The sequence below is a fragment of the Rhizobium sp. B230/85 genome, from assembly GCF_019355735.1.
Lineage (GTDB): Bacteria > Pseudomonadota > Alphaproteobacteria > Rhizobiales > Rhizobiaceae > Rhizobium > Rhizobium rhododendri.
Genome location: NZ_CP072157.1, coordinates 173,014 through 288,356, shown reverse-complemented (window position 1 = coordinate 288,356; position 115,343 = coordinate 173,014). Strand labels below are relative to the sequence as shown.

Here is a 115,343-nt window from a genome sequence, read left to right as displayed (position 1 = left end):
TTCGGCTTTTCGGCACCTTGCTGGCCCGCATGAACGTCGCGGTGGACTATGTGGATGGGCGCGACCTCAGCGCAGTCCGCAAAGCTTTACCTGGAGCCAAACTGTTTTACATGGAAAGCCCGACGAGCTGGATCATGGAAACGCATGATGTCGGCGCACTCGCGGCGCAGGCCCGCGAATTCGGGGTTCTGACGGTCATCGACAACAGCTGGGCCACCCCGATCTTTCAGCAGCCGTTATCGCTCGGAGTGGATCTGGTTCTTCACTCGGCCTCCAAGTATCTCGGTGGCCACAGCGACGTCGTCGCCGGTGTCGTTGCCGGTTCCAGCGAACTCGTCGGGCGTATCCGTTCAGAAGCCTATCCCTATCTCGGAGGCAAGCTGTCGCCGTTCGACGCGTGGCTCATCCTCAGAGGCTTGCGCACCTTGCCAATCCGCATGAAGGCGCACGAGTCCTCGGCAGTCACCATTGCCCAACGGTTGCAAGCGCATGCGCATGTGGAGCAAGTCTATCATCCCGCCTTAGCCGGGGGCTTGCCGGCCGGTCTGACGGGCACATCAGGGCTGTTTTCGCTTGTTTTCAAGGAAAGCATCGATGTCAGCATGTTTTGCAATGCGCTCAAGTATTTCAAGCTTGGCGTCAGTTGGGGCGGCCATGAAAGTCTGGTCGTGCCGGCGGAAGTCGTCCTTCAGCAAAAAGCACTACCGAACTCAGCCCAAACTTTCGGCATCAATCCGCGGTCCGTTCGCCTGCACGTTGGGCTTGAAGGCACCGAGACGCTCTGGGCTGATCTCGAAAACGCAATCGCGACCGCGGCAGCCTGACCCGGATGGCGTCACCTGCTCTGCATCCGACAGCATAGGTACTTCGACAAGATCTCGAACTAGGGCCTTCTCGGCCAAAAGGCTGGAGCATCCATATGGCAAACTCGCTCAATCACCCTCCACTGTCGCCATATAGTGGGCCGAACCAACCCGACCTCGATACCGAGGAAATCTGCGCCGCCCGCGTCGATCTGGCGGCCTGCTTCAGAATGGCGGCGCGATATGACATGGAGGAAGGCATATGCAACCATTTCTCGGCTGTCGTACCCGGTTACGACGACCTGTTCATTGTTAATCCGTATGGGTTTGCCTTCAATGAACTGACAGCATCGATGCTGCTCATCTGTGACTTCCATGGCAATGTGATCTCCGGCAATGGCGCACCTGAGGCTACTGCCTTCTTCATTCATGCACGAATCCACAAGAATATCCCGCGGGCCAAAGCCGCTTTCCATACCCACATGCCCTACGCGACGGCGCTTTGCATGACCGAAGGCGACCCTCTGATTTTTGCAGGCCAGACGGCATTGAAATTCTACGGGAGAACGGCGGTCGACAGCGCCTATAACGGATTGGCCCTCGACGTCCGCGAGGGAGACCGCATAGCCGGCGCAATCGGCGATGCCGATATTGTCTTCATGAAGCATCATGGCGTCATGGTGTGCGCGCCCAATATCGCTGAAGCATGGGACGACCTGTATTACCTGGAGCGAGCATGTGAAGTGCAAACGCTGGCGCTCTCGACCGGACGGAAGGTCGAGCCGGTAGCTCCGGATATCGCGCAGGCCGCCTATCAACAGATGCGAGAAGGCGATCCGGAATCAGCCAGATTGCATCTGGAGTCGATTAAACGGACTCTGACAAGAGAGGAACCACAGTTCAGGGAATGAAGTTGGGTGCGAAGAGAATAACTCGCCGCCGTCATTTGCCCCAACAAGGTGTGATTTCGAACCTCCGGCTCGCCCGATCAAACCCAGCCGCTTTGATGGAACGCGAACCTCTGGTACCAATCGCAACCGGAAATGATTTCCGCGTACGGCCATTTCCGGGCTCCGACGCCTTGATACGATCTGCACCCTTGACCACTCACGCTGTGAGACGTTTTCCGAGCAATATCATTGAGTTGGCGCGTAAAGACGATTTATAGAACTGGCCTTCATGCTGGTCCGATCGATAACGGCACTTTAAGGGCTGCTCAAAAACAAACTCTCATAGATCCCACGTAGCGTACCACATGAGGCGAGACGTGCGTTAAAGATGGGGTGAGTTGGTTGCATCAACGCGTAAAGCTCACGGATTTCACCATCAGTTCCCTGATTGCTTCTTCCATTCCTCGTAGCGCGGCTTTCATTCGGCGTTGGCGTGGATCTCAGGGATGTCGGTCAAATTCGTGCCTTGTCCTTCTTCCGGACGTCCATCACGCGTCGGTCTGGTCAGCGGAGACTATCGAAGGTTCTGGCGAATCAGCTTCGCTCCTCGACCTCGAAACCGCGGACCATTTAGCCCCTATAACAGCAATCAACGCCTCAGCATCGTATGGTTTTCCCAGAACACCCGATTCAACTTCATTTTTGACGCTGGAGGTGTCGCCCGTCGCAAACACGATGGCCGCTGAAGGGCGCAGATTTCGAGCGCGGTCGGCCAATTCAAGACCGGAGGCACCCGGCAGATTGACATCGGTGACGAGCACATCGAACGGCACAGTTTCGAGCGCGGCCATCGCTTCTTCAGCACTGCCGGCTTCAACGACGATGTAGCCGGCATCCTGCAAAATCTCCGAGGTGTTCATGCGGATCAACGCGTCATCCTCGACCAGCAGAACCGTCAGCTGTGAAGTCACCAGCGGCGAAGCCTTGTTGACGACCTGGGCGGTCTGTGTTTGCGTGGTTGGTTGCGTCTCTGCTCCCGCTGACACAGCCCTTTGCTTGTCATTTCCCAGCAACGACCGGAATTTTCGCGCAAGCGCCTCACGCGTATAAGGTTTTGACAGCAGGTCGACGCCAGCATCGAGCTTGCCGCCGTGAACGATCGAGTTCTCGGTATAACCCGACGTGAACAGCACGGCGATGTTGGGCAGCCGCGCGCGGGCCTTGCGAGCCAGCTCCGGGCTTTTCAGCGTTCCGGGCATAACGACGTCGGTAAACAGAATGTCGATGGGAATGCCGCTTTCGATCACGTTGAGAGCACTCGATGCATCGACCGATTTCAAGACGCAGTAACCCAAGTCAGAAAGCATCGCGACGACCGTCTCACGGACCGCATCGTCGTCCTCGACCACAAGAACCGTTTCCGTACCGCCTGAGATCGGACCGGTATCGATGGCGACCTCGACGTCTTCGGACTGCAGGGCACGCGGCAGGTAGAGTTTGATCGTCGTCCCCTCGCCAACCTCGGAATAGATTTTGACGTGACCACCCGACTGCTTGACGAAACCGTAGACCATCGACAGCCCAAGCCCGGAACCCTTGCCCTCGGCCTTGGTCGAGAAGAACGGTTCAAAGACCTTTTCAATGATATCGGGCGACATGCCGGAACCGGTGTCGCTCACCGCAAGCATGACATATTGGCCGGGCGTTACTTCCTCGTGGGAAAGCGCATAGGCATCGTCGAGATGGGCGTTGGCCAGCTCGATCGTCAGCTTGCCTCGTCCGTTCATGGCATCGCGAGCGTTGATCGCAAGATTTAGCAAAGCATTCTCGACCTGTGCGGAATCGATGAATGTATTCCAGAGACCGCCGGTGACGACGGTTTCCACCTCTATCGCCTCGCCTATCGCCCGGCGCAGCATGTCGTCCATGCCGCGCACGAACCGGCTGACATTGACGACCTTCGGCTCAAGCGCCTGGCGCCGCCCGAAGGCGAGCAACTGGCTGGCCAGCTTCGAGCCGCGCGAAACGCCAGCCATCGCATTCGCAACCCGCGTTTCGGCACGCTGATTACCGGCAATATCCTTGACAAGCAGTTGCAGATTACCCGAGACGACCTGAAGCAGATTGTTAAAGTCGTGGGCGACGCCGCCGGTCAGTTTGCCGACGGTCTCCATCTTCTGCGACTGGGCGAGCTTTGCTTCGGCCTGACGCCGCTCGTCAATTTCGGCAATGACCCTGGCCTCTAGATTTTCATTGACGTGGCGCAGCTGTGCTTCGGCTCGCTCACGATGACGCACCTGACGCGCAAGTGCTTCGGCCTGCTCGCGCAAGGCGGCTTCTGCTGCACGCTGGTGGGTGATGTCGGTATGCACGCCGACCCACTCGATGATTTCGCCAGCCGTATCCAGAATGGGCAGGCCTCGGATAGCATATTCCCGCCAGGCACCATCGTGACGCATCACCCGGTGCTCATGAACGAACATGCTTTTGGCTGCGACAGCCGCCTGCCAGGCTTCGACCGTGGCGGCAACGTCACCTGGATGCACGGCGCTAGACCAGCCATAGCCTTGATATTCTTCCGGCGTTTGGCCGGTCAATGTCGCCCAGCCATGCTGTTCACCGATCATTCGGCCGTCGGCGCTATTGGTCCACAAAACGCCATGCACCGCATCCATGGCGGTGCGAAACCGGCCATTGCTGGCGGCCAAGGCCGCTTCACGCTGAGCACGCTCCTGAACATCAATGCCGAGAATATGCACGCCCGGGACTGAACCATCTGGCTCGATATGTGGCACATAGCGAACCTCTACTTGGCGCACGCCACCATCGCTGTGCGGTAGCTCAGTTTCAGAAACAATCGCTTCCCCGGCGAGAGCCCGCACAATAGATTCCCTGCGTTCTTCATAAGCAATCTGGCCGATGACATCGCGCACATGGTGACCGATCATGGTCTCTGGTTCAGCGCCGAACCAGTCTCGATAGGCGCCATTGGCAAAGCGATAGACGTGATCCCGATCAACATAGGAGATCAGCATCGGTACGGCATCTGTCACCCTGCGCAATTCTGCTTCGCGGTCGGCAAGCCGAGCTTCAGCCAACACGCGGGCGCTGGTGTCAACGATAGTGCACATCACGCCACCGACATCGCCATCGCCGTCATAGACCGGCGTGTAGAAGAGATCGAGGTAGAGGGTTTCTGGCCCATGAGCCCGGTTGAAAACGATCGGCTGGTCCCGATGGGACACCGTTTCGCCTCGCAAACCGGCTTCAAGGATGGGGCGATTCCAATCCCAGACTTCCGGGAATGCCGCGGAAACAGGGGTTCCCAGTGCCATCGGATGGCGCTCGCCGGCAATTTCGCGATAGGTATCGTTGTAGATCATGACATGGTGCGGACCCCACATCAGAACCTTGGCAACCGGCGAATTTACGATGTTGGCAACCGTCGTCCGCATCGCGGCGCTCCATCCATCGATGGAGCCGGCGAGACTTTTGCTCCAGTCTTTGGAACGTATAAGTTCGCCGCACTCACCACCGTCGATCAGCCACGGTTTTCCAATCGGAGATGGTGCCACAGCGCCTGCGGCGCGCAAGCTGCACAAAGCAGCGCGGACAACCTCGCTAGCATTGGCGTAGTCGCCTGTTGCCAGGCTGTCGTTGATGAAACCCTCCAATTCAGGGGTCAGCGAAACATTGCGAGATTGACGTTGTGCCATGTCGTCATCTGACAGCAACATTTGACTGTGTCAACAAATGTCATGGTGCAGAGAGACGATTAGCTGAACGTTTGCAAGCGCACATGCTTAGGCACGATCGACTGCAGGCAAACAACATTGAGGATGGACCGTTGATCGATGCAGCCGTCAGTCCCGTAAGTATGGGCCATTACGATGATCTCGCTGTACGCGATGGACAAGCGCAGATGAAAATGGCTTGGGGATAAAGCTAGCATTGTCTGGGATATCGCCTGGCGCTGGGCTGGCCACTCCAGATGCCACGACGACGCAGATGTGCGGCCAGCGCTCATTTACTGGCCGAGCCAACTGGAACCCGTCCAGCTCGCCCGGCATTTGCACGTCGGTGAACAGCAGTTTGAAAGAGGAATGATTCTCCAAGATTTGAAAGGCATGATCCGCCGTCCTTGCCTCAACGACTGCATAGCCTTCCTTGGAGAGGAGGTCGGCCGTGTACATCAGGATTATAGGCTCATCATCAACCACGAGCGAGATTGGTTGCTTGAGAATGTCGAAGTGTGCGTTTTTCATGGGTGGCAAAGCTACTCAATCGCCCATTGTTCTAAAAGCTTATAAAATAGTATTTTTTGGAGGCATCAGCACACCACGAAAAGCTGGAAATGCTATTTTTCCGATATGGGGGCTCAAGAGAACCTAAAGCGCAATGACAAAGGCCGACCTTGCGACCGGGCTTCCGAAATATCATTGATCAGTTCATTTAAAGTTTGTTAAACAGAGCCTCGAGTTGCGAAAAATTCAATTTTTGACCTCAAGGCCATTCGTTTACCGCTAGCATGCTGCTTTACCGGTCGCTACAAGGTCCACGGGGACAATTGCTGCGTCAGATCGCTCGCCCTGAAGGTGCATTGGAACGCGTCCGGCGCGCCGTAACGTGGATCAGGGATTACCCCGACACGCAGCTCCGCATCGATGCCCTTTGCGATGCCAGCGGCATGAGCCGTGCAAGCCTGCATCGCCATTTTCTGGCGATAACCGGTTTCAGTCCTCTCCAGTATCAAAAGCATCTCCGGTTGCAGGAAGCGCGCCAACTGTTGCTGGCGGGCGGCCATCGTGCGTCTAATGCCGCGTTCGCGGTCGGATACGAGAGCGCCTCGCAATTCAGCCGTGAATATCTTCGGCAATTTAGGGCGCCACCTGTGCGGCATGTCCAGGAGACACGTCAAGCGATTGAACGACGAAAGGCGGCTTAGCTTGTTGCGCCTTGACAACATCTGAACTGGCACCGAGCTCAAATGAGCTAAGTGTTTGGTGGATCGGACTTCGCGGCGCAAAGCTGATTTACCGAACTTGTAGAACCATCAGATTTAGGCCGCCGGCATTGTCTTGGCGATCGGACTGGTCAATCAATGATGTCTTGGCAAGCAGGTTGGTGTTATCGGCCGCTTAAACAATATTCTCTATAATTGGTGGTCAGGACATCAGATGGATACGCAATCTGATTGCATGACGCAGGTCCTCAGCTCTTGGCATCTGTGCTGCGGCCTATAGGGCGTTCGCGGCTGGCAATTCCTGAGCATGGCATTGAAATCGCAGAATGCCGGCGTTTCAGGCCGCATTCTCGTTCCAGACATTCCAGGCGGTCCGATGAACAAAAAGCTCGTTGTCATTTCTTTGGTTCTGACCGTCCTATCCGTCTTTTGTCTCTCAGTACTATGGGAATATGGCTTCGAGAAGATAATATCAGAGGCTATCGGCGTTTCGTATCATGAGCAATTCGAAGATGAAGAGAGATGGCGTTTTATTTGGACGACCACCCTTTTCGCAGCTCTTGCGGTCTTGGCGCCCACGGGGTTGTTGCTATGGCTAGAAAGTCGACTTTCTTTGTCGTACGAACAACTGAACCAAGCACGGTGGCACGCAGAGGATCTGGCAAGAACGGACAGCCTCACCGGCCTGCCAAATCGCCGCGCTTTTTCTGAGGAACTCGCGAAGCTTTCTCACCGTAAGGCGTTTGAATTTTCCGTTTTGATTGTAGATCTTGACGACTTCAAACCTATCAATGATCTTTATGGGCACGCGACCGGCGACGCTGTTTTGATTGCCTTGTCCGAAAAGCTACGAGCGCTGCTTCTTCCAGGTATTTCCATTTCTAGAATTGGGGGCGATGAATTCGGCGTCATTTTAGATCCTAGTGGTTACCGCCTGACATAAGAGTCCCGTATGGGATTCCATTTGCTGGGTTGGCATGCGAGTCTGGCGCATGCGCACAGGAATATCGTTCACCGTTTCGCCAACAGATCACCAACGCCTAATGGCCTTGACCAGGGATCGCAATGCGCCCCAAAAGCACGTCTGGCGGGCCGAGATCATCCTGCTGAGTGCCGATGGCGTCGGGACTGTCGAGATTATGCGCCAGACCGGCAAATCGAAGACCTGCGTATGGCGCTGGCAAGAGCGCTTCGCCACAGAAGGCGTCGAGGGTCTCCTGCGCGACAAGACGCGGCCGTCGCGTATTGTGCGGCTCGGACCCGATGTCGCCGAGCGTGTGGTGGCCCTGACGCTGGCTGATCCGCCGGGCGAGACGACGCACTGGACGGCCGACATGATGGCGACGGCCGCCGGCATCAGCGCCAGCGCAGTCAGGCGTATCTGGAAAGCGCATGGCCTCGCACCTCATCGGTGGCGGCAGTTCAAATTGTCCAACGACCCGAAATTCGTCGACAAGCTGCGAGACGTTGTCGGCCTCTATGTTGATCCGCCAGCCCACGCCGTCGTGTTGTCGGTCGATGAGAAAAGCCAAATCCAGGCGCTCGACCGCACCCAGCCGGGCCTGCCGATGAAGAAGGGTCGGCTCGGCACCATGACCCACGACTACAAGCGGCACGGCACAACCACGCTGTTTGCCGCCCTCAACGTGCTCGACGGCACCGTCATCGGTCGCAACATGCAGCGTCATCGTCATCAGGAGTTCATCCGCTTCCTCAACGCCATTAACGCCCAGGTGCCGGACGACAAGGCCGTCCACGTCATCCTCGACAACTATGCTGCCCACAAGCATCCCAAGGTGAGAGCCTGGCTCGACCGTCACGAGCGTTTCACCTTCCACTTCACTCCGACTTCAAGCTCATGGCTCAACGCGGTGGAGGGTTTCTTCGCCAGGCTGTCGAAGCGGCGTCTGAAACGCGGCGTTTTCCATTCCGTCGTCGATCTCCAGGCCGCCATCAACCGTTTCCTCGTTGAGCACAACAAAAAGCCAAAGCCCTTCACTTGGACCGCCGATCCCGACAAAATCATCGCCGCCGTTAAACGCGGGCACCAAGCGTTAGATTCCATCCACTAGTCAATCGTTATCCAATTCCGACGAGCTTGCGACCACCTTTCTAGAAACAATGAAACAGCCGCTTCTAACTAATAACCGACAGTTCAATTTGACTGCAACTATTGGCATTTCATCATCACCAGCGGACGGCAAAGATGCTGAAGCAATTCTTCACGCAGCTGATACAGCAATGTATTTTGGAAAACGTACCGGGAGCGGTAGAGCTCATCGATTTAATCAAAGCATGGACGACGACATCCGGGGCAGCGCCGCACTAGTTCAGGATTTGCGCGAGGCCATCGCTGACGGTGACATACGACCGCATTACCAGCCGCTGATGTCACTGCACACCGGCTTGGTGACCGGCTTTGAGGTGCTTGCTCGCTGGTATCGTAAAGATGGTACTATAACGCCACCCGAAAGTTTCATCAGTGTGGTAGAAAAGACAGGCTTGATGGAGGCAATGACGTTCTCGATTTTGCGGCAGACTTGCGTCGATGCTAAAAGGTGGCCATTACATCTAAAAATGGCGGTGAACATATCGCCTTTACAGTTTGCTGATCCTGAGCTTCCTGAAAAGCTGACAACTCTCCTCGACACAGCTAATTTTGCAGCGGAACGAATTGAGATCGAAATTACTGAAAGTGCGCTGATTTCTGACATGGATGCCGCCCTCGCGAACGTTTCCTCACTCAAGAAGCTGGGCATGAAGATTGCTCTTGACGATTTTGGAACTGGTTACTCCAGCCTTGGGCATTTGCGCGAAATCCAGTTTGATAAAATCAAGATTGATCGTTCGTTTGCCACGACGATGCTAAGCTCTCCCAAAAACGCTTCGATCGTCGCAAGCATAATAGAGTTGTGTCACAGTTTAGGGCTAGAGACCGTTGTCGAGGGCGTGGAAACAATTGACCTCATGGATAGGTTGACCTTAATTGGCTGCGAATACGGTCAAGGGTATTTCTTCAGCCGGCCTCTACCAGCGGACGGCGTACAGGCTTACCTCGAAATTTCGCAAGTCCACTTGAAGCGAAATGAGGTGCACGCGGTCTTCTGATCATCTTGCCTTACGCCACTAATCGTTAGTTCTCTCTTGGAGATATTCATGAGTTGTGGATCCGTGCTGATTGACGCATCGCACGGCTTAGCCTGGCTTGACACAACGATCCAGCTGACTAGCCAAAGAATGAAACAACCTGAAGTAGAGACGTTAGGCGGTTCGTCTTGCGTGAAATCCGCGATTGGGGCGCCGGGGCAGCCCGTCAAGGGTAGTTCGATAGGCGGCTATCAGAAGTAACGACAGATGCGCGGCGACGAGGTCAGTAAACTTCCGCGGGCCATTCCGCTGCGCAGTGGCGCCTGGCGTCGCTACCCGAGAGTTTGCCAACAGCCCAGATTTACGCGCTTTTGGCGTCGTTCCATGCGGATCTGCTATTTGGTCGATGAGTCTATGCCATTGCCAGACGCGTCACCGATCTTGGCCCTCGCTGTGCGGATGTGGTCAAACTGCGCATTGAGGACATCGATTGGCGGAACAGAACAGTCATGATCGCTTGCCCAAAGACGCATTTCATAGACTGCCTGCGTTGCCCGGGGCAATAGCCGAATACCTCAGGTACGAGCGGCCTCAGAAGGTAAGCCAGGCGATGTTCATTCGTCTTGTCGCGCCATATGATTGGCCGGTGCAGACAGGCATAGCCAAGCGTGCAGTCATCTCCGCGTTTCGCCGGTGCGGTTGCGATCGGTGCGAACTGAGTGTTCTGCGCCGCAGCGTTGCAAGCCGACTTGACGTACGCAACCCCCGATAACTGCATATTGTGAGACGGGTCACCCAGTCCGTGTGCGAACATTTAGTCTAGTACCAGACCTTCCAATGTTGGCCTCGATCTCGAAAGACGGCGTCAGGCTGGAATGTATTGGATTATCCTATTGGCAATTCAAATAAACCTATTCTTCATTCAAGTCATGTAACGTTTACCAAGATTATTACATTCCTCACTGCGCAGATGATGGGCCTTCACCATGCAGAACATCCCGATTATAGGTAAATTCCTGTCCATCATGGCCTTGTTTGGGCTATTTGCGATTGGCGTCGCCGCTTATGCCGCTTTCCAGATTAAAGCAACCGATACTGCTTACAGTGATCTTCTAGATCACGAGACAATTGCTGCGATGTATTCCGCTCGCGCAAATCGAGCCCTGCAGGGCTCACGCGCCGCCATCGGCGACCTATTGATAGCGCGATCGGATGAGACCAATAATACGGCAACAAAAGAATTCCAGACGCAACATGACAATTTCATCAAGTATATGGATCTGGCCATTGCGGCCCTTCCCTCCTACGCGGACGCCCCTTCGCTAAAGGCGGATAGCCTGGCGTTGATCGATAACGCTTGCAGCAACACGATTACTCTCGCCAAGAAATCAACGACGGCAGAAGACATCACGGCGAGCCAAGGGGTATTTCTGAACGAATGCCAGCCAGGTTTCGCAACTTTGGCGCCACGATTTACGAAAATGGTCGACTCCATCTCTGCTATCAGCAGCCAAAGCAGTGACGGCCTCACCGTATCCTCCAATAACACAGCAGTTCTTACCATCGTCGGGGTTGTCGGCGGACTTCTGGTTGTCCTTGCAATTGGCTTCTTTGCAATCCGTTCGTGGCTGGTGACGCCGATCCGGGGCCTGGCTGAAACTATGGGCACGCTCGCCGGCGGCGACCTGTCTGCAAACGTTGCCGGTACCGAGCGCCGTGACGAAGTTGGAACGATGGCAAAGGCCGTTCAGGTCTTCAAGGACAACGGCCTGCGCAGCCTCCAGATGGAGCAGGAAGCAGCCACCGTCCGCAATACAAGCGAAGCCGAACGTGCGCGCACTGCAGAGGCAGACCAGAAGCGGACGAGCGAGATGGCTCAGGCTACGTCCGGTCTTGGCGAAGGCTTGCAGCATCTCTCCAGCGGCGACCTCACCTTCCAGCTCAACGAACCGTTTGCGGCTGCCTTCGAAGGCCTGCGGTCGGACTTCAACAACACCGTCGAACGCCTTCGCGAGACACTTTCGTCTGTGAGCCAGGCAACCGGCTCAATCGACAGCGGCTCCCGCGAACTGAGCCAGAGCGCCAACGACCTTTCCAAGCGGACCGAGCAGCAGGCTGCGGCCCTTGAAGAAACTGCCGCGGCGCTCGACCAGATCACCACCAACGTCGCCAATTCCTCCAAGCGTGCCGAAGAAGCTCGCTCGGTGGCAATCGAGGCCAATCAGTCAGCCCGTCAATCCGGCGAGGTCGTCTCCAATGCTGTCGATGCCATGCAGCGGATCGAGCAATCCTCCACCCAGATCTCGAACATCATCGGCGTCATCGACGAAATTGCCTTCCAGACAAACCTCCTGGCCCTGAATGCAGGCGTCGAGGCGGCACGTGCCGGCGAGGCCGGCAAGGGTTTTGCCGTTGTCGCGCAGGAAGTGCGTGAACTGGCTCAACGCTCGGCGCAGGCAGCAAAGGAAATCAAGGGCCTGATCCGCAATTCGGCGACCGAAGTGGAAAGCGGCGTCAAACTGGTGACCGCAACAGGCGAGGCCCTCAAGATCATCGAAGGCCAGGTCATTTCGATCAACACCCAACTCGACGCGATCGCGACCTCCTCGCGGGAACAGTCGATCGGACTTGCCGAAGTCAATACGGCCGTCAACCAGATGGACCAGGTTACCCAGCAAAACGCGGCGATGGTCGAGGAAGCCACGGCGGCCAGCGTCTCGCTAGCAGACGAGTCCGACAAGCTTCGCCAGCTGATCAGTCAGTTCCAGCTCGGACGTAGCGCTCCATCCACGACAAGCACCAAAAGCAGAATCACCAGCCATGCTCCAACCCCGATCCACGCAGGGCAGAAGCCTGTCGCCTCCCCGGCAAGGCGCATGGTAGGCCAGGTCGCAAAAGCATTTGGCCTCAACACCGCCGCCAAAGCCGAAAGCTGGGAGGAGTTCTGAAGTAGGAAATCGGCGAACGGCCCCCCGGGCACGCTGTGTAGATTGTCAGAATCGAGAGCAATAGTTTGCTTATAGGAGAGCTTGGAAGAGACCGAGCTGCTGGCAGTCGACAATCCTCTCTGGTAGAAAACAAGAAAACCAGAATAGAAAATGGTAATGAATTCAATTGAGCGACTTGGTGTAAGTTCGAGGATGATGTTGCTGATTGCAGTAGCAATCTTTCCGTTTGCAGCATTGATTGGAATTGGGGTTTTTTATTCCTATGGCGAGGCCGACAAGGATGCGCGTGAGACTGTCTCTTACGATGCGCAGATAGGCGCGGCGCGGTTTTCCCGTAGTTTTGCTGATGCTGCTACAGTACTTGCTACATTGGCAGCCGTCCCACAGCTCAAGACCTCGGATCGGGCGGCATGCGACGCCGTTCTGAGCGAGGTAGTGAAGACATCCGAGGTATTCACTACCGTGGGGGTTGTAGGCGCCGACGGCAATATCCTTTGTCACAGCCGCATTCACGATGCTGCAAAATTTGGCGACCAAAAGCTCTCAACCAAAGCGGCAGCCTCTCCGCCGGGTAATCTGATCGTCGGTGATTTCATGATTGGCCCAGTCAGTAAGCGTCCTGTAGTTGCTGTTGCAATGAGATTGCATAATACGCAAAATGATATTCCTCGTGTGGTGTTCGGTTCGCTTGATCTTGCCGGATTTCAAACGCTGGCCGAACTGGTATCCGGTCCAAAGCATCACTCCGTAGCGCTGATAGACATTAGCGAAAATCGCGTCCTGGCGCGTTACCCGGACGTGTTTGCTTTCGGCGAACAGTTTACCGGCCATCCCCTCATTAAAGCTATTTCGGAGACACCGACAGGCGGGACTCTTGACAGCGTTGGCTTCGACAATGTTAGGAAGTTCTTCGGCTACGCGCCGATAACGGCCGCGCAAGGTAAAACGTTTACTTTGGCGATAGGCCTTCCCGAGAAAGAAGCGTTCATGAGCGCAACTGAGCGAGCGAAATGGGCAATCGGCCTTTCTGTGACCGCATTTGTAAGCGCGCTGATATTCGCAGCTTTGCTAGCCTATCAGCTTCAGGTGCGACCCATAGCACAGCTCACCCAATTCGCGGAAGGGATCGGGCAAAGTAGCAATGATCAGCACGAGTTTGTGGCGGCTTGGCAAGCACCTGAGTTCAAGAGGTTGGCCGTTACCTTGCAGGAAAGTGCTCGGCATGTTGAGTTGCGCAATGAGGCACAGTCCAGGATAATTGACGGCGAAAAGAGATTCAGGCTCGTTGCGGACAACACTGCGGACATGATCAGCGCTGTAGATAACACGGGCAAAACTACGTTTGTGTCGGGAGCCAGCAGAGAAATACTCGGCTACGAGCCTGAGGAGCTAGTCGGCACACAGGCCGGAGCGTTGGCCGTGAGCACGGACGTGGAACAGCTCAACACCATGTATCGTGTGTTGGCCGAAACTGGCGGAACCGTGAAAGCTAGATACCGAGTCAGACGAATGGATGGCAGCATTATCTGGGTGGAGGTCGGTGGCAAAAGGATGGCCGATGAAAGCGGCTTTGTGTTTACGATGCGGGACATCTCAGAGCGCAAGGCCATGGAGGACGACCTGGAGAGCGCCAATTGGGAACTTGCCCGCTTAGCCACGACCGATGCGCTGACTGGCCTCGCAAACCGCCGACGTTTCGATGAGGTCCTGGTGGAAGAGGTCGGTAGAGCCAACCGCGAGCGACTGCCGTTGTCTATATTGATGATCGATGTCGATCGCTTCAAAGCCTTCAACGACCAATTTGGTCATCCTGCCGGGGACCACTGTCTCCAACTGGTTGCCGAGGCCATCAGTGTAAGTGTCAGACGACCCGGCGATCTCGCAGCGCGATATGGAGGCGAGGAGTTCTCCGTAGTTCTTCCAAATACATCGGCCGAGGGTGCCGCTACCGTTGCCGAGAGCATACGCAAAGCAATCGAAAGTCTTGGCTTGCCGCACCCGCGTTCAGAATTCTTGACGGTGACTGCAAGCATCGGTGCAGCGAGCGTAGGCCACCAGTTCCCCAAGGAAGCGTCAGTAATCTTGGGAAAGGCGGACACCGCGTTGTACTCCGCCAAATCGTCCGGCCGAAATCGGTTCATCGCCATTCCAGAATCAGAGGTAGGCTAGTGACCTTCTTGCCCTGCACCAATGGTGCTAATTGCACTGTTGACCTCGGCGACAATCTTGTGTTTTCAACTATTTGTTGATTTCCACTGAGAAGTGACCAATGTTTAAATCCTCCCATGCTTAACTTGAGGGACTATGCAGTAATCGACACGGCATAATTATGCGTCGATCCGACGCTGGCTCGGTGAACTCACCAACAAAGATCACATCGCAATAGGTAACGTTTCGTTTCACAATCATTGTGCCTTTCGCCAATATCTAATTTGCTACGCCGCCCAGGACCGATACTGCGCCGTAGAGCAGGACACCTGTAACTGCAGCTGCTATGATACTGAGGACGATACCGACCAGAGTGATCAGCCCATCCTTTTCCATAAGACCTATCGCGAGAACCACCAGCGATATGACTGGCAGGAAGTTACCGAGCGGAATTGGTAGAGCGATTGCGACTGCCATGACCAAAACTGGTGAGCCAATCAACGTCTGTGCAAACGGACCTGTTAAGGGTTTCAGACGATCCGTTTGCACCAGACGCTCTATCCGGAATACGTGGGGTGCCGCGTATCTGACAACGAGTTCTAGAACTTTTGAGGAGAGCCTGCGATCATTCAAAAAGCCAGGAAGCCATACAGACCTGCGGCCAATAGCGATTTGTGCTGCGACGACTGCTAATGCAGTTCCGAAGACAAGACCTATCGGACCGGGAATGGGGGTTATACGCATCCTCACTGACTAGAACCCATTTGCCCATTCTCTGCGCCCAATTGACATTATGCGCCACGGCTGGGTTTCGAGCTTTCGCCAAGCATCGAAGCAGTGAGCGACAATGTCGTCGTATGATTTGGTTCGACAGCCAGTTCTCGCGCATGAAGAGCCAGAGGTTCCCAACCGGGTTAAGCTCGGGCGACTTCGCCGGCAATGGCAAAATCGAGATGTTGGCAGGCACGACAAGGTTGTTGGACATGTGCCATCCCGCCTGGTCCATGATGAGGACGGCATGCGCGTCATCGTTTCAAAACTGGGGCGGCGTTTTTAGCGCCGCCCCGTCGAGATTAATCAGTTGCCGCCGGCCTTGTCATCGGCCGAACGATTTCCGCAGGTGGATCCGTCGCTGGCCTTGTCATTGTGATGCTGGCAGTTCCCAGCAAATGCGCTCGTCGACGACGCAACCGTTAAAAGCAGCGCCAATACAATCTTTTTCATGTCCCCCCCATCGCTATCGACATCGATAGCGTGAGTCTAATCAATCAAATCTCTCCATGGTTGTCTAACGATGAAACTTATCGCGGTGTTCTTGTATACGGGCAAATATTCCCTATGCGTGCCATATCTCTTCTAAGCTGGTCACTGGTCGAGGAGGCGCGCGATCCAAAGACCTGCTATCGTTAGGCTACTCACCCAAATGGCTGCGACGAACGCCATAAAAAGTATGCTGCGGATCGTTCTCATTGCTTCAGATATGCCCAGGAACCAACAATGATCGATCGTGTCCCGCCGGGTGGTGTAGGTTGTGGAGGGTAGCAAAGGCGAGTGCCCGCGCGCTTCCATAGCGCTGTAGCGGGTGATCGGCTTTGCGGGCGGCCACCAGTGTTTTCCGTTAGGGTCGGGTTGTTGAAGACCAACCTGACGGAAAGATCACCGATGACCAAAGACATGATGGACGTGCGCTCGCTTGTTGAGAAGAGCGCGGATGCAGATTTATTGCGTGAGATGATCGGTTTTGCCGCCGAGCGGCTCATGGAGCTGGAGGTCGGCTCAGCCACAGGTGCCGATTTCGGCGACAAGAACCCGTTGCGGCTTGCTCAGCGCAACGGCTACCGTGACCGTGATTGGGAAACCCGAGCTGGGACCGTGGAGCTTCGCATTCCGAAGCTGCGCAAGGGCAGCTACTTTCCGAGCTTCCTCGAACCCCGCCGCATGGCAGAGAAGGCTCTGACGGCGGTCATCCAGGAAGCTTATATCCAGGGCATCTCGACCCGTTCAGTTGACGACCTGGTCAAGGCCATGGGGATGAGTGGCATATCCAAAAGCCAGGTGAGCCGTCTCTGCGAAGAAATCGACGTTAAGGTGAAAGCGTTCCTCGACAGACCGATCGAAGGCGACTGGCCATATCTATGGGTCGATGCGACCTACCTCAAAGTCCGACGCGGCGGACGGGTTGTCTCTGTCGCTGTCATCATCGCCGTCGGCGTCAACAGTGATGGCCGGCGCGAGGTCCTGGGTATGGAGGTTGGCACGTCAGAAGCCGAACCGATCTGGACGGAATTTCTGCGCAAGTTGAAACGCCGAGGATTGCGCGGCGTCAAGCTTGTCATCTCCGATGCCCATGAAGGTCTCAAAGCGGCCGTGACCAAGGTTCTCAATGCCACCTGGCAGAGGTGCCGGGTTCACTTTATGCGGAACGTCTTGGCGCATGCCGGAAAGAGCGGTCGGCGGGTCGTCTCCGCCTTCATCGCAACGGCCTTTGCCCAGGAAACACCGGAGGCGGCCAGCGCTCAATGGCGTAGTGTCGCCGACCAGATCAGGCCGAAAGTGCCAAAACTTGCCACCATCATGGACGATGCCGAAGACGATGTTCTGGCCTACATGACCTTCCCGAGAGAGCACCGGGCAAAGCTACACTCGACCAATCCGATCGAGCGTCTCAACGGCGAAATCAAGCGCCGCACTGATGTGGTCGGTATCTTTCCCAACGACGAGGCAATCGTCCGTCTTGTCGGGGCGCTGCTGCTCGAACAGAACGATGAATGGGCCGTGCAGCGCGCCCGGTACATGACCCTTGAGACCATGGCCCAAATGAGCGATGATCCCCAAATCAGTTTGCCAGCAGTGGCTCGCTGATATCCCCTCCGACCTCAGTCGGAAAGCACGGCAATCAGCCGCGACCTACACCACGTCCAGGGGCACGATCCAATGATCAGGACTTCAGAGGCATCTACGTCGCTGTCGGAACTGTTGCAACAGGACTGACGACATCAGCGCTTCTGTGGGCCGGTGCCCACGAGTAAGCCCAATGGACTCCAACTGCCACAGCGGCCCAAAACGCGAAAACAAACGTCACGGCGGCAATGACTAAAAGCTTGGTGTTTTTAGTCATTGATCTTTTGCGGCTAACCGCATTGCCCGCAGTCGATTTGTCTTCTCCACCCTTGCCTGTCGGCGCTTTTCGGTGTCATCCAATGCAAACCGAGTGGCCTCTTCTGCAAGAAGTCGTTTCTCTTCCTTCGTCTTTACTTCGCGTTTTTTTCCATCGGTCATTGTCGGGTCAATACACTGACGTCGTCGAGACGAGCCTGTACCACGGTCGAAAAATTGTGTGTTCCGGTCGACAGGATACAATCAACGGCACTCGCAACCGCGCGACGGCCATCGTCACTTTCGATTTCAACACCTCTCTTCGTGCACCATATTCTGACGGCGCCTAAGACAAGCTCGATTTGATGGTCATCTAGGGACATAAGTAGTTGGAACATGCCATGCCTCGACCCCGGTAGACGGCGAGAGCAAAACGAAAACCCCCAAGCGATCCCGCCAAGAATATCTCTAGGATCGATAATAAACAGGGGTAGTTTAGTCTAGCAAGGAGTTAAGTGTTAAGTAGAGAAATACATATTTGCAACCTAGTGGATGGAATCTAACGCTTGGTGCCCGCGTTTAACGGCGGCGATGATTTTGTCGGGATCGGCGGTCCAAGTGAAGGGCTTTGGCTTTTTGTTGTGCTCAACGAGGAAACGGTTGATGGCGGCCTGGAGATCGACGACGGAATGGAAAACGCCGCGTTTCAGACGCCGCTTCGACAGCCTGGCGAAGAAACCCTCCACCGCGTTGAGCCATGAGCTTGAAGTCGGAGTGAAGTGGAAGGTGAAACGCTCGTGACGGTCGAGCCAGGCTCTCACCTTGGGATGCTTGTGGGCAGCATAGTTGTCGAGGATGACGTGGACGGCCTTGTCGTCCGGCACCTGGGCGTTAATGGCGTTGAGGAAGCGGATGAACTCCTGATGACGATGACGCTGCATGTTGCGGCCGATGACGGTGCCGTCGAGCACGTTGAGGGCGGCAAACAGCGTGGTTGTGCCGTGCCGCTTGTAGTCGTGGGTCATGGTGCCGAGCCGACCCTTCTTCATCGGCAGGCCCGGCTGGGTGCGGTCGAGCGCCTGGATTTGGCTTTTCTCATCGACCGACAACACGACGGCGTGGGCTGGCGGATCAACATAGAGGCCGACAACGTCTCGCAGCTTGTCGACGAATTTCGGGTCGTTGGACACTTCGCGGTCTCCGGGAGCTGGGCGATGCTCATGCCACCTTCAGCCCGAATGTCTTTCAGGCCGTCCGTGCCGTTGCTTCCCGTTCCCGACAGGACGATCGCTATCGACCTCTCCTGTTGCTCGCGGGCGAGCGATCTGAACAGAACATCAACAGGGTGGCGCAGGCCGCGGGGTTTGCCAGGTTTCGATACGCGAAGAATGCCGTCACGAACTTCGACATCTGTGTCTGTAGCAATGACGAAGACCTGGTTTCCAACGATGGGCATGCCGTCGGCGATCTGGACGACGCTCATAGCTGTATGGACGCTGAGAACATGCGCCATCTCGCTCTCACGGTCAGGGTCAGGGTCGAGGTGGAGCACGACAACAAATGCACAATCACTTTCGGTAGGCATCGCTTCAAAGAAGATGCTGAGCGCTTCTATGCCCCCCGCAAACGCCCCAACGCAGATGATCTGTAACGCCGCTTCGCGGTCGAATTTACCCTTGGCACCGACCGAGCTGCTGTCCGATGGACATGCTTTTGACGATCCGTCTAACATGTCGGCCCCACTGACGGAGATGAAAATTCCCTCCCCGCTGAATCTGCATTCTACTGTAGGAATCCGCGGCAGCCTCAACAGTACCATGTCAACGGTCTTCTATGCGGAGTTCGACTTAAAGTGGGGTGCCAGACGAAGTGTTGCGAAACTCGCGTGGTCCTAACAGCGTTTGGTCGAAGCTTCGAGTCATCTGGCTGCATCAGTGCTTAAAGTCATTTTCCCGAACCTGAGTATTGACAACATGCTGTCATGATCCAGTTACGACGGCATGAAGAGAGATCCCAGCTTCCCCCTCGTTCGCAACCTTGTCATTACCGTGTTCGAGACGAACGGATACCTGACAGACCTCGGCAACAAGTTGGTTCGGCCCGCCGGACTAACCGCCGCATGGTGGCAGGTGCTGGGCGCACTCGGCTATTCCCTGGTGCCGCTCACGGTCGCCCAGATCGCCCGCAACATGGGCCTAACCCGACAGGGCGTGCAGCGGGTCGTGGATCTATTGGCAGCGCATGAGTACATCGCTCTCGAACCAAACCCCCATCACCAGCGCGCCAAGCTTGTCACATTGACCACCCATGGCCGGGCCGCATTGGACGCAGCCGAGGACGCTGCTGCGCCTGTCGACCAGCGCTTCATCGAGCGGATCGGATCCGAGCGGCTGGCGAGCGCGCTCGCTGTTCTCAGCGAGATGAAGGATCTCATCGCCGAGGAACTTGCACGATCTGCCTCTTCCGCAAACACCGCCCAAATTGTCCCGAAGGATCAACAATGACCGGACCTACCCAGAACGCCTTCGACACCGATGTCCTTATTGCTGGCGGCGGCCCTGTCGGCCTTGTACTCGCCTGCGCGCTTGCACATCACGGAGTCAACTTCCGCATCATCGAGCAGCGCCAGACGCCGAAACCCTATTCTCGGGCCAACAACCTCTGGGCGCGGCCGCAGGAGCTACTGGCCAGCATCGGTATTCGCGATGCGATTGCGGAGAAGGCCTACGCCATCACCAGCGTCAGCACCTTGATCAACGGGCGGCCTGTCGACCCAGTTGAGATTGCCGATGTCGACAGCCCTTACGGCAAGGTGCTCTACAGCGGTCAGGATGTCATCGAGACGACGCTGACGGAGCAGATCGAAGCGCGGGGACGAAGTGTGGAGCGTGGCCGGAAGCTTCTCACCTTCGTCCAGGATGCAGAAGGCGTCACGGTCACCATCGGCGTCTCGCCTGACGAGAACGAAAGCTTGGGCGATACCCCTGAGGACCCACAAAGCCACGGTCCCGTCGAAACCCTGCGATGCCGTTATCTGATCGGCGCGGATGGCGGGGACAGCATGGTCAGAAGCATCCTTGGTCTCGATTTCGAGTCGGAGCAGTTGCCGGACTGCATGAACCGGCAGGTTGATGCAAAACTCTCCTGGCGTCGGTCAACGGATTTCAACCAGCTTTGGTTCTTCTACTACCCGAAAGGTTTCTGCGGCGTGCTGCCGGTCTGGGGTGGCTATCATCGTCTGTTCTTCCTGGCCGACGACACCGGCATTCCCGATCGCGATCCAACGCTTGAGGAAATGCAGGCGATTGCGCGCGAGGTGACAGAGGACGAGACATTGACGCTCAGCGATCCGATCTGGTTGACGCACAGCCGTTTTCAGCACGGTGTGGCCGCACACTACGCGAAGGGCAGGGTCTTCCTTGCGGGTGATGCGGGTCATCGGACGCTGCCGATCGGCGGACAAGGCATGAACGCTGGTTTGCACGATGCTGTTGGTCTCGCTTGGAGGCTCGCCACAGTGCTCCACGCAAAAACCTCACCGACGCTGCTCGGGTCCTATGACGCGGAGCGCGGAGGCGAACATCGCGGGCTAGATGAGCGCCAGACGAAAGGCTTCCACAACAGTGTCTACCGTGGCCGGTTGAAGGATGCAGCAATCGACGTTGCAGCCAGGCTCCTGCCGAGCATTGGGACCCTGCTCCAGGGCAGCGACGACCTGCAGCAGCTCTCGGTTTCCTATCCCGAAAGCCCGTTAAGCGAAGATCATCTCCGCGGCCTTGGCGACATCCTGCACCGCCACGGACCGCAAGCTGGAGACCGCGCACCCGACAGCGAACTGATCACGGCGCAGGGGTCATCGACCACGCTGTTCGCGCAGATCTACAATCCCGACGGCATCAGCTGGGGCTGGACGCTTTTGGCCTTCGACGGGAGAAAGGCCGAGATGCTCGGCGCTCTGGAAACTGCCATCGCCGCGGTGGAGAAGTGGACCTGGGTCCGGCCAAGATTGGTGCTCGGGGCCGCCACGCCTGCTTCGGAAAGGATCGTCAGCCTCTCCGATCTCGATGACGTGACGCATGCCGTTTATGGTGTTTCAGGTAAACCGGCGCTGATCCTCATCCGGCCGGACGGTCACATTGCCTTCCGTGGACCGGCCGATGCGCCGAGGCTTTTGAGCGATTACTGCAATCGAATATTCGATGGCGAGAGGACCTCAGAAGCTAGTTTGCTAGGCTGACTGAGGCACCGTAAGTGAGAAATAAATGTCTGCGCGACAAGCAACCGCTTGTGCCAGATTGGCCAGGCGTCAGGCTTGGAATGCTAGGCCCATTTAGGACGGCGGAAGTTCTTCGCCTAAGCGAATCTTGAACTTCGAACCCATTATGCGTCGAATTTTAGGGTGAATCAACGGATGTCAAAGCGTAAAGGACATTTATGGAACACTCAGTTCCAGCGACAGCTCTATGTTCAATACCAATTCACCGTAAGAACACTATATAGCAGGTGCACGTTGCCACGCATGTGCGCCACCGCAATTCCCACTTCCTGTCCTCGTGATTCGAACGACAGTCGACAAGGGGACCACTGCCGTACTGCCGCAGTTTGATCCGTAAAAGTGGCTCCAACATTTTGTAACAACAAACGACACACTGCGACAGTAGCAAGGCGCATAATGTCATTGAGCTTCGCATCGCCTCCAAACATTGATCTAACTTGGTCGCAAAATAGGACCGGGTAGAGCGTTTTAGTCAAAGGGAAAATTCATGACACGTTATGTCATCGCGTTCACCGCGGCCGCTGCTCTAACCGCTATCGCCGCCGTACCAGCCTTCTCGCAGGTCGTAATATACGATGGCGAGCCCTCAGATCCCTACTCGGTCGACGGGAACACCGAATCCAACTTTCTAAACTCGTGGAACCGCCATCATGACAATCGGAACCGCTCGTCCGGGCAACAGTCTAGCTTTGGACCGGATGACGTCATCACCTTGCTTGAAGGTCGCGGCTACCGAGTGAGGAATGTTCAGGATGTCGGCGAACGTTATCTAGTCAAGGCAACCCGCGGCGGCGACAACCTGCTTGTGAGCGTATCGCGGACTGGCGATATCATGGGTGTTGTGCACGACCAGAGATAAAAGTAACACGGGATTTCGCACCATTAAGAGCTAACTCACATATTGATTCCAGGGTCATAGCGTGTCAGCTTTGATTTCCGAACGGCTCAAAGCTCAGATGCGTCCTAACCTTGAAAACGTTTCAAGGACGCTGATCCGATGAGCGTGACTTGGGCTTGAATGGGCACTAAGATGAGGGTGCCATCCATGGATAGATTTAGAGATTAACGCGTAGGGACAAGGGAACCCGATGACAACGGCAACGGACGCCATTGCCCAACCGCCGCCTATGAATCCACGCATCCGGCGCATGCTAACAGATCCGATCCTGCCCATGCTTGTTCGCCTAGCCTGGCCAAACGTTCTTATCATGCTGGTACAGGCGTCAACTGGGCTCATAGAGACTTGGTGGCTATCCCATCTAGGTACCGATGTGCTCGCCGGAATGGCGCTCGTGTTCCCTGCAGTCATGCTGATGCAGATGATGTCTGCCGGTGCATTCGGCGGAGCAATTTCGTCAGGGATTGCACGAGCGCTCGGCGGAGGTCGAAACGCGGACGCAAATCAACTTGCGACCCACGCCGTCATTATGAACGTCATTCTTGGCTTCATATTTACAGCGATCATGCTGACATTCGGACGGCGTATTTATCGGGCGCTGGGCGGCGGTGGCAGTGAGATCGAGGCTGCTCTCATCTATTCCAATGTTGTTTTCAGCGGGATGGCATTGGTTTGGCTGATGAATGGCCTAGCTAGTATCGTGCGTGGTACGGGCAACGTGCTTGTACCGGGTATCGTCACCTGCGGCGGTGCGATTGTGCTTGTTTTTGTGTCGCCGGTCCTCATTTTTGGCTTCGGGCCAGTCCCCGCCATGGGGGTTGCCGGTGGAGGATTGGCGTTGGTGCTCTACAACTTTTGTGGCGCCGCTATTCTCGGATGGTATATTTTGTCAGGCCGGAATGCCGTTGTTTTCGGACGTGATGCCTTGCGCTTTGATCACTTGCGAGACATAGCGCGGCTGGGCGCCGTTTCATCTGTCAACTCTGTGCTCACGAATGTCACGATAGGCGTGGCAATGGCGATTGTGGCTGCTCATTCAAGCGTGCAGGCAGTCGCAGGCTTCGGTACCGCTGCACGGCTTGAATACCTTCTCATGCCCGTAATATTCGGGATCGGCGCGCCGATGGTTGCGTTGATAGGGACCAATATCGGCGCCGGTCAGTGCGATCGAGCCATCAAGATTGCGTTAACGGGCGCTGCTCTATCGTTTGCAATTACGGAAACGATTGGTATCATCGCGGCGATATTTCCTCATGAATGGATTAGTCTGTTCAGCCATGCTGCCGGAGCTATCGATACAGGCGTCAGCTACCTGCAGGTGATCGGGCCCGTCTACGGGTTCTCCGGGATGGGCATGGCTCTTTACTTTGCTTCCCAAGGGGCAGGCCAGCTGCGTTGGCCTATGTGTTGCGGATTGCTCCGGCTGGCCGTTGCAGGAGTTGGCGGATGGCTTGCGGTAGAGATTTCAGGCTCGCTACAAGGATTATACGCTGCCATGGCAATCGCACTTGTTGTCTATTCCACACTTTTGGCGCTGGCGATACGCTCTGGCGTTTGGTTTCACGCCTCCGCCGGATGAGGGCTCGGGCTCCCTGAGGCCGCCGTCGTCCCACGGCCAGCATTAGCCAAGTTCGCCCTTGTAGGCGCACAACGAACTGCACACCCGAACCAAACTCTAGCCAACTAGAGCGTCGGGCGGTTTCTGTGAATCTGACGATTGAACTAAGCCGCTGATCGCGGCGATTTGCGGCGGGCTTTGACGAGAGCGCCCTGACTGAGAGGATGGTTGTGTTGCAACCCACCCTTCAGACAGGAGGCCCCGATGGCTGAGATAAGCCCTCTTCGCCGCCGGATGATTGAGGACATGACGATCCGCAATTTGTCCCCGGCGACCCAAAGATCCTACATCAGTGCAGTCCGGAAGTTCAGCCGCTATTTCTCCCGATCACCTGATCGGCTTAATCTCGACGACATTCGCACGTTCCAGGTTCACCTTGTCTCGACGGGGATATCGTGGGCATCGTTAAATCAGATCGTGTGTGCTCTCCGATTTTTCTATGGCATTACCTTGGCCCAAGACGATGTCCCTGAGCGGATTCCATACGCGCGCAAACCCCGCAAGATCCCCGTTGTTCTGTCGGCGGACGAGGTGGCCCAATTTCTTGAGGCCGTCTCCAGTCTCAAGGCGCGTGTAGCGCTGACCACAGCTTATGCCGCTGGCCTCAGGGTCGGCGAGGTCTGTGGTCTGAAGATCGAGGATATCGACAGTTCCCGGATGGTGATCCATGTTCGTCATGGCAAAGGCGCCAAAGCCCGATACGTCATGCTGTCAAACGAGCTGCTGGGCATTTTACGCAGTTATTGGCGTCTATCGCGACCCACCGGGTTCCTTTTTCCAGGGCGCGATGCCGACAGGCCGATCGAACCGACCGTTTTGAACGCCGCCTGTCGTTCAGCGGTTGCCGCTACTGGCCTTTCAAAGCGGGTCACCGTCCATACGTTGCGGCATTCCTTTGCAACGCACCTTCTGGAGAATGGCACCGATATCCGGATCATCCAGGTCTTGCTTGGCCATGCCTATCTATCCAGCACTGCGCATTATGCACAGGTGTCCACCGACACCATCAGGTCGACCGCCAGTCCCCTTGACCGTTTGCGATTGGAGGTGACCCCGCCGGAAGCGTAGCAGGTTGCGTCCCGCCTTCGAAGTCGCCGACATCTTTCGGTGGCATGGTGGCCCTTACAGACGCGAGAACGCCGGTCATCTTGGCCGCGGCGAACGACGTGTCATGGGAGCGATAGAAGCCTGCCGGACACCCAGGCTTGGCGGTCACGTCAATGCCTGCGATAAGTGCGGCAAAACCCGCATCTCCTATAACTCCTGCCGCAATCGTCATTGCCCAAAGTGTCAGGGAGCTGCTCGCAAGGAATGGGTCGATGCTCGCATCGCCGATCTCTTGCCGGTCCCCTATTTCCATGTGGTCTTTACGATGCCACGTGGTGTCGCTGAGATCGCCTTCCAGAACAAGGCGGTCGTCTATGCATTATTGATGCGGATCTCGGCCGAGACCCTGCAGACCATCGCAGCTAACCCCAAGTGGCTGGGCGCAGAGATCGGTGTAACCGCTGTGCTCCACACCTGGGGCCAGGCCATGACCCACCATCCCCATGTCCATTGTGTCGTACCGGGCGGAGGCCTCTCACCAGACAGAACAAGGTGGATCAATTGCCGATCGGGCTTCTTTCTACCCGTGCGCGTGCTGTCACGTCTGTTTCGCCGACGCTTCCTGACAGCTCTCGCTGAAGCCTTTGCCAAAAACGAACTCCAATTCTTCAACGAACTCGCTCATCTCAACGATAGCAAGACATTCGCCCGCCATCTTGCCCGCGCTCGCAGCATCGAATGGGTGGTCTACTCAAAGCCCCCATTCGGCGGTCCAGATCAGGTACTTGCCTATCTTGGCCGCTACACCCATCGTGTTGCCATCGCAAACAGCCGCATCGTCCATGTCGATGACGACCATGTCGCCTTCAGATGGAAGGATTATCGTGGAGACGGTCGCGACCGTGAGAAGATTATGTGGCTTCATCCCCACGAGTTCATCCGGCGCTTTCTCCTTCATGTGCTTCCGGATGGCTTCCACCGCATGCGCCACTTTGGCTTCCTCGCCAATTGTCATCGGCGCGATCGTATCGCTCTCTGCAGAAGCCTCCTCGGCCAACCATCACCGACAGGCGAGCGATCCCATTCGACAAAATCTCAGCAGGCCCATTCCTTCGAATGCCCCGATTGTCAGCGCCCCATGCGTCGAACTGGCGTCACCGTTGCCCCTGTACCACCGCCTCGGCCATCATCCTTCTGGTGCGATACTTCATGATGTCAGACAACCGCAACCATCACAGCATATTCCCACTCGTCCAGCGCTGTGCCGGCGATCGATATCGCTCGACCCCCGCAAGATCGAACCGCTTCAGATCCCGGTACATTTGGCCCACAGGTTGCAAGGTCTCCGGCAAAACGCTCCCGAATGTCCATTCTCAGGATCAGCGACACCCTTGGAGCAATCGGGACGGCATGGTTCCGGCTCCGCCGACATAGGGCCGCTTCTCAATTCCCCATAGCAGCGTCCAACAACCCGCGTCTTAGTTCAATCCGGCTTACATGAGGCCGCCCGAACCCGCCGCGCTGTCCCATGCGACCTCAAATAACCCTCCAGATTCCCTTGGCTTCGATTTTATGATTCAACATGGCAGGAGGACTTGCCATGTCTCGCGCCTATTCTTCGGACCTTCGCCAGCGGATTGTTGATGCGATCACGCAAGGCGAAACGCGTCGGGGAGCCGCTGCTGCTTTCAAAGTCTCGCCCGCCACGGCTGTTCGGCTTAAGCAGCGGGCGGATCGAACGGGCTCGGTCGAGCCGTCCCGGCGCGGTCGGCCCAGCGGCGGCGGCAAATTGGGCCCTTTCCAGGATGCCATTATCGCCAAGGTAGAGGCGCAACCGGATATAACCATGCCCGATCTGGCGATTTGGCTGGAAGAGCATCATGGTGTGAAAGCTGATCCTTCGAACCTGTCAAAGCTTCTTTGCCGGGTGGGCTTCACCTTTAAAAAAAACACTGCTGGCATCGGAACGCGAACGCGCCGACGTGCGCCGGGAGCGCGATGAGTGGCGCAAACGTCGCCAACCCGCTATGCAGCAGAGCCCCGGACGTCTCGTCTTCGTAGATGAGACTTCGGTCAAGACCAACATGACACCACTGCGTGGCCGGAGCATCAAGGGCAAGCGCCTGCAGGCGGATGCGCCTTTCGGCAAATGGCACACCCAAACCTTTATCGCCGGTCTGCGCTGCGATGCCATCACGGCACCCTTTGTCGTCGATGGGGCCATGGATGGAGACAAGTTCGACACCTACGTGCGAACTCAACTCGCACCGACGCTTGAACCAGGCGACGTGGTGATCTGGGATAACCTCAACGTCCACAAAAGCCCCCGAGCAGCGGCGGCCATCGCCGAAAGGAAGGCATGGATACTCTTCCTGCCGCGATATTCGCCAGACAACAATCCGATTGAAATGGCCTTTTCGAAGCTCAAGGCACTCTTGCGGAAAATGAAAGCAAGGACTTACGACGATCTCTGGAAAGCCGTCGGAAAAGTCTGCGACCTATTCACACCGCAAGAGTGCTGGAACTATTTCCGCCAGGCCGGATGCGTTGCACATTAATCGCCCGACGCTCTAGTGCCAGCGATCAGTTTCGGTGTTTCGGTATTTACCAAGCTTCTATAGCCACCGAGGGGATCGAAAGTCTTCGGCTTCTCAAGCCTCTGGTCCGGCGTCGTGTTAAAGGACGCGGTCCGTCGCATCGACCTGCGGCTCTCGGCGACTGAATCATTGCCACTGGCCTGGTCCGCGTTCGCTCGCCACTACTTGCGGAGTCTCGGTTCCATATCAACGACTATTCGAGCCGGGCTCGTACGCATTGTTCAACTAATAGTGAGGTTGCCAGTATTTAGAAACAGCCCCTTGATCTCAGTCTGGCCGAACACCGGTGTTCCGTCCGGCGTCATCGGTCGTTGGCCGCAACAGAAGGTGACTTCGGATATCGCCGCCGGTAAAAAGGCTGGCGACCGTGGGTTCGAATGTGGCAGAGCGTCCTTCGACAAGATCCGTGGCGTAGCCGGAGATTTCGGCCATGCCTCCGAGCCGGATCTGATCGCGAACTTAGCAGGATGCGGAAAAAGGCCCTTGCTGTGAACGGACTGCCATGATTCCATGCCTGAGTGATTGGTCGGCAGGAGCAGGACATGCGCGGTAATGATATCCAGACGGCGGGTTTGTTTTCTTATGTGAGCTGCGAAGCCCGGGTTCCGACAAGCCATCCGCTGCGGGCGATCCGCGCGATTGTAGACGAGGCGCTGGAAGTTTTGTCGCCGGATTTCGAGGCGATGTATTCAGCGATCGGCCGTCCGTCGATCCCGCCGGAGAAGCTGCTGCGCGCTCTGTTGTTGCAGGCCTTTTACACGATCCGCTCGGAGCGTCAGCTCATGGAGCAGATGGACTACAATCTGCTGTTCCGCTGGTTCGTCGGCTTGTCGATGGACGCGCCGATCTGGGACGTCACCGTGTTCACCAAGAACCGTGAGCGGCTCTTGGCTGGCGATATCGCCGCCAAGTTTCTGGCCGCGTTGCTGAGCCAGCCGCGGGTGAAAGCATTGCTGTCAGACGACCACTTCTCGGTGGACGGCACCTTGATCGAAGCCTGGGCCAGCATGAAGAGCTTCAAGCCCAAGGACGACACAGATGGTGGCGACACCGACGGCAGCGGCTCTGGCGCTGAAGAGAAACAGCCGCCAGAAGCCAAAGGCCGCAACTCTGAGCGCGATTTCCACGGCGAGAAGCGCAGCAACGCAACCCACGCATCGACCACCGACCCGGACGCCAGGCTTTATAAGAAGGCCCGTGGCCAGGCGGCCAGGCTTTGCCACATGGGCCACGTCACCATGGAAAACCGCAATGGTTTGGTTGTTGACGCCACGCTGACCCATGCGACCGGAACCGCCGAGCGCGAGGCGGCACTGGATATGGTGGGCCGCATGGATGGTCGTCATCGCATCACATTGGCTGCAGACAAAGCCTACGATACGGCCGATTTCGTTGCTGCCTTGCGGGACGCAAAGGTGACGCCACACGTCGCCCAAAACACGACGAACCGACGCTCGGCCATCGACGGTCGCACCACCCATCACCCTGGCTACGCTGTCAGTCAGCGCATTCGCAAGCGTATCGAGGAAGTGTTCGCTTGGGCCAAGACCAGCGGCGGAATGCGTAAGACCCGCCATCGTGGAAAGGATCGCGTCGGCTGGATGTTCACACTGACAGCCACCGCTTATAATCTGGTGAGGCTGCCAAAGCTGCTGGCGACAGCCTAATCGCGCCCGGAATCCGCCGAACCAGGCGGATGACGACAAAATGGGCCGACAACGGCCGCTGAAAAAGCCTCATCACGGCCTGTCTTCGAGCCGTCTAGCCAGGATCGGCGGAAAAATCGGCGCTATTTCCGCGACCTGTTAGATGATGGCGATCCTGTGCGGTTTCCTCGGGTCAAAAGTGACAAATGGAAAAATCGCATGCAGCACCGGTGTGTGATCTGTCTTGTCGATAGCCGCTTCCAAGCAAGGATAGGGGCTCACTCACACAGCTTCAATGCCGAAACCGCACGCTCGGGAAGCCTGTTCGCCAACATCGTTACCTCTGGCGACATCCTTTCCCGCGAGCCCGGCAAGAAACGACGCCGCTCAAGCGACTACCATTATGACTAAATCTAGAGCTTGCTCAAAACCTCAAGCGAACCCGCATCCCCGGAGAAAGAAATCGACTGATTTCCTGGCCCGGGCGATCGCCGCGTCCCTATTCGGGGCGCGTCCGCCGAGTGTATCCTGAATCATCGGCCCTTGGATGAGGTAATAGAACTGATCCGCTAAAAAAACCGCGTCCTCGACGCCGCCGTTGTATAGAAGAGAGCTTAGCCGATCTCGGGAGTACTTTCTTCCAGCAGCTTCCGCGATTTGCATCAGTTCGGGAAACTTTCTCGCCTCGCTGTGAACGAGGAAATAGAGGGCCAGCACTTGCGTATCCAGAAACGCGTCGACCAGCTTCTCGGCGACCGTATGAAGCTCTTCAGAAAGCGTCTTGCCTCCAAGCCGCGACAACTCGGCCGGGGGACGCCGCTGTTTTGTGAAGTCGATGATAACCGCTTCGAATAGGTCGGCTTTCGTGGCGAAGCGCGTGTACAGTGTTCTCTTAGAGCATTTCGCCAGCGCGGCAATGTCATCCGTGCTCGTGCCCTCGTAGCCCCTGTCAAGGAACAGGACCTGAGCCGCGGCGACGATCTCCGCCGTTAAGGCCGCCTCGTTTCCCTTAGCGGGACGCCCTCGTGAACGTGGGCTTGACTGGGAGGTCTTAGCGTCGTTGCCATTATTGACTGTAATTTTCATCGTCTCCTGTTCGTCTCGACATCCTGAAGGTTCCTCATCACAGCACCGATCGCACTGCTCAGTGCATCACCACTGCAGGTCCACGCTGAATCGGTCTCAGGATAAAAACCAGCGGTGTGATGACAAGAAGGGAGATGGCGAAGAAATAGAACATGTCGTTGAACGCCATGACGGTGGCCTCACGAATCATTACCTGAAAAATATTGACGATGGAGAGCTGGACAGATTGCGGATCACTCCCGGACTGAAGGACACGCTCCTGGGCAATGAGGGAATTGGCGGTTACCGACTCCATCAAACGCTGCGTGTGGAGCGAGGTTTGACGGTCTAGCATGGTACCGATCAGGGCCAGACCAACAGAACCACCGAGGTTACGGGCGGCCGTGTAGATTCCTGCGGCGTCCTGCGCTTGTTCGCGGGGCACGGAACGCGTCATGGCCTGATTAAGGAAGATAAGTGTGAACGCCTGCCCGAACCCGCGAAGTAACTGCGAGAAGTTGAAGTCGCCGCCATCGGCACCCGCGGTTAGGCCCGTGTCCACATAACAGCTTACGGAATAGCAGATCAGTCCGAATACGATCGCCACCCTGAGGTCGAGCTTTCTGGTCAGAAGCGGGAAGAACGGGATGATCGCCAGCATCGGAAGGCCGCTGAGGAGGACGACCATGCCCGACTGGAGTGCATTGTATCCGCTGATACGTGCAAGAAACTGCGGTATTAAATAGGTTATCCCATAGAGCGAGGCACCGGTCACGACCGCCATGACAACGACACTCCCAAACGATCTCTGAAACAGGATGCTGAGGCGAATGACGGGTCTGTTAGCGGTCAGCTGGCCCACGACAAGCATGAACAGTCCAACTAGCGCAACTCCCGTCAGCAGTACGATAACCGAGGACTCGAACCAGCTTTCTCTCTGCCCGTCTTCGAGAACGACGGTAAGGCATCCCAGGAACAACGGCAGCCCGACGATACCCAGCCAATCTGCCTTCAGGAGCAATTCGAGATTGGTCCTCGCAGGCGGTAGTCCAAGGGTGAGAAGCAGAAGCAGGCCGACGCCTACGGGCAGATTGAGGAAGAACGCATAATGCCAGCTGGCGTTCTCTGTAAGCCATCCACCAAGGACAGGACCCGCAATGGGGCCTATGACGGCCGTGACCCCGAAAAGTGCTGTGCCAACAGGCTGCTGGTTTGGCGGCAGGCGCAAGGCGATGATGGTCAGGGCGGTCGGTATCATAGCGCCTCCGGTAAAGCCCTGGCCGACGCGTCCCGCCACCATCATTCCGAGAGACGTTGAAAAACCGCAGACCATCGAGAAGCAGATAAACAGCGACGTCATCACCAGCAAGAACTTGCGGAGGCCAAGAAGGTTGGTGAACCAGCCCGAAAGCGGGATCATGACGATCTCCGCGACGAGGTAGGCCGTGGCAATCCATGTGCCTTCCGATCCACTCGCTCCGATTTCACCCTGTATTTGGGGCAGAGCGGAGTTGGTAATCGACACGTCCAGGGTCGCCATCAGCGCCCCGACGATACCCGCGGCGACCGCGGTCCATGCGGCTGCATCTGCTTTTTCGAGCGGATTAACGGCCTCGCCATCCACTGTCATGGCGCTCATTGTCCGACCTCGACCGCTTCGTCTTTCTCATGGCGGCTGCCGCGGGTATCCACCTCGACACTGACGGACAGACCGGGAGTTAGCAACTTTCGCGTATTTGCATTGGCCTTAATCTTGATGCGAACGGGAATGCGCTGAACGATCTTTGTGAAGTTGCCTGTGGCGTTCTCGGTCGGGATTAGGGCGAACTGCGCGCCCGTTCCAGGCGAGAAACTCTCGACTTCCCCATCGAGGGCGCCGGAGCTGATGGCATCCACGCTGATAAGAGCGGGTTGTCCGACACGCATCAGTTCGACCTGCGTCTCCTTGAAGTTGGCGACCAGGTAGATGTCGTTGACTGGAACAAGCGTCATGAGCCGCGTGCCTACCGAAACATATTGCCCGACAGTGACAGACTTGTCGCCGACAACACCCGTAATCGGTGCGGTGATCTCGGTAGCGTTAAGATCGAGCTGGGTTGTGGCCAGCTGCGCTTCGGACTGCCGCACAGCCGCCTCCGACTGTTTGACAGCGGCTCCGGTAGTGTTGATGGCCTCATTAGCAGAGTCCAGTGATGCCTCGGAGACCTTAACCTGCGCAGCCTGCTGGTCGCGCTGACTTGTATAATTGGCTATCTGCTCGTTGGACGTCGCGCCTGAGCGGCCGAGCGACTGATAGCGGTCGACCTGGCTCTGGGCGAACTGCGCCTGGGCCTTTGCCGAGAGGAGCTGGGCTTCCGCTTGACCGACTGACGATATCTGCTGCTTTGCTTCTGCCTGAGCTCTGATTAGGTTCGCCTTGGACGACTCGACACCCGCCTGCGCCTGCGCGACCTTGGCTTGATAGTCTTGGGGTCTGATCTTCAGGAGCTTGTCGCCGACCGCGACCCTCTGGTTCGCGACGACATACAAGTGTTCGACATATCCCTGCACCTTAGGGGACACCGCCGTCTGGTCGGCCTGTAGGAACGCATCGTTGGTTGACTGCAGAAAGCGGCCGACTGTCCAGTAGTTGAAGAACCAAATGGAGCCGCCGACAACCGCCACGAGGGCGACAATCAGGAGGATGCGTTTAATCCGCCGCCTCTCTTCCGGCGATTTAGTCGGCGTGGAGAGGTCTGCGGCCTGTTCCTCGGAAACGTCGCTTTCCTTTTCGACGCGCATTACAATCGCTTTTACCACTAACTGATTACTCCACCACTTTAATGGTACTATATAGTTTATTTAATCGCGATGGATAGTCCCGCTTGGCGACATGCAGCATTCTTGAGAGCTTTTTGGGAGGATACGCGAAAAAAGCCCGGCAAACTGCGGGGGCAGAGAAAGGCGCGAGCCTTGAGGTTGAAGCTGTCAGCCGCCGTGTAACGCTATCCAGTATCCAGCATGTGCTTTACAACAACGAGACTCAGCAAACACGCTCTGCAGATTGATGCTGACGCTGGCGTCGAGAGGCACTGACGAACTTCATCATGCGCGAATCGCTGCCCGAACTTGCCGATGACCGGTACGACAATGGGATCATCAGCAGCCTGATGCTGCAAGCCGGAAGCGGCCTCGAAGTCAGGTGCTTCGACCCGGACTAAGGCTATATGCGGTTTTTTTGTTAAACCTATGTGAGTCTGCTTGCGGGTGGCAACAGCCCTACCAAACCAGGATGGACCGGCAGCCGGGAACCGGCTGCCGGATTTATTGCGATCAGAGACGTTTAGCTAGCAAACGAGCTATTGAAGTTGAAGCCGCCAGACGCGTTGCTGAACGAGAATGTTCCCGCCTTCTGGACGACTTCAGCCGGCAGCGATGCCGAAAACGTGCCCGACTTCGAACCGAAGGTGTAGCTGCCGCTGACAGCACCATCAGCACCGATGGTGACCGTGGAAGCGACCGAAGAGGCGCCGCCGCTCACGAGATCCAGCTGGGCGATGTCGAGTTCGAAGATGTTGTTCATGGTAGTCTCCTTTCAGGTTGGGTGGGGGGTGGCCTGCCTGGCCTTCCCCTCCGTCAGTCATCACCGGCTGCCTATGGCCATCAGAGGGTCCATTATCCAGTCGGTGAAGTGTCGGCGATCTGTCACGATATCGCCGATTAGGGTCATACCGGGGGTCAGCGGACGCTCTTCGCCATACGCGGCAATGCTGGTGCGCTCGAGGCTGACTGTGACCCGGTAGACGGGAGCTGTGAGGGCGATGGGAGCCAGAAGCTCACCCTCGCGATAGGTTGCGCGGGAGACCTGAACGACATGGCCCAAAAGCATCCCGAAACGCTGATATGGAAAGGCATCGACCTTCAGCCGTACCTCCTGCCCTGGCTGGATAAGGCCAGCAGCGCGCGGCGGAACCAGCAGATTGGCTTCCAGGTTGCTGCCACCAGGCACGAGGGCTGCAAGAGGCGATTGCGCGATGGCAGTCTGCCCCGGCTGAGCCTGTAGCGCCGCAACCCGGCCGGCCACCGGCGCGACGACCACATAGGCGCGGTTGACCTGCAATTGCGCAAGGGATTGCTCAAGCTCGCTGCGAAGACCTTGTAGCTGAGCGAGCTTGTCGTCCCTGTCCGCCGGCAGGCTGGCCAATTGCGAGCGGGCATCGACAAGATCGCCTTGCCGCTGTTCCTTCTGCCGCTCGAGTTCGTGGATGACGCTCTCTTGGGCAAAGATCTGCTGCTGGCGGCGCGATAGTTCAAAACGCGTCCCGCCACCGTTAACCTGGAGCTTGGCGTAATGGCCGGTATCGTCTGTTTGCAGGGCTTGTAGCCGGCGTTCAGACTCCAGACGTTGCTCCTGGCTCGCCAGTTCGCTGCCCAGCCCTTCGACACGGGAAGACAGGCGTCGCTCCTCCTGGTCAAAGCGGGCGTTGGATGCCTTAATCTGTGTATCGATGGACTGAATACGGGCTTGCGTCTCAATCCGTAGTTTTTCACCGACCGTGCCGTCTGCGCCGGTCGTCTCCAGCGACAGTTCCACCATCGGCTGGCCCTGGGTGACCAGGTCTCCCTCATGGACAAGGACGCGGGTAACCGTACCGCCCTTGGCGGCGTAAATCTGTGCCAGGCCACCAGTCGGGGCGATGTAGCCCTGCACCGTTTCCTTGCGCGCATAGGTACCGGTCATGAGATAGGCTGCACCGACCACCACGAGGCAGCCGAGGACGGTGGTCATCACCCCATGGCTCACCGGTTGTGCGATCATCACCTCCCCGCCAATGCGGCGACGATGTTCAGTGGCTTCGCTACGGAACAGGGTACTCATGGCACCACCTGCAAAGGGTGGGCCGGCACATCGCGCTTTAGCTCGCGTATATTGCCGTTTTCCACTGCAAAGGCGCGGGCAGCACCTTCGATGGCTCCGGGGCGATGGGCGACCATCACTTGGGTGATTCCGAGCTTGCTCAGCGATTGCATGAGGCGGCGCTCCGACAGGACATCCAGATTGGCCGTCCCTTCGTCGAGAAACAATATGGACGGCTTGCGGTACAGCGCACGCGCCAGGAGAGCTCGCTGCTGCTGCCCACCTGACAGCGTAGATCCGAGGTCTCCCACCAAGGTCATGTAGCCCATTGGCATACACATGATTTCGTCGTGAAGGCCAACAAGCCGGACAACCTCCTCGACCCGAGCGATATCGATCTCAGGATCGAAAAAAGCGATATTGTCGGCAATCGTCCCCGCAAAAAGCTGGTCGTCCTGCATCACCACACCGACCTTGGCTCGGTACGCCCGCATCCCGAAGACGCCGAGCGGGAGGCCGTCCACAAACACCTCGCCCTCACCCGGCGGATAGAGGCCCATCAACAACTTCAAGAGGGTAGACTTGCCGCCGCCAGAAGGGCCCACAAAGACGACGGACTGCCCCGCCTCTATGGAGAGGGATACATCCTTCAGAACCCATGCCTCCCGTTCGGCATAGCGAAAGGAGAGGTTGCGTACGAGAAGTGATCCGGCAAGTGGACGATCCCCCCGGGCTGCGGCATTGAGGGCGGGCTCTGGATCCTGATGCACGACATCGGCCAGGCGCTCTAGATGAAGGCCGATCATGCGAAATTTGAAATACTGGTCGACGAGTGAAAACGCCGCCGTGCTGAACTGGCTCCGATAGGAAAGGAAAGCCAGCAACATGCCGAGCGTCATCTCTCCGCGGATGATGCTGCCGGCTCCGAAATAGAAGACGAGGAGCATCTCGGCGCCCGTCAGGAAGGATAAGCCTGCCGAACCCTTAAGACTGATTTTCTGGACGCGTACATTGTTGTTGATGCTGTCGGCATAGGCATTTTGCCAGACACCGTGGCGTTCCAGTTCACGTCCGAACAGCTTGAATGCCCGCGCACCACGGATCGTTTCAAGCAGGATACCATCCACCTTGGCCTGGTACTGGATACCCTCGTTGGTCAGGCTGCGAAGCCACGGAAAAGTCCCCAAGCGTATGCAAATGACCAGCGCCAGCGAGCCCAGCACAATGCTTGCCAGATAGGGCGCGTAGATCACCATCACGACCAGCGTGATGATCGCCATTAACCCGTCCAGCGCGCCGGACACAAAGCCACCTGTCAGCAGATCCTGAACCGGCTGAAGGGAATTAAAACGCGATAGGATATCGCCGAGACGCCGTTTTTCAAACCACGGGACAGGCAGGCGCATGGCATGACGCAACAGATTGCCGCGCATCTGAAAGGTAAGAAGCGTGCTGAAATGCATCTGCACGTATCCGCGCAACAAGGTCGTGGCGCTCTGAACCAACAGCAGCAATGCCGCGCCGATGACTATGACGTTCAGGAGACTGAAATCACCCTTTGAGATTGCCTCATCGACAATCATCTGGTTGACGAGCGGCGACAGCAGAACAAAGAATTGCAACAGGGCGGAGAGCGCCAAGATCTGCAGCAGGCTCGGAATGAATCCGGCGCTCCTGGACCACAGGTCGGCCAGGCGCACCCGCTCGACCACCTTGCGTTTTCGGAAGGTAGTCGCCGGTGTCAGTTCCAGCGCTATCCCGGTAAAATGTTTCGATGCCTCGTTGAGCGAGAGCCGCCGCTGGCCGCTCGCCGGATCGTGCAAGTCCACCCACCGGCCAGAAGCATGCGTCAGCACGACGTAGTGCGACATATCCCAGTGCAAGATGCAGGGCGTCTTCAGCTTGCCGATATCTGCCATTTCCAGCTTCAGCGGCCGACTGGTCAGACCGAGGTCGTCAGCGACGGCAATAAGCGTTTTTAGCGTCGTACCATTCGCGGATGCGGCGTGGCGGCGACGAAGTTCTGACAAAGTCACCCGATGACCGTGAAAGCCGGCTACCATCACCAGGCACGCTAGCCCGCATTCAGCGGCTTCGGATTGGAGCAACGGCTCAATTCCGTAGCGTTTATGGAGGGCCTTGAGAAACAACTGACTATCTCGCTTTAACGGTGGTGAACGATAAGAAATGGGATGCGATTTCCAACGACCTCACGGGCGCTAGTCTGGCCAACGACCGTCCCGCCAAGACTGGGCCGTCGAGAAGTATTCTACAAGCGGTGGTTAAGTTCTGGGGAGTTGGACTTTTAAATCCAGTTCAGAGCTCGCATCGGACCAAGGGCACTGACTGGTCCCGAGTTCCGTGAAAATGAGTGATGTAAGACATACGACAAAGCTCCCTTGGATCGTTGTCGGCGCTTTATTCCCGGCACTCGTAATTCGTGCGTGGCAATCAAGCTGCCGTGTCCAAAGGTATGGCATGCCTCACTATTGAGTTGGGTCTAGTTATATTGGGAGATGTTGCGGCGGCGCACTTTGCTGCCACAATCAAGATGATATCGGGCTCGAAGGAGGGGCCGAAGGCTCTGGCCCAGATGGATCTGCAGGGGGCGGAGAAGGCGACGTGACGGCCTACCTGCTCCGCATGCGCTACGGCCAGAAACATTGCAGCAAGATTTTCAGCCTTTTGCTTCGGCATCTTCAACTCCGAAGCCTTGCTGGCCCGCTCATTCTCGGCCGCGCACCGATCTCTGGCATTCATATGACTGTGTTGGGATTGCCTTTGGCATTGGCGGCGTGGTCGCGGCAAGTTTGCTGCTTCTGGCCAGCGGTTCCCATAGCTCGGGCGAGCAATGGGAAGGACAGATGCGAAGACGTTCCTGATTCTAGTCGTTTGCCGATGCTTCGGCTGGCATTGTTATCGACAGCGGAGCAGACTAAAGTGGAAGTCAACGGAGGCGTCATCGAGGACCGTCGCCGTTTTTCCATGAAGCTTATCCAGGACTGACCCCTGACTATGTGCCTAAGCCCTCACTCTCCTGCAGACATTTGTAGGCCCTCAACAGCCTGGTCTTGCTTTCGGCTTGTAAACTTCATCACGTAGACAAAGAAGACCGGTACGAAGAATATTGCGAGGAGCGTCGCCGATATCATACCACCGAGGACGCCCGTGCCAATAGCAGTCTGGCTTGCCGACCCAGCCCCAGTGGCTATAGCTAAAGGGACAACGCCAAGTGAGAATGCAAGCGACGTCATCAAAATAGGCCTGAAGCGGAGATGTGCTGCCTCGACCGCCGCGTCAAACGACGATTTTCCAGCAGCCCTTAGGTCTTTAGCGAACTCGATAATTAGAATAGCGTTCTTCGCTGACAAACCCATGATCGTAATCAGGCCGACCTTGAAGTAGACGTCGTTCGGCATATCGCGCAGCATCACCGCGCCAACAGCCCCGATAATCCCGAGAGGGATGACGAGAAGCACTGATATTGGGATGGTCCAGTTCTCATAGAGTGCGGCCAGGCAGAGAAAAACCAGTAGAACTGAAAGACCAAGAAGCATCGGAACTTGCGACCCCGACTGGATCTCTTGCAGGGACTGGCCGCTCCACTCGTATCCAAAGCCCGCTGGAAGCGTCTGCGCGATGCGCTCGACTTCCGTGATGGCGTCACCCGACGAATACCCGTTTGCCGCCTGCCCGCTGAACCGGACTGCGGGGAAACCGTTGTAGCCGACGATCTGTGCGGATCCCTTCGTGAATTCGTATCTCGCAAATGCGGAGATCGGAACCATCCCGCCCGCGGCGTTTCTAACGGTAAGGTTCATAACATCGAAGATAGTTCCACGCTTGTCTGCGTCCGCCTGCACAGTGACACGTTGCATGCGTCCAGAGTTTGGGAAATCGTTGACGTAGGACGAGCCAAGGTTTGTGCTAATTGTCTGATTGATATCGGCGAATGTCACGCCATAAGTATTTGCTTTCTCCCGGTCGATTGTCAGCACAGTTTGCGGCGCGTCCGAAAGGCCCTCAACCATCACGCCTTCGAGAACGGGGCTTTTATGGGCCTCTGCCATGAATTGGTCGCGCGCCTTATTGAGCGCTGCAGTCCCCAGATTTCCTCGGTCTTGAAGCCGGAAAGCGAAGCCGTTGGTGCTACCCAGGCCGGAAATCGCTGGTGGTGACAATGCGAAGGCACTTGCATCCTTGATCATCTGGAAGCCGGCATTAAACTTTGCCGATAGTGCCTGTGCCGACTGCATGGACGTCCTCTCGCTCCAATCCTTGAGAGTGATGAACGCGAGCCCCGCGTTCTCTCCTGATCCGGAGAAACTAAACCCGCTAATCGCTACGATACGCTCAACAGATGTTTCTGAGGTGACGATTTTCTCCATGGCCTTAATGGAATCAAGCGTCCGTTCCGCTGTCGCGTCGGCGGGACCCTGAACTTGGGCCAGCAGCGTTCCCTGGTCTTCATCGGGTAGGAATGACGAGGGCAGATGCAGGAACATCCACGCCGTCACCGCCGCCACGACGGTGTAAATCAGCATCACCCTTCCTGCCCTTCGCAGGAGACTTGCTACCCATCTGCTATACTTGTTCGACCCACGATCAAATCCTCGGTTGAACCAACCAAAGAAGCCCCTCTTCGTGTGAGAATGACCTTTATCGACATGCTTGAGGAACGTCGCGCAGAGTGCAGGCGTCAGTGACAAGGCTAGGAACGCCGAAAAAAGAATAGAGGCGACCATTGTTAAGGAGAACTGCTTGTAAATCACACCGACAGCGCCGGGGAAGAACGCCATCGGTACGAAGACGGCTGTTAAAACCAGTGTGATGCCAATAACGGCCCCGCTGATCTGTGTCATCGCCTTCTTTGTCGCCTCCTTTGGTGAAAGCCCTTCTTCGGTCATGATCCGCTCGACATTTTCAACAACGACAATCGCGTCGTCTACCAAAATCCCAATGGCAAGCACCATCCCGAACATGGTGAGAACATTGATCGAGAATCCAAGGACGTACATGACGCCGCAAGCGCCAAGCAATGCGATCGGCACCACGATGGTTGGAATGACAGTATATCGAAAGTTCTGAAGGAAGAGGAACATCACGGCGAATACGAGAATCATAGCCTCGACCAGCGTCATCAGCACCTGTTCGATTGAGATATTTACGAACGGTGTGGTGTCATAAGGTATTGAATACTCAATGTCACTTGGAAATGAAGGAGCAAGTTCGGTCAGGCGAGCCCTGACTGCGGTGGCTGTCTTCAGTGCATTGCCGCCAGGGGCAAGTTCTATGGAAGCGCCCGCGGCAGGTTTGCCATTGATGCGAACCGATGTCGCATAGCTGTCGGCACCCACTTCAATTCGCGCCACGTCACTGAGTCGAACAGTCGAGCCGTCAGTTTCTGCGCGAAGCACAATCCTACCGAATTCCTCCGGCGTAGTGAGTTGGCCTTTGATCAATAAGGAGCCTGTCGTGCGGCGATCCGGCAAAGATGGGGACGTGCCAAGACGGCCAGCAGCGACCTGCGCATTTTGGGCCTGGATGGCTGCTGTAACATCGGCGGGTGTCAGGTTAAGGCCAAGCAGTTTGTCTGGATCAAGCCACACACGCATGGCGCGCTCGCTACCAAAGAGTTGGGCGTTGCTGACACCAGTAACACGGCGCAATTCATTGGCAATGTTTCGGCTCATGTAATCGCCGAGAGAAATTCCGTCGGTCGAACCACTTTTAGAGGTTAGCGCCACCAAAAGCAGCGTCCCGCCTCCCGCTGTGTCGACATTGATCCCTTGTTGAACAATCGAAGCCGGGAGCCTGGCTTCCACCCTTTTGATGCGGTTTTGGACATCGACGGCCGCTGTTTCGGGAATCGTTCCCGGTTCGAAGGTCGCCGTGATCTTGATGGAACCAGCCGCGTCGGATGTTGATTCATAGTAGAGGAGACGAGGAACGCCGTTGAGTTCCTCCTCCATCAGGCGCGTAACACCTTCGTAAGTATCTTCCGGGGAAGCGCCGGGATACGTGGCCGTTACGGTGATTTGGGGCGGCGCTACATCTGGATACTGCGAAATAGGAAGTAGGAAGAGCGAGATCGCCCCCCCAAGCATAATCGCGATGGCGAGAACCCAAGCAAAGACTGGACGTTCGATAAAGAAGGCTGGCATAGAATTATCCCTCCTTCTTTGCGGCGGAGCTTGTCGAGGCTATCCCGGGCCATGGCTCTGCCTTGACAGACGTGCCGGGGGCAATCTTCTGAAATCCTTCCACCACGACCCTGTCGTCAGTTGCCAAACCCTTGACGACAACCCAGCGGCCTTCAACAATCCAGCCGAGCGTCACGTTGCGAACTTCGACTTTCCCTTTAGCGTCGACAATATATAGCTGAGGTTTTCCGGCAGTATCGCGTTGCACTGCTTGCTCCGGAACAGCGAATGCGCCTTCCAGGGAACCCTGCTGGAGTTTTGAGCGAACATACATGCCTGGAAGCAGATTGTGTTCCGGATTTGGAAACTCGCCTCTGAGGATCAGTTGCCCAGTCTGGGCGTTCACGCGTGCCTCCGAAAATAACAGCTTGCCTTCGTGTGGGTACGCACTGCCCTGCTCCGTCACGAGCTTCATGGCTACCCTCTCCCGACCCACCTCCTTAAGATGACCCGTCTTGATAGCATTTCGTAACAGTATCAATGTGTCGGCGGGCTGGGTGAAGTCAGCGTAGATCGGATCAATCTGTTGGATTGTCGCCATCACGTCTGAGGTTGGGCTGACCAACGTGCCCTCGGTGATGAGAGCGCGACCGATCGTGCCGGTGATGGGAGCCTTGACCTGCGTATACTGAAGGTCGAGCTCGGCCGAGCGCAAATCCGCTTCCGCTCGGGAAACATCTGCGTTGCTCTGGGCCAGCGACGCGATTGCCGTTTCACTGTCATCTGCGCTGGTAACGCCCTTTTGCTGAAGCTGTGTTTGCCTGTCTGACTTTTGGGAGGCCAATTTTCGAGCAGCTACCGCGCTGTCAACAGCTGCCTGAGCTGAATCAACCTTGGCCTGAAATGGAGCCGGGTCAATCACATAAAGGAGGTCACCTTGTTTGACACCAGCTCCCTGCTCGAAAACCCGCCTCAGCACCAGCCCAGTCACGCGCGGGCGGACGTCAGCAGTAACCATCGAGGCAACCCGCCCCGGCAATTCACTGACGACCGGTAGAGTTTGCGGCCTCACCTCTACAACGGACACAGGCGTCGGTGGCGCCGCGACGGCTTTCTTAGTGGCATCCTCATTGCTGCAGGCCGTTAACGAGAGGGCGACGCACGCCCATAATGCAGTCCGCGTTACTGACATAGATAAAGACATGGAATGTCCCCAGGTGAAACTTTATGAAGAGAATTCAGGCCACATCAACCAAAAACAAGACAAACGAGACAGTATCGTTTTCTGGATGAGAAAAAGGTTTCTGAATTCAGCGGGTGGAGGCACCAGGACGCCATATTCAAACAAACACTATCGCTGGCGATTTCAAGTACGACCATCAACGGCTTAACGATTAGCCGCTGCTAATTCTCAGGCATCACTAGCGGCTTTGCCATTTGATCAATTAGAGAGTCTGCGCCCCTTTCGATGCCAATTTTTGAACCCTTCAAGCGCACAAACGTCGCACCAGCGTTCATTGCCATCGGATATTGCTTGGTGACGTAAGAAGACAACAGACGATTGGTCCTGGATTCGTAAATCTCAACGGCGTAGCTCACTGACCCAGCCATTGTCCCTTCCCGGCCTCGAACGGCTTGCGCAGTGTTTACCACGACGCCGCCGACATCCAAATGTGAGAGCGGTCCGAGAATGGGTGTGGTGTCCTTCGCCCCGGTCAGCGTCAGGTGCAGTCTAACGGTTTGGGGACCAGGGCTCTTGACAACTGCAAACCTCGTCTTGAGTCGCGCCGTAAAGACATTCTGCATGTAGTCGGCAAGGACCGACTTGTCAGCGTTTGTGAGCTTGACGAACTGATTGTCTTCACCCCGGTAAATCGTGACCGGATCGATGATGATCTTGGTGTACTGTCGCCAGTCAACGGTGGTTGAGAAGCGGTACGGCACCCGACCAGATTTGTCCTCGGTGTTTGTGCGAAGCTGGGACCTAGATGCAAGTCCTGTGTAGGGCGTCGGATCTGCTGTGGTGCACCCAGATATGATAGAAGACAACGCGGCTAGCGAAATGGCGAATAATAGGGTTTTCAAATGTTGGCTCCAAGGTCGATGGCATCTCTGCCGTTGCCAACTTATTTGTCTGAATGTTGCGGTGTTATTTGAAATGTTCAAAAATGTTCGACGGAAAGTTTGTGCATTTCCCGGCAGTCCGGGTGCGTGGCAGCACGACACCGTAATCTGTTCAAAACGCCGAGCTACATACGTTGGGAGTAAGATGTTGCCCACTACGGGGGTATGTATCCCCAGCCTCAGCGTGCGCCTTGCCTACCCTTCGTAGTACTTCCCCATGTCCTCTGGTGGCGTGGTGATAGCGAGATAAACCAAGGCTCCCTCTCCAGTATTTTCAATACCATGAACGACGCATGGCGGTGTCCTAACGATTTCACCGGCACTGAGAGGGATGGATTGGTCGCCTTCAAGCAACAGCATTCCTTGGCCAGCTTCTATCAACCAAGTCTGTTCTGAGTTGGGGTGACTATGTCGAGCTGAAACTGCGCCTGGCTTCATGGTCACTCTGGTGATGGTCACTTGCGCGTCTGGGGCATTATCCTGACATAGGATTTGCTCAGATTCTTTTCCCGGATTTCGCAAAACTACAGACTTTTCGGCTGCGAGAATTTGAACTTTCAGTTTGATCTCCTGTCAAACGCCTAACCTGTTACCCGCATTACCTTAATCGCCGAAAGACTAGATGCTTTCTACACATTGGTTCGTCCTCCGTAAATCGCGAAAAACGCCTGATCACGGGACGGAGGGATTTACCGCTGCGCTTCGTTGATCGAGTGAATGATTTCCCCTGTTGATCGCACACGCGCGATTACTGGAAAAATTCGGTGGACTGCAAACTCGTGCATTTCTCTACTTAGGCTTGAGCATCCGTCCTCCGCAATAATGACTGAGTACCCGTGCTGCCACGCCTCGCGTGCTGTGCTTTCGACACCAAAATTTGTTGCAATCCCAGCTATTATGACGGCTGTGATACCGCCCCTGTTTAGCAATATATCTAATTCAGTGTCGTGAAACGCGCCCCATTGGCGCTTGGTCACGACAGGTCCGCTCAAGCTGCATACAGCCGACGAAAATTCGGTAAAACGTAGTGGTAGCGGGTCTGGCATCCGACTCTGCGCGTCTGTCGGTTGGCCCGGCAGTTTGGAAAAGTCCATTTTGACGCGAACCGTCAAACCGCCGAATGACGCGACCGCCTTGGCGAGAGCTGCAGCATTTGTCACCACAGTTTCAGAAGAGTGCGGCGCAAGTGCTCTTTGCAATATGCCTTCCTGCAGGTCGATGACCAAAAGCGCGGTGGTCGACGGCGCCAATACAATGTGCCTCAAGACTGACTCCTGTTAAAGCAATTATCCGGTCGCCAATCGTGTGAGTGCGAATCGTTACCTGTCAATACAACCTGTTTGTCATGGCAGGAATATATCACATCGTGCAACAGCACCCCCTCAACCCCAAATTCAGCAAAGCCTGCCAATCTTAATCCGAATTCGCCCAAGCCTCTCGCGAGCGCCTTTTATTCGGTCGCAGCCCCAACTGTATGGTAGCTTCTATTTGGGACAACCGGAAGGCATATAACAACCATTAGGCCGTGCGGCACGCCGTCCGAAAGAGAGAAGCGACCGGAGTGGCCTTTAACCACGATACCTTGAGCGATCGTAAGACCAAGACCAAGCCCTCTTTTTGCGCCAATTTGGCGGGATTCATCTGCCTTAAAGAATGGTTCCAACACTTTTCCCTTGAGTTCGTCCGGTAGGCCGGGGCCGTTATCACAAACGAGAATTTCAACCTCACCCTGATCATTCGTATTGAGTTTCAGTTCTATGCGTGCCGCGTAGCGGGATCCATTCTCAATTAAATTTGTCAAAGCGCGGGTCAAAGCTTGAGGCTTGCAGGTGTGGGTCAATTTTCTGGGACCTATATAATCAACATCAATCCCTGCATCTTGAAAGTCGGAAGCGATTGTTTGTAGCAGACTGGACAGGTCGACTTTACGCGCTTTCTCCGTATCGGACGGATCATTAAAATATGCCAGGCATTCGTCCACCATAAACGCCAATGTGGTAACATCGGCCAGCATAAGATGCCTGAGTTCGGGCTCGGAGCAACGCTCGATACGCATCTTCAGTCGGGTCAGCGGCGTTCTTAACAGGTCGCGGAAATAGCGCCGATTTTTCCGCCGATCCTGGCTAGACGGCTCGAAGACAGGCCGTGATGAGGCTTTTTCAGCGGCCGTTGTCGGCCCATTTTGTCGTCATCCGCCTGGTTCGGCGGATTCCGGGCGCGATTAGGCTGTCGCCAGCAGCTTTGGCAGCCTCACCAGATTATAAGCGGTGGCTGTCAGTGTGAACATCCAGCCGACGCGATCCTTTCCACGATGGCGGGTCTTACGCATTCCGCCGCTGGTCTTGGCCCAACCGAACACTTCCTCGATACGCTTGCGAATGCGCTGACTGACAGCGTAGCCAGGGTGATGGGTGGTGCGACCGTCGATGGCCGAGCGTCGGTTCGTCGTGTTTTGGGCGACGTGTGGCGTCACCTTTGCGTCCCGCAAGGCAGCAACGAAATCGGCCGTATCGTAGGCTTTGTCTGCAGCCAATGTGATGCGATGACGACCATCCATGCGGCCCACCATATCCAGTGCCGCCTCGCGCTCGGCGGTTCCGGTCGCATGGGTCAGCGTGGCGTCAACAACCAAACCATTGCGGTTTTCCATGGTGACGTGGCCCATGTGGCAAAGCCTGGCCGCCTGGCCACGGGCCTTCTTATAAAGCCTGGCGTCCGGGTCGGTGGTCGATGCGTGGGTTGCGTTGCTGCGCTTCTCGCCGTGGAAATCGCGCTCAGAGTTGCGGCCTTTGGCTTCTGGCGGCTGTTTCTCTTCAGCGCCAGAGCCGCTGCCGTCGGTGTCGCCACCATCTGTGTCGTCCTTGGGCTTGAAGCTCTTCATGCTGGCCCAGGCTTCGATCAAGGTGCCGTCCACCGAGAAGTGGTCGTCTGACAGCAATGCTTTCACCCGCGGCTGGCTCAGCAACGCGGCCAGAAACTTGGCGGCGATATCGCCAGCCAAGAGCCGCTCACGGTTCTTGGTGAACACGGTGACGTCCCAGATCGGCGCGTCCATCGACAAGCCGACGAACCAGCGGAACAGCAGATTGTAGTCCATCTGCTCCATGAGCTGACGCTCCGAGCGGATCGTGTAAAAGGCCTGCAACAACAGAGCGCGCAGCAGCTTCTCCGGCGGGATCGACGGACGGCCGATCGCTGAATACATCGCCTCGAAATCCGGCGACAAAACTTCCAGCGCCTCGTCTACAATCGCGCGGATCGCCCGCAGCGGATGGCTTGTCGGAACCCGGGCTTCGCAGCTCACATAAGAAAACAAACCCGCCGTCTGGATATCATTACCGCGCATGTCCTGCTCCTGCCGACCAATCACTCAGGCATGGAATCATGGCAGTCCGTTCACAGCAAGGGCCTTTTTCCGCATCCTGTTAGATCATGCCCTACGGAGCTGAGAACGCGGGTACGGTATTCTACCATGCTTTGGATGCTGTTACGCATTACGTTCAGCGATTCCGCCAAGCTGCGGATCTCCAATGCGCCGTCCGCTTCAAACGGCTCATGAGTATCGTCATCCATACTCACACGCTTTGCCGCGGCCGCGAACCGCCGCAAAGGGTTGGTGATCAGCAAGCCGCTAAAATAGGCAAGAACAAGCAAAGGAACTACAATCTTCAAAAGCCCGCTGGCGACGGCCGGCGCAAACCAGACTTCAGCGGGAAACACTGGTATCCGGAAAACCAGAACACGCCCATAATCAACGCGCACGGCCAGCACATTCGGCTTGGCTTGCCCGGAGAACAAGTGCTTGATTGATGTCAGTATATTTCCGGCCGTTAGCGCTTTAGCTCGCGAAACGAGTTCTTCATGGGAAGAGATATTTCCTTGCCAGGTTAACTGCTCTTCCGCGGGCAAACTTTCGACAGCAACATCCATGCTCGCCGCCGCAGCAAGAACAGCATCCTCTTGCTGCAGTGTTTTAGCACCTTTGAACTGTAGGAACAGTGCTTCTGCTCGCCCGGCGAACAGCCCATTCTGAAACTCGCGATCTTGCCGGCCGTAAATGAAAGGCTCTGTAAACATGGCAACTATCGAAACCAAAATAACGAGCAAAGTCGCTAGAATGAGTATCTGCCGTTGTATGGAGGCTCTTCGAAGGTTTCTCAAATTACCCGCTCAACCCGAGATGCGAATAAATAACCGCCAAGCCGGACGGTCTTGATAAAGGTCGGATCTTTCAGGTTTGGCTCAATCTTCTGTCGCACGCGACTGATGTGTGCATCAATGCTGCGCTCAACTGGCCCAGCAGATCCTGCATGTGTCATTGAAAGGAGCTGTTCGCGATTGAGCACCTTGTTTGGATGGGAGCAGAATGCCAGAACGATTTCGAATTCGGCTGTCGTCATGGATACCTGCACCCCATCCGGATCTTGTAGCTGTCGACTTTTCGGGTCGATGCGCCAGCCTGAAAACGTCATTGGGGCAAGATCGGGCTCAACCTCCCGTCCGCGTGCGCTTCGCCTCAAGATGCTTTTGATCCGCGCCATCAGTTCACGCGAATTAAATGGCTTGGTAACGTAGTCATCAGCTCCAAGCTCTAATCCCAGAACTCGATCAATGTCTTCCCGCATCGCTGTTAGCATCAGTATTGGCAGAGAACTTGACGAACGGAGCCGTCTGCAAATGCTAAACCCGTCCTCACCGGGAAGCATTGCGTCAAGCACGATAAGGTCGAAAGAATGGTGAAGCAAAAGCTTGTCCATGTCCGCGCCGCTGCCTGCAGACATTGCTTGGAAGCCGCCTCCCCTAATCAGCTCAACAAGCATGTCGGCGATGGCTAAGTCATCTTCAACGACGAGCACGTTGGTCTGATCAGAGATCGCCATTTCATATGCCATATTGGGGTATTCTGCCTTTGACTGAATTGCGAGTCCAGCATTATGCCACCAGGCACGCAGCTAGTCATTTCGTTTTGTTTTCCGCGCCCGACTGCCCTTGTCGCGCTCGATACATCAGGAGCGTTAACGATCCGACGCCTCAAGCTGCATGTACAATCTCAGCGTATTTCTCACTAGTTACCGCGAAAGCCGCCGGCTGTTGCATGAAATTACATTTGAAGATGTTGAGATATGTTGTTGGAGGTGGGGAGGATGCCTCGAATTACGACGATAGATTGATCTCGCCGCTTTTCTCAATGCCGATGAGAACCGTTGATTGTCGTAAGCTCTCCCGACCACCAGGCGAAAGAATGCAGTGAGTAGCAGCGCTGACGCGTAGCGCCGCAACAGGACGCTATCATTAATTCCGCTATAGAAGGCAAAACCAGCATTTGCCGACGTGCCCGACGGTGACAAGGAGAAATAGTGCCGTAATCACGTATCCACTTATTGATGCCGCTCCTATCGCCCAGAACACAACGATACATACCCCATACAGTAGAAACTCCCGCTTCAGTGCCGAAATCGGTAACGTATCCAAAGTCGAAGGAGACGCAAAATCGATTTTCTAAAGCTTCTTGATGCTTCGCCTAAAGCTGCACCTGCGCAGTATGTTCACCATGGTCGTTTTCCGCCAGCATCTTGTTTCTGATGCTGTTCATTGCTTCTCGCCGACAGGTGCGCGATTGCAGAACGAAGATTTTGCAGCACGCCACCATCTAACAATTGTCCTTCGAGCTTTTCTGAGGTTGCGACCCGATTTAGAAAGATCAGGCTGGGAGCTTTTTCGCGTGGACCGAGGAACGTTTGAAATTCGAATACGCTCCATGAACGCTTTGCCGTCGAATTGCTTTGAAGCGTGGACACTGCCGTCACCAAGGATTACATCGTAGAAAAAGACCTCCAGGTTCAACACCGGGGTGAGCTTTATATTGCGAACCATTGCTATGCCCGGACGCGTTGTCACGACCAGAGCATAACCGCCAGAGCGCAGTGCGTCGAATAGTTCGGGGATGGTGTAAACAGCAACGGCCATATATCCATGGGTCTTCAGCTGCGATAAAATTACATCCGCCCCATTTCTAGTGGTTACCGCCTGACATAAGAGTCCTGTATGGGATTCCATTTGCTGGGTTGGCATGCGAGTCTGGCGCATGCGCACAGGAATATCGTTCACCGTTTCGCCAACAGATCACCAACGCCTGATGGCCTTGACCAGGGATCGCAATGCGCCCCAAAAGCACGTCTGGCGGGCCGAGATCATCCTGCTGAGTGCCGATGGCGTCGGGACTGTCGAGATTATGCGCCAGACCGGCAAATCGAAGACCTGCGTATGGCGCTGGCAAGAGCGCTTCGCCACAGAAGGCGTCGAGGGTCTCCTGCGCGACAAGACGCGGCCGTCGCGTATTGTGCGGCTCGGACCCGATGTCGCCGAGCGTGTGGTGGCCCTGACGCTGGCTGATCCGCCGGGCGAGACGACGCACTGGACGGCCGACATGATGGCGACGGCCGCCGGCATCAGCGCCAGCGCAGTCAGGCGTATCTGGAAAGCGCATGGCCTCGCACCTCATCGGTGGCGGCAGTTCAAATTGTCCAACGACCCGAAATTCGTCGACAAGCTGCGAGACGTTGTCGGCCTCTATGTTGATCCGCCAGCCCACGCCGTCGTGTTGTCGGTCGATGAGAAAAGCCAAATCCAGGCGCTCGACCGCACCCAGCCGGGCCTGCCGATGAAGAAGGGTCGGCTCGGCACCATGACCCACGACTACAAGCGGCACGGCACAACCACGCTGTTTGCCGCCCTCAACGTGCTCGACGGCACCGTCATCGGCCGCAACATGCAGCGTCATCGTCATCAGGAGTTCATCCGCTTCCTCAACGCCATTAACGCCCAGGTGCCGGACGACAAGGCCGTCCACGTCATCCTCGACAACTATGCTGCCCACAAGCATCCCAAGGTGAGAGCCTGGCTCGACCGTCACGAGCGTTTCACCTTCCACTTCACTCCGACTTCAAGCTCATGGCTCAACGCGGTGGAGGGTTTCTTCGCCAGGCTGTCGAAGCGGCGTCTGAAACGCGGCGTTTTCCATTCCGTCGTCGATCTCCAGGCCGCCATCAACCGTTTCCTCGTTGAGCACAACAAAAAGCCAAAGCCCTTCACTTGGACCGCCGATCCCGACAAAATCATCGCCGCCGTTAAACGCGGGCACCAAGCGTTAGATTCCATCCACTAGCAAGAAAGACGAGGATTGGGTTACGGTATTTAACATCTGAGTGCAGCGTCACAGACCTACTCCTTTTTATGAAATGAGCTTAGCTGTTCTCAGCTCAACGGTGTGTTCGATCTTATTCGGTTTTGTTTCGAGCTTTGCGGCGGCGGTGCAACGCGACGGATTGTGGCGCTGCCAATCCGCGCGCTGCTCAATCCAGATCCGCGATAGACCTAATGGCGTTGCGACCCGTCTCGATCGCCAGCCAAGGCACAGCAGCGGTTTGCTCCAGCACATATTGAGCTTGCTGAAGAGGGCGAAAGCCTCGACCGGCCTCATCGCCCTTCGTCAGTAGCGCGTTGTTGGAAACCTGACCGTGCCGGATTGAACCTACGGCTTGGTGATCTCGCCTTTGACATTTTGAACCACATTCCTTGAGTACCTCGAGATTAGAAGGTCTCTTGATCGGGGAAGTTGGTTTATTGGCGCGTGGAGAGGCAATTTTGTCGTAAGCGTAGTTCGCCGGTTTTGAAAATGGAATAGCGACCACAGGCGCCAGGGGGAAAGGCGAGGTGCTGGCCCCGCGCGCTGGCGAAGAATCGATAGCAGCCATCAGCCCTGTAGGCTTGACGCCCCCGTGCAGCGAAGCAGTGTGGATGCTTGGTCTTGCGGCAGGCGGATTGGCGGCTCCGTGCCACTGAGTGGTATAGGCCGCTGCGGACGATACGCCAATGATAAGAGCACAGGCGCTTAACCTGATCCATGTGCCCGAAAGTGCGAAGCGCGGATGCTGTCCAAGATCGATCGTGTGTTGGTACGTCCAAACTCTTTCCGCGTTTAAGTCGAGTGCATTTACCCGTGAAAGACTTCCTTGAACGGGTAACTTGGCATCTGGCTCGAAAGTCATTTTGGGAGTCCTCTTCAGCCTCGGGATGGGCTTGCTTGGATCGTATCAAGGACACCTGTTTTCGAATGTTCTAATTTGTTGGGTTATGTTGCGGTAGAGATGGCACATGCGTGTCTAACCCACGTTGTCGCTGAACCGGTGGCTGTTTCTTGCATCGCATGACTTGAAGACGTCTGTTTGTCTGAGAAGCTCATCAGGCGCTCACGACGTCAGAAGTTCTCGATCCCAATTCTTCGAAATTTGTACCGGATTCTGTCACTACAAATCCGGGGACAGAACCTCCAGCGCCTCGTCTACGATGGCACGGATCGGCCGCAGCGGATGGTTTGCTGGAACGCGGGCTTCTGACTTATTTCGCGCCCAGCCAACATCCGCGAGTCTCGCAGTCCGAGCTCGACTACATCAAATCGCGGGGCGCCTTGACCGATGTTGGTGCGAAACCGGCGGCCGACGCCCCGCCGCCGCTCGCAACCCGTCAGGCCATCAAGCAGATTTTGACAAACCGGATGCTTGTTGGGATCTTCTTGGCGCAATATTGCATCGCTTCCCTATCGACCTTCTTTATCTCTTGGTTTCCAAGCTATCTTGTTGAAGCTCGACATTTTTCGATGCTTCACGCCGGCTTCGTGGCATCCCTGCCAGCGATCTTCGGCTGTATAGGCGGAGTAACGACGGGGTTCTTTTCTGATTGGCTGCTTCGTCGGGACCGGATCGCTGAGCCTTGCCCGCAAAATACCGATCACACTCGGGCTCGGACTGAGTGCGAGCATCATCCTCTGCAATTACACCGAGGTGAATTTCATCGTCGTGGCGATCATGTGCGCAGCGTTCTTCGGAAAGGGGTTCGGGGCACTTGGTTGGACAGTCGTGGCAGACACCGCGCCAAAAGAGGCGATCGGACTGACCGGGGGGCTGTTCAACGCAGCGGGCAGCGTGGGGGGCATTATCACTCCCGTTGCCATCGGCTACATCATCCAGGGCACAGGCTCGTTCCACGGAGCTCTGCTCTACGTCGGAATTCATGTGATTTGCGCTGTGGTCAGCTACTGACTGCTGGTCGGCCCCATCGAACGTTTCGCGCTTTCACCGCCGCCGCCCACATCGGTTGTCGTGGCCAAAAAGGCATCGTTGGCCGATGCCCGGTAGAGGACCTGGGCTTTGTGTTGAAAGGACGGCCTTAATGCCCAACTGGTGCCGCCAGCTACCCAACAGGAACATAGGGTTTGCAATCATTCGTCTCTCGTCCGCGTTAGCGGCTTCGCACGGGCGCGGAGGTAAACGCATTTGCGGTTCCTAAGTCGAGGCGTCGCTACCCTGATCTGGGCGTTTGAGCAACCGGGAGGAAGTAACCGCCTAGATCGCCCTGAGAATGTAGGCGCAACTGCGTTCCGCCTAGATGCTCGAGCGTTAGTGCGGCGACTTGGGCACGGTCAGCAGATCAGAATGGCAGGAAGCCAATAAACCCCGTAATTTTCCACATGCCAAGGGTTTTCGCGCAGAAAAAGACGGACTGCCAGTTGAGCGTCTCCGAACCACCATGGACCATTGCAATGGCGTCGTCGAACGTCTTGCGGGCAATTGCGGTTGCGCCATCGACGCGGATGTCGAGCATGTTGGTAGCGCGAAAGAGCGCGAGGCACCGATCTTCGGCATAGGCCGTCGTAGCCGATCGGAGGGCATCTTCGAGCCAGGCAACGCGGTAGGCCTCGACCGTGGGGAATCGCAGGGCCCAATCAGCGGGGTCAAGTGAACCTTTGGCATCCAAGCCGGCAAACCCGTCATACTTGAAACAGTCGGTGAAAATCGACCAGTCTTGTGCGACAAACCCGTCAATATCTTTTCGCACCAGCATCTCCCATATCGCATGGCGATCAGAATCGGATGTTGAGAACGGGTTGGTGTCGTAGCTCATGGAACTGATCCTCTGGAAAAGTACGGCAGGTTCATGGGAAAGACCTGCAGAATGGCACTCACAGCGCCTGACGTTGCAGCTGTTCGTCGAGGGCTATGACCTCGGTCACTGGAACGCCTGCCTCAAGGCCCGGTCGTGCCAATTGCATGACGTCACGCGGCACCATCGCGGCCATCTCATATGCCTCTGCAAGCGGCAATCCGACCTCTCTGACGCCATTGGCAAGGCATGCTGCAAGGTCGATATGAGCGCCGGCGAGAGAGCCGGCAGCATTGACCAGCGCACCGTCCCGCACATAAATGGTCTCGCCATAAAGCTCGAAGTGATCAGGTCCGTCGATGGTCGCCATCGCATCCGAGATCATGAACATGCGCCCATTGCGCGGACGCGCCCTGCAGGCCAGAGCGACCATACTCCAATCCACGTGATGGCCATCGACGATGATGCCGGCGAACCCATCGGAATTAATGGCCGCGCCAACAATTCCAGGCTCTCGCGACTGCATCGGGGGCATGGAATTGTAGAGGTGGGTGAAACAACTAATCCCTGCGGCCAGCCCTGCACGTGTTTCCGCAGCCGTTGCCGCGCTATGACCGGCGGAAACGACTACACCCATATCGGCGATGCGACGGATGGTGTCGGCGTCAACACATTCCGGCGCCAGCGTCAGCATAACGGGTATGCCGGATGAGCGTAGCAGCGCAAGGAGTGACAGTGTTGCATCATCGATCGGCCGGATGCAAGCGGCATTGTGCGTGCCCTTGCGCTCGACGTTGAGATGCGGACCTTCGATATGAAGTCCGAGAAATCCCTCCACGCCCCAGGCATCTACAGCAGCGTCTGCGGCTTGTGACATGACCTCGCGCTCGCAGGTGATCAGAGTCGGCATCACCCAACCTGTCCCGAGCGAGCGTTGCGTTTCCACAATATGCGCAATTGCTTTGGCTGTCGGGTTCGAATTCAGCATCACTCCGCCGCTTCCATTGACCTGAAGGTCGGTCAGTGCTGGACCGAGGAAATGTATCCGCAGATCGGGGGTCTCACCGTCATTGAGCGGACGCATTCGCGTTATTCTGCCGCCTGAGATTTCGACCGCCATGCCTTCGCAGAGCTGACTCTCGTGCCAGAGGTAATGCGGCGCAATCAGCCGCGTCATGGGATGACCCCTAAACTGCCGTGCTGTCTTACTTCATTGCCTGTTGCTCCAACGACAAGCGGCAGCTTCATTGCTCCGGCAAGAGAGATCGACGCCTCCCGGACATCTGGATGGGCCTCGCAGACACTCGTAAACGCGAAGGACTGGGATAGCCCGTTGCGACCAATGCCGCGCTTCAAATCGATGGATTCCATTTATGCCTCGTCCATAATTTTTTTTGCTAACATCGCGGCGCCGCGGGCCCCCGAACTGTCGCCATGACGCGCGATGCGGAGCGCTGGCGGCCGCATCTCGCCCAACCGTAGGGCACCAAGAGCGTCCGACAGTTGCTCCCCAAGGCCCTGGATCGCCGAAAGACCGCCGCCGATGACAATGCAGTCCGGATCGTGGTTAAGCTGGATCAGGAGCAGCAGTTCTGCTGCGATCTCGATGAATTCGGTGAGCACGGCCGAGCAATTTGCTTCACCATTGTTTGCCCGCTTTACAAGTTCTGGCGGTGTCACGTGCTCCCCAAGCCGAAACTTGCTGAGCGCGACCAAACCTGGTCCAGAGACATATTGCTCGAAACACCCCTGCTTGCCGCAGCCGCAAGACCACAGCGGCAGGCCTCGCGGCGCAAGCGTGCGCTGGGGCACGCCGGCATGGCCGATTTCGAGGGCGGAACCGTTGAGCCGTTCGGCGAGCGCGCCCCCCGACACCAGTCCAGCACCGACACCCGTGCCCATGATCAGACCCACTATGGTCTTGAACCCATCGCCGGCACCTCCATTTGCCTCAGACAAGGCAAAGGCCTGGCAGTCGTTGATCATTGGAAGGCAGCGACCGACCTTTTCAGCAAGTATGTACTCAATGGCGTGTCCACCAGCGGGCAAGTTCGAGGTGAAGGCGCGTTTCGTGCCGGGGTCAATCAACCCAGGAAACGCGACGCCAACTGCCAGCGCCTTCGAACGAGAGACGTTCTGAAGCCATTCGACCTGGTCGACAAGAACCGCCATGAATCCAGCAAGATCATCTTTTGGCGTCGCCAGGCGGCGCCTCTCGATTGTGGTAAAATCGGCCGCAAACAAACGCGCCTCGATTTTCGTACCACCAATATCGATGCCTCCCGATATCATGGCTGCACCGGATACAGGGTCACGCCGGAGACCACACGGGAAAGATTGCCTTTGCCCGCGAACGGATTGTCGATGTTAAGGTCTAACGCACCTGACCAAGTGACGGCCCAGACTTGGGCTGCGAGAACATGCAGGACGGCCTCCCAGCGCGCATCTTTAAACTGCCGCACGACGAGGTCGCATCCATGACCGCCGGATGTTAGCACCGTCGCATCGGGGTATTGCTCTTTGATTTCTTGCGCAACGTCCCAGTCATACAAAGCGGTGTGGGGGTCCGGATGGATCATGACCACAACGAGGTCGTTGCCGCCAAGGATAGCCTTTGGACCGTGGCGAAAGCCAAGCGTGCTGTCCCAGGACGTGACCGTGCGGCCCGCCGTCAGTTCAAGGACCTTGAGCGCCGATTCTCGGGCCACACCCTTTAGGGCACCCGAACCGAGAAAGACGACACGTTCTGGCCTTGGTGGTGTCGAAGCGGCCAACCCCTCCAGGATCTTGCCAGCTGCATCGGAAAGCGTGGCCAGTGTCTCGCCGATCTCGTCTTCCGGAAGAATGCAAGCCAGCGCCGACAATAGCATTGTCGTGAAGCTCGATGTCATGGCAAAGCCAGTGTCATGGGTTGCCTCAGGCAAGACGATGCTTTGGTGCTCGCCTTGCCCTGCTGGCTTGCGAGTTGCAAGCGCACCAAGCGGATTGCAGGTGATATTGAGGCGCTGGACGCTGGGAAACTGGCCATCAAGCAGATCGAGCGTGCCGATGCTTTCGGAACTATCACCCGAGCGGCCGAACTGCACCACCAAGAGCCGTGGGTCATTGCGCAGGCTTGAAGATGGGCACGCGACAATATCGGTGGTCGGGATAGCCCCGAGCCGGATTGGACCGGGCTTGGCGACCGAAAGGATCTCACCGATGAAGGCTGAGGTGCCGGCGCCTGCAAATACGATTTCATTGATCTGTAACCGGACGATCCAGTCGCGGATCTCTTTGGCGCGTGGCGCCAGGTCCCTGCCCCATTTTTCCCAGATCGCTGGTTGGGCGAAGATCTCGTTCCAGGTTTGGCTATCCTGCGGTCGTGACATCGCAATACCTCTTGGTGTCCTCACCGCGCCAAGCGGAGAAGAGTGTCTGTTACGATTTTGAGTGGGCGTCTGATCAGTCGTGGATCGCGAGACCAGTAGACGGATCAAACCAGTGAAGCTTGCCAAACTCGACAGTGAGCGGCAGCCGTTCTTTAGGCTGCGGGGTCATTGCCGGCGGAATGCGGGCAACCAGCCGGTTCTTGCCTTTGGCCGTCAGGCTCTCGATCTCGGACGCCTCGTTGACATCCCGGTGGTGAGTCGATGTCGAAGAACACAAACGTGTCCGCCCCGAGCGCTTCGGCTACAGGCACGGCCTCGTTGAAGATCGCTTCTTGCGGTTGACAGACCTGAAACATTTCCGGCCGGATGCCGACAACAATCTGGCGCCCGATATAACTGGCCAGTGCCACGCTGTCCGGAGCCTTGATCCTTGCCCCGGTCCCCACAACCGAGGCAACGAGGCCGCCGGTTTCTTTCGAGAGATCGACACGCACGAAATTCATCGCCGGGGAGCCGATAAAACCGGCAACGAACAGATTGGCAGGACGGTCGTACAGCATCTGCGGGGTATCGATCTGCTGCAGGTTGCTTTCGCTTGCATCTCCGACCGGCTTCAACACTGCGACACGGTCGCCCATGGTCATCGCCTCGACCTGATCATGGGTAACATAGAGGGTCGTTACGCCGAGTCGTTCGTTGAGCAGCTTCAGTTCGCCGCGCATCTGGACGCGCAGCTTGGCGTCGAGATTGGACAGCGGCTCGTCCATCAAGAAGGCGAGCGGATGGCGCACGATGGCGCGTCCCATGGCGACGCGCTGGCGCTGACCGCCAGACAAGGCGCCGGGCTTGCGCTGAAGATAGCGTGTGAGATCGAGCATTTCGGCTGCCTCGCGCACCAGCTTTTCGATCCTCTCCTTTGGCATCTTGCGTTGCTGAAGGCCGAAAGCCATGTTGTCGTAAACGGTCATATGCGGGTAGAGCGCATAGTTCTGGAACACCATGGCGATATCGCGATCCTGGGGTTCTTTGAAGGTGACATCGGTGTCATCCATCATCAACCGGCCGCTGTTGAGCAGCTCCAGCCCTGCGGCCATGCGCAGCAAGGTCGATTTCCCGCAGCCCGAAGGCCCGACGAGCACGACGAATTCACCATTCGCAATCGTAAAACTGACATTGGCGACGGCGACTGTTCCGTCCGTATAAGTCTTGCCGACCCCGTCGAAGGCCAAGGATGCCATGACTGAAAACTCCTGCGTCTCATGATGGTCTGGGTCACGTCCTTAAAAGCGCAGACCTGACCTAATGTGATTTTAGGCGATATCGACAGCCTGTCCCGACGATGCCGACTGCTCAATGGCTGCCAGGATCTTGGTATTGGCAAGTCCGTCCATGGCATCGGCCAGAAGCGGTTCCCCACGCACGACCGAATCAACGAAGCGGCCGATCGATTCCAGCACGAAGCCGCCGATGCGGGTGGAACCGGTCGGCGTCATGCCGATATAATCGGAGTAGCGCAAACCGCCCTCGACCATGCGTCGCAGGCCGCCATTGTGGGTGGGATCGGCCTGGATCTGGCCTTTTTCCCCAACCAGCTCCAGCTTAAAATCGACCAGAGACGGGTTGTCGCGCGAGAGGATCCAGCTGTTTTCCATGGTGACCACCGTGCCCTTGCTGAATTCGAGGATGCACAGATGGAAATCCTTGGTATCGACGCCGCCGGCCTTCAGCGTGCCGTCCCGGGTGACCGCATAGACGCGGCCGACCTCATCGCCAAGTACAAAGCGCAGAATGTCCACGAGATGGCTGCCCAGAAACCAAAGGGCTGAGGATTTCGACGCCCAGCTCAACATGTCGAATGGCACGAAGGTGGTATTCGACAGGCGGGTCATGCCGTGCTTGGGCAAACCGATCTCACCGGATTCGACCATGGTCTTGACCTGCGCCAGAATCGGGTTGACGCGGTTGTGGAAGTCGATCATCAGCTTGCCCTTGGAGGCGGCGGCGGCTTCGACGATTTGCTCTGCTTCCCTGACGGTGGTTGCTAACGGCTTTTCGCTAAGCACATGCTTGTTCGCCTTCAAGGCGGCAAGAATGATCGGTGTGTGGGTGAAGTCGGGCGTGGCCACAGACACTGCGTCAATGTCATCGCGGGCGATCAGCGCATTGTAGTCGGTCAAGGCCACCGATGCGCCTGAGCTTTCCTTCATTTTTTGTGCCCGGCCTTCGTCGATATCACATACGCCGACAAGTTCGGTCTCGGGCAGCACGTTGAAAGTATGAGCGTGATTGTTGCCCCAAAGGCCGGCGCCGATAACGCCCATTCGCAGTTTGGTCATGTCAGTTTTTACTCCATTGAAGGTGGCAATCAGCCCTTCACCGAACCAAAGGTGAGGCCTCGTACCACGTAGCGATCGAAAACGAGGAAAATGATCATCGGAGGAATCATCGCAACCACGGCAGCGGCGGCGATGTAGTTCCAGGTCACCCCGCTGGTCGCAAAGTATCCCAGAGTTCCGATGGGAAGCGTTGCCGTCGACCGTGAGCTCAACACCAGGGGAAATGCGGCATTGTTCCAGGCGAAGACGAAGGCGAACATAGAGGTGACGATGATGCCGGGGCGAACAATCGGAAGCGTGATGCGCCACATGATCGTGTACCACCTGGCACCATCGACGCGCGCTGCCTCTTCCAGTTCTACCGGCACCTCATCGATGAAACTCTTCATGAGCCAGACCGAAAAAGGAATGGTTATGGTCTGCAGGACGAGCACCATAGAGAGATAGGATCCCGTCAGCCCGATGCGGTTCATGAGGATGAAATAGGGAATAAGAAAGGCGATAGGCGGCGCCATCAACAAGCCGAGATACCACAACATGATGTTCTTCTTGCCCTTGAGCCTGAAGCGCGACAGCGCATAGGCTGCCGGGATCGAAAACGGCAGGTTGAGAAGGACAGCGCCAATGGCGACAACCAGGCTGTTGAAGAGCTGCGGTGCGTTTGTGCCAGGGTCAACGAGAATGTGTCGGAAGGCATTAAGGGTGGGAGAGAAGGTAAACTGCGGCGGCATTGCAAAGGCACTTTCTGGGGGACGGAGCGCCAGGGCAACGAACCACAAAATGGGACCGATGAAGACCGCAAGGAAGAACAGTCCAGCCGCGTAAGTTAGGAGTGTGTAGAGAATGTTTTTGCCGGATGTCATTTTACCACTCCTCATTTCGGAAGGCGAAGAAGACGTAGAGCGCCACGATGATGTTGACGATCAGGACCGTGATCCAGGTCATCGCGCTGACGAGGCCAATGTTGAAATTGATCAGACCCTGTTCGTAAAGCGAATAGCCAAGAGTTCTGGTCGAGGTACCGGGGCCACCGCGGGTCAGCACGAGGACCGTGTCGAAAGTGTTGAAGAGCTGCATGAAGCGCAGCATTACAATGATGATAGCCGTGCGCTTGATCAATGGCAGCTTGATCCGCATCAAAATTGTCCATGCAGAGGCGCGATCAAGCCGCGCTGCCTCAACGATCTCCTCGGGAACCGACAGGAGGCTGGCATAAAGGACGATGGCGAAGAAGGGCGTCCATTGCCAGATATCGGAAAACAGGACCGCGGACAGTGCGGTTGCCGGCGAGCCCAGCAGTCCTTGTGGTGGGATCGGCAGGCCCACGGACGTCAACAGCCATGTCAGGAGGCCACCGCTCGGGTCATAGAGATAGCGGAACAGGAAGCCGACAACGATAGGGGCAATTGTCGTCGGCAGGATGAGGAGCGCGCGCACGACGTTCATGCCGGGCAGCGCCCGAAGCAGGATCAAGGCAATCGACAGCCCAAAGATGAACTCCAACGCTGTGCCGAGGAAGGACAAGATCAGCGTGTTGACTAGCGCGTCGCGAAAGTCGAAAGCGTTCAGCGCCTGGACATAATTTTCGAAGCCGACAAAAGCTTGCGGTTCCGGCCCGATCTGGAAGTTCCAGAAGTAGAAGCTCGAACGTAGCGCAAACAGAAGCGGATAGGCTATCAATGCCAAAAGCATGATGACCGAAGGCGCGATCAGCAGGTATGGAAGGTTACGGCGGACGAAGCTTCGCCGCCCGGCAGCCGCTGCGGCTGGCAGATTTGCAGTCATCGTGGTCATCTCAGGGTCCTGTGTCAGAGCGTCCACGTCTTCCGACATCATGCTCGTGATGCCGGAAGACGAAAGCTATCAGCTTTTGCCGAGCTTTCCGATCAGGGCTTTAGCGCTATCCAGGGTGTCGTCGTAGCTTTCCTTCTGGTAAGGGATCATGAAATTCCCCTTCGAGATGCTGGCAAACAGGCTGTTGGTCCGTTCCAACGCTGGCGCCGCCGCGTCCGAACCCGTCAGAAGCTGGTTGAGGGTCAAGCCAAAGACGCTCTCAAGTGCGGTATAGCCGGGGACCGGAGGACGCGTGACCTTGCCGTTGCCCTGCTTCATCATTCGGAATTGCACATCGAGATACGGATAGACCGCCTTTAGATCCTTATCCTCATAGAGCGATGCGCGAGCGAAATCGGAGAACTGATAGTTGAGGTCGGGCCAGAGGGCCATTTTCTTCTGGGTGGCCTTGGAGGTCGCCCATTTGATGAAGGCGTAGCCTGCAGCCTGCTTGACCGAGCTTGCCGGTACCCCGAGGCTCCACCCGCCGACACTGATGGTCTGCTTGACGCCATCGGCTTTTGGCAGTGCCGCGGCCGCGTATTTATCCATCACATCGGATTTTGTGCCGGTCATATAACCGGAGTTCTTGACCAGGTAGAAATAGGGCGTCCACCAGTAGAACATGCCGATATCGCCCTTGGCGAAACGCGTGCCAGCATCGAACCAGACATAGTTGATCGCTTCGGGTGGAGAGAGCTTGTAGAGCTGGCGGTAGACATCGATGGATCTCTCCCAAGCCGGGCCCGACAGCGTCGGCTCGAAATTCCAGGGCTGACTCGGAAGGGACTTGAACCAACCAGCGCCATGACTGGTCGAGATCTGAGTGAACATGTGAACGATAGGCGACGGCTGAGAACCGCACACGACCGTCGGATAGACCGGCTTTCCAGAAAACTGCTTGCCTTCCAGCTTCTTTAGAGTGTCGATATAGGCCGTCCAGGTCCAGTCTTCGGACGTGTCCGTCGGTGGAGCGGCAATACCGAACTCATCGAACATGTCCTTGCGATACATGACCCCCTGCGCATAGGCGGCCACCGGAAGCGTTGCGATCTGGCCGCGCCACATGTTTGAGGAGTAAAGCACCTCGGGGATGAAGTCCGTAAGGTCGATATCTTTGTCCTTGGCGATGTAGTCGTTGAGAGAGACGATCCAACCGTTGTCGAGATATTGCCCGAGCCACATCTGATCGACCGCTATGACGTCAGCATCGGACGTCTTGGCGACAAAGGCCGAGACCAAGCGAGCTTGCAGCGCATCATAGGAAAGACTTTCGAGCTCCACCTTGATGCCGGTTTCCTTCTCGAAATCTGGGATCATCGCCTTCATCGAAAAGAAAAAGGGATCTTCGACCGACAGCACCCTGACGCTGGTGACGTCCTGTGCCTGCGCCCGAGGAGCTGCGAGAGAACCAAGCACGCCCGAAACAAGTGCTGTTGCCGAAACGCCCTTGAGCAGATTGCGACGAGACACTGACATAGTATCAAATTTCATGCTTCTCTCCACAGTGTTTATTGGTGCGGTTGAGCGCGCGATCATGCTCCTGCATGATCTGACGTCGCAAAGCCGCTATGATCCCGCATTATCTTGTCCGCACTTCTTTGAGTGCCATATGTTTGGACTTCGCACAAACATATGATATGTGTCAATGGTGATTTATGTGGCGCCCCCGGAATGTACGTAGCCTCCGTCGAACAACTTCACGATTTTATTTTGTTCGGTCTTTCATCTAGAAGTCTGATGAAAACGGCGAAACGAGCTGCGCAACTTCTGTAACCGCAGCCATCAACAGGGACTATAAAGTGGCGTTGGAAAACCAGAGCAAGAGCCTGAACGGATTGCGCGCGTCTAAGTCGGACATGCCGGATCAAGGAGCATCAGCAAATGGTATGATGCTTGTTTCGTCTTCGGACGTGGGTGCCATTAACCGGGGTAGGATTCTGCAGGCCCTCTACGATAATGGCCCTACGAGCCGCGCTGATCTGGCAAGAAAAGCCGGCGTCAACCGAACGACGGTCACTGGCATCGTGCAACCCATGATTGCCGAGAGCCTTTTGGTGGAGGGCAGGGCCACGCGCTCACCCGCCCAAGGTGGAAAGCCGGCGCGTCCCCTGTTTTTTAATCCAGGAGCGCCGATGCTGGTTGCTGTCCTACTTCTGCCTGGCAGGATACAAACGTGCCTTGTAACACTGACGGGCGAGATTTCCGCTCTTCAGAGGGCAAGCTTCGACGTCGATGGTAAGGTGGAGGCCTTTACGGCGACCATGATACAAACACTGGCGAAGACGCTAGCCGAAACAACTCAACCGCCGTTCGGCATTGGCATTGCTGCCGGGGGTATGATTGACAGCGACAACGGCATTATCATTACGGTAAGTCTTGCGCCTGTTCTAACCGGGCTACCGCTCGTGAACATCCTAAGCGCTCATTTTGGCCTGCCGGTGGTGATTGATCATCATCCCCGTGCGCTGTTGGTCGGCGACCGGTGGTTCGGCCCAGGACGAGGGCAGCAAAATTTTGCGGCAATTTACACCGGAGAGGTGTTGGGCGGCGCATTTTACATCAATGGGCAGGTTTATCGCGGCTTGGCCGGCTCCGGCGGCGAGCTTGGTCATACGATCGTCCAGTTTGACGGACTATTTTGCAATTGCGGCAAGCGCGGATGTTGGGAAACGATCGCCGCTCTCTCCTGGCTCCGGGACGAAGCTGCCAGAATGAAGATGGACAATCCTCAAGAGATAACGAGCGCCCGGCTCGTTTCCGAGGCGGAGACCGGCGCTGTGCCCGTACGTGAACTCCTGGATCGATACGCGCGCAACATCGCCGTGGGAATAGCTAACCTACAGCAGACGATGTCGCTCAATTTCTACATTCTTCACGGGGATGCGGCGACCGGCGGGTTGCATCTATGCGACTTGATAAAGCAACATGTTCAGGACCTCGTCCCCAAGCGTCCCAACCAAGAAATAACAATCGTCTCCAATGGGGTCGGAGAAGGCTTCACCGCTCTGCGGGGAGCTGCCGGCCTCGTGGTATCGGAACATCTCAAATTAATCATTTGAATGTTCGGGTTCCGCAGGTTTATCGAATGGTCGTCGCGCCGTATGTAGCGTTAGGTGGCAATGACTGCAGCTCCTAAGGCACTTCGCTACACCCCCGCCGGGCTTTTACGAGGCTGTTTGCAGGCCGGTCGACAAGGCCAACCTACACGCGCTTGCTTGGAAAACATCGCGCGAAGAAGTCCGGAACCTACCCTTACCGTCACGCTTTGCTTGGTACATCGCCTCGTCCGCATTGGAAAGCAGCGTTTCAGTGCTGTCCCCATTATCAGGAAAAATCGCGATGCCGATGCTGGCAGATACGAGCAACTCGCGACCGAGCACGATCAGGGGTGCGCGAAGGCCAAGAAGCAGGCGTTCCGCGACCTCTTCGGCTTTGGAACGGTCATCAATTTTGTCAATGAGAATAGCGAACTCGTCTCCACCAAGACGCGCCAGCATGTCGCTTTCCATAAGCCCTGCCTGCAAGCGGCTCGCAATTCCCACCAACAACTCATCTCCCGCCGCATGCCCAAGCGTGTCATTGACTACCTTAAAGTGGTCAAGATCAATCATGAGTAAAGCGAATTTGGGTGAGACTTGTTGGTGCGGACAGGTCAAAGCGGCAAAACGCTCGGAAAACGATGTGCGGTTCGGCAAGCCTGTCAACGGATCTGTGTAAGCCATATGCCGGATACGGTCGCTGCTCTGGGCTCTCTCCGTAATGTCGTGTGTGACGGCGAGAACATGCTCGACGGCGCCTGCGCTGTCGAACTCAGGCGACATCTTGACCTCCGCGAGGCCATCAGATCCGGACGGCAAAGTAAACCGGATTTCAAACGAAATACTCTTTGCTGTGTCAAAGACAGATCTTAGATGGCGCTTGTAAGCGGGCAACTCGCGTAACGTGGAGACTTCGTCTAGGGTCGTTCCAAAGAACCGATCAGCCGAGGCCCCCTTGAAAAACCCCATGGGCTGGTTGATGAACACCCTCCGGAAATTGCGGTCGTAGCGGACAATGCCGTCGGCCGTATGTTCGACTAGCGAGCGGATTTCTCGCTCGCGGCGTACCAACTCCTCCTGAGTGGTTTTTAACGCCGTTATGTCATTAGCTTCCGGCATAAGGAAAGCGACCGTACCATCCTCATCGAAAATTGGCGTCAGGGAAAAATCACTGACATAGAGCTTGCCGTCGCTCCCCCGCTGCGACACCTCGAACTGGACATAAGCGCCGGTCGCTGCCGCTTCCACTGCTGCTTTGATGCGCGTCCTTTCTTCGTCATTGGCCCACCAGTGACCCTCCCAAAAATACAGTGCTCGCGTCTGCTCCGCGTCAAGGCCGGTGAAGGCATAACCGATGGGGTTCGTTTCCACATTGCGGCCGTCGGGTGTCAGTATCGCCACAAGACGACGGGTTGAGTTGAACAATGCCCGAAATTTCGCCTCGCTAGCGGCGATTGCTCGCTGATCTGCCTTTCTCCTCGAGGCATCGCGTAGCACAGCGTTTATATAGCGGCCTTCTGCCAGCCGAAGATGGGTCAGGCAAAGTTCAACATCGATCACCGTGCCATCCGACCTTCTTACGACGGTGTTCACATGGACGCTATCGGATACGGCGCATGCGTTGGTGACCAATAGGTCGCGCGAAACATCCTCGAGGGAAAATGAACAGAAATCGAGAAGACTTTTGCCTCCAATGTCCGCGATTGCACAGCCCAGGAGGCGGGCGAAGCTTGCATTCGCTTGGAGGATCGTGAACTCGGAAACTGATAGCAGAGCGACGCTTTCGCCGCAGGTGCTGGACGCAGGCGATATGATTTGGTCGAAATTGCTCCGTATCGATTCTTTTAATATGGAAAGCTGGTCAATCATGTTGTTTCGCACCTACGGTTATTAGATCCGGAGCTTATACGCGCCCTCGCTGAGTTCGACTCTTGGGCTTCCCAAAAGGCGATGAATCTGAATCTCTGGCACAAACTGGAGGTTTGCGATGGGAGCGGCGATTTCATTACGTGCAGATTTTGACGCGGAAGGTCTTCGGCGTCTGGCCCGCCAAAGCAAGCATGCGGCTCAAGCACGTCGTCTTTTGGCACTTGCCGCGATCTATGAGGGAGGCTCACGCTCGGATGCGGCGCGGCTGGGCAATGTGACGCTGCAGATCGTGCGCGATTGGGTCTTGCGGTTCAATGCCAATGGCCCCGAGGGGCTGATCGATGGCAAGGCTCCAGGACCCCGGTCACGGTTGAACGATGTTCAGCGGGCCGCACTGGCAAAGGCCATTGAGCGGGGTCCGACGCCCTATCTCGACGGGGTCGTGCGCTGGCGGCTGTGTGATCTGGCCCAATGGCTCTGGGAAGATTTTCGTGTCTCGGTGAGCCAACAGACGCTGAGCCGGGAGGTGCGTGCCCTTGGTTATCGCAAGCTGGCTGCGCGACCGAAACATCATGAGCAGGACCCTCAAGCCATTGAGGAGTTTAAAAAAACTTCCCCGCCGCAGTGGCAGAGATTGCGAGCGGAGTGGCACAAGGAAAACGAATAGAAATTTGGTACCAAGACGAGGCCCGGATAGGGCAAAAGAACAAGATCACCCGTCGCTGGGCAAAGCGAGGCTCAAGGCCGTTCGCGCCGCATGACCAGCGAACCCGCTCCGCCTACATCTTCGGTGCCATCTGCCCCAAGCTCGGCAAGGCCGCCGCTCTCGTCATGCCGTGGTGTGATACCCACGCAATGACCCAGCATCTGGCAGAAATATCCCGTCACATCGCCGATGGCGCACATGCCATCCTCATCATGGACCAGGCCGGTTGGCATATGTCCAACGCACTCGTTGTCCCCACCAACATCACTATTCTGCCGCTGCCGCCGAAATCGCCAGAGCTGAACCCGGTTGAAAATCTCTGGCTCTTCATGCGCGAGAACTGGCTTTCCAACCGCATCTTCAAATCCTACGACGATATCGTTGCCCATTGCTGCGACGCCTGGCGCAAACTCGAGAGCCAGCCTTGGCGGATCATGTCCATCGGACGCAGAGAATGGGCCGATGGGTTCTGATCAATGAGGACGCGTATTAGTAAATTCAGGTTGATGATCTCAACCTCAAGAAACGCATCATAGGCGACAATCCTCTAATTTATCCTCATCGAAATACTTAGTTTTTACACAAACATTCCATTTTATTGTTTATGCAGGCATAATCGAAACAAAAGGGTTCGGCTTCAGACTTCAAATCTTGCGGCGACATGAAGCGCATGCTGGATGCGCCTAGGTATCGCATTCGAAGCATGCGTAGCCGACCGGGTCAGACTAAACGCGAGCGTCTTGGAGGCCAGCTCGCCACGAAGGTACGTGTGCCAAGCGAGAGCCGTCTTTGTGAACAACGCGGGTTTGTAAAGGATCGTCAGCACGGAATGCCCCGAGCTACTTATCCCCGCCATTTCAAGAGCCCGCCTGAGCAGTTGCCTTCTCTCGACGCGATCCAAGCCCATTTTGACCGAGCATTGGCCAGCGGCAAATAGCAAACACAGGAAAGGACCATTTGATTGATGGACCTCCGCTGCATTCGCGACGGTTTGAGTCTCTAGGTTCAACGGTTTCCAGCGCCCTTCATTTCGTGCCATGGCAGCTCGAAATATATGTGCTGCAACATTTTTGAATATAACGCGACCCAAAGCAACATTGGCGTCTGATATAACGAATGAACAAAGCGAGACGGAAAATTTTACCGATTTTCCATAGGAAAACAGGACATCACAAATGACCACGATACAGCTCGCATTAGCGGCAACTATATTTCTCTCGTGGCTGTGGGTCACGCTGTACGCAGTGAAGAGGAACATCTTAGGGATAGACAAAGCATGGTAACTACGCAGTCTGTCTAGAACACCTTTCGTCTATATTTGTGAGCGAACGCGATTGATGCCAACGGCGTTGCACTGCGAATAGCACAGGCGTAGACGCCTTCGCATGTGCCGGTAAAAGGCTGTGCAATTGCACAATATTTTTTAAGAAGCGATGTCCCCGCAACATTTGGCGATTTACCTTATCAATATTGATCGCGCCGCCGATAGGCTGGCGGAGATGAGGCGGCAGAGTGCCGAATTTTCAATTGAACTCAATCGCGTCGAGGGCGTCGATGGGCAGGTCCATCCGAGTGAGGACTGGATCGATGTCGATGTGCGTCTCTTCCTAAAGCGAAATGGGCGGCATATTTTGCCGGGGGAATATGGTTGCTATCGCAGCCATCTGCTTGCGCTCGAGCGGTTCCTTGCCGGCGGTAGAGACGCGGCGATCGTCGTTGAAGACGACATCTTGCTCGACGATACGTTTCTAGCGCGAGCGGTTTCCGCCATGAACGCTGCTCCAGATGCCGACGTGATCAAATTCGTGAACCATCGGTGGAAGGGCTTCCGAACTTTTACCACAACCGCAGAAGGCGATATTCTAGGCCGCTGCATATTTGGGCCACAAGGCTCCACGGCAGGCTATCTGGTAACGCTTAGCGGGGCGGCAAAGATAGTCTCCAAGTTGCGGATCATGTCTTTGCCCTGGGACGTTGCTATTGAACGCGGGTGGGACAACGGGACATCCCTTTACAGCACTCGGTCCAATTTGGTCGGGTTCACTCGCTTGCGAAAGAAGACGATGATCGGCAACCGTGAGACTTATTTCTCTGCCAAACTGCCTACCTGGCGCCGGATCCCTGCACATTGCTTTCGGACGATGGATTTTTTTCGGAGGTTGCATTATGTGCTTGTCCAATCCCGGACGTCCAGATGCAACATCATTGACGCTTTCAAGGGCCGGCGTCTCGTTGAACGGTTTATGATCGCTTTGACTTGGCACCGATAGGCAAACGTTGAGGGCATTTATGTCACGCTGGTGCCAGCCGAGTGGCCATAACAATTTGCGTCAAGTTGACCGAACCGAGCGCGTGGAACAGTTCGTCGCTGATCGATCTCAAGGCTCTGGTAATGCAGGCTAAAGGTGACCGAGATCCCTAAGATGGCCGACTGACCCAGTCGGCCTTAAGCCAACATATTGCACATCCCAATTCCGCGGGTCTGGTTCGGTTTCATCGAACAAGCACAGTGTAGATATTGTTCATGCAACCATCCAGGGGTCCGCGAGTAATTGTGGGTTATGGCTGAAATTAATCAAAGAATACCAGCGGAGACCGATCACTTTTAAATCTGCGTTCAATACAATTATGCAGCGTCGTCGTTGACCGGTGCTCGTAGATTTCATTGCGCTCCCCCGTGGCGGCGGTATACGATTAGGACTCGAGCCTCTGAAATTTCTATTAACGGCGGGATTTAGCAGCTTTCAATCGTAGGGATCTAGACCGCAACATTTCTCAACAACAAACGACACACCGCAATAGCAAAGCGGCGCATACAGATCACGCTGGCCCATCCAAGGCCTGACCAAAGGGCGAGGCGCCCCGCACCTGAACAGAGTGGGCGGGGCTTCCAGGTTCAAGCTTAAGCTCCATGAACCAAAGTCAGAGCCACCCTCGGATGCTCAGAGCCTTAGCAGATTGACGAAGACATCAATCTCTTTGGAGATGCAGTCAGGAGTATTCGCATGGCGAAAGTTTTCAAATTGATGCGACGGCGTCCGGTTATCGTTTTTCTGCCGGCAGGCAGGTCAGCCGCTGTGGTCTCGACGCTGGTATCGAACCGGTTCCAGGTCTCTGAAGTATGCTCCATTCCACACCTTTTCGACGCTGTTCGATCGGGCCGGTTCGCCGCTGTAGTCACCTTGGACACCTCTATCGCCCTCGTCCTCGCGATCGGGTCAATAAAGGTTATGGATGCCAACGCCTATTTTGGCATATCGAATGCCAAATCGACTTTCGACGCTGTAGGGTTCTTGAAGCGGATCACCGTGTTGGTCAATGCTGACGGAAGACAAGACACTCCCGTCGGCGGCGGCACACTGAAGAATCGCTTGGGGAGGATCTCGGGCCGTCCACTCGGTCGGCTGTGGAGCGCACTGATCCTCGGTGGCCCGCGGCCCCGAGATCCCAGCTAGCGGCAATGCCTTTTACCCAATTCATCTTGCCGAATAGACCGCCGGCGTGTGCTCTGGCGGCCGGCGAGGTAAAAGGCGCGTGTGAATTCGTTGAGCGACACAAGGAACAAAAAGATGAAGGCGATGATCAGCCCGGGGACGGAGGAGATATTTGCTGGGCAGGTAGACAGCTTTTCCACCGGCAACTGCCCGCGTGGGCTTTCGGAATACCTTCGTGGCGATCTTGGGATGCAAAAAAGAGAGAAGCTCGGCAAATATGCTGCTTTACGGCAAAAATACGACAAAAATTCATAGCAGTCCGCGATCAAAAACACATATTTAGTCTAATATTTACAGAGACCTAGGGCGTCACAAAAACATCATTTGGCACATCACGGATTTGTGATCACGGTCGGTCGAGACCTCAACGAGAGATAGCCGGAGCAAGTACGACACCCAATTGTGACAGCTTGGCCCGGCCAATGAGATACTTGCCCGGTTAAACCTGAACGGAAACCGAAACCAAGGAGCAGACATGAAACGCAGGACTTTTCTGATCGGAACGACGGGTGCGATATTCGGCGCATCCCTCAACGGCATCCCGTCGGCGATGGCGCAGGACGCCAAGCCTGAAAAGACCGACGTCTCTATCGGGGTGGGCGGCAAGCCGCTGTTGTACTACCTGCCGCTGACGATCGCGGAACGCAAAGGCTTCTTCAAGGAAGAGGGACTGAACGTCACGATCAACGATTTTTCGGGCGGCTCGAAGTCTCTAGAGGGCCTCGTCGGCGGGTCGCTCGATATCGTCGCTGGTGCCTATGAGCACACGATCCGCATGCAGAACAAGGGACAGGATATCGTCGGGATCTGCAATCTCGGCCGCTTCCCCGGCATCGTCATCGCCGTGCGCAAGGATCTCGCCGGCGAGATCAAGTCGATGGCCGACATGAAGGGGCGCAAGGTCGGCATCACCGCACCCGGCTCCTCGACGGCGCTGATGTTCCAGTACGCAATGCTGAAGAGCGGATTGAAAGCCGACGATGCCTCGCTGATCGGGATCGGCGGAGGTGCAGCGGCGCTCGCAGCCTTCAAGAGCGGTCAGATCGATGCCATATCGCATGTCGATCCTGTCATCGCGCAGCTGCAATACGACAACGACATCGCCATTCTCCTCGATACGCGCACAGAGGCCGGCACCCGGTCCCTCTTCGGCGGCCCTAATCCAGCTGCGACGGTCTATATCAAGAAGGAGTTCACTGTCGCCAATCCGGTGACCACGCAGCGCACCGTCAACGCATTCATGAAGGCGTTGAAGTGGATTGGGCAGGCCAGCCCCGAGGATGTGGCCAGCGTGGTGCCAACGGAATACCAGCTGGGTAACCGCGATCTGTACATGCAGGCGTTCAAGAACTCGAAAGAGATGTACTCGCTGGATGGTCTGGTCACCAAGGAAGGCTACGACTCGATGATGGGCGTGCTGAAGACGCTCGATCCAGGACTTGCCAATGCCGATGTTCCCTTCAGCAAGACCTTCGATCCGACGTTCGCAAAAGCTGCGAAGAGTTAACAGGCGCTGTGGTTCACAAGCAGGAACTCCTCGTTGCAATCACGGAGAAACAAACATGCAAGGAAAGACGACCCCAGATCTAACGGTACAGCACTATTGCTTAAGGCAAACAATGGACGGTGAGTCAGCAATTTCATTCGAGCCCGACAACTCCGTCGGGACAAACATCGAATGGGGAGAGGAGATAATAATGTCACCTGATAGTGACCGATACAGACGAACGGTCAGGCAGTCTCTTCAAGCAATCTGGTTGGACTATAGCGCGACGATCAGGATGAGACGCCGTGAAACTGAGAGGTCGCTTTGATTGTCGTGAATGAACGGGCCTGTTGCGTTGGCGTTTTGGCCTCTATGGCGAAACGCCGCCGATAGCTTGGCATCGTAAAAAAGGCCAGCGAAGGACGCTATCCGCAGATACCTCTCATGCTCAGGCATTTTTTCCCAAAGAGTCATCGCCGCTACGCGCAATTCGCGATGGTGGCCGGAAGAGATCTCGTGGCCACTGACGAGTATCTGGCGACCTCACTGTGAGGCCTTGATGTGGGCGGCATAGGCCATCAAGGCATCGATGTCTTTGGCGAGGTGGCCGTTTGCGAGGCGGCTGAAGAAGTCGCAAAGATAGGCGTAAGGTTCAACGCCGTTCATTTTGCAGTTGCCGATAACACTGGCAAACCGAGCCCAGTTGCGGCCCCCTTCATCGTGCCCTGTAATGGCCGGGCGGCGGATCGCGTTTTCCACCAGGTTGGTGTCAAGATCGACATGGCCGTCGTTCAGGGACAGACGGAAGCCGTCCTGTGGCGTCAGCACATAGGCCAAGCCTTTTCCGAGATCGGAGTGGGACGCGCGCGGCCTGCGTTGCCAGCCAGGTGAAACAGTTGCTTTCTCTCAACGCTCAATCCAAGCAGATTTCGCCGGAAATCGAGCTGAGAAGCCCCGAGCCAGAACAGACAAGCTGAAATGCTTCCGGCTAAGGCACCTCACGCTAACAGCTGAAAAACAGCAGAAACACTCATAAAATCAATTATTTATCGGACAATACACAAGGGTGATTTATGGAACTTTGAGATGTGCTCCGCACATTTTTCTCGTTAGTGCTCCATGCTTAATCACCGCCTCCAACTCTACAAACTCACGGCGATCCCGCGACCGGCGAAGAACTGATCGAAGACGTCGAGCGGCAGGACGACGTCTGTCTGGCTGGCTCGATCATGGCCGGATGGATTATGAAAGCAGACAGCTTGCGGAGAGGCTGACGTTATCAGCACCAGATGGCCGCCCTTTGAGGGCGGACCCTGATCGGGCCAGCGGATCGAGTGATGCACCGATGCGATAAAAAACTACCAGCGCGATAGGAGCTTCGGAATGGCCACCACCTCGACACCTGTCATGATTTCGGCTTTCAGACCGAAACGGATGGAAACCAGTTCGACAAACGGCGCGTAGATCAGTCCTTTGATGGAGGCTCCGTCTTCACTGACGACATAGCCGCCATGCTGGGTGCAAGCGCGGGCAAGATCAAGCGTGGGGTGAGCCTCGCCCCGCGTTGCGAGGATCATTTTCAGGCATGCCATACCGCAAAGATTGGGAGCCCAACGAGCGTACTCCTCGACCGTTTGCGCTCCAGATTGCTGCCAAAGCGGATCATCCAGCAGGGCTGCGGCTCCCTTTGCAACAACAGGCAAGTCATTTCGGGCGTTTCCCACTGACTGAAATACGGCACGTTGTTCGTTGGCATTCCCATCCTACTTCGTCTAGTTCGCCGGCAGCGGCTACCTTCCACCCGCCTTGGCTCTCACGAACGGAAGAATACCGATTTTTGCAACGCAATCCAGAGCATTAAGCCAGCGCACTGCAGGTCGGGCTATATCTGATGATGTCCTTATTCATATTGGGTTTTAAAGGTTCGAACTTTGCAGTTCGGGTTTTGTTCGAGTGTCCGCCTTCGGGAATCGAGCCGTCGACCGATCCCGGACCTCAAGGCGGCTCACCTGTTTACGGTCTCTGATAATGTCCATGGCTACAACACCGGATATATTGACGTCGATATAGCGAGTGCTCTTCCATATTCCTCATCCGTACAAGACGGCCTTCCTCGGATGCGTACGATTCCTCTTTAGATCGGCCTCGAACTGCTCAATCGTTACCCCATCTACACCAGCTGCGCCTCCGTTGGATCGCACCTGCAGATAAGCTTCGTACACCTTCTGCTTACTGATATTGAACAGTTTGCCTTGTATATCCATCAACGTCATCCTGTTGCCAGTTGTGTTGATAATACGACCACCTGATCCGACCTATTCGCTCCAGCTCCATTACGAGCCTTCATCGCTACTACAAATCGGTCCGTCCCAGTGCCCCGCATCGGTACTCTCGCCTTACGGTCTTCTCCGCTTGTGCTTCTCCCTTTGCATCGGAGCGACTGTTTCTGCAGTTCCGCGACAACGCCTGCATCCGCTTCACGCCCCCTCAACGCCGGTCGCCGCTTGCCCGGTCACCAGGCGTCTGACAGCTGATCCCAGAGAGACGACACACCTCTGGTTTGACGACAGGTTTCACGTTACGACGCTTCATCGGAAGGTTCATTTTCATTCGTTTCTTGGATGCCAGACGAGATTGGCCAACAATATGTATTAGGGCAGAAATAAGGCGATCTTTTTCGGCCCAACATTACACGGCAAGGAAATACTCTCACAAAATCAGTAAATTAGGCCGTTATAAAATTTTCATTTGCCAGATCACGGGTTTGTGATCAGGGTCTGCACGTAGCCCATGATTTGCGTTGGTGAAATATGCAACGAATAAAAGTCCATTAACGAATGGTATTGGGCGCCTAAGTCTTGCTTTAGGGCTTCTGGCATCACGATCAAAGTTAATACATCCTCATCGGCTTTCCGCTGAGCGCAGTGTAAAGTTATGTAATACCAATCCATTTGACGCCGCTTATCGAGCCATGCGCCAAGAGTTCCAAGGAGTAATGCATGAAGCGCCTCTTCGCTATTTTCCTCGCGGCCTTGCTACCCGCCGCAGCGGGTGCAACCGAGCATCTCCAAGAACCCCTCGCCCTGCCAGCTGTTATTCGTATGCTTGGTAAGGGGCAGCCGGTCGCCGTCACCGTTGATCTCAGTCTTTGCAGCCCAGTACCAAACGGTGCAAAGCCGAGCAAAACACGCGGTGGATTACGGATTAACGCTTTTAGATTGACGGACGATGGGACGCTTGCCTTTGCTGACGAGCATATGACCATCGATCTCGATGGAAAGCCGATCGTTCAGTTTTTACGATACAAAGTCCTCCCAGACAACAGCGCTCAATTCTCTATGACTGTGTTTAGCCTTCCCGCATACGAACAAAAGGGTACGACACTCGAATTTAATTGTGCATTGGACCGTGGATTAAGTTTCTTCCCAACGCGCTAATGTGGGCGCACTTAGATGTTGGTGGGGTGACAGCCATATGTAATGATCCAGGGAAATTCGCGCCAAAGTCGTTGCGCGCATTGTTTCACGCGTGTTTCCCGCCAGTGTTGTCATCACGCAATGCAACACTTCTGCCGTAGCTAAAGAACAGAATGCCCTGCTGAAGCGCCGGATGTGTCTCGCTGGCTGGCCGAAGTTTGGGCGACGGGTGGACCGAATTAAAGGTATTGATGAATGAATCTGAACAACTCCGCAGAGCGCGACCCGAACTTTCGAGTTCCGGTGCTGCCCATTTCAACCCTGAGTTCGGACCCTCATGGCGTCTACCGTCACTACCGAAAGGAGATCCCCTTCATCTTGTCGGAAGCGGGGGTATATCTCATCTTGCGTGCCAACGACGTTCTCAGCCTGTGCAGCGATGCTAAGACACGTCAGGTAGAAACAGAGTTGGTCACCCTGCGCGGTGTTGAAGATGGACCGATCTGGGAATTCGTGCAAAACGGGATGCTGACGTCGAATGGGGATGTTCATTTGCGCAGACGATCTCCCCTGACCAGGACATTCGCCTTCAAGATGATTGATGCATTGCGACCTCTCATTAGAGAGACTGTTGCACAGATCGCAGATGCCGTAGCGCCCGATGGTGGCATGGATTTGCTTGAGGACTTTGCCGCTCTTATTCCGGCCAAGATCATTGCGTCGATCTTAGGCCTCCCCCAGGACGATGTGAATAGATTTACAGAGATCGTATACCGCTTCAGTCCGCTCCTGGGCGGATCTTGGCGTGCGCAAGATGTACCGCAGCTTCAACGAGCAGCCGGCGAGCTAAGATCATATGTTGCCGACGTCGTGGCTAGGCGCAGTTATAAAAAGAACAATGACTTTGTGAGCAGACTTCTTTCCGATGTGGAAAGCGACGGCTCCTTGTCCGCCGAGGAAGTGATTACTCAAATCATGACTTTGATAGTCGGTGGTAGCGACACCACGCGATCTGCCATCGTCATCCAGCTCGCAGTGCTTCTCCAGCATCCTGATCAATGGAATGCAGTTTTGAAGAATCACGACCTGGTTCCAAAGGCCGTCGTGGAATGCCTGCGTTATGAGCCCGCGATAGGCTCAGTTCCGCGCGTCACCACCACCGATATCGAGTTAGACGGGATGCTCCTCCCCGCCAATAAAGCTTGCTCCCTCGTGACCATGTCCGCCCTCAGAGATGAGCATCTGTATAGCGACCCTGATCGACTGGATATCACAAGAGAGCAATTGAAATGGCATCCGGTATTTGGCGCTGGAGCACACCGTTGTCTGGGCGAAGCACTGGCAAAGGCTGAGCTGGAAGAGGCATTGACCGTCCTAGCAGAGCGTTTTCCGACCATCAGAGCCGGTGGTGCTTTTCCAAAGGTCAATGGCTTTTCGGGCATACGAACAGTTCAAAACTTTCCCGTGACTTGGGACGCAGATCGGCATCGAAAGCGCTGGACACGAACTTCTTAGCAAGTTTTGCTTCGAACCGTTCTTGGCTCTGATAACAGTCTTGGATTGTTCGGCGTCTCTGATCGGGTGGTGATGCCAGCGCAATCATCGCGGCGTGCATTATGTGCCATAAAGCAACAGCGTTCCAGCTTTTCTCCCGCGATAAGCGGCTGGATGCGCGCCCTCACGCCAACAAACTAAGGCGAAGGTTTTAGCATGGCTGCGAACGCGTCAAGCCGCAAACTATGTCGGTATGTTCTCTTTAGCCCAAATCAGGTGAGATAAAGGGTCTTCAATGAAGCTAGAATTTCCTCTTACGGCGTCGCTCCTTACAGCCGTGACCCAGTCACCGAAAGAGGTGGACATTCAGGCACTGCGCCTTCGCTCGCCCATCGCTCCAACGACGAATACTGCCGAATTCGGCAGTCCGATTAGCCCTTCTGACATCATGCAGTTACACGACATGCGTCATCTGGAAATGTCGCCTGATGGTAAGACAATATTGTTTGTCGTTCAACGGCAAGTGGCGACCTTCGGCTCTGACCAGCAAAGGATATGGTTCGTGCCGACCGACGGCAGCGAGCCCGCGCGTGAGCTCCTCAACGGTGCTGGTGTTGACAACACACCGCGCTGGTCTCCTGACGGTGAAATCATCGCGTTCCTGTCGAACCGCAGGAGTAAAGGAATGACGGGAACTGATATGTCGACCGCAGGAAAGCCCGACGCATTCAGCCGGCCTGAAGGCCAAACCGACGCATCGCCGCCAGCTGTTTTAGACGCCGAGGGCAAACAGACCCGGCAGCTCTGGAAAGTTGGGCGCAATGGTGGCGAACCAGTGCCGCTCATCGCAGTGCCATGTGACATTACTGATTTCGCATGGTCGCCAGACGGGACAAAGATTGGCTTTCTAAGTGCTGATCCAGATACACCGGAGGAAAAGGCAGATCGTGAGGCCAAGCGTGACTGGGTCGAGATGGACAAGACTGGTCACATGACCCGCCTTTGGATCCTGGATCTCTTGAACCACAAGGCGCGACCTGTCTCGCCAAAAACTGTCAACGTCAGCAAAATGGCGTGGTCTCCGGATGGAAAGCGCATGGCGGTCCGTATCGCGGATACCAGCGCGATCAATGATTATTTTTATCATTCGCGGATCACCACTTTTGATTTCCAGAACGGCACATTCGGCAAGACGCTCATTGAACATGCCGCGGAAGGCCCGTTATGGGCACCCGACGGCACTGCCATCCTCGGTTCGGAAATTCTTACGCCGGGCTTTATTGGCACGGCCCCCCGCGTTTACAACGTTGCGACAAATACACTCATAAAGCTCGCCGACGACCACGCGGGGTTGTTGACTCGGTTGCAATGGGCTGCGGATAGCCGCTCCATCCTCGCCTTGTCATTTGAGGAGACGCAATCCAGATTAGTGAGAATCGCAGCGACCGGGAACGGGCGTGTCACGCGGCTTGCCACTTTGGAAGGTGAGGCTTTCGACCTCACGACTAGTCAAGATGATCGCCTCGTCGCGGTTGCGCTGTCAAGCCCTGAGCGACCTGCCGACGTTTGGACCATCGCCGGCAAACAGATCCGTCCAATCACAATGATCAACCCGCAAGTCGCCCACTGGAAATGTGGCAAGGTGAGCCAAATATCTTGGACCAGTAGCCATGACGGAAAGCGGATCTATGGTGTCCTCGTTACGCCGCCGGACTACACCCCTGGGAACCCGATCAAGACAGTCATCCAAATTCACGGCGGTCCCGAATGGGCGTGGTGGGCGGGGTGGCTTGGGAGCTGGCACGAATGGGCGCAGATGCTGGCGACGCATGGCTATGCCGTATTGCTACCCAATCCGCGCGGCTCGGACGGTCAAGGCACGGCCTTTGCGCGAGCGATTGGGCATGACTGGGGCGGAATGGACTATCAAGACGTGATCGACGGCGTTGACATGCTCGTCGCAATGAAGATTTCGGACCCTTCGCGCCTCGGCATCGGCGGCTGGAGCTATGGCGGGTTCATGGCGGCCTGGGCGGCGACGCACAGCGAGCGCTTTAAGGCAGCAGTGGTCGGTGCTGCTCCAACCAACATGACTACGATGGCGCGCATTACCGACACGCCCGACTACACCACCGGTTATTTCGGCGAGCCATCCGCGCACCTTGCTGATCTAGATAGGGTATCGCCCGTGCGAATGTTGGAAAACGTTCATACGCCAGTGCTGGTACTGCACGGCGAGGCAGATACGCGAGTGCCGATAGCGCTTGGTCTGGAGTTCTACCGAGCACTAAGACTTCTTGGCAAACCCGTTAAGATGATCAGCTATCCGCGGGAAGCTCACTGGTTTAGCGAGCCTGAGCATCAGGCCGATATCCAGCGCCGCGTTCTCGATTGGTTTGATGCCTACCTCTAGCTAGTGGATGGAATCTAACGCTTGGTGCCCGCGTTTAACGGCGGCGATGATTTTGTCGGGATCGGCGGTCCAAGTGAAGGGCTTTGGCTTTTTGTTGTGCTCAACGAGGAAACGGTTGATGGCGGCCTGGAGATCGACGACGGAATGGAAAACGCCGCGTTTCAGACGCCGCTTCGACAGCCTGGCGAAGAAACCCTCCACCGCGTTGAGCCATGAGCTTGAAGTCGGAGTGAAGTGGAAGGTGAAACGCTCGTGACGGTCGAGCCAGGCTCTCACCTTGGGATGCTTGTGGGCAGCATAGTTGTCGAGGATGACGTGGACGGCCTTGTCGTCCGGCACCTGGGCGTTAATGGCGTTGAGGAAGCGGATGAACTCCTGATGACGATGACGCTGCATGTTGCGGCCGATGACGGTGCCGTCGAGCACGTTGAGGGCGGCAAACAGCGTGGTTGTGCCGTGCCGCTTGTAGTCGTGGGTCATGGTGCCGAGCCGACCCTTCTTCATCGGCAGGCCCGGCTGGGTGCGGTCGAGCGCCTGGATTTGGCTTTTCTCATCGACCGACAACACGACGGCGTGGGCTGGCGGATCAACATAGAGGCCGACAACGTCTCGCAGCTTGTCGACGAATTTCGGGTCGTTGGACAATTTGAACTGCCGCCACCGATGAGGTGCGAGGCCATGCGCTTTCCAGATACGCCTGACTGCGCTGGCGCTGATGCCGGCGGCCGTCGCCATCATGTCGGCCGTCCAGTGCGTCGTCTCGCCCGGCGGATCAGCCAGCGTCAGGGCCACCACACGCTCGGCGACATCGGGTCCGAGCCGCACAATACGCGACGGCCGCGTCTTGTCGCGCAGGAGACCCTCGACGCCTTCTGTGGCGAAGCGCTCTTGCCAGCGCCATACGCAGGTCTTCGATTTGCAGGTCTGGCGCATAATCTCGACAGTCCCGACGCCATCGGCACTCAGCAGGATGATCTCGGCCCGCCAGACGTGCTTTTGGGGCGCATTGCGATCCCTGGTCAAGGCCATCAGGCGTTGGTGATCTGTTGGCGAAACGGTGAACGATATTCCTGTGCGCATGCGCCAGACTCGCATGCCAACCCAGCAAATGGAATCCCATACAGGACTCTTATGTCAGGCGGTAACCACTAGTCGCGACTAATACTTTAACAAATAGGCGTTCGACTGCATTCCCTCGGGCGCCGTCAACGCGTTAGTTACACGGCGGGAGGCGTATGAATTATTAATCGCTCTACAACGCTCACATCCTGATCGGCGTTGGTGCAGGGATCAGCAACAGTGCGAAATTTGGTCTTTGATGGCCTTACTTATTTGCCTTCTCCTGTCAAGGCTTGGCGACGAACGGATTTCGCGCGTCCGCAAGCAAGCATTCGGTTCAAAATGGCGACGCCGCTTGCAGCCTCTGTCTGTTGAGAAAGGAATGACCGCGCACGCAAACGCGGTCCAATTATGCGTTTGTATCGACCCATCGCCGTTTCGATCAGCGCCCGTTTACCATAGCCAGTGGACGTCTGCCATTTCAGCCGACCATCAATCCGGATGGATGCGATGTGGATCTCTCTCTGGCAGGACGGCTGGGCGCTGGGCCGCGCAACCGCGTTTGAGCGCGGTGGGATGACGACCCCTCGCGCCTGCGCTGTGACGCAGAACAGCGTCGTAGGTGGGAGTGCCTTCGTAGGCTCCATCGGCGATGAATTGGCCGCTCCCATCATCGATCTGATCAAGCAATGGCTCCAGCTGCGAGGCATCGCCGGTTTCCTGATCTGTCGGGCCATGGATAATTATCTCGCCACTGTCGGCGTCAACCGCCAAGTGCAGTTTGCGCCAGCCACGCCGGGACTTTGCCCCATGCTATTCTTCCAGCCATTGGCCCGCGCCATAGACCTTGAGCCCGGTACTGTCCACAAGCACGTGAAGGGGGCTAATTGCCACAGACTTGTGGTCGTTGCTTCTGGCCGATGGCTTCCAGGTACTGGCCCTCCTGCTCAGCGTGGTGTGATCGGGCACAGCCAAGTCCAGCGCCATCATTTCTAAAACAGAGTTCAAAAAACCCTCGCTCTGGCGCAACCGCAACCCAAACACCATTCCCAGCATGAGCGTGGTTTCGATGGCCAGATCAGTATAGCGCGGCTGGCCACAACGCGTCTTGCGACGTGGCACTGCCCAGCCCGCCAGCGCTTCCGGCGTTATCCAAAGAGTCAAAGTGCCCGGCGGCGAAGACACGCTTCATACTCTGCCCAGTTCGTCACTTTGAACTTCATCTTACCGATATGATGGCGGTGCGCGGCGTTATCTTTGTGCGGCATGTTGGATCAATCAACCTAGTTTCGATCCTGGCCGCATAGATGCAAAACATTGACATCTGGTCCGTGCACCAATTCTGGTCTTAACCTGTTCGATCGCGTTTGCGCGCTCGGTCATTCCTTTCTCAACAGACAGAGGCTGCAAGCGGCGTCATCATTCTTAACCGAATGCTTGCCTGTGGACGCCCGAAATCTGTTCGTTGCAAGATACCGACGATAGCAATGAAATAAGCGGCCTATCAAAGGCCGAATTCCGCTCAAATGATAATCCACGCGCCAACGCCTCCACAATAGTGAATGAAGCCCAGGAAGGCGAAGGTCTCGGGTTTTCGCGCGCCACGTCACTGCCGACTCAAAGCCGCGAACCGGCCAAACTCGATCAGCCGCGTCTTGCGTTCGTGAAGCGCCACGCTAAAACTGCCTAATCGCTCCTTGAAGAGCGAGAAGCACTTCTTCCGCATCATCCTTCTTGTCGAAGCCAATAACGAAATCGTCGGCATTGCGCACGATCACAATTCGGCCGCGTACATAGCGTCGACGCCATTGACGAACTCACAGATCGAGGATGTAGTGCAGAAAGATGTTGGCGAGGAGCGGGCTAATGCCAGCTCCTCGCGGGGTATCCGCGTAATTTCCCCACGAGTCTCCATCATCGAAAAGCGCTGCGTCCGCATTGAAAAAACAGCCCCTGCTTGCAGCCGGCTGTACCGAGGCCAAGCAAGAGGAACGCTTTCAATCAAGTATAGCGACTGCTCGTGTCCATCCTGCCGATGCCGCCCGGATTTTTACCGGGAAGCAGGCGATGATGAATCCCGTCGCAGGCAGCTTTTCAAGATTGTGAAGCTTTTCGAGATGGCAGTAACCTATTTCGCGCCCGGCCTTGTGCCCCTCCCAAATGAGGTTTGCGTCGCCACTTTCGGAGTATCGTCCCGCCGTTTGGACGAAAGGCGCGTCCCAACTCCAGGCGTCGGTACCCGTCACGCGTACACCGCGTTTTGTCAGATAGAGCGTCGCCTCGCGCCCCATCCCACAGCCTGATGCGACGTAGTCAACATGTCCGAAGCGTTCGCCCGCGCGCGTGTTTACAACGACGATATCTAGCGGCGAGATAACATGGCCGATACGCTCCAGTTCGGCCTCAACGTCAGCAGCTGATGCCACGTATCCGTCAGGGAAATGCCGAAAGTCGAGTTTGACACCGGCTTGAAAGCACCACTCTAAGGGAACCTCGTCTATCGTGATAGCGCGGTGCCCCCCGTCCATCGTAGACGCATAGTGATAAGGTGCATCAAGATGCGTGCCGTTATGCGTCATGAGATTTACCCGCTCTATGGCCCACGCTTCCCCATCTGGAAGGTCGCCAGCCGTAAGCCCCGGGAAAAATCCGAGCAATCCCGGCAGCGCTGCCTTGTGGTCAATGTACTCGATACTTGGTCCATACCCAGGGGGATCGGACATCACATCGTTTTCTAGGCAGACCGAGAGGTCAACTATTTTCCGTTTCATACGCCAATCTCCACTATCGCTAATTAACTTGCAATTGCAACATCTTCCGCCGACAGTTCCTTTCCGCGGCACTTCGCTCGACATGCGTCGGTTGCGTGATACCGACCGGCACCCGTGTTTCTTCCTGGTCGAACTCACGACCAGTCAGCGCCTGGGCTTTATGAATTGCCGACAGTGGCGGTATCACAGGGTGATGGCATCCCCGGCAATAACACAGTCGCTGAGTTGCTGTCTGATCTAGCTCTGGCCCAAGGGATCGGCGCCGATGAAGACGATCTCTTGCCGACGATCTCCTCAACTGTATCAAGAGAACATTCCATCGCCTTACTCTCGCCACATCGCCTGGCCAGCGGTTGCGCGCACTGCCGACCGCCACAAGCCCATTCTCGAAGTTCACACCATCGCGGCCGCTTGGCTGATTTTCCGACATGCTTCAGTTGCATAGCAAACCAGAAAATTCTTTCAACAACCACACCACGGGCCATCAAGAATAGCCTGGAACTTGATCGGATTGAAAGTGCGCTTTTCGCGGTCGAGAAACGATCGGATGGCCGCTTGCGTTCAGCGCGCCGATCGTCTTCGCGCACGTGGCGTTGCCGCGGATCGCCGCTCCCTTTGCGGCAGCCTACCCAGAGGTCCAGCTCGTGATAGTCGCCGAGGACCGAAAGAGCGATCCGTTGAGGACGGATACCAGCTGCACTTTACCTGCGTGCTGCCACGTAGTCGGTTTCCAGGCAGAAAGGCGGCTGGCAGTGGCACAGCAGCCGCCTTATGCGATGTCAAATCCCGATAGCCTGATAAGATTCAGCGATCTTGGTGAGGGATATGAGATAGGCAGCCGTCCGGTAATCGGTAACCCCAGGATGGGTGCGGAGAACCTCCGCCATTTTGTCGTAGGCGTTCCGCATGATGTCCTCCAGACCCGACCTCACGAGGTCGATCTCGCTCCCGCCTTCGAGGAAATTATCCCGATGGTCGGCGGGGAACGACTGGCCCGTCATCGTCTCGAGGACATTGGTTATCTGATGGTTGCGACGCTCGCGCCGACGTCGCTCCATCAGGCCAAACGGGATATGGGTGATGTTCTTGACCCACTCGAAATAGCTGACAACGACGCCGCCAGCATTGACGAAGAGGTCCGGAAGGATAACGATGCCGCGCTCTAGAAGCTGCGCCTCGGCCTCGAACGTCGTTGGCCCGTTCGCACCCTCGACTATAAGCCGTGCTTGGATGGCCCCTGCGTTTCGGGCGTTGATGGAGCTCTCGATGGCGGCAGGAATGAGGATGTCGAAGGGTCGTATCAATCCTTCGGATGCCCGGACGTGGCTTTCCGCTCCGTCGAAACCGAGGATGCTGCCTGTCGCACGCTGATGCGCCTCCACCGACTCGACGGAAATCCCCTGTGGGTTCCAGAGATAGCCATCATGCTCGATGATGCAGACGATACGCGCGCCGTCCTCCTCGCTGAGGAACTTCGCGGCGTGGTATCCGACGTTCCCGAAGCCCTGGACTGCGACCGACATCTTCGATAGGTCGCGGCGGCCGTCGATGCCCGGAGACGCTATGTCACGGAGATAGCTCTGAATCGCGAACTGGACACCCCTTCCCGTCGCCTCCGTCCGCCCGGCTATACCCCCGCGCGACAAAGGCTTTCCGGTCACGCAGGCATTCGCGTTGACTATGTCCGAGGGACCGGTGCGCTTGTATTCGTCTGCGATCCAGGCCATCTCGCGTTCCCCCGTCCCCATGTCCGGAGCCGGGACGTTCCGGCCTGGGCATATGAGACCTCGCTTCGCGAGCTCCTGTGTGAAACGGCGCGTGATGCGCTCTAGCTCGTGCGTCTCCCAATCTTTCGGATTGATTTTCAACGCCCCCTTCGATCCGCCGAAAGGAACATCGACGAGCGAGCATTTCAGGCTCATCAGGGCGGCCAGGGCCTCGACTTCTTCCGCGTCAGAATCCATCGAATAGCGGATGCCGCCCTTGGCTGGCTCGACGTGCTCGCTGTGGACCGAACGCCATCCTGTGAAGCTGAACACCTTTCCCCGGAGGCGCACGCCGAAGCGCACGGTGTACGTCGAATTGCAGGCCTTGATGCGCTCTGCCAGCCCTTCTGGCAGGTCAAGTAGCGCGAGCGCCCGATCGATGTAAGCTTCAACGCTCTCAAGGAAGTTCGCCTGAGGAGCTGCGGAACTGAGGGAATCCAATTTGATCTCCGATGCTTGGTTTCAGACCCGGCCGCGCGGCACCGCGCTAGCATTTCCCCTTGTGGGGATGCGATCTGATTACCCGGTTTTCGGAGCGGTCTCTTTTGCAGGACGGACTGGAGTTTCACAGGAATGACTTAGTCGTGACGGCCTCGCGGCGCGGGCCACGGCCGCCCGATCAGGTTTCCTCGATTGCGTAGGGAAGGACCGCGCGAATGTCGTGGTCGACATGGAGCCTTCTCATCAAAGGCGGCACGGCGCGCTGGGGACACTTCACCCGCTCGCAAATCCGGCACGAAATCCCGATTGGCTCGAAGTTCGTCCTCGACGACAGGTCGAGATCGTCGGCATAGACGAAGGCATGGGCATACGAGATTTCGCAGCCGAAGGCGATCGCGTATCGCGGCTGGGGACTGTGATACCCGGCACCGGTCTTCGAAATCTGGGTGGCCAGACAGAGATACCGCACTCCGTCGGGGGTCTCGGCAACCTGCCGAATAATGCGGCCCTGAGCTTCGAAAGCCTCGTGTACGTTCCACAGCGGACATGCTGCACCGAACCTCGCGAACTGAAGCTTGGTGGAGCTGTGGCGCTTGGTGATGTTCCCCGCCCGATCGATCCTCGCGAAAAAGACCGGAACGCCCTTGTTGCCGGGTCGTTGCAGGGTGCTGAGACGGTGGCAAACCTGTTCGAGGCTAGCTCCGAACCGCGCCGCCAGGAGATCGAGATCGTGACGCAGCGAGCCGGCCGTCGAAAGGAAGTCGCCATACGGAAGAAGCAAAGCGCCCGCGAAATAATTCTGCAGGCCGATCTTGCAGATGTCGATGGCCTCCGCCGTACGGAAATTCGCTTCTTGCGCGATTTTGCCCACCAAGTCTCCGGCGTGAAGCTGTGCGACCTGAAGCGCGACTTGGAAATCGCGGGTCGCCGCGGGCGCGTAGCGGTTGACGTGGAGAACGCCTTCAGCGCGGTCGAAGACACGCAAAGCGCCCTGCTCGAGGTCGGACCGTCTGACCTCCACGCGGAACCGATCCTTCAGATATGCCGATAGCGCCGGATAGCTGTCGCCTACGCCGATCCCCAGCTTTTCGGAAAGCCCCTCTGCTTCCATGTCGAGGCTATGGATATAGTTGTCTACGAAATGGAAGAAGTCCCTCACCTCCTCATAGGAGGTGGTCTCCGCCAGTGACGTCGACCTCCCGAGGCTGTCGCTCAGGCTGACAAGCTGTTCGCTGTTGCGCTTGTACCCCTGATGCGCCCGAATGAACGCCTTGGCCAAGGTCGGCGCGCTCTGGGTGATCTGCTTGAGCTCCTGGAAACTCGGCGCGAGGTTATCGAAGAGCGGGTCGGTCAGGGCTTCGGTCAACGCGGACAGAAGCCGATCTCCCTCGCCTGATGACAGGTCGCTCATGTTAATCTGGAACTTTTCAGCCAAGGCGACCAGCACCGCCGCCGAAACGGGGCGCTGGTTGTTTTCGATCTGGTTGAGGTAGCTGGTAGATATGCCGATACGTTCCGCGAACTGGGCCTGGGTGGCTTTGTTCCCGTCGCGAAGTTCTCGCACCTTGCGTCCGATGAAAAGCTTACCAATGGCCATGTTTGCAACTTCGCAAAAGTGAGTTTGCGTTTTTATAGTTTACACATGCGTGCCCGTTCAAGTGTTTTGTGGAACTCCTCGTTCGTCTACATGCAGAGCAAGTTTTGTGTCGTGACCTGGAGATTTTATGAGAACCGTTCTTGAGCAACTTGAAGCGCGCCGCGCAGAAGCGAGGCTTGGCGGAGGCCAGAAGCGTATCGACGCCCAGCACGGCAAGGGGAAACTGACGGCAAGGGAGAGGATCGAGGTTCTTCTCGACGAAGGCTCCTTCGAGGAATACGACATGTATGTCGTCCATCGCGCGGTCGACTTCGGAATGGCCGGGCAGAAGGTCGCGGGCGACGGTGTCGTTACGGGTTGGGGAACGATCAACGGACGCCAGGTCTACGTCTTTTCGCAGGACTTCACGGTTCTTGGAGGCTCGCTTTCGGAGACCCATGCCCAGAAAATCTGCAAGATCATGGACATGGCGCTGAAGAACGGCGCGCCCGTCATCGGCTTGAACGACTCCGGAGGCGCGCGTATCCAGGAAGGTGTCGCATCACTCGCCGGGTATGCCGACGTCTTCAAAAGGAACGTCGAAGCTTCCGGCGTCGTCCCGCAGATTTCCGTCATCATGGGCCCTTGCGCCGGTGGCGCAGTCTACTCGCCGGCGATGACCGACTTCATCTTCATGGTGCGAGACAGCTCGTACATGTTCGTGACCGGACCCGATGTGGTGAAGACCGTCACGAACGAGATCGTGACGGCGGAGGAGCTTGGCGGTGCCAAGACCCATACGACGAAATCCTCCGTCGCGGACGGCGCGTTCGAGAACGACGTAGAAGCGCTGGAACAGATTCGCCTGCTTTTCGACTTCCTGCCGCTTAACAACCGGGAAAAGGCTCCTGTACGGCCCTTTGCCGATGATCCGGCAAGGCTCGAGGCGAGGCTCGACACCCTCATCCCGAATTCTTCGAACAAACCATACGACATGCGGGAGCTCATCTACGCGGTCGCCGACGAAGGCGACTTCTTCGAAATCCAGGAAGCCTTCGCGCGCAACATCATGACCGGGTTCATCCGCATCGAGGGTCAGACGGTCGGTGTCGTCGCCAACCAGCCCATGGTGCTGGCCGGATGCCTGGACATCGATTCCTCGAGGAAGGCTGCCCGCTTCGTGCGTTTCTGCGATGCGTTCAACATTCCCATCCTGACCTTAGTCGACGTACCGGGCTTCCTTCCGGGCACGTCCCAGGAATACGACGGCGTCATCAAGCACGGTGCAAAACTGCTTTTCGCGTACAGCCAAGCCACCGTCCCGATGGTGACCTTGATCACGCGCAAGGCCTACGGCGGTGCCTACGATGTCATGGCGTCCAAGCATATCGGAGCCGACGTCAATTACGCGTGGCCGACCGCGGAGATCGCGGTCATGGGCGCAAAAGGCGCTACCGAAATCCTATACCGCTCCGAATTGGGTGATCCCGCCAAGATCGCCGAGCGCACCCGCGAATACGAAGAGCGCTTCGCGAACCCCTTCGTGGCGGCCGAGCGCGGCTTCATCGACGAAGTCATCATGCCCCATTCGTCCCGTCGACGCATAGCGCGGGCATTCGCCTCGCTTCGGAACAAGACCGCGGACGTCCGTTGGCGTAAGCACGACACCATTCCACTATAGCCGCTCGGAAGCGATTTCCGACCAGCGTTCAGACCAATATCGACCATCCACATGGCAGCTCGCCCGGGATAGACAATGTTCAAGAAGATACTGATAGCCAACCGTGGTGAAATCGCCTGCCGCGTCATCAAATCCGCGAAGAAGCTCGGGATCGCGACGGTCGCCGTCTATTCGGACGCCGATGCCGAGGCTCTCCATGTTCGTATGTCGGACGAGGCCGTGCATATAGGCCCTGCCCCGTCCAGCCAGTCATACATCGTCATCGACCGCATTCTCCACGCCATCAGGAAAACCGGAGCCGACGCTGTCCACCCGGGCTACGGCTTCCTCTCCGAGAACGCCGCCTTCGCTGAAGCACTCGAGAAGGAGGGCGTCGCATTCATCGGGCCTCCCGTCGGCGCGATCCATGCGATGGGAGACAAGATAACGTCGAAGAAGCTGGCCGCCGAGGCCGGGGTCTCCACCGTGCCTGGACATATGGGACTTATCGAAGACGCTAACGAAGCGGCGCGGATTTCCTCGTCTATTGGCTATCCTGTGATGATCAAGGCCTCCGCCGGTGGCGGCGGCAAGGGCATGCGTATCGCCTGGAACGACGAGCAAGCTCGTGAAGGCTTCGAGGCGTCGCAGAACGAGGCCAAGTCATCGTTCGGTGACGACCGCATCTTCATCGAAAAGTTCGTGACCCAGCCGCGCCATATCGAAATCCAGGTCCTCGGCGACAAGCATGGGACCGTGCTGTACCTTGGTGAGCGAGAATGCTCGATCCAGCGGAGAAACCAGAAGGTCATCGAAGAGGCCCCGTCCCTGTTTCTCGACGAAGCGACGCGGAAGGCGATGGGCGAGCAGGCGGTGGCGCTGTCGAAAGCCGTGGGCTACCATTCCGCAGGTACGGTCGAGTTCATCGTCGACGGGAACCGCAATTTCTACTTCCTCGAAATGAACACCCGCCTCCAGGTCGAGCATCCCGTGACCGAGCTGATCACGGGCATCGATCTCGTCGAGCAGATGATCCGCGTGGCGGACGGCGAAGCGCTGACTTTCGGCCAGGAAGACATCAAGTTGAACGGCTGGGCAGTAGAAAGCCGCTTGTACGCGGAAGACCCTTACCGCAACTTCCTGCCGTCCATCGGCCGCCTTTCCCGTTTCCGCCCGCCATCCGAGGGCACCAAGGCTGACGGTACGATTGTCAGAAACGACACGGGCGTTACCGAAGGCGGGGAAATCTCGATGTACTACGACCCAATGGTAGCCAAGCTCTGCACCTGGGGTCCGGACCGGATCACCGCCATCGACGCCATGAGCGAAGCGCTAGACGACTTCGAAGTGGAGGGTATCGGTCATAATCTCCCGTTCCTCTCTGCCGTCATGCAGCACCCCCGTTTCCGCTCTGGCCAAATAACGACCGCTTTCATCGCGGAAGAGTTCCCTCAGGGATTCTCCGGCGTGACCGCCGACGAGGTCAGCGCGCGTAAGCTTGCTGCCGTGGCCGTGTGGATCAATCACGCGATCCAGCAAAGAGCGGTCAGGATTTCGGGTACGATCGGAAACCATCAAAGGGTCGTCGGCCACGACTGGGTCGTGCGATTTGCTGGTAGGTCTTTCGAGCTGTCTATCGACACCAGCACAGTCAGGTCGACTGTCACGTTTTCCGATGGCGCACAGATTGGGGTGTCCTCCGACTGGATGCCGGGGACGACACACGCACGCTTCACCGTCGGCATCGAAGAGATCGGGGTCAAGGTCGCTCGGGTCGGCAGCGGTATCCGCCTCCGCTGGCGCGGCGTGGACGAGGTGGTCCATGTCCGCACGCCCCGCGTCGCTGAACTGGCGGCCCTGATGCCGATCAAGCTCGCGGCCGATACGTCGAAGCTCCTCCTGTGCCCTATGCCGGGCATTCTGACTTCCGTTGCAGTCAAGGAAGGCGACCAGATCGAGGCGGGCCAGTCGCTGGCGACAGTGGAGGCCATGAAGATGGAAAACACCCTGCGCGCCGAGAAACGGGGAACCGTAAAGCGGATCGCCGCGTCGGCCGGGCAGAGCCTCGCCGTAGATGAAGTCATCATGGAGTTCGAGTGATGTCGACCGAGAAGACCATTTCGGACTGGCAGGCCCTTGCCGAACGGGAGCTGAAGGCTCCTTCCGAAAAGCTGACATGGCGAACGCCCGAAGGCATCGACGTCAAGCCCCTCTATACGGCTGACGACCTCGCCACCGTCGGGCATCTGGACTCCCTCCCAGGATTCGCGCCGTTCACGCGCGGGCCGAGGGCGACGATGTATGCGGGCCGACCGTGGACCATCCGCCAATATGCTGGTTTCTCGACAGCCGAGGCTTCCAACGCCTTCTACAGGAAGAACCTAGCAGCCGGACAGAAAGGCCTTTCGGTCGCCTTCGATCTCGCGACGCACCGCGGCTACGACAGCGACCATCCGCGTGTCGTCGGCGACGTCGGCAAGGCGGGCGTCGCGATCGACAGCGTCGAGGACATGAAAATCCTGTTTGACGGCATCCCGCTCGAGGAGATGTCGGTCTCGATGACGATGAACGGCGCGGTCATTCCAATTCTCGCGAACTTCATCGTGGCGGGCGAGGAACAGGGCGTGGACCGCGCCTTGCTCTCGGGCACTATCCAGAACGACATCCTCAAGGAGTTCATGGTCCGTAACACGTACATCTATCCGCCGGAGCCTTCGATGCGGATCATCGCCGACATCATCGAATACACGGCCAAGGAGATGCCGCGCTTCAATTCGATTTCGATCTCCGGCTATCACATGCAGGAAGCCGGATCGACCCTAGTTCAGGAGCTGGCCTTCACGCTCGCCGACGGACGGGAGTATGTCCGCGCCGCCCTTGCGAAGGGCCTGAGTGTCGACGAGTTCGCAGGTCGACTGTCGTTCTTCTTCGCGATCGGGATGAACTTCTTCATGGAGGCGGCCAAGCTCCGTGCTGCCAGGCTCCTCTGGTCGCGGATCATGTCCGAGTTCGAGCCCAAGAAGCAGTCGTCCCTCATGCTCCGGACACATTGTCAGACGTCGGGCGTTTCCCTCCAGGAGCAGGACCCTTACAACAACATCATCAGGACGGCATACGAGGCGATGTCGGCAGCGCTCGGCGGCACCCAGTCGCTCCATACAAACGCGCTCGACGAGGCTATCGCGCTCCCGACCGAGTTCTCCGCCCGTATCGCCCGCAACACACAGCTGATCCTCCAGCACGAGACAGGCGTGACCAAGGTCGTCGACCCCCTCGCCGGATCATATTACGTCGAGAGCCTGACCGCCGAACTGGCAGAGAAGGCATGGGAACTAATAGAAGAAGTTGAGGCTCTGGGTGGGATGACGAAGGCCGTCGCCACCGGTATGCCGAAACGCCTGATCGAAGAAGCCGCAACCCGCCGTCAGGCTGCGGTGGACAGAGGCGAGGAGGTCATCGTCGGCCTCAACAAATACCGTCTCGAGAACGAGGACCAGATAGACATTCTGGACATCGACAACGCCGCTGTCCGCGTGGCTCAGATCAAGCGGATCGAAGATACCAAGCGGCGGCGCGATCCCGGCGCGGTCCAGGCCGCTTTGTCGAAGCTCAATAAGTTCGCCACCGACCGCAGCGGCAACCTACTTGCCGCGGCAGTCGAAGCCGCCAGACAGCGCGCGACTGTCGGCGAGATTTCGGACGCCATGCGCGCGGTCTTCGGCGACCACTCCGCCGTTCCCGAGGTCGTCGCCGACGTCTACGGGGCGGCATATGCCGGTGACCCGGAATACACAACACTCGTCTCGCGCCTCGGCGAATACGCTAGGGAACTCTCCGCCAAGCCGAAGATCATGGTCGCCAAGCTCGGGCAGGACGGACATGACCGGGGTGCGAAGATCATTTCCTCGGCCTTCGGAGACATAGGCTTCGAGGTCTTGGCCGGGCCACTGTTCCAGACGCCAGAAGAGGCGGCCGACATGGCCGTGAAGCATAAGGTGCAGGTCGTCGGAATGTCATCCCTCGCCGCGGGACACAAGACGCTTGCGCCGCAGCTGATTGCCGCGCTCAAAGCACGGGGCGCTGAAAACATCATCGTGGTCGTCGGCGGGGTCATTCCCAGGCAGGACTATGAATTCCTCATCGAGCACGGCGTCTCGGCAGTCTTTGGACCCGGCACGAACGTGCTCGAAGCGGCGCGCGCCATTATCGATCTCATGCAGGGCAAACTGCGCAATCAGTAGGAACCATCATGCTTGGACCGTTGAATCATGTCGCAATCGCTGTCCCGGACCTCTCGGCTGCCGTGTCCCTATATGAAAAACTGGGAGCCGAAGTATCGACGCCGCAGGATTTGCCAGAGCATGGCGTGACGGTCGTTTTTATCAAACTTCCGAACACCAAGATCGAGCTGCTGCATCCCTTTGGAGACAACTCGCCCATCCGAGCCTTCCTGGAAAAGAACCCGGCAGGTGGCATTCATCATATCTGCCTTGAGACCGGAGACATTTCGGATGCGCGGTCCGGCCTTCTAGCGGCCGGGGTCCGTGTGCTCGGCGGTGAGAAGGCCCCCATCGGTGCTCATGGTTATCCGGTTCTTTTTGGCCATCCCAAAGACATATTCGGCACGCTGATGGAATTCGAGCAGTCCGAAGACTGAGCAACAACGGACGCAATCAGTGCGAGGAACGTAAGGCCTTGGCTGGGACAGCGTGGTGTCGGCAGTTCTTGCGACGGCGGTCAAAAGCTGGACGTGAAAGCAATATGTCAACTACTATTGGAAAATTGGCCCCGCAAATAGCGTTAGCCGCGATGACAAGTCTGACACCAACGCACGGCTTGAATCTCCGTAGCCGAGCCGGAATGGCACGATAATGAAATAGATGGCCGCCTTGTTAAAGACTGCGCATGCTTGTCTTGGCAGGCTAACTGCCTCGGAACGGGTCTCTCGTACCCACGTTCAAAGGAACAAGGCAGTGAACGTCGTCCGCCGTAGCGTGTTAGGCAATGACGAATTTCAGGCGACTGTGAAGATGCTGCTGTCGCCTGACGCCGCGGAAGCGGGTGTCGCCGACTGCCTATCCGACTTCGTCAGGCGACTTGGTTTCGACTACTTCTCCTATGCCATTGCGCCGACGGTAGGATACGACGGAACCTCGGGAATAATACTGACGGACTATTCCGTGAACTGGCTGGCGAAATACCGGTCCGGCCATTACCATGACGGCGACCCGCTGCTGGCTGAATGCCGCGCTCGCTCGGTGCCTTTCGGCTGGGGCGGGCGAGAATATCTCGATCGCCTCGACTCCTACCCGCGCAGTCTCCTTCTCGAAGCCATGGACTTCGGAATAGCCGAAGGATTCACTATCCCGATCCGCGGCTTGAATGGAGACCTTGGCGTATTCAGCGGTGTGTACGCGGTTTTGTCGGATGGCGATGGCACAGCCTGGAAGCCGGGATATGAGTGGCTGACGTCGCTTGCCCCGTTCGTGCATGCCTTCGCAATCGCGCACATCGATAGACGGACGATGTCGGGCGACGCCGTGATATTAAGCGACCACGAGCGAACTTGTCTGAGTTGGACGCTGAAGGGAAAGACTTCGTGGGAGATCGCCCAGATCATCGGGCGCAGCCGCCCTACCGTGGAGTACCACCTCCAGAAGGCCATGAGGAAGCTTGACGCCACCAATAAGGCGCACGCGGCGGCGTTGGCCATGAAGCGCGGACTTATGTGAAGTTATCGCGAGCGAGAAAACTGAGTGCAGGTTTACGAATTTCCTCGCAGCCATACTATCGGACTTCAAACAAACAGCGACGCGACTTGACCCGGCTTCCCACCACGGCTACCGGTGGGGACTCAAGGTTGCGAAGCCGTACATTTCGGATCGCATAGCGCGTAAGGTTGCAGATATGCCTTCATTGGACTTCGATTTAGAGAAAGCGGCATTTCGGGAATTTTAAGACACTAACCGCGACACGCTTCACGGTGCCCTGGAATCATTCAAGACGCTGCTGAGGTCATTGCTGCTGACCGTTCCCGACGTCGCCGTATCCAGTGTCGAAGGTCGGATAAAGGACCGCGAAGAGTGCTTGCGGAAGTTCACGCGCAAATAACGGAGCGATCTTGAAAATTCGAAAATCGAATATACGATAAGCGAAAAGATCACCGGCCTAATCGGGATTAAACGCGGCCAACGTGTCTCTGATCTTCGTGCCGCCTTCCGTGGAGGTGACCTGGATGCAGACGGCGTTCTCCTCGCCCAGATCGATCGCTGGCAAATTTCTCTCGAAAAGGTTCGTGTTGGCAAGGTTCCAGCCGAAGACGAGATTGAGCAAATCGCGATAGAAGGTCTCCGCATGAATATTGATATCCGTCAGGCCAAGCTTTGCCGACAGCGGAACCTGCGTGTGCAGCACCGATATCAGCTGGGTGATTTTCAAAAAAGGATCGAGCGTTCCATTTGACGTGTCTTCGCTTCCCTCGGGTCGGTCGGTAGGTCAGAACACGATTCGCCTTCGGTTCACACGGCTTTGTTGCATTTGCGCGAGCTTATGTTCAGTTCACGGATGACGTCCCGTTTCAGAGTAAGGTAGGTGCGGCCTAGTCCGCGAGCTCCTCGGTACTCTCGAAAGCCCTAGTAACTTGAATAGTTGCATCGACATCACCCTGTCGTAAACTCCGGCCGAACGCGCGGAAAGTGCGGCAAAATAGCGGGTGAACAATGAACAGTCTTCTTGAAACCGCTACGGCGGCACTGGGAAAACTTCGTCTTCAGACAGGCCAGTCCGGTTTCAGCCGAGCGTCTGAGCTCCCCGCGGCCTAGCACGCGGCTGCTTGGTCTCGCCTGAGAAGATCACCCGACCCAACCGCCATTTCGGAAATCACTTACTGGCCACGTCCGCCAGCGAGGAGGAATCACGTGTACGACGGACCGACTATAGATGCTCACCACCATCTCTGGGATATCTCCATGGGCATGCACCCATGGCTGGCTCCCGGCAACGGCGAGGTCCAGGCCATCGGGGGGCTCGAAAGCCTTCGCGCGTCTTACCTGCCCGCCGATTATCGAAGGGATACGGAGCGTCATGGCGTGATCGCGAGCGTCCATATCGAGGCGCTTTGGAATGCAACCGATCCCTTGGGAGAAGCCCGGTGGCTCGAAACGCTGGACAAGACCGGCAGCGTCGCAGCTCGCTATGTCGCAGCCGCCCCTCTCGGAACGCCCGAGGCGGCCGGGGTTCTGGTCCAGCAGGCCGCTTACGACCGTGTCGTCGGCGTCCGGGGTATTCTCAGTCACCATCCCGATCCGAAGAAGAGCTTCGTCGCCAGTCCTGACATCGCCTACGACAAGGCCTGGCGCGCCGACGTCGCCCGCCTCGCCGATCTTGGCCTCCATCTCGAACTTATGATGTACCCATACCAGGCAAAGGCGGTCGCGGACCTCGCGTCAACCTTCCCAGACCTGCAGATCATCGTGAACCATTGCGGAAGCCCGATAGACAGGGACGCCGAAGGCATGCAGCGCTGGCGGGCCGGGCTGGACCTCGTCGCCTCGCACGAAAACACCGCCCTCAAAATTTCGAACCCCGGGGCATACGATCCCGGTTGGACCTATCAGTCGGTCGAGGCCGTAGTCCTTGGATGCATCAACGCCTTCGGGACTGAAAGATGCATGTTCGGGTCCGACTACCCTGTCTCCCGTCTCCAGATGACGATCGACGAAATCTACTGGAATTTCAAAAAGGCGACGTCGAGCTTCTCGCTGGCTGACCAGCGGGCGTTCTTTCACGACAACGCAATGCGCTTCTACCGCCTGTGACATCCACAGAACCTTCCAACCAATAAAAACGGGGAATAAAATGAACCGCTTCGAAACGAAGAAGACCCGCCGCGCCATTTCTGCCCTCGCCATGGCGACAGCCCTCGGTACGATCGCATTCGCCGCTTCCGCGAAGGCGGACACCATCAAGATCGGCATCCTCGTGCAGCTTACGGGCGCGAGCAGCCTCGACGGCCAGGAAGTCGTGAAAGGCTCTCAGCTCGAGGTCGATGAGATCAACGCAGCGGGCGGCATCGACGGGCACAAGTTCGAACTGGTCATAGCGGATACCCGCGACGGGGCGGCCAGCGACGTGACCGCGGCTGTCGAGCGCCTGATCGGAGACCCCGACGTGCATTTCGTGGCCGCCGGCTACGCCAGTCTGACCAGTTTCGAAATCGACAACATGGCCGAAGCGGAGATGCCGTACGTCGTCGCAGGGCCTTCGGGTCAGACCCGCGGCATCATAGAGCCTGACCCGTCGAAATACTGGTGCTGCTGGTCCATGATGCCAGCCTTTGAGGCTTACAACACGGATGTCACGCGGCTAGTCGACAAGCTTGCCAAAGCTGGCTCCGTCAAACTCGGGGACCCGAAAAAGGTCGCGCTCGTATCCTCGGACAATGCTTACTCCTCCACGATCTACAAAGGGATGAAGGAGGAGATCGGCAAGTCGGGCTGGACCCAAACCGTCGACGAAGTCGTACCCTTCGGCGAAGTGAATGACTGGCGCACGATCCTCTCGAAGGTGCGTCAAACCCCGCCCGATCTCGTGGTGAACCTGGATTACCTGCCCGCGAATTCCGCGTCATTCTTGAATCAGTTCATGGAAAACCCGACAAAAAGCCTTGTATTCCTTCAATATGCGCCAAGCGTGCCGGAATTCACCAAGCTGACGGGCAAGAACTCCGAGGGCGTGATCTACGGCCTTCTGGGAGGCACTATCGCCAACGAAAAGAACCTACGCGGGTTGGAAGTCACGTCGAAGTTCAAGCAGAAATACGGCACCGACATCGGCACTTACGGTGTTGTACTCTACGAGACCATCAACCTCTATTTCGATGCCCTCCGCAAGGTGAAGGACCCTGCCAACCACAAGGCGATCGCCGAAGCGATAGGAGCGTCCGACAAAGACGTCGCCGAGGGCCACCTCAAGTTCGATCCGAAGACCCATCTCGCGATGCAGGGCGACGACAACTTCCCCATCCAGTTCTACCAAATCCAGGATGGAAGCCGTGTCCTGATCTCCCCTGAGAAATATGCGACGGGCTCGTTCAAATCCCCGACGTGGACGAAGTGAGTTCCGGGAGCGGCGCGATGTCTCTTCTCGATGTGAAATCGGTCTCCAAGTCGTTCGGAGCGCTGAAAGCCGTCAACGACGTAACGTTCCAGGTCAGCCGCGGCGAGATACTGGGCGTGGCCGGGCCGAACGGCAGCGGGAAGAGCACTCTGTTCAACGTGCTCACTAAAATTCCATTCGGACCGGATTCCGGGGAGGTCGTATTCGATGGGAAGGCACTGAGGAATTATCGCGCCAATCAGCTGGTGAAGCTTGGCTTGGTGCGGACCTTCCAGAGGGAGACCAGCTTCGAGAGCCTCAACGTCTTCGAGAATGTCTGGCTTCCCGCGACGTTCGGAGGTCGTTCCTCACCGTCGGTCGAAAGCGTCGCGGCCGCTCTCCGGCTCATGGACTTCAAGGAAAGCGAGTTCGACCTCCCAGCCCGCAACCTCTCCGTTTTCGACAGGAAGCGGTTGATGCTGGCGTCGGCGCTCGCCTGCGACCCCAAGTTGGTCCTGCTTGACGAACCCGCCTCGGGCCTGACCAAGCCCGAGATCGAACAGACGGTCCTTCTCGTCAGGAGAATCGCGGAAAAAGGCGTAGCGGTCCTCCTGATCGAGCATGTGCTTCCCCTTCTGATGAGCCTATCGCAGAGGCTGATGGTCCTGAACAACGGGGAGCTTCTCGGAATCGGCGAGCCGGAAGCGATCACGCGCGAGCCGGCAGTCATCGAAGCGTACCTCGGGAACAGGAGGGCGGCGTGAATAACGACACTGCTCTTCTGCTCGTCGAGGACGTAAAGGCAGGATACGGCAAAGTTCAGGTTCTCAACGGCATCTCGATCGATCTGGCCGCAGGCGAGAACATCGGTCTGTTCGGACCCAACGGACATGGCAAGACCACCCTGCTCCGCGCCATTTCGGGTCTTGTGAAGCCGACTTGCGGAAGCATCCGTTTCAAGGGCGTTGACATAACGCGGGCATTGCCCATCGCGTCGTCGAACTGGGACTGATCCACGTGCCGCAGGGAAACCTGCTGTTTCCCGACCTGACGATATCGGAAACGCTGGAGCTGGGCGCGCATCGGAACAAGGCCCGGGCCAAGGCCGCGGCAAGTCTGGCCCTGGTCATGGAGATATTCGCCAAGCTAGGACAGCGCGCCAAGCAGCGCGTCTCGACACTCAGCGGGGGCGAACGTCAGATGGTGTCGATCGGCATGGCGCTGATGAACGACCCCGAGACGCTTATTCTCGACGAACCCACCCTTGGCCTCTCTCCCAAGGTGAAGGAAGAACTCTGCGCGTCGATCGACGCCATTTCCGCCCGGGGCATCCCCCTGATTGTCGTCGAGCAGGACATCGAGTTCCTGCTGACCCTCACTCGACGTCTCTATTTCATCAGCCACGGCGAGATGAACTCCGCCCTGTCGGCGGACGAGAAGCCAAGCAACAAAGAAATCATGGAAATGTATTTCGGGACATGACCTCATGAACGCGCTTACAGACATACTCTTCAGCGGCCTCTTTCAAGGTTCGCTATATGCCATCATGGCGGTCGGACTTGGTCTCGTCTGGACGACGGGGGGGGTGTTCAACTTCAGCCACGGCGTCATGATCATGTTGGGAGCCTACCTTTGCTGGAGCCTGTCGGACCCGGACGGGTTGGCGATATCGCTCTACATCGCCCTGCCCCTTACCGTCGGCGTCGTCGGCGTGCTGGGATGGGGGTTGCAGTCCGTACTCGTCCGTCCGTTTATCGGAAACCGGGACATGGTGCTGATCGTCGTCATCATGACGCTGGCCGCTGCCTCGTTCCTCGAGAATTTTTCTCTCGAGGTCTGGGGAGCCCGGCCCAAGCAGCTGCCGCCGCTCGTTCCCGGGACGGTATCCTACGGCTGGCTGAACGTCTCGCTCAACCAGCTTTCCATCATCGTCGCCACGCCATTCATCCTCGTCGGTATCTGGGCGTTGCTCCACAGAACGCGGCTTGGCCTGAACTTGCGGGCTGTATCGCAGAACATCGACGCCAGCATGCTCGTAGGTCTCAAGCCGAATACCCTTTTCGGGATTTCCTTCGCACTGGCGGCCGGGCTGGCTGGTCTGAGCGGTGTCTTCCTCGCCAGCTTCAAGTTCATGTCGCCGGGAATGGGAACCGAGCCACTGACCAAAGCCCTGATCGTTGTCATCTTCGGCGGCATCGGCAGCATCAATGGCCCTATCCTCGCGGCATACCTAATCGGCCTCATCGAGGCCGCATGCACCTACTGGCTTGGCCTCTACTGGACGCCCAGCATTCTTTTTCTCATCATGATAGCGACGCTGATGATCCGCCCCGAAGGACTGCTGGCCGTAAAACGAAGGGGTCTCTCATGAACAAGCCCACAACCTATGGCTCGTGGCGTCGAGAGTTCCTGATCGCCGTTGCCTGCTTTGCCTTCCTCGCATTGCTGCCTCTCGTGGTGACCGAGCCGTATTGGCGGCATGTATTAATCATGGTCTTCATCTACGCGGTCGCGGCCGCCAGCTGGGACCTGACGCTTGGTTACGGCGGCATCTTCAATTTCGGGCACCTCGCCTTTTTCGGGATAGGTCTCTACGGTTACGGCGTCCTGACAACTGCCTTCGGCATCTGGCCCTGGTATGCGTTCGCGTTGTCGGGACTGATCGCCTGCGCGGCGGCGATCGTCGTGACTGTTCCCATATTGCGGCTGAAGGGCATCTATATCGTTCTCGTCACCTTCGGGTTCAGTCAGCTCGTGATGCAGATCATCCTCAGTCAGTCCGCGCTGACGGGAGGAACCCAGGGGATCGTCCGCATTCCGGTGCTGCCCATCGGCGATCACAACTTTATCCGTGACGGCAAGCTCGGACACTACTTCATGGCTCTCGGCTTTCTCGCCGTGGCGGTCCTTGCGCTCCGCGTCTTCATAAGATCGAGGTCCGGAACAAGTCTGGTCGCGCTTCGTGACAGCGAGGAATACGCTACCAGCCGGGGTATCTCCGTCGCCAGGCAGCGCATGATCGCCCTTGCCTTCAGCGCGCTGATCGCAGGCCTCTCGGGTGCCTTCTACGGGTCATATTTCAGGACCGCATCGATCGAGGTTTTCGGAATGGGCTTTACCAGCCTGGTGCTCAGCGCGATCCTGCTTGGCGGAGCGGGATCGATCTACGGTCCAATCGTAGCGACGTTCCTCCTGACGGTGACGTCCGAATTTCTCACCAGCGCCGGCGCGTTTAGACCGATGGCGATCGCCCTGATCATCATCTTCGTGATGTTGATCTATCCGGGCGGCCTGATGGGTGCTTACCGCTCGATCGCGAAAAGACTCGGAAATCGGTCGGCGGATGCCCCGAAGGCCACCCCCCGCTGACGAGCACCCGGAAGCACGAACGCTCGATAAACCACAACTTCAAAGGACAGGACCATGAGACAAGATTTTACCACATGGATGGACCAGAACCTTCCGCGCCTAATCGAGCTCCGGCAAGACCTCCACGCTCACCCGGAGCTGGGCTTCGAGGAAGCCCGCACTTCGAAAGTCGTGGCCGACATGCTCAGGAAAGCCAATATTGAAGTCACTGAAAACATCGGCAAGACTGGCGTCGTCGGTGTGATCCAAGGGAAGCTTCCCGGTCAGCGCTCTATCGGTTTCCGCGCCGATATGGACGCTCTTCCGATCGTTGAAGCCACAGGCGTTCCGTATTCGTCGCAGAATCCCGGGCGGATGCACGCATGCGGCCACGATGGCCATACGACGATGCTGATGGGTGCCGCGCTCTATCTCGCCGAAAACCCTGACTTCGGCGGAAGCCTCAACGTCATCTTCCAGCCCGCAGAGGAAGGCCGCGGCGGCGCGAAAACGATGGTTGCCGAAGGACTCTTCGACCGTTTCCCCTGCGATACAATCTACGGTATGCACAATCTGCCCGGGATGGATGTCGGAAACATGGGTGGTCGGGTCGGGCCTATGATGGCGGCCGCAGACTTCTGGGAGGTTACCTTCAAGGGAGCCGGCGGCCATGGCGGGGTAGCACCCCACGAGGCTACCGATGTCACCTATGCGCAGGCCCACTTCGTGCTGGCGCTTCAGGGGATCGTCGGCCGTTCGATCGCGCCGCTGGAGACCGCCGTCATCAGTGTCGGGTATATACACGGTGGTTCGGATGCGGCTCCCAGCGTCATTCCCTCCGAAGTGGTCATCGGTGGAACGACGAGAAGCTTCGATCCGGATACCCGCAATCTTATCGAGAAACGCATCAAGGAGCTTGCCGAGTTGCATGCGCAGGCTTGGGGCTGCAAGGCGACCTTCACCTACAAGCGCGTCGCCAGCATTGTTGACAACACAAAGGAGGCGTTTGAGGCGGCTAGCATCGCGGCCGTGTCTACGGTCGGAGAACAGAAGTTCGACGCAGAGATCGACCGCACCTGCGGGGGCGAAGACTTCTCGCTAATGATGGAAGCCGTCCCGGGCGCGTTTCTCTGGATCGGTAACGGCACAGACGCGGACGGAAGCGTCAGCCAGCTTCACACGCTGACTTACAATTTCAACGACGAGGCCATCCCTGTTGGTGTCGAGTACTGGGTGAACCTGGCGTTTGGCGAACTGGGTGGTGAACAGCTCTGACGACGCCTCGGGCACGGCGAGGCAAGCCCCACGCCGTGCCCTCGCTCACCTCAGAGACCCCTTCCCAGGCGGTCCGAACCTAATCCGTGCTCGACGGCTCAACCAAGGTCGCGAGTGATCGGCATCCAAGCCTTGTTTTAGGGGTAAATCCCTCCGGCCGCTGTCCTGCCGCTTGACACGGACGTCGCCACCTTGACGATGTCCTCGAGTGCGAAGGAGTCGACATTGGCAACGTACAACGATTTTCGGCAGACATGGCTTTGGCGACGTGCATTCGTAGATCAGCGCGAAGACGCCAGCGAGGCCGAACAGGAGTTCTTTCGCACGCAATTCCTGCAGATGCGCGACAAGGCCGCACAACTGGTAACCCGGATATCAACCGACCTGCCGGGAATGACCGTCCACGACGTCACACATCTCGACGCCCTATGGGACACGGCGTCGCTCGTTTCGGAAGACTCCATCGACCTCAATCCGACCGAAGCCTTCGTACTGGGTGCCAGTATCCTGCTGCATGACGCCGGCATGAGCCTCGCGGCTTTTCCAAACGGGCTGTCCGATGTCAGGGAGACACTTGTGTGGAAGGACACGGTGGCGCGCTACCTGGCCAATCTTAAAGTAGATGGCAAAGCTGTCCCCGATCCGGAGGCGCTGTCAACGGAGTTCGAAAGGCAGATCGTGCCGGACGTGCTCAGGCGTCTTCACGCCGAGAAGGCCGAACAGCTGGCCGACCAATCCTGGGAGATGGGCGGTATACGATATCATCTGATCGATGATCCTGAGCTGAGATCGTTCTACGGCCCGACAGTAGGACAGATCGCCCACAGCCACTGGTGGCCCGTCTCGAAGGTGGAAACCGAGTTGAACAGTGACCTCGGAGCCTTCGCGCCTCGAACACAGCATGTCGTCGACAAGGTGAAATTGGCGTGCATGCTTCGGGTCGCCGACGCCATACATCGACAGTCGCAGAGCGCCGAAGTTCACCAAGGCGATAACCCAGCCACAAGGCGTTTCCGCACTTCATTGGTCGTTCCAGGAACACTTGGCTCGACCGCACAGGGAAGTCGACAAGGTTGTCTTCACAGCTGGACAGCCTTCTGACCAGGCAAACGCCGAGGCCTGGTGGCTGGCCTACGACACGATAGCACTGATCGACCGCGAGTTGGTCGACGTAGACGAGCTGCTGCAGGCTCGAGGGAGGCAGCGGCTGCGCGCCAATGGCGTCAAAGACGCAGGTTCTCCGGAAGCGCTGGCGCGCTCGGTGAAAACGAAGGGCTGGAGACCCGTGGACGCGCGGCTGAAGATATCTGACGTCCCTCGCATCGTGGAAACCTGGGCGGTGCCAAGCTCTACGGCGACGATCCCACAGTACCACTACGCGAGCTTATTCAGAACGCCGCGGACGCAGTCCAGGCCAGAAGACGCTTCGAAGGTCGAGGAACGGACTGGGGAAAGATCGTCGTCGGCATAGAACAGCGAGACGACGGACTTTGGCTGATCGTCGAAGACAACGGAATTGGCATGTCCGAAATGGTGCTGACGGGACCGCTTCTGGACTTCGGCACGTCATTCTGGCGCTCTCCCCTCGCGATGGAGGAATTCCCGGGTCTCATGGCGGCCGGCATGGATTCCATAGGCCGTTTCGGCATCGGCTTCTTCTCGGTTTTCATGCTCGGGAGCTCCGTCAAAGTCTTCTCCCGGAGATGCAATCAGGGTGCCGAACTCGGTCGGTTGCTGGAGTTTCGAAGCGGCACGTCAATGCGTCCGATCCTTTCGCAGCCGGATTACAGAAAGCTCCCGTTGGATGGCGGGACCCGGGTCGAAGTCAGGCTTAAAATCGATCCTACCCAACGCGGAGGCCTTCAATATTCTCTGTTTTACGGAGCTGGCCCCTTGCCTCTACCCGCGCTAGTCGGATTGCTGGCCCCCAACCTCAACGTCGCTCTGTTCGTGAGGAGCGACGGTGTCGAAACGCAGATCACACGTCCCGGCGACTGGTTGGATATCGCGGACGAACAGTTCGCATTTAGGCTTTCACCGTGGAAGTCGAAAGGGCCACCGGACCACAAGCTGATGCGGATCGTCCTGAACGAGGATGGCCAGACCGTTGGCCGCGCCGCGATCCATCCCGAAGCCGAGTACTCGTACTATCCGACAGGAGGCTGGGTGTCAGTCGCGGGTTTACGTGCGACGAGGATGAGAAACGTTTCGGGAGTGTTCCTCGGAGAAGCCATGACCGCGGCACGCGACACGGCCGTTCCCATGGTCGATGACGCCGGGCTCGCAAAATGGGCGTCCGAGCAGGCCGAGTTGATCTGCCAGCACGTGCACGACGAGGAGAAGCAGGCGGAAGCGGCCGAAGTGATCCTTGGATGCGGAGGCACTCTCGGAAACTTGAAAATCGTCTGTTTCGGTGGTGAATGGCTTGACCAGCATCAGCTAACTGCCCTCGTGAAGGATCGGGTCAAACTCAGCATCCAGCTTGAGGGCGAGTTCAGTTATGACGAAGATCACGACGACGTATTCCCCAGGGCATTCAGGGACAGCTTCCAGATGGCCGGAGATGTCGCGATGGTGCCCAGCCACGAAGGCAGCATCCTCAAGAACAGCTTCGCTAGATGGCCGAACATCGACCCACCGCCCGGCGACCTTAAGACGCGCCTTGCTGCCTTCGTGATCGAGGTCATAACGCGCGCCTGGGGTGGAAGGATCGAGTCGACCCCCGAAACGCGGGTCGTCGGTGATGTCGACGGTACGTTGATCGAGCGAGACGTCGATCGTCTATCGATCCCGAGCCCTCTTCCGTGGGATGATGAGGTCGAAACCTGATCAGGCGAGCGAATGCAGCCGACTAAGTCTCCGCAAACAGGACCTAAACGCCGTACTTCTCGCGCCGTCGACGGAAAGCCTCCGAGCTGCCTTCAAGTATCAGCTCCACCGCTCGCTGGACAGGATGTCGATCGAGCGCTCCGACAGTTATCTCGTCACCTATCAGTTTCTGCGCGCCCCTGCTCTCCCGCACCTCCAGCGGTATGATGAGTTCGGCGTCGCCGTTGACCGGTACGTTGGCATTGTGGGTGACGACGATGATCTGCCGCTTCTCCTTGCTGGCTCAAAGCATGGGCACGAGCTGCTCGAAGACGAATTCGTTGTCGAGGTCGTCTTCGGGCTGGTCGATGACGATGGGGCAAGTCCCTTCGGTCAGCAGAAGCGAAAGAACGGTGGTAGCCTTCTGGCCCGCGGACAGCTTTCGTCCGGTGAGGTCTCCGACGCGTTTGCCGTCCTCACGTCGGTGCAAGCTGACGGTAACGGCGTCAGCAATCCGTTGTGTCCGCAGATAGTTGATGTCCTTCTCTGAAAACCATTTAGCGACAGCTTCCAGCTTTTTCGGCTGTACTTCGTCCTTCGGAAATCCCGTGGGGACCTTCCAGTTCGAGTTGTCCTGCAGCCACTCCAACAACACATCGATCGGCGATTTTCTCAAGGCGTTAGCGAGATCGAAAGCCGACTTCAACATCGTTTCCAAATCCGCGGGACTGACGACGCGCTTGTCCTTGTTGTAGGGCGTCATCGTATCGAGGAAGCTCTTAAAGTCTCCATGCTTGATAACCTCGGAACTTACCGTCGGGGTGTTCACTTTCGTTTTCGTGACCTGCTCGTTCAGCCTGGCCGCCATCGACCTTCTCAAGTCGAACTGCCGCTCCCATATATCGAGGAGCTTGTCGCGATACAGCTCTTCGAAAGCCGCACGGTTCTCCTCGATTTCGGCAAGGCGCTTTTCCAGTTGCGCAAGCTGCGCCCGCGCCGTCTCCAGCCTTTTGAACAGTTCGTCGTAGGCCTCGAACTTGACCCCCATCTCTTCTAGAGCCTTTATGTTCGCACGGTTGTCTTCGTCGATCTGTGTGAAGACCGACTGCCAAGCCCTCCGTTCGTCGCCCGCAATAATAGCGACAAAACGATCCTTAGCTTTTTCGACAGCCTTGGCGATGTCCGAAGACATGGTGTCGAGCAAGTCCTTCATCGTTGCGCGATGCTTGATTAGGAAGTCGGCATTCAAGCTCATGTGGTCGGGAGGGACATAAACGTCGAACTTTTCTGGTAAAGCTTTTCCAGCTTCCGCGATGTGCCCGGCGACGGCGGTTTCGAGGCCTTCAAGGTATTGTCTCTCGACGTTCCATTTCGACCACACCTCGAGCGACGAAGGCTTTCCGCGGATTGCCTCGATCTGAGCGACCAGGTTCGAAATGTCGGCCACCAGCTTGGAACGCGACACGGATATCTCCTGCTCCTGCCCCAGGGACTCGTTCAGATCGCGGAGACGTCGAACTACGTCGCGCTCTTCGTTCTTCAGGGCCTCAAGCGGAGCTAGGACCAGATCGTCTATTATCGAAGCCTGCTTCTGCGGATCGTTGGCGATCGCCTCGATCTGCCCCCGCGAGTAGAATTTGACGGGCAGATAGGTACCGATGTCACCGAGTGCGCTGTCCATGCCCTTAGATTGCCCGTCCAAAACGTCCAGAGACACGGTCTGATGGCCGAAGTCGCTGCCTTTGTTGTAGACATGCCTTATGCTGGACCCGGGCAAAGCGAGGGTGTCCCGGACGTTCTGGAGATCAGCGAACAACTGGCTTCGTTTGTCGGCCTCGATTTCCCCTTCCTTCTGGAGAGCCAATCGCATGTACTCGACGAGGGTCGACTTTCCGGTGCCCCGACCACCGATGATCGTGGTCAGATTCTGACTGAAGCTGATATGCTTGTCCGCGAGGAATTTGACGTCCTTTACGGCGATGCTGTCGATCGTCGGGTGAGTATAGGCGAGCTCGGGCCGTTCGGGAGACTCGTCCGAGCGACGCACTCGGGAATCGTGGTCCAGGAACGCCTGTCGGAGCGCCTCGATCGACGGCTTGCTCATCTTGATCCAGGTGAATTTTGAGCCGATCGCGTTGCCTGTCTTGTCGTCTGCACGTAGCGCCTTAGCGTCCGAAGACATAATACAGCACACGGCGCGGGTCCGTTTCCATTCAGCCTGGCAGTCATCGCTGTTGCCGAAGAGGCTTTTGAACGCGGGGTTCATCTTGGAAGGGGATTTCGGCACCTCTACCGCCAGCAGGTCAGGGTTCGTGAACTCCTGCCGTTGTAGCCATTCCGCGATCCTTGCAGTGTCGAATAGACCGGAGTTCGACTGGATGTGCGGCAGAATAACGAGGCCTTGCAAGCCGCCGCTGGCAGCCAGAGCTTGAACGACCGAGATGATCTCGTCGAGACGCTTGACCGACGGCGCGTGCTGTCCGCCTGACGTCTGTCGTGTTGGCGGAACTCCACACGATGTCAGGAGATGGTCTATATGATTGAGGTCGGCATGCGGTTCGAAGATTGCGAGGACATGGACCCCTCTGCCGATGTTGGCGGTAAATTCGAAACCGGGGAAGATGACGAGCTCGTAACCGAACTCGTGCGAAAGCTGCTTTGCCTTCTGCTGGAGCAAGGGGATGTACTGATGGGAAACGAAATTATGCTCCGTCAGGGCAATGACTTCTAGCCCAACCTCGTAACAGCGCCTTATATAGGCCTCGGCCGCCTTGTCGGGCGTCTCGAATGTCTCGCCGACCCAGTGCGCGGCGTCGAACGGCGTCTGCATTTGCAGGTCGCACTTGTAGAAGCGCGCGCCCAGATAGTCCTTGGCGGGACGTCCATCCTTACTCAGCATCCGACTCACCTTCTCCGCATATGCGACGCCATAAAATTGCATACTTCAAAAAAAGACAACGGCAGGATGACGACATGGTTGTTCAACGACCTTTTTAGGGTCGTCGCCTTCCGATGAGGGTGCGATCGCTAGGCGGCCGGGATAGCGCACAGTCCGTCGCATCGACGTGCGGTGTTTGAAAAGCTCTCGAGTTTACCTATCGAGGCGAAGTCGCGGCGCTTTTCGCATCATGGACAAGAAAGCGAAAATCAGCATGACAAGCACCGCCGTGATTGTTGCCTTCAGACCGAACAGATTTCCGGCGAAGCCCGTGGCAGCGACGGAAAAGGCGGCGGCGGCGTAGGTTATCCCAGCGTATGTGGATGAGAGCGCTCCGTGGTCGCGCGCCGACACCCCCTTGGTCAGCATGACGAGAGCAAGTCTATACGAGACCCCGATACCCGCACCGAGCACACCGAAACCGAGAAGCCCGGCGACTTCGCTGGAAACAGAGCTTCCCAACAGGATCAGGAAGACTCCCGCGGCCATCGCCTCCACCCCGCTTGCCGAAGGGGCGAACGTCGCGATGCGCCTGCCGTATATCTGTGAGAACGCGCAGCTGGTGAGCAGTACGATCATGCCCATCGATTTGACCACCTCCATTCCACCTTCCTCCAGGAAGCTTGGAAAGAACGTGATGGCCAGGCTGATCGCGATCCAGCCAGTCGATCCGATGACGAGCGGGAAGATGTTTCGCAGGAGGGCGGGACGGACCTGGCTTACCGCTCCCTTGACCTGGATGAACGCGGACCGGTTCTCCTCGCGCATCGCGTAGAAGGTAATACCGATAAAGACCAAAAGGACGAAGCAGACGGCGGCGTGCGCCTCGAAGGTCCAGCTGATCGCGACGGTCTTCCCCAGGAAGACAACGACCGTCTCGGAAAACAGCGTTCCGGCGACCGCGCCTACGAGGTTGCCGGTCGCCGACAGCGCCCTGCCGCTTGCTCCGAAAGCGGCGACGACCAGCGCTGCGGCCGAACCCGTGCCGAGCCCCACGCCGACACCTGCCATGGCCCTGCCGAGCAAGACGCCGCTTTCCGAAGCACTCGCCATCGCGATGTCCGAAAGGACGGCAACCGCCAGTCCCATGCTTAGAAGGATCGGAGACCAACGCACGACCGAGGGCCGAGACAGTGCGGTGAGAAAGACGATCAGCACCGAGACATAGCAGACGAACGTCATGGACATCGTGAAAGGCGTGAAAGCCAGCAGCTCTCGGTAAAGCGGAATGAGAGGTGTGTTGGCATTCGTCCCTGCGAGCAGAAGACTGAAGGAGATGGCGGCAAGGATGCCCTGGAATGTCGCCAGTCGGTGGGGGCGTGGCTGGATGGCCATGCGGGAAGAGGACTTTATAAATTCTGACACGTTCGATCTCTGTTTGGGAGGGCGTCATCGACGACCTCGGGAAACTCCCCGCTTGCGCAAATCCTCCTTGGCTACAAGCAGCGAGGGTTGTTCGGCCTCCCAGCGAAGGCAGGTATCGAAGACCGTAAGTCACCGATATCCAGCCGAGCCGGCGCAGCATGGCCGCGCCAGCGAAGTCTTGTTCAGCTATCCAGAAGCTGGCCTGTCTTGTCCTTGGTGAAAGACGCGGCGATAATCGATATCAGTCCGCATGCCATCACGAAGAACGCTATCGGCAGGTAGTTGCCGTTATATCTGGCGAGCAGCGCGGTCGCGATCAGCGGCATCGGTCCGCCAACGATCGCAGCCCCGACGTGGTAGCCGAGCGACGTGCCCGTGTATCTGACGGCGGGCGGAAAAGCTTCCGCCAGGAGCGTTCCCAGAGTCGATCCATAGGTGGGCCAGACGACGCCGAAACCCAAGATGATCGCCATGGCGGCCAACGGATAGGACCCAGAGTTCACCAGCCAGAAGAACGGGATCGCGTAGAGGAACATGAAGACAGTTCCGCCGATGAAGACCCTCTTCCGCCCTATCCGATCCGAGAGCCAGCCGAAGGCCAGCATCGAGAAGATGCCGAGGATCGCGGCGATCAGGACAGCGTTCAGCACCTGGGACTTCTGGAACCCCAACGTCGGAAGATAGTAGACGCTAAACGTGGCGAAGAAAAAGAAAGTCGAGGTCTCGATCGCCTTGGCACCGAGCGCCATGAGGAGCTGTGGCTTGTAGTTCTTTACCGTCTCCAGCAGAGGCACTTTCGCGGTCCTGCGTGATTCGAGCACCTTGCGGAACGACGGGGTCTCGCCGACCTGCTTGCGTATCCACAGGCCGAGGAAGACCAGTACTACGGAAGCCAGGAATGGGACCCTCCATCCCCACGAGATGAAATCCTGTTCGCTCAGCACCGACGTGATGAAGGAAGCCACGATGTTTCCGAGAGCCAGTCCGACTAGCGCGCCGAGCTGCGGAACGGCTCCGTAGAGCCCGCGACGGTGGCGCGGAGAGTACTCTACTGCCAGCAGGAGGCCGCCGCCCCACTCGCCTCCGAGCGCGACGCCCTGTATGAGCCGGAGTACGATCAAGAGGATCGGTGCCAAGATACCGACGGCATCGTAGGTCGGCAGGAGGCCCATCAAGGCCGTGGAGCCTCCCATGAGCGACAGCGTGACGGCCAGCGTTTTCTTGCGGCCGATGCGGTCGCCGATGTGGGAAAAGATTATACCTCCGAGCGGCCGGACGAGGAAGGCGAGCGCGAAAGTCGTCAGAGACAGCATCTGGCTGACCAGAGGATCGACCGTCGGGAAGAACAGATGTCCGAAGACGATGACCGCCATCGTACCGTACAGGAAGTAGTCGAACCATTCGATTGTGCTTCCGATCGCGCTGCCTATCAGCGCCCTGATCCGGTCTCTCTGCGTGACCAGGTCTGCCTGTTCGTTTCTTGCGTCCAATGTCTTCCCCCCTCCTCGAGGCCTGGCGGACCCCTCCGGCCTGCCAGCGCCGTTTCAATCGGAAAACCGAGACATCCCTGCATCTCAGTTCTTGAATTTCGGCTTCGCAGGCGGCAGGTCCGTGCAGACGCCCTCGAACAATTCGGCGGCCATTCCGACGGTTTCTCCCAGCGTGGGATGCGGATGGATAGTCTTGCCGATGTCGACCGCGTCAGCGCCCATCTCGATCGCAAGGCACACTTCGCCGATAAGGTCGCCAGCATTGGGGCCGACGATGACACCGCCGATCACCCGATGTGTCTCCGCGTCGAAGACGAGTTTCGTCATGCCGTAGGACGCGCCGTTCGCGATCGCCCTGCCCGATGCAGACCACGGAAACTTCGAGATACCGATCCGCGTGCCCGCGTTGTCCGCGGCGTCTTCCGTGAGGCCGACCCAGGCGATCTCGGGACTGGTGTAGGCAACGCTCGGGATCACCCGTGCATCGAAAAATGCCTTGTGCCCGGCCGCCGCTTCGGCTGCCACATGCCCCTCGTGCACCGCCTTGTGGGCAAGCATCGGATCGCCTGCGACGTCGCCGATCGCATAGATGTTTGGCTGGGCAGTCCGCATCTGCCGATCGACGGGGATGAATCCCCGATCGTCGGGCGAAAGCCCGGCGGCTTCTATACCCAGGGTTCTTCCGTTAGGACGTCGTCCTGCGGATTGGAGCACGAGATCATACGTGCGCGTTTCGCTGACGGCTCCCTCGAACGTCACGGCGATACCTTCAGCCTTGGCATCGGCGCTGATGACGCTCGTGTTGACGAAGATGTCCTGGAAACGATGGGCGTTCTGCTTGCGCCAGATTTCGACCGCGTCTCGATCGACGCCCGTCAGTATCCTGTCCAGGCGTTCTACGACGTCGATCTTGGCACCAAGGGCGCTATAGACCGTGGCCATTTCCAATCCGATGATACCGCCGCCGATGACGAGCATGCGCTTCGGCACTTCCGGGAGTTCGAGCGCCCCCGTGGAATCCACGATCCGGGGGTCGACCGGAAGGAACGGCAGATGGACCGCCGATGACCCGGCCGCGATCACGCACGATCCGAAGGTTATCTCTTCCCGACGCTCTCCGTCTTCCACGGTCAGCGAATGGGCGGAGGCGAAAGTCGCCTTTCCCTTGATGACGGCGACCTTTCTCATCTTGGCCATCTGCTTGAGGCCGTCCGTGAGCTTTCCGACAGTGGCCGACTTGAAGCTCCTTAGCTTCTCGAGCTCGAACTCGGGCGCTCCGAAAGAGACCCCGTGGGCCGAGAGCGCTACGGCCTCTTCGGTCACCGCGGCGACATGCAGCAACGCCTTCGACGGTATGCAGCCGACGTTCAGGCAGACGCCACCCAGTGTTTCGTGCTTTTCCACCAGCGCGACGCTCAATCCCAGGTCGGCGGCGCGGAAGCCGGCCGAGTAGCCGCCTGGGCCTGCGCCGATGACGACGAGGTCGAACTGCGGTTTTCCCTGCGTCGCCTGCGCCGGAGCGGGAGAAACGGAAGCGGGTGCGGCAGGAGCCGACGCTGAGGTTGTTTCGGCCGGGCCGGCCGCGATAGCGAGCGTGGCGACGGCGCTGCCTCTGGAGACCTTGTCGCCGAGCGAGACGAGCATCTTTTCGACGCGGCCCTTGATCGGCGAAGGGACTTCCAGCGTGGCCTTATCGGACTCGAGAGTAATCAGCGCCTGGTCTATCTCCACTTCGTCGCCCACGGCTACGAGAATCTCGATGACCGGGATATCCTTGAAGTCGCCGATATCGGGAACCGTGATTTCGTGAATCTGGGACATGTCCGACCTCACAGCATGGCGCGGCGAAGATCGCCGAGGGTCGAGGCGATATGCCCGAGGAACTTCGCAGCCGCGACGCCGTCGACGACACGGTGATCCCACGAGAGGCTCATCGGGAGGATTTGGCGGGGCACGAACAGCTTGCCGTCCCAGACCGCTTCCGTGTTGGACCGTCCGGCACCCAGGATGGCGACCTCCGGAGCGTTTATGATCGGCGTGAAGCCGCTGCCCCCGACACCGCCGAGAGACGAGACGGAGAAGCAGCCGCCCTGCATCTCGTTTCCGGACAGCGTCCCTGCCCGCGCCTTTTCGGCGAGGGTCTTCATTTCTCCGGCGATCTCGATCAGCCCCTTGCGGTCGCAATCGCGGATGACTGGGACCATCAGGCCCTTGGGCGTGTCGGCCGCGAAGCCGACGTGGACATAGTTCTTCAGGACCAGCTCGTCGCCTTCCAGCGAAGAATTGAAGCGCGGGAACGCCTTCAACGCCAGCGCGGACGCCTTGATAAGGAAGGCGACCATCGTGAGCTTGATTTCCTGGGAACGGGGCTCCCTGTTGACCGCCACGCGGAACGCCTCGATATCCGTCACGTCGGCCTTGTCGAAATTGGTGACATGGGGGATCGTGAGGTAGTTCCTGGTGAGGTTGCCACCCGATATCTTCTGGATACGAGACAGCGGCTGTCGCTCGATGGGACCGAACTTGGCGAAATCGACGACGGGCCACGGCGGCAGGTCGGACCGAGCGGACGACCCGCCAGCCGACGGTGCCGGACCGGATGTGACAACACCTTTGACGAAGGCCACCAGATTGTCCCGGAGAATTCTTCCCTTCGGCCCTGTCGGTTTGATGAGACCGAGATCGACGCCGAGTTCACGGGCAAGCTGACGGACCGATGGCGTCGCATGTGCGCCCGACACCGAAGACGCAACCGTGGCAGCGGGCGCTGCCTGCGCCGCCGGAGCCGCGGCGACCGCTGCTGGCGGTTCTGCAGGCTTTTGGGTCTCGACCTTCGCGGCAGGAGCTGGCTCGGCGGAAACCGCGGGCTTCGCGTCTGAGGCGACGGCTTCCATGGTCAACAGGAGCGATCCCTGCGAAACCTTCGAACCGACCGATATCTTCAGCTCGACCACCTTTCCGGCCGACGGCGATGGGACTTCCATCGTCGCCTTGTCGGACTCGACGGTAATCAGCGGTTCGTCGACCTTGAGGATATCTCCTGGCTTCGCGAAGATTTCGACGACTGGGAGGTCCTTGTAGTCGCCGATGTCCGGCAACGTGACTTCTATAATGTTGCTCATGGGTTCTTCCAACGCTGCTTATACGGTCCACGGGGCATGATTGTCGGCGGCGATGCCGTAACGCTGGATCGCCTCCTCGACCTGCTCGGGCTTCACGGCTCCCGACGGGATCAACGAAGCGAGGGCCGCCACGGCGACGTGATAGCGGTCGACTTCGAAGAACGACCTCAGGGCCGGACGGGTGTCGCTTCTGCCGAAACCGTCCGTGCCGAGGGCCGTGAACGGTGCCTGGACATATGACGCGATCAGTTGCGGATAAGCGCGGACGTAATCCGAAGCGGCGATGACAGGCGCGATGCCCGGCAGGCATTCCCTAAGGTGCGACGAAAGCTGCGTCCGCGTGGGATGTAGGCGGTTCGCTCGCTCGACTTCGCGGGCGTCCCGTGCGAGTTCCGAAAAGCTGGTTGCGGACCAGACTTCGCAGGAGATGTTCCAGTCCTTCTCCAGCAAGGTCGCCGCGTGGATGACTTCGGGCAAGATCGCTCCCGAGCCCAGCAGACGCACTGCGGCACCTGTTTCGGCCGTGCCATAGGACCCGAACCCGTAGAGACCCTTTATAATGTCGGCTTCCGCGCCCTGCGGCAGCGAAGGCTGCGCGTAGTTCTCGTTCATCGCCGTGATGTAGTAGAATTCGTCCTTCTGCTCTTCCAGCATCGACCGCATGCCATGGTCGAGGATGACAGCCATTTCGTAGGCGAACGTCGGATCGTAAGCCCGGCAGTTGGGAACAGCGGCCGCCTGGATGTGGCTCGATCCGTCCTGATGCTGGAGGCCCTCGCCGCCAAGCGTCGTGCGCCCGGCGGTGGCCCCGATGAGGAAGCCCCGCGCCCGCTGGTCGGCGGCCGCCCAGATCAGGTCTCCGACCCGCTGGAAGCCAAACATCGAGTAGTAGATGTAGAACGGCAGCATCGCCTTGCCATGGACGCTGTACGAAGTGGCAGCCGCGGTCCAGGACGAGATCGCCCCGGCTTCCGTGATACCCTCTTCGAGGAGCTGACCGTCCTTGCTCTCCTTGTAGTAGAGCATCGAGCCGGCGTCCTCGGG

At 57.2% G+C, this 115,343-nt stretch carries 87 protein-coding genes and 10 pseudogenes (2 of these 97 only partly in view); 48 read left to right on the top strand and 49 right to left on the bottom strand.

The window, feature by feature from the left end:
- Together J5289_RS19515 and J5289_RS19510 are read left to right on the top strand one after the other, a co-directional pair.
- On the top strand, positions 1-824 hold the 3' portion of the coding sequence (locus J5289_RS19515) for a PLP-dependent transferase (RefSeq protein WP_257623451.1). The gene continues 346 nt to the left of window position 1, outside the view; 824 of the gene's 1,170 nt are visible here — the last part of the coding sequence; the start codon falls outside the window, past its left edge; it ends in the stop codon at positions 822-824.
- A gap of 95 nt (positions 825-919) precedes the next feature.
- Positions 920-1,714 (top strand): aldolase, encoded by a 795-nt coding sequence (locus J5289_RS19510; protein WP_209188236.1) that lies wholly within the window; start codon positions 920-922, stop codon positions 1,712-1,714.
- 527 nt (positions 1,715-2,241) lie between these two features.
- Here J5289_RS19510 and J5289_RS19505 read toward each other — a convergent pair.
- On the bottom strand, positions 2,242-5,409 hold the full coding sequence (locus J5289_RS19505) for a PAS domain-containing protein (RefSeq protein ID WP_209185870.1): 3,168 nt from the start codon (positions 5,407-5,409) through the stop codon (positions 2,242-2,244).
- A 147-nt stretch (positions 5,410-5,556) separates the two neighbouring features.
- Positions 5,557-5,958, bottom strand: a complete 402-nt coding sequence (locus J5289_RS19500) for a response regulator (RefSeq protein ID WP_209185869.1) — start codon at positions 5,956-5,958, stop codon at positions 5,557-5,559.
- 266 nt (positions 5,959-6,224) lie between these two features.
- Here J5289_RS19500 and J5289_RS19495 point away from each other — a divergent pair.
- The 6 genes and pseudogenes from J5289_RS19495 to J5289_RS19470 all read left to right on the top strand — a co-directional run.
- Positions 6,225-6,638: pseudogene (locus tag J5289_RS19495) on the top strand (helix-turn-helix domain-containing protein); the annotation flags it as partial.
- A gap of 325 nt (positions 6,639-6,963) precedes the next feature.
- Positions 6,964-7,599 carry a diguanylate cyclase domain-containing protein gene (locus J5289_RS19490; protein WP_209207556.1) on the top strand — a complete coding sequence of 212 codons (636 nt, stop codon included), beginning with the start codon at positions 6,964-6,966 and terminating at the stop codon, positions 7,597-7,599.
- A 49-nt stretch (positions 7,600-7,648) separates the two neighbouring features.
- Positions 7,649-8,728 (top strand): IS630 family transposase, encoded by a 1,080-nt coding sequence (locus J5289_RS19485; RefSeq protein WP_111223089.1) that lies wholly within the window; start codon positions 7,649-7,651, stop codon positions 8,726-8,728.
- Between the two features lie 49 nt (positions 8,729-8,777).
- A complete protein-coding gene (locus J5289_RS19480; RefSeq protein ID WP_209207801.1) occupies positions 8,778-9,764 on the top strand; it encodes a bifunctional diguanylate cyclase/phosphodiesterase in 987 nt (328 codons plus the stop codon).
- Between the two features lie 965 nt (positions 9,765-10,729).
- Complete coding sequence (locus J5289_RS19475) at positions 10,730-12,691, top strand: methyl-accepting chemotaxis protein (RefSeq protein WP_209186935.1); 1,962 nt, start codon at positions 10,730-10,732, stop codon at positions 12,689-12,691.
- Between the two features lie 156 nt (positions 12,692-12,847).
- Positions 12,848-14,860 (top strand): diguanylate cyclase, encoded by a 2,013-nt coding sequence (locus J5289_RS19470; protein WP_209186934.1) that lies wholly within the window; start codon positions 12,848-12,850, stop codon positions 14,858-14,860.
- Between the two features lie 258 nt (positions 14,861-15,118).
- Here J5289_RS19470 and J5289_RS19465 read toward each other — a convergent pair whose 3' ends face one another.
- From J5289_RS19465 to J5289_RS19455, 3 genes and pseudogenes are all read right to left on the bottom strand, one after another.
- Positions 15,119-15,583, bottom strand: a complete 465-nt coding sequence (locus tag J5289_RS19465) for an exopolysaccharide biosynthesis protein (protein WP_209186933.1) — start codon at positions 15,581-15,583, stop codon at positions 15,119-15,121.
- A 9-nt stretch (positions 15,584-15,592) separates the two neighbouring features.
- Positions 15,593-15,863: pseudogene (locus J5289_RS29350) on the bottom strand (transposase); the annotation flags it as partial.
- Between the two features lie 53 nt (positions 15,864-15,916).
- Entirely contained in the window at positions 15,917-16,063 is a 147-nt protein-coding gene (locus J5289_RS19455) for a transmembrane anchored protein (protein WP_209186931.1), read from the bottom strand.
- Positions 16,064-16,501: 438 nt separating this feature from the next.
- Here J5289_RS19455 and J5289_RS19450 point away from each other — a divergent pair, with 438 nt between their 5' ends.
- The gene (locus J5289_RS19450; RefSeq protein ID WP_209207809.1) at positions 16,502-17,701 is read left to right on the top strand and encodes an IS256 family transposase; all 1,200 of its coding nucleotides are present in this window, start codon (positions 16,502-16,504) and stop codon (positions 17,699-17,701) included.
- Between the two features lie 779 nt (positions 17,702-18,480).
- On the opposite strand, the pseudogene J5289_RS19445 reads toward J5289_RS19450, so the two are convergent.
- Both J5289_RS19445 and J5289_RS29910 read right to left on the bottom strand, forming a co-directional pair.
- Positions 18,481-19,128, bottom strand: a pseudogene (locus J5289_RS19445) (IS630 family transposase); the annotation flags it as partial.
- 47 nt (positions 19,129-19,175) lie between these two features.
- Positions 19,176-19,520 (bottom strand): annotated as a pseudogene (locus J5289_RS29910) (chemotaxis protein CheB); the annotation flags it as partial.
- Between the two features lie 415 nt (positions 19,521-19,935).
- Here J5289_RS29910 and J5289_RS19435 point away from each other — a divergent pair.
- The 9 genes from J5289_RS19435 to J5289_RS19395 all read left to right on the top strand — a co-directional run bounded on the left by J5289_RS19435 (position 19,936) and on the right by J5289_RS19395 (position 30,038).
- A complete protein-coding gene (locus J5289_RS19435) occupies positions 19,936-20,439 on the top strand; it encodes a MarR family winged helix-turn-helix transcriptional regulator (protein ID WP_209186929.1) in 504 nt (167 codons plus the stop codon).
- The gene (locus J5289_RS19430) at positions 20,436-22,172 is read left to right on the top strand and encodes an FAD-dependent monooxygenase (protein ID WP_209186928.1); all 1,737 of its coding nucleotides are present in this window, start codon (positions 20,436-20,438) and stop codon (positions 22,170-22,172) included. Before J5289_RS19435 ends, J5289_RS19430 begins: the two co-directional genes overlap by 4 nt.
- Before the next feature lie 526 nt (positions 22,173-22,698).
- Positions 22,699-23,070, top strand: a complete 372-nt coding sequence (locus J5289_RS19425) for a hypothetical protein (protein ID WP_209186927.1) — start codon at positions 22,699-22,701, stop codon at positions 23,068-23,070.
- A gap of 229 nt (positions 23,071-23,299) precedes the next feature.
- The gene (locus J5289_RS19420; protein WP_247749920.1) at positions 23,300-24,688 is read left to right on the top strand and encodes an MATE family efflux transporter; all 1,389 of its coding nucleotides are present in this window, start codon (positions 23,300-23,302) and stop codon (positions 24,686-24,688) included.
- Between the two features lie 243 nt (positions 24,689-24,931).
- Positions 24,932-25,795 carry a site-specific integrase gene (locus J5289_RS19415; RefSeq protein WP_111220930.1) on the top strand — a complete coding sequence of 288 codons (864 nt, stop codon included), beginning with the start codon at positions 24,932-24,934 and terminating at the stop codon, positions 25,793-25,795.
- A gap of 4 nt (positions 25,796-25,799) precedes the next feature.
- A complete protein-coding gene (locus tag J5289_RS19410; protein ID WP_219276612.1) occupies positions 25,800-26,987 on the top strand; it encodes an IS91 family transposase in 1,188 nt (395 codons plus the stop codon).
- Positions 26,988-27,374: 387 nt separating this feature from the next.
- Positions 27,375-28,332, top strand: a protein-coding gene (locus tag J5289_RS19405; RefSeq protein ID WP_209207353.1) for an IS630 family transposase whose coding sequence is annotated in 2 segments (ribosomal slippage) — positions 27,375-27,716 and positions 27,718-28,332 — 957 coding nt in all. Because the reading frame shifts where the segments join, the coding sequence is not laid out codon by codon here.
- 300 nt (positions 28,333-28,632) lie between these two features.
- On the top strand, positions 28,633-28,863 hold the full coding sequence (locus J5289_RS19400; protein ID WP_219276610.1) for a hypothetical protein: 231 nt from the start codon (positions 28,633-28,635) through the stop codon (positions 28,861-28,863).
- A 50-nt stretch (positions 28,864-28,913) separates the two neighbouring features.
- On the top strand, positions 28,914-30,038 hold the full coding sequence (locus J5289_RS19395) for an IS5 family transposase (RefSeq protein WP_209208106.1): 1,125 nt from the start codon (positions 28,914-28,916) through the stop codon (positions 30,036-30,038).
- Positions 30,039-30,449: 411 nt separating this feature from the next.
- Here the strand turns inward: J5289_RS19395 and J5289_RS19390 are convergent, their stop codons facing one another.
- The 6 genes from J5289_RS19390 to J5289_RS19365 form a co-directional block, all read right to left on the bottom strand.
- Positions 30,450-31,103, bottom strand: coding sequence for a TetR/AcrR family transcriptional regulator (locus J5289_RS19390; protein WP_209187012.1), 654 nt, complete (start codon positions 31,101-31,103; stop codon positions 30,450-30,452).
- Positions 31,104-31,161: 58 nt separating this feature from the next.
- Entirely contained in the window at positions 31,162-32,721 is a 1,560-nt protein-coding gene (locus J5289_RS19385; RefSeq protein ID WP_209187013.1) for a DHA2 family efflux MFS transporter permease subunit, read from the bottom strand.
- Positions 32,718-33,863, bottom strand: a complete 1,146-nt coding sequence (locus tag J5289_RS19380) for an HlyD family secretion protein (RefSeq protein WP_209187014.1) — start codon at positions 33,861-33,863, stop codon at positions 32,718-32,720. The genes J5289_RS19385 and J5289_RS19380 overlap by 4 nt, the downstream gene beginning before the upstream one ends.
- Positions 33,864-34,404: 541 nt before the next feature.
- Positions 34,405-34,644, bottom strand: a complete 240-nt coding sequence (locus J5289_RS19375; protein WP_209188262.1) for a flagellar hook protein — start codon at positions 34,642-34,644, stop codon at positions 34,405-34,407.
- A 60-nt stretch (positions 34,645-34,704) separates the two neighbouring features.
- The gene (locus J5289_RS19370) at positions 34,705-35,940 is read right to left on the bottom strand and encodes an HlyD family secretion protein (RefSeq protein ID WP_209229499.1); all 1,236 of its coding nucleotides are present in this window, start codon (positions 35,938-35,940) and stop codon (positions 34,705-34,707) included.
- The gene (locus J5289_RS19365; protein ID WP_209207899.1) at positions 35,937-38,027 is read right to left on the bottom strand and encodes a peptidase domain-containing ABC transporter; all 2,091 of its coding nucleotides are present in this window, start codon (positions 38,025-38,027) and stop codon (positions 35,937-35,939) included. The genes J5289_RS19370 and J5289_RS19365 overlap by 4 nt, the downstream gene beginning before the upstream one ends.
- 514 nt (positions 38,028-38,541) lie before the next feature.
- On the opposite strand from J5289_RS19365, the gene J5289_RS19360 reads away from it, so the two are divergent.
- A complete protein-coding gene (locus tag J5289_RS19360) occupies positions 38,542-38,925 on the top strand; it encodes a hypothetical protein (RefSeq protein ID WP_209207646.1) in 384 nt (127 codons plus the stop codon).
- A 23-nt stretch (positions 38,926-38,948) separates the two neighbouring features.
- Here J5289_RS19360 and J5289_RS19355 read toward each other — a convergent pair whose 3' ends face one another.
- The 10 genes from J5289_RS19355 to J5289_RS19310 all read right to left on the bottom strand — a co-directional run bounded on the left by J5289_RS19355 (position 38,949) and on the right by J5289_RS19310 (position 50,294).
- Positions 38,949-42,083 (bottom strand): efflux RND transporter permease subunit, encoded by a 3,135-nt coding sequence (locus J5289_RS19355; protein ID WP_209207645.1) that lies wholly within the window; start codon positions 42,081-42,083, stop codon positions 38,949-38,951.
- 4 nt (positions 42,084-42,087) lie between these two features.
- Positions 42,088-43,254: an efflux RND transporter periplasmic adaptor subunit gene (locus J5289_RS19350; protein ID WP_247750582.1), complete on the bottom strand. Its 1,167-nt coding sequence runs from the start codon at positions 43,252-43,254 to the stop codon at positions 42,088-42,090.
- 212 nt (positions 43,255-43,466) lie between these two features.
- Complete coding sequence (locus tag J5289_RS19345) at positions 43,467-44,288, bottom strand: DUF3313 domain-containing protein (RefSeq protein WP_307877439.1); 822 nt, start codon at positions 44,286-44,288, stop codon at positions 43,467-43,469.
- Between the two features lie 93 nt (positions 44,289-44,381).
- Positions 44,382-44,708, bottom strand: a complete 327-nt coding sequence (locus J5289_RS29905) for a cupin domain-containing protein (protein WP_374108603.1) — start codon at positions 44,706-44,708, stop codon at positions 44,382-44,384.
- 167 nt (positions 44,709-44,875) lie between these two features.
- Entirely contained in the window at positions 44,876-45,451 is a 576-nt protein-coding gene (locus J5289_RS19335; RefSeq protein WP_209188325.1) for an isochorismatase family protein, read from the bottom strand.
- 185 nt (positions 45,452-45,636) lie between these two features.
- Positions 45,637-46,242 carry a HAMP domain-containing sensor histidine kinase gene (locus J5289_RS19330; RefSeq protein WP_219276608.1) on the bottom strand — a complete coding sequence of 202 codons (606 nt, stop codon included), beginning with the start codon at positions 46,240-46,242 and terminating at the stop codon, positions 45,637-45,639.
- 165 nt (positions 46,243-46,407) lie between these two features.
- Complete coding sequence (locus J5289_RS19325; protein ID WP_209230093.1) at positions 46,408-47,532, bottom strand: IS5 family transposase; 1,125 nt, start codon at positions 47,530-47,532, stop codon at positions 46,408-46,410.
- A gap of 50 nt (positions 47,533-47,582) precedes the next feature.
- Positions 47,583-48,263: a HAMP domain-containing protein gene (locus tag J5289_RS19320; RefSeq protein WP_247750862.1), complete on the bottom strand. Its 681-nt coding sequence runs from the start codon at positions 48,261-48,263 to the stop codon at positions 47,583-47,585.
- Positions 48,264-48,343: 80 nt separating this feature from the next.
- Positions 48,344-49,078, bottom strand: coding sequence for a response regulator (locus tag J5289_RS19315; protein ID WP_247750863.1), 735 nt, complete (start codon positions 49,076-49,078; stop codon positions 48,344-48,346).
- Positions 49,079-49,775: 697 nt separating this feature from the next.
- Positions 49,776-50,294, bottom strand: a complete 519-nt coding sequence (locus J5289_RS19310) for a hypothetical protein (protein ID WP_219276606.1) — start codon at positions 50,292-50,294, stop codon at positions 49,776-49,778.
- Between J5289_RS19310 and J5289_RS19305 the strand changes: the two genes are divergently transcribed.
- Positions 50,272-51,351, top strand: coding sequence for an IS630 family transposase (locus J5289_RS19305; RefSeq protein WP_111223089.1), 1,080 nt, complete (start codon positions 50,272-50,274; stop codon positions 51,349-51,351). The two genes, J5289_RS19310 and J5289_RS19305, sit on opposite strands and share 23 nt — an antisense overlap.
- Positions 51,352-51,538: 187 nt before the next feature.
- On the opposite strand, the gene J5289_RS19300 is transcribed toward J5289_RS19305, so the two are convergent.
- Entirely contained in the window at positions 51,539-52,234 is a 696-nt protein-coding gene (locus J5289_RS19300) for a hypothetical protein (protein WP_209186826.1), read from the bottom strand.
- Positions 52,235-52,560: 326 nt separating this feature from the next.
- Between J5289_RS19300 and J5289_RS29900 the strand changes: the two are divergent.
- Positions 52,561-52,935 (top strand): annotated as a pseudogene (locus J5289_RS29900) (MFS transporter); the annotation flags it as partial.
- A gap of 91 nt (positions 52,936-53,026) precedes the next feature.
- A complete protein-coding gene (locus J5289_RS29345) occupies positions 53,027-53,284 on the top strand; it encodes a hypothetical protein (protein WP_247749506.1) in 258 nt (85 codons plus the stop codon).
- 388 nt (positions 53,285-53,672) lie between these two features.
- On the opposite strand, the gene J5289_RS19290 is transcribed toward J5289_RS29345, so the two are convergent.
- The 10 genes and pseudogenes from J5289_RS19290 to J5289_RS19245 form a co-directional block, all read right to left on the bottom strand.
- Positions 53,673-54,146: a hypothetical protein gene (locus J5289_RS19290; protein ID WP_247749507.1), complete on the bottom strand. Its 474-nt coding sequence runs from the start codon at positions 54,144-54,146 to the stop codon at positions 53,673-53,675.
- 58 nt (positions 54,147-54,204) lie between these two features.
- On the bottom strand, positions 54,205-55,302 hold the full coding sequence (locus tag J5289_RS19285; RefSeq protein ID WP_209208039.1) for an N-acetylglucosamine-6-phosphate deacetylase: 1,098 nt from the start codon (positions 55,300-55,302) through the stop codon (positions 54,205-54,207).
- Positions 55,299-55,496 (bottom strand): hypothetical protein, encoded by a 198-nt coding sequence (locus tag J5289_RS19280; RefSeq protein ID WP_209186823.1) that lies wholly within the window; start codon positions 55,494-55,496, stop codon positions 55,299-55,301. The genes J5289_RS19285 and J5289_RS19280 overlap by 4 nt, the downstream gene beginning before the upstream one ends.
- Complete coding sequence (locus tag J5289_RS19275; protein ID WP_209186822.1) at positions 55,497-56,417, bottom strand: ROK family protein; 921 nt, start codon at positions 56,415-56,417, stop codon at positions 55,497-55,499.
- Positions 56,414-57,622, bottom strand: coding sequence for a phosphosugar isomerase (locus tag J5289_RS19270; RefSeq protein ID WP_247749509.1), 1,209 nt, complete (start codon positions 57,620-57,622; stop codon positions 56,414-56,416). The genes J5289_RS19275 and J5289_RS19270 overlap by 4 nt, the downstream gene beginning before the upstream one ends.
- A pseudogene (locus J5289_RS19265) lies at positions 57,570-58,734 on the bottom strand (ABC transporter ATP-binding protein). The gene J5289_RS19270 and the pseudogene J5289_RS19265 overlap by 53 nt, the downstream one beginning before the upstream one ends.
- Positions 58,735-58,806: 72 nt before the next feature.
- Positions 58,807-59,832, bottom strand: a complete 1,026-nt coding sequence (locus tag J5289_RS19260; RefSeq protein ID WP_209208038.1) for a Gfo/Idh/MocA family protein — start codon at positions 59,830-59,832, stop codon at positions 58,807-58,809.
- 29 nt (positions 59,833-59,861) lie between these two features.
- Positions 59,862-60,695, bottom strand: coding sequence for a carbohydrate ABC transporter permease (locus tag J5289_RS19255; RefSeq protein WP_209186820.1), 834 nt, complete (start codon positions 60,693-60,695; stop codon positions 59,862-59,864).
- 1 nt (position 60,696) lies between these two features.
- A complete protein-coding gene (locus J5289_RS19250) occupies positions 60,697-61,617 on the bottom strand; it encodes a carbohydrate ABC transporter permease (protein ID WP_209208040.1) in 921 nt (306 codons plus the stop codon).
- Positions 61,618-61,695: 78 nt separating this feature from the next.
- Positions 61,696-63,159 carry an ABC transporter substrate-binding protein gene (locus J5289_RS19245; RefSeq protein ID WP_209208037.1) on the bottom strand — a complete coding sequence of 488 codons (1,464 nt, stop codon included), beginning with the start codon at positions 63,157-63,159 and terminating at the stop codon, positions 61,696-61,698.
- A gap of 365 nt (positions 63,160-63,524) precedes the next feature.
- Here J5289_RS19245 and J5289_RS19240 point away from each other — a divergent pair, with 365 nt between their 5' ends.
- Positions 63,525-64,727: an ROK family transcriptional regulator gene (locus J5289_RS19240; RefSeq protein WP_209186831.1), complete on the top strand. Its 1,203-nt coding sequence runs from the start codon at positions 63,525-63,527 to the stop codon at positions 64,725-64,727.
- Between the two features lie 105 nt (positions 64,728-64,832).
- On the opposite strand, the gene J5289_RS19235 is transcribed toward J5289_RS19240, so the two are convergent.
- The gene (locus J5289_RS19235) at positions 64,833-66,575 is read right to left on the bottom strand and encodes a sensor domain-containing diguanylate cyclase (protein WP_209208036.1); all 1,743 of its coding nucleotides are present in this window, start codon (positions 66,573-66,575) and stop codon (positions 64,833-64,835) included.
- Positions 66,576-66,693: 118 nt separating this feature from the next.
- On the opposite strand from J5289_RS19235, the gene J5289_RS19230 reads away from it, so the two are divergent.
- The 5 genes from J5289_RS19230 (at position 66,694) to J5289_RS19210 (ending at position 72,282) form a co-directional block, all read left to right on the top strand.
- Positions 66,694-67,754 (top strand): IS630 family transposase gene (locus J5289_RS19230; RefSeq protein ID WP_374108560.1). Its coding sequence is split into 2 segments (ribosomal slippage): positions 66,694-67,221 and positions 67,224-67,754, totalling 1,059 coding nucleotides; the frame shifts between segments, so codons are not numbered across the junction.
- A gap of 960 nt (positions 67,755-68,714) precedes the next feature.
- Positions 68,715-69,551, top strand: coding sequence for a glycosyltransferase family 25 protein (locus tag J5289_RS19225; protein ID WP_209186818.1), 837 nt, complete (start codon positions 68,715-68,717; stop codon positions 69,549-69,551).
- A gap of 735 nt (positions 69,552-70,286) precedes the next feature.
- Positions 70,287-70,736 carry a hypothetical protein gene (locus tag J5289_RS19220; RefSeq protein WP_209186817.1) on the top strand — a complete coding sequence of 150 codons (450 nt, stop codon included), beginning with the start codon at positions 70,287-70,289 and terminating at the stop codon, positions 70,734-70,736.
- 114 nt (positions 70,737-70,850) lie between these two features.
- Complete coding sequence (locus tag J5289_RS19215; protein ID WP_209186816.1) at positions 70,851-71,030, top strand: hypothetical protein; 180 nt, start codon at positions 70,851-70,853, stop codon at positions 71,028-71,030.
- 220 nt (positions 71,031-71,250) lie between these two features.
- Positions 71,251-72,282, top strand: coding sequence for an ABC transporter substrate-binding protein (locus tag J5289_RS19210; RefSeq protein WP_209207968.1), 1,032 nt, complete (start codon positions 71,251-71,253; stop codon positions 72,280-72,282).
- Positions 72,283-72,804: 522 nt separating this feature from the next.
- Here J5289_RS19210 and J5289_RS19205 read toward each other — a convergent pair.
- Both J5289_RS19205 and J5289_RS19200 read right to left on the bottom strand, forming a co-directional pair.
- Positions 72,805-73,153: pseudogene (locus J5289_RS19205) on the bottom strand (transposase domain-containing protein); the annotation flags it as partial.
- Between the two features lie 250 nt (positions 73,154-73,403).
- Positions 73,404-74,017, bottom strand: a pseudogene (locus J5289_RS19200) (C39 family peptidase).
- A gap of 1,243 nt (positions 74,018-75,260) precedes the next feature.
- Here J5289_RS19200 and J5289_RS19195 point away from each other — a divergent pair.
- The 3 genes from J5289_RS19195 to J5289_RS19185 all read left to right on the top strand — a co-directional run bounded on the left by J5289_RS19195 (position 75,261) and on the right by J5289_RS19185 (position 79,584).
- A complete protein-coding gene (locus J5289_RS19195) occupies positions 75,261-75,698 on the top strand; it encodes a VirK family protein (protein ID WP_209186814.1) in 438 nt (145 codons plus the stop codon).
- A gap of 234 nt (positions 75,699-75,932) precedes the next feature.
- Entirely contained in the window at positions 75,933-77,192 is a 1,260-nt protein-coding gene (locus J5289_RS19190; protein WP_209207969.1) for a cytochrome P450, read from the top strand.
- 274 nt (positions 77,193-77,466) lie between these two features.
- Positions 77,467-79,584, top strand: a complete 2,118-nt coding sequence (locus J5289_RS19185) for a S9 family peptidase (protein WP_209207970.1) — start codon at positions 77,467-77,469, stop codon at positions 79,582-79,584.
- Here the strand turns inward: J5289_RS19185 and J5289_RS19180 are convergent, their stop codons facing one another.
- Positions 79,585-80,664, bottom strand: a complete 1,080-nt coding sequence (locus tag J5289_RS19180; RefSeq protein ID WP_219276603.1) for an IS630 family transposase — start codon at positions 80,662-80,664, stop codon at positions 79,585-79,587.
- 248 nt (positions 80,665-80,912) lie between these two features.
- A pseudogene (locus J5289_RS19175) lies at positions 80,913-81,911 on the bottom strand (IS5 family transposase).
- 96 nt (positions 81,912-82,007) lie between these two features.
- Between J5289_RS19175 and J5289_RS19170 the strand changes: the two are divergent.
- Positions 82,008-82,139 (top strand): annotated as a pseudogene (locus J5289_RS19170) (IS5/IS1182 family transposase); the annotation flags it as partial.
- Positions 82,109-82,333: a hypothetical protein gene (locus J5289_RS19165; RefSeq protein WP_209207698.1), complete on the top strand. Its 225-nt coding sequence runs from the start codon at positions 82,109-82,111 to the stop codon at positions 82,331-82,333. The pseudogene J5289_RS19170 and the gene J5289_RS19165, both read left to right, overlap by 31 nt.
- 307 nt (positions 82,334-82,640) lie before the next feature.
- Here the strand turns inward: J5289_RS19165 and J5289_RS19160 are convergent, their stop codons facing one another.
- From J5289_RS19160 to J5289_RS19150, 3 genes are all read right to left on the bottom strand, one after another.
- Complete coding sequence (locus J5289_RS19160) at positions 82,641-83,414, bottom strand: cyclase family protein (RefSeq protein ID WP_209186525.1); 774 nt, start codon at positions 83,412-83,414, stop codon at positions 82,641-82,643.
- 779 nt (positions 83,415-84,193) lie between these two features.
- On the bottom strand, positions 84,194-85,627 hold the full coding sequence (locus J5289_RS19155; RefSeq protein WP_374108609.1) for a Glu/Leu/Phe/Val dehydrogenase: 1,434 nt from the start codon (positions 85,625-85,627) through the stop codon (positions 84,194-84,196).
- 172 nt (positions 85,628-85,799) lie between these two features.
- Positions 85,800-87,218: a short-chain fatty acyl-CoA regulator family protein gene (locus tag J5289_RS19150; RefSeq protein ID WP_209207696.1), complete on the bottom strand. Its 1,419-nt coding sequence runs from the start codon at positions 87,216-87,218 to the stop codon at positions 85,800-85,802.
- 127 nt (positions 87,219-87,345) lie between these two features.
- On the opposite strand from J5289_RS19150, the gene J5289_RS19145 reads away from it, so the two are divergent.
- The 5 genes from J5289_RS19145 to J5289_RS19125 all read left to right on the top strand — a co-directional run bounded on the left by J5289_RS19145 (position 87,346) and on the right by J5289_RS19125 (position 94,589).
- A complete protein-coding gene (locus tag J5289_RS19145) occupies positions 87,346-88,878 on the top strand; it encodes an acyl-CoA carboxylase subunit beta (RefSeq protein ID WP_209207695.1) in 1,533 nt (510 codons plus the stop codon).
- Positions 88,879-88,953: 75 nt separating this feature from the next.
- On the top strand, positions 88,954-90,957 hold the full coding sequence (locus J5289_RS19140) for an acetyl/propionyl/methylcrotonyl-CoA carboxylase subunit alpha (RefSeq protein WP_209207694.1): 2,004 nt from the start codon (positions 88,954-88,956) through the stop codon (positions 90,955-90,957).
- Positions 90,957-93,098, top strand: coding sequence for a methylmalonyl-CoA mutase (gene scpA / locus J5289_RS19135; RefSeq protein ID WP_209207693.1), 2,142 nt, complete (start codon positions 90,957-90,959; stop codon positions 93,096-93,098). Before J5289_RS19140 ends, scpA begins: the two co-directional genes overlap by 1 nt.
- An 8-nt stretch (positions 93,099-93,106) precedes the next feature.
- Positions 93,107-93,514 (top strand): methylmalonyl-CoA epimerase, encoded by a 408-nt coding sequence (gene mce, locus J5289_RS19130; protein ID WP_209207692.1) that lies wholly within the window; start codon positions 93,107-93,109, stop codon positions 93,512-93,514.
- Positions 93,515-93,830: 316 nt separating this feature from the next.
- The gene (locus J5289_RS19125; RefSeq protein WP_209207691.1) at positions 93,831-94,589 is read left to right on the top strand and encodes an autoinducer binding domain-containing protein; all 759 of its coding nucleotides are present in this window, start codon (positions 93,831-93,833) and stop codon (positions 94,587-94,589) included.
- A gap of 436 nt (positions 94,590-95,025) precedes the next feature.
- Here the strand turns inward: J5289_RS19125 and J5289_RS19120 are convergent, their stop codons facing one another.
- Entirely contained in the window at positions 95,026-95,295 is a 270-nt protein-coding gene (locus J5289_RS19120; protein WP_209207690.1) for an SMEK domain-containing protein, read from the bottom strand.
- A gap of 479 nt (positions 95,296-95,774) precedes the next feature.
- Here J5289_RS19120 and J5289_RS19115 point away from each other — a divergent pair, with 479 nt between their 5' ends.
- The 10 genes from J5289_RS19115 (at position 95,775) to J5289_RS19075 (ending at position 105,405) form a co-directional block, all read left to right on the top strand.
- Positions 95,775-96,674 carry an amidohydrolase gene (locus J5289_RS19115; RefSeq protein WP_257625500.1) on the top strand — a complete coding sequence of 300 codons (900 nt, stop codon included), beginning with the start codon at positions 95,775-95,777 and terminating at the stop codon, positions 96,672-96,674.
- Between the two features lie 40 nt (positions 96,675-96,714).
- A complete protein-coding gene (locus J5289_RS19110) occupies positions 96,715-97,974 on the top strand; it encodes an ABC transporter substrate-binding protein (RefSeq protein ID WP_209207689.1) in 1,260 nt (419 codons plus the stop codon).
- 17 nt (positions 97,975-97,991) lie between these two features.
- On the top strand, positions 97,992-98,717 hold the full coding sequence (locus J5289_RS19105; protein WP_209207688.1) for an ABC transporter ATP-binding protein: 726 nt from the start codon (positions 97,992-97,994) through the stop codon (positions 98,715-98,717).
- Complete coding sequence (locus J5289_RS29335) at positions 98,714-98,965, top strand: ATP-binding cassette domain-containing protein (RefSeq protein ID WP_257625498.1); 252 nt, start codon at positions 98,714-98,716, stop codon at positions 98,963-98,965. The genes J5289_RS19105 and J5289_RS29335 overlap by 4 nt, the downstream gene beginning before the upstream one ends.
- 5 nt (positions 98,966-98,970) lie before the next feature.
- Positions 98,971-99,435, top strand: coding sequence for an ATP-binding cassette domain-containing protein (locus tag J5289_RS29330; RefSeq protein ID WP_257625495.1), 465 nt, complete (start codon positions 98,971-98,973; stop codon positions 99,433-99,435).
- Positions 99,436-99,439: 4 nt separating this feature from the next.
- Positions 99,440-100,324, top strand: coding sequence for a branched-chain amino acid ABC transporter permease (locus J5289_RS19095; protein WP_209207687.1), 885 nt, complete (start codon positions 99,440-99,442; stop codon positions 100,322-100,324).
- The gene (locus J5289_RS19090; protein ID WP_209207686.1) at positions 100,321-101,322 is read left to right on the top strand and encodes a branched-chain amino acid ABC transporter permease; all 1,002 of its coding nucleotides are present in this window, start codon (positions 100,321-100,323) and stop codon (positions 101,320-101,322) included. Before J5289_RS19095 ends, J5289_RS19090 begins: the two co-directional genes overlap by 4 nt.
- A 54-nt stretch (positions 101,323-101,376) precedes the next feature.
- Positions 101,377-102,576, top strand: coding sequence for a M20 aminoacylase family protein (locus J5289_RS19085; protein ID WP_209207685.1), 1,200 nt, complete (start codon positions 101,377-101,379; stop codon positions 102,574-102,576).
- A 225-nt stretch (positions 102,577-102,801) separates the two neighbouring features.
- Positions 102,802-103,677, top strand: coding sequence for a hypothetical protein (locus J5289_RS19080; RefSeq protein ID WP_209207684.1), 876 nt, complete (start codon positions 102,802-102,804; stop codon positions 103,675-103,677).
- A gap of 231 nt (positions 103,678-103,908) precedes the next feature.
- On the top strand, positions 103,909-105,405 hold the full coding sequence (locus J5289_RS19075) for an ATP-binding protein (RefSeq protein ID WP_209207702.1): 1,497 nt from the start codon (positions 103,909-103,911) through the stop codon (positions 105,403-105,405).
- A 283-nt stretch (positions 105,406-105,688) separates the two neighbouring features.
- Here the strand turns inward: J5289_RS19075 and J5289_RS19070 are convergent, their stop codons facing one another.
- From J5289_RS19070 to mdeB, 6 genes are all read right to left on the bottom strand, one after another.
- Positions 105,689-108,325 carry a TrlF family AAA-like ATPase gene (locus tag J5289_RS19070; RefSeq protein ID WP_219276601.1) on the bottom strand — a complete coding sequence of 879 codons (2,637 nt, stop codon included), beginning with the start codon at positions 108,323-108,325 and terminating at the stop codon, positions 105,689-105,691.
- A gap of 150 nt (positions 108,326-108,475) precedes the next feature.
- Entirely contained in the window at positions 108,476-109,687 is a 1,212-nt protein-coding gene (locus J5289_RS19065) for a hypothetical protein (RefSeq protein ID WP_209207682.1), read from the bottom strand.
- Positions 109,688-109,869: 182 nt separating this feature from the next.
- Complete coding sequence (locus J5289_RS19060; RefSeq protein ID WP_209207681.1) at positions 109,870-111,177, bottom strand: MFS transporter; 1,308 nt, start codon at positions 111,175-111,177, stop codon at positions 109,870-109,872.
- An 84-nt stretch (positions 111,178-111,261) separates the two neighbouring features.
- The gene (gene lpdA / locus J5289_RS19055) at positions 111,262-112,998 is read right to left on the bottom strand and encodes a dihydrolipoyl dehydrogenase (protein ID WP_209207680.1); all 1,737 of its coding nucleotides are present in this window, start codon (positions 112,996-112,998) and stop codon (positions 111,262-111,264) included.
- An 8-nt stretch (positions 112,999-113,006) separates the two neighbouring features.
- The gene (locus tag J5289_RS19050) at positions 113,007-114,299 is read right to left on the bottom strand and encodes a 2-oxo acid dehydrogenase subunit E2 (RefSeq protein ID WP_209207679.1); all 1,293 of its coding nucleotides are present in this window, start codon (positions 114,297-114,299) and stop codon (positions 113,007-113,009) included.
- Positions 114,300-114,317: 18 nt separating this feature from the next.
- Positions 114,318-115,343: the 3' portion of an alpha-ketoglutarate dehydrogenase gene (mdeB, locus tag J5289_RS19045; protein WP_209207678.1), read on the bottom strand. 1,662 nt of this gene lie beyond the right edge of the window; 1,026 of the gene's 2,688 nt are visible here — the last part of the coding sequence; its start codon lies beyond the right edge, outside the window; the stop codon is at positions 114,318-114,320.

Coding starts and splice junctions, on each gene's coding strand:
- J5289_RS19510 (WP_209188236.1), top strand. CDS start 920: ATGGCAAACTCGCTCAATCACCCTCCACTGTCGCCATATAGTGGGCCG.
- J5289_RS19505 (WP_209185870.1), bottom strand. CDS start 5,409: ATGGCACAACGTCAATCTCGCAATGTTTCGCTGACCCCTGAATTGGAG.
- J5289_RS19500 (WP_209185869.1), bottom strand. CDS start 5,958: ATGAAAAACGCACACTTCGACATTCTCAAGCAACCAATCTCGCTCGTG.
- J5289_RS19490 (WP_209207556.1), top strand. CDS start 6,964: ATGGCATTGAAATCGCAGAATGCCGGCGTTTCAGGCCGCATTCTCGTT.
- J5289_RS19485 (WP_111223089.1), top strand. CDS start 7,649: ATGCGCACAGGAATATCGTTCACCGTTTCGCCAACAGATCACCAACGC.
- J5289_RS19480 (WP_209207801.1), top strand. CDS start 8,778: ATGAAACAGCCGCTTCTAACTAATAACCGACAGTTCAATTTGACTGCA.
- J5289_RS19475 (WP_209186935.1), top strand. CDS start 10,730: ATGCAGAACATCCCGATTATAGGTAAATTCCTGTCCATCATGGCCTTG.
- J5289_RS19470 (WP_209186934.1), top strand. CDS start 12,848: ATGAATTCAATTGAGCGACTTGGTGTAAGTTCGAGGATGATGTTGCTG.
- J5289_RS19465 (WP_209186933.1), bottom strand. CDS start 15,583: ATGCGTATAACCCCCATTCCCGGTCCGATAGGTCTTGTCTTCGGAACT.
- J5289_RS19455 (WP_209186931.1), bottom strand. CDS start 16,063: ATGAAAAAGATTGTATTGGCGCTGCTTTTAACGGTTGCGTCGTCGACG.
- J5289_RS19450 (WP_209207809.1), top strand. CDS start 16,502: ATGACCAAAGACATGATGGACGTGCGCTCGCTTGTTGAGAAGAGCGCG.
- J5289_RS19435 (WP_209186929.1), top strand. CDS start 19,936: ATGAAGAGAGATCCCAGCTTCCCCCTCGTTCGCAACCTTGTCATTACC.
- J5289_RS19430 (WP_209186928.1), top strand. CDS start 20,436: ATGACCGGACCTACCCAGAACGCCTTCGACACCGATGTCCTTATTGCT.
- J5289_RS19425 (WP_209186927.1), top strand. CDS start 22,699: ATGACACGTTATGTCATCGCGTTCACCGCGGCCGCTGCTCTAACCGCT.
- J5289_RS19420 (WP_247749920.1), top strand. CDS start 23,300: ATGACAACGGCAACGGACGCCATTGCCCAACCGCCGCCTATGAATCCA.
- J5289_RS19415 (WP_111220930.1), top strand. CDS start 24,932: ATGGCTGAGATAAGCCCTCTTCGCCGCCGGATGATTGAGGACATGACG.
- J5289_RS19395 (WP_209208106.1), top strand. CDS start 28,914: ATGCGCGGTAATGATATCCAGACGGCGGGTTTGTTTTCTTATGTGAGC.
- J5289_RS19390 (WP_209187012.1), bottom strand. CDS start 31,103: ATGAAAATTACAGTCAATAATGGCAACGACGCTAAGACCTCCCAGTCA.
- J5289_RS19385 (WP_209187013.1), bottom strand. CDS start 32,721: ATGAGCGCCATGACAGTGGATGGCGAGGCCGTTAATCCGCTCGAAAAA.
- J5289_RS19380 (WP_209187014.1), bottom strand. CDS start 33,863: ATGCGCGTCGAAAAGGAAAGCGACGTTTCCGAGGAACAGGCCGCAGAC.
- J5289_RS19375 (WP_209188262.1), bottom strand. CDS start 34,644: ATGAACAACATCTTCGAACTCGACATCGCCCAGCTGGATCTCGTGAGC.
- J5289_RS19370 (WP_209229499.1), bottom strand. CDS start 35,940: ATGAGTACCCTGTTCCGTAGCGAAGCCACTGAACATCGTCGCCGCATT.
- J5289_RS19355 (WP_209207645.1), bottom strand. CDS start 42,083: ATGCCAGCCTTCTTTATCGAACGTCCAGTCTTTGCTTGGGTTCTCGCC.
- J5289_RS19350 (WP_247750582.1), bottom strand. CDS start 43,254: ATGTCAGTAACGCGGACTGCATTATGGGCGTGCGTCGCCCTCTCGTTA.
- J5289_RS19330 (WP_219276608.1), bottom strand. CDS start 46,242: ATGCGTATCGAGCGTTGCTCCGAGCCCGAACTCAGGCATCTTATGCTG.
- J5289_RS19325 (WP_209230093.1), bottom strand. CDS start 47,532: ATGCGCGGTAATGATATCCAGACGGCGGGTTTGTTTTCTTATGTGAGC.
- J5289_RS19320 (WP_247750862.1), bottom strand. CDS start 48,263: ATGTTTACAGAGCCTTTCATTTACGGCCGGCAAGATCGCGAGTTTCAG.
- J5289_RS19315 (WP_247750863.1), bottom strand. CDS start 49,078: ATGGCATATGAAATGGCGATCTCTGATCAGACCAACGTGCTCGTCGTT.
- J5289_RS19305 (WP_111223089.1), top strand. CDS start 50,272: ATGCGCACAGGAATATCGTTCACCGTTTCGCCAACAGATCACCAACGC.
- J5289_RS19300 (WP_209186826.1), bottom strand. CDS start 52,234: ATGACTTTCGAGCCAGATGCCAAGTTACCCGTTCAAGGAAGTCTTTCA.
- J5289_RS19290 (WP_247749507.1), bottom strand. CDS start 54,146: ATGAGCTACGACACCAACCCGTTCTCAACATCCGATTCTGATCGCCAT.
- J5289_RS19285 (WP_209208039.1), bottom strand. CDS start 55,302: ATGACGCGGCTGATTGCGCCGCATTACCTCTGGCACGAGAGTCAGCTC.
- J5289_RS19280 (WP_209186823.1), bottom strand. CDS start 55,496: ATGGAATCCATCGATTTGAAGCGCGGCATTGGTCGCAACGGGCTATCC.
- J5289_RS19275 (WP_209186822.1), bottom strand. CDS start 56,417: ATGATATCGGGAGGCATCGATATTGGTGGTACGAAAATCGAGGCGCGT.
- J5289_RS19260 (WP_209208038.1), bottom strand. CDS start 59,832: ATGACCAAACTGCGAATGGGCGTTATCGGCGCCGGCCTTTGGGGCAAC.
- J5289_RS19255 (WP_209186820.1), bottom strand. CDS start 60,695: ATGACATCCGGCAAAAACATTCTCTACACACTCCTAACTTACGCGGCT.
- J5289_RS19250 (WP_209208040.1), bottom strand. CDS start 61,617: ATGACTGCAAATCTGCCAGCCGCAGCGGCTGCCGGGCGGCGAAGCTTC.
- J5289_RS19245 (WP_209208037.1), bottom strand. CDS start 63,159: ATGAAATTTGATACTATGTCAGTGTCTCGTCGCAATCTGCTCAAGGGC.
- J5289_RS19240 (WP_209186831.1), top strand. CDS start 63,525: ATGCCGGATCAAGGAGCATCAGCAAATGGTATGATGCTTGTTTCGTCT.
- J5289_RS19235 (WP_209208036.1), bottom strand. CDS start 66,575: ATGATTGACCAGCTTTCCATATTAAAAGAATCGATACGGAGCAATTTC.
- J5289_RS19225 (WP_209186818.1), top strand. CDS start 68,715: ATGTCCCCGCAACATTTGGCGATTTACCTTATCAATATTGATCGCGCC.
- J5289_RS19220 (WP_209186817.1), top strand. CDS start 70,287: ATGGCGAAAGTTTTCAAATTGATGCGACGGCGTCCGGTTATCGTTTTT.
- J5289_RS19215 (WP_209186816.1), top strand. CDS start 70,851: ATGAAGGCGATGATCAGCCCGGGGACGGAGGAGATATTTGCTGGGCAG.
- J5289_RS19210 (WP_209207968.1), top strand. CDS start 71,251: ATGAAACGCAGGACTTTTCTGATCGGAACGACGGGTGCGATATTCGGC.
- J5289_RS19195 (WP_209186814.1), top strand. CDS start 75,261: ATGAAGCGCCTCTTCGCTATTTTCCTCGCGGCCTTGCTACCCGCCGCA.
- J5289_RS19190 (WP_209207969.1), top strand. CDS start 75,933: ATGAATCTGAACAACTCCGCAGAGCGCGACCCGAACTTTCGAGTTCCG.
- J5289_RS19185 (WP_209207970.1), top strand. CDS start 77,467: ATGAAGCTAGAATTTCCTCTTACGGCGTCGCTCCTTACAGCCGTGACC.
- J5289_RS19180 (WP_219276603.1), bottom strand. CDS start 80,664: ATGCGCACAGGAATATCGTTCACCGTTTCGCCAACAGATCACCAACGC.
- J5289_RS19160 (WP_209186525.1), bottom strand. CDS start 83,414: ATGAAACGGAAAATAGTTGACCTCTCGGTCTGCCTAGAAAACGATGTG.
- J5289_RS19150 (WP_209207696.1), bottom strand. CDS start 87,218: ATGGCCATTGGTAAGCTTTTCATCGGACGCAAGGTGCGAGAACTTCGC.
- J5289_RS19145 (WP_209207695.1), top strand. CDS start 87,346: ATGAGAACCGTTCTTGAGCAACTTGAAGCGCGCCGCGCAGAAGCGAGG.
- J5289_RS19140 (WP_209207694.1), top strand. CDS start 88,954: ATGTTCAAGAAGATACTGATAGCCAACCGTGGTGAAATCGCCTGCCGC.
- scpA (WP_209207693.1), top strand. CDS start 90,957: ATGTCGACCGAGAAGACCATTTCGGACTGGCAGGCCCTTGCCGAACGG.
- mce (WP_209207692.1), top strand. CDS start 93,107: ATGCTTGGACCGTTGAATCATGTCGCAATCGCTGTCCCGGACCTCTCG.
- J5289_RS19110 (WP_209207689.1), top strand. CDS start 96,715: ATGAACCGCTTCGAAACGAAGAAGACCCGCCGCGCCATTTCTGCCCTC.
- J5289_RS19105 (WP_209207688.1), top strand. CDS start 97,992: ATGTCTCTTCTCGATGTGAAATCGGTCTCCAAGTCGTTCGGAGCGCTG.
- J5289_RS19095 (WP_209207687.1), top strand. CDS start 99,440: ATGAACGCGCTTACAGACATACTCTTCAGCGGCCTCTTTCAAGGTTCG.
- J5289_RS19090 (WP_209207686.1), top strand. CDS start 100,321: ATGAACAAGCCCACAACCTATGGCTCGTGGCGTCGAGAGTTCCTGATC.
- J5289_RS19085 (WP_209207685.1), top strand. CDS start 101,377: ATGAGACAAGATTTTACCACATGGATGGACCAGAACCTTCCGCGCCTA.
- J5289_RS19070 (WP_219276601.1), bottom strand. CDS start 108,325: ATGCAATTTTATGGCGTCGCATATGCGGAGAAGGTGAGTCGGATGCTG.
- lpdA (WP_209207680.1), bottom strand. CDS start 112,998: ATGTCCCAGATTCACGAAATCACGGTTCCCGATATCGGCGACTTCAAG.
- J5289_RS19050 (WP_209207679.1), bottom strand. CDS start 114,299: ATGAGCAACATTATAGAAGTCACGTTGCCGGACATCGGCGACTACAAG.